Origin of the sequence: Pseudomonas sp. W2Oct36 (assembly GCF_041060465.1) — a bacterium.
GTDB lineage: Bacteria > Pseudomonadota > Gammaproteobacteria > Pseudomonadales > Pseudomonadaceae > Aquipseudomonas > Aquipseudomonas graminis_B.
Window position 1 is genome coordinate 115,344 of record NZ_JAUERW010000002.1, and the last position, 113,107, is coordinate 228,450.

101 protein-coding genes and 1 pseudogene (2 of these 102 only partly in view) are annotated in these 113,107 nt (G+C 60.2%); 51 read left to right on the plus strand and 51 right to left on the minus strand.

The window, feature by feature from the left end:
- Both sbnB and QWI18_RS03255 read left to right on the plus strand, forming a co-directional pair.
- Positions 1-827, plus strand: the 3' portion of a protein-coding gene (gene sbnB / locus QWI18_RS03250; protein WP_369318205.1) for a 2,3-diaminopropionate biosynthesis protein SbnB. The gene continues 181 nt to the left of window position 1, outside the view; only the last 827 of its 1,008 coding nucleotides appear in the window; its start codon lies off the left edge, out of view; its stop codon occupies positions 825-827.
- Positions 818-2,620 carry an FAD/NAD(P)-binding protein gene (locus QWI18_RS03255; RefSeq protein WP_369318206.1) on the plus strand — a complete coding sequence of 601 codons (1,803 nt, stop codon included), beginning with the start codon at positions 818-820 and terminating at the stop codon, positions 2,618-2,620. The genes sbnB and QWI18_RS03255 overlap by 10 nt, the downstream gene beginning before the upstream one ends.
- A 254-nt stretch (positions 2,621-2,874) precedes the next feature.
- Here the strand turns inward: QWI18_RS03255 and QWI18_RS03260 are convergent, their stop codons facing one another.
- From QWI18_RS03260 to lpdA, 5 genes are all read right to left on the minus strand, one after another.
- Complete coding sequence (locus tag QWI18_RS03260) at positions 2,875-3,636, minus strand: substrate-binding periplasmic protein (RefSeq protein ID WP_369318207.1); 762 nt, start codon at positions 3,634-3,636, stop codon at positions 2,875-2,877.
- A 144-nt stretch (positions 3,637-3,780) separates the two neighbouring features.
- On the minus strand, positions 3,781-5,064 hold the full coding sequence (locus QWI18_RS03265) for a hypothetical protein (RefSeq protein ID WP_369318208.1): 1,284 nt from the start codon (positions 5,062-5,064) through the stop codon (positions 3,781-3,783).
- A 13-nt stretch (positions 5,065-5,077) separates the two neighbouring features.
- Entirely contained in the window at positions 5,078-6,382 is a 1,305-nt protein-coding gene (locus QWI18_RS03270) for an O-antigen ligase (protein ID WP_296305915.1), read from the minus strand.
- 457 nt (positions 6,383-6,839) lie between these two features.
- Positions 6,840-8,459 (minus strand): glucan biosynthesis protein D, encoded by a 1,620-nt coding sequence (locus QWI18_RS03275; RefSeq protein WP_065988095.1) that lies wholly within the window; start codon positions 8,457-8,459, stop codon positions 6,840-6,842.
- 195 nt (positions 8,460-8,654) lie between these two features.
- The gene (gene lpdA, locus QWI18_RS03280; RefSeq protein ID WP_369318209.1) at positions 8,655-10,055 is read right to left on the minus strand and encodes a dihydrolipoyl dehydrogenase; all 1,401 of its coding nucleotides are present in this window, start codon (positions 10,053-10,055) and stop codon (positions 8,655-8,657) included.
- Between the two features lie 417 nt (positions 10,056-10,472).
- On the opposite strand from lpdA, the gene hflK reads away from it, so the two are divergent.
- The 5 genes from hflK (at position 10,473) to cfaB (ending at position 17,970) form a co-directional block, all read left to right on the plus strand.
- Positions 10,473-12,440: a protease modulator HflK gene (gene hflK, locus QWI18_RS03285; RefSeq protein WP_369318210.1), complete on the plus strand. Its 1,968-nt coding sequence runs from the start codon at positions 10,473-10,475 to the stop codon at positions 12,438-12,440.
- A gap of 11 nt (positions 12,441-12,451) precedes the next feature.
- The gene (hflC, locus tag QWI18_RS03290; protein WP_192130610.1) at positions 12,452-13,492 is read left to right on the plus strand and encodes a protease modulator HflC; all 1,041 of its coding nucleotides are present in this window, start codon (positions 12,452-12,454) and stop codon (positions 13,490-13,492) included.
- Positions 13,489-14,556, plus strand: coding sequence for an SPFH domain-containing protein (locus QWI18_RS03295; protein ID WP_369318211.1), 1,068 nt, complete (start codon positions 13,489-13,491; stop codon positions 14,554-14,556). Before hflC ends, QWI18_RS03295 begins: the two co-directional genes overlap by 4 nt.
- 71 nt (positions 14,557-14,627) lie before the next feature.
- Positions 14,628-16,508: a cation-translocating P-type ATPase gene (locus tag QWI18_RS03300; protein WP_369318355.1), complete on the plus strand. Its 1,881-nt coding sequence runs from the start codon at positions 14,628-14,630 to the stop codon at positions 16,506-16,508.
- 277 nt (positions 16,509-16,785) lie between these two features.
- On the plus strand, positions 16,786-17,970 hold the full coding sequence (gene cfaB / locus QWI18_RS03305; RefSeq protein ID WP_296305907.1) for a C17 cyclopropane fatty acid synthase CfaB: 1,185 nt from the start codon (positions 16,786-16,788) through the stop codon (positions 17,968-17,970).
- 126 nt (positions 17,971-18,096) lie between these two features.
- Here cfaB and cls read toward each other — a convergent pair whose 3' ends face one another.
- Complete coding sequence (cls, locus tag QWI18_RS03310; protein ID WP_065988111.1) at positions 18,097-19,536, minus strand: cardiolipin synthase; 1,440 nt, start codon at positions 19,534-19,536, stop codon at positions 18,097-18,099.
- Between the two features lie 174 nt (positions 19,537-19,710).
- Here cls and QWI18_RS03315 point away from each other — a divergent pair, with 174 nt between their 5' ends.
- Positions 19,711-20,232, plus strand: coding sequence for a DUF3617 domain-containing protein (locus QWI18_RS03315; RefSeq protein WP_065988113.1), 522 nt, complete (start codon positions 19,711-19,713; stop codon positions 20,230-20,232).
- A 245-nt stretch (positions 20,233-20,477) separates the two neighbouring features.
- Positions 20,478-21,716: an N-acetylmuramoyl-L-alanine amidase gene (locus QWI18_RS03320; protein ID WP_369318212.1), complete on the plus strand. Its 1,239-nt coding sequence runs from the start codon at positions 20,478-20,480 to the stop codon at positions 21,714-21,716.
- Between the two features lie 107 nt (positions 21,717-21,823).
- Here QWI18_RS03320 and QWI18_RS03325 read toward each other — a convergent pair whose 3' ends face one another.
- Entirely contained in the window at positions 21,824-22,213 is a 390-nt protein-coding gene (locus tag QWI18_RS03325; RefSeq protein WP_065988119.1) for a glutamine synthetase, read from the minus strand.
- Between the two features lie 87 nt (positions 22,214-22,300).
- Here QWI18_RS03325 and zigA point away from each other — a divergent pair, with 87 nt between their 5' ends.
- Entirely contained in the window at positions 22,301-23,503 is a 1,203-nt protein-coding gene (zigA, locus tag QWI18_RS03330; RefSeq protein WP_369318213.1) for a zinc metallochaperone GTPase ZigA, read from the plus strand.
- Between the two features lie 12 nt (positions 23,504-23,515).
- On the opposite strand, the gene QWI18_RS03335 is transcribed toward zigA, so the two are convergent.
- Positions 23,516-23,887, minus strand: a complete 372-nt coding sequence (locus QWI18_RS03335; protein WP_065988123.1) for an NADH:ubiquinone oxidoreductase — start codon at positions 23,885-23,887, stop codon at positions 23,516-23,518.
- A 51-nt stretch (positions 23,888-23,938) separates the two neighbouring features.
- Here QWI18_RS03335 and QWI18_RS03340 point away from each other — a divergent pair, with 51 nt between their 5' ends.
- A complete protein-coding gene (locus tag QWI18_RS03340; protein ID WP_296305922.1) occupies positions 23,939-24,901 on the plus strand; it encodes a GTP-binding protein in 963 nt (320 codons plus the stop codon).
- A 20-nt stretch (positions 24,902-24,921) separates the two neighbouring features.
- Here QWI18_RS03340 and QWI18_RS03345 read toward each other — a convergent pair whose 3' ends face one another.
- The gene (locus QWI18_RS03345) at positions 24,922-25,314 is read right to left on the minus strand and encodes a DUF3301 domain-containing protein (RefSeq protein WP_192130617.1); all 393 of its coding nucleotides are present in this window, start codon (positions 25,312-25,314) and stop codon (positions 24,922-24,924) included.
- Between the two features lie 134 nt (positions 25,315-25,448).
- Here QWI18_RS03345 and pdxY point away from each other — a divergent pair, with 134 nt between their 5' ends.
- The gene (pdxY, locus tag QWI18_RS03350) at positions 25,449-26,315 is read left to right on the plus strand and encodes a pyridoxal kinase PdxY (RefSeq protein ID WP_296305898.1); all 867 of its coding nucleotides are present in this window, start codon (positions 25,449-25,451) and stop codon (positions 26,313-26,315) included.
- Positions 26,316-26,334: 19 nt separating this feature from the next.
- On the opposite strand, the gene QWI18_RS03355 is transcribed toward pdxY, so the two are convergent.
- Complete coding sequence (locus QWI18_RS03355) at positions 26,335-26,820, minus strand: acyl-CoA thioesterase (protein ID WP_065988133.1); 486 nt, start codon at positions 26,818-26,820, stop codon at positions 26,335-26,337.
- A gap of 310 nt (positions 26,821-27,130) precedes the next feature.
- Here QWI18_RS03355 and QWI18_RS03360 point away from each other — a divergent pair, with 310 nt between their 5' ends.
- Positions 27,131-28,885 (plus strand): cation:proton antiporter, encoded by a 1,755-nt coding sequence (locus tag QWI18_RS03360; RefSeq protein WP_192130619.1) that lies wholly within the window; start codon positions 27,131-27,133, stop codon positions 28,883-28,885.
- Between the two features lie 60 nt (positions 28,886-28,945).
- Here the strand turns inward: QWI18_RS03360 and QWI18_RS03365 are convergent, their stop codons facing one another.
- The 3 genes from QWI18_RS03365 to uvrD form a co-directional block, all read right to left on the minus strand.
- Complete coding sequence (locus tag QWI18_RS03365) at positions 28,946-29,353, minus strand: SMI1/KNR4 family protein (protein WP_065988140.1); 408 nt, start codon at positions 29,351-29,353, stop codon at positions 28,946-28,948.
- Positions 29,354-29,480: 127 nt separating this feature from the next.
- Positions 29,481-30,335, minus strand: coding sequence for a Tim44 domain-containing protein (locus QWI18_RS03370; protein WP_369318214.1), 855 nt, complete (start codon positions 30,333-30,335; stop codon positions 29,481-29,483).
- 206 nt (positions 30,336-30,541) lie between these two features.
- Positions 30,542-32,725, minus strand: coding sequence for a DNA helicase II (gene uvrD / locus QWI18_RS03375; RefSeq protein ID WP_065988144.1), 2,184 nt, complete (start codon positions 32,723-32,725; stop codon positions 30,542-30,544).
- Between the two features lie 170 nt (positions 32,726-32,895).
- On the opposite strand from uvrD, the gene QWI18_RS03380 reads away from it, so the two are divergent.
- Both QWI18_RS03380 and hexR read left to right on the plus strand, forming a co-directional pair.
- Complete coding sequence (locus QWI18_RS03380) at positions 32,896-34,962, plus strand: bifunctional diguanylate cyclase/phosphodiesterase (RefSeq protein ID WP_065988146.1); 2,067 nt, start codon at positions 32,896-32,898, stop codon at positions 34,960-34,962.
- A gap of 117 nt (positions 34,963-35,079) precedes the next feature.
- Positions 35,080-35,946: a transcriptional regulator HexR gene (hexR, locus tag QWI18_RS03385; RefSeq protein ID WP_065988147.1), complete on the plus strand. Its 867-nt coding sequence runs from the start codon at positions 35,080-35,082 to the stop codon at positions 35,944-35,946.
- Here hexR and QWI18_RS03390 read toward each other — a convergent pair.
- On the minus strand, positions 35,927-36,166 hold the full coding sequence (locus tag QWI18_RS03390; RefSeq protein WP_296305884.1) for a hypothetical protein: 240 nt from the start codon (positions 36,164-36,166) through the stop codon (positions 35,927-35,929). The two genes, hexR and QWI18_RS03390, sit on opposite strands and share 20 nt — an antisense overlap.
- Here QWI18_RS03390 and QWI18_RS03395 point away from each other — a divergent pair.
- Entirely contained in the window at positions 36,056-36,286 is a 231-nt protein-coding gene (locus tag QWI18_RS03395; protein ID WP_192130622.1) for a PA3496 family putative envelope integrity protein, read from the plus strand. The genes QWI18_RS03390 and QWI18_RS03395 overlap by 111 nt on opposite strands.
- Here QWI18_RS03395 and QWI18_RS03400 read toward each other — a convergent pair.
- The gene (locus QWI18_RS03400; RefSeq protein WP_065988153.1) at positions 36,240-37,190 is read right to left on the minus strand and encodes a LysR family transcriptional regulator; all 951 of its coding nucleotides are present in this window, start codon (positions 37,188-37,190) and stop codon (positions 36,240-36,242) included. The genes QWI18_RS03395 and QWI18_RS03400 overlap by 47 nt on opposite strands.
- A 195-nt stretch (positions 37,191-37,385) precedes the next feature.
- Here QWI18_RS03400 and QWI18_RS03405 point away from each other — a divergent pair, with 195 nt between their 5' ends.
- Positions 37,386-38,801, plus strand: a complete 1,416-nt coding sequence (locus QWI18_RS03405) for an acetyl-CoA carboxylase biotin carboxylase subunit (protein ID WP_369318215.1) — start codon at positions 37,386-37,388, stop codon at positions 38,799-38,801.
- 102 nt (positions 38,802-38,903) lie between these two features.
- Positions 38,904-40,712, plus strand: a complete 1,809-nt coding sequence (oadA, locus tag QWI18_RS03410) for a sodium-extruding oxaloacetate decarboxylase subunit alpha (protein WP_369318216.1) — start codon at positions 38,904-38,906, stop codon at positions 40,710-40,712.
- A gap of 135 nt (positions 40,713-40,847) precedes the next feature.
- On the opposite strand, the gene QWI18_RS03415 is transcribed toward oadA, so the two are convergent.
- The 3 genes from QWI18_RS03415 to QWI18_RS03425 are packed head-to-tail and all read right to left on the minus strand — an operon-like array spanning position 40,848 to position 42,617.
- The gene (locus tag QWI18_RS03415) at positions 40,848-41,519 is read right to left on the minus strand and encodes a GNAT family N-acetyltransferase (protein ID WP_369318217.1); all 672 of its coding nucleotides are present in this window, start codon (positions 41,517-41,519) and stop codon (positions 40,848-40,850) included.
- A gap of 17 nt (positions 41,520-41,536) precedes the next feature.
- Positions 41,537-41,983, minus strand: a complete 447-nt coding sequence (locus QWI18_RS03420) for a GNAT family N-acetyltransferase (RefSeq protein ID WP_192130627.1) — start codon at positions 41,981-41,983, stop codon at positions 41,537-41,539.
- A complete protein-coding gene (locus tag QWI18_RS03425; protein ID WP_192130628.1) occupies positions 41,976-42,617 on the minus strand; it encodes an FMN-binding negative transcriptional regulator in 642 nt (213 codons plus the stop codon). Before QWI18_RS03425 ends, QWI18_RS03420 begins: the two co-directional genes overlap by 8 nt.
- A gap of 89 nt (positions 42,618-42,706) precedes the next feature.
- On the opposite strand from QWI18_RS03425, the gene QWI18_RS03430 reads away from it, so the two are divergent.
- Together QWI18_RS03430 and QWI18_RS03435 are read left to right on the plus strand one after the other, a co-directional pair.
- The gene (locus tag QWI18_RS03430) at positions 42,707-44,254 is read left to right on the plus strand and encodes a PLP-dependent aminotransferase family protein (protein WP_369318218.1); all 1,548 of its coding nucleotides are present in this window, start codon (positions 42,707-42,709) and stop codon (positions 44,252-44,254) included.
- A 91-nt stretch (positions 44,255-44,345) separates the two neighbouring features.
- Positions 44,346-45,557 (plus strand): YeeE/YedE family protein, encoded by a 1,212-nt coding sequence (locus QWI18_RS03435; RefSeq protein WP_369318219.1) that lies wholly within the window; start codon positions 44,346-44,348, stop codon positions 45,555-45,557.
- A 64-nt stretch (positions 45,558-45,621) separates the two neighbouring features.
- On the opposite strand, the gene tkt is transcribed toward QWI18_RS03435, so the two are convergent.
- A complete protein-coding gene (tkt, locus tag QWI18_RS03440) occupies positions 45,622-47,733 on the minus strand; it encodes a transketolase (RefSeq protein WP_192130631.1) in 2,112 nt (703 codons plus the stop codon).
- A gap of 236 nt (positions 47,734-47,969) precedes the next feature.
- On the opposite strand from tkt, the gene QWI18_RS03445 reads away from it, so the two are divergent.
- From QWI18_RS03445 to QWI18_RS03455, 3 genes are all read left to right on the plus strand, one after another.
- Entirely contained in the window at positions 47,970-48,869 is a 900-nt protein-coding gene (locus tag QWI18_RS03445) for a bestrophin family protein (protein ID WP_065988168.1), read from the plus strand.
- Positions 48,870-49,120: 251 nt separating this feature from the next.
- Positions 49,121-49,495: a type II toxin-antitoxin system RelE/ParE family toxin gene (locus tag QWI18_RS03450; protein ID WP_369318220.1), complete on the plus strand. Its 375-nt coding sequence runs from the start codon at positions 49,121-49,123 to the stop codon at positions 49,493-49,495.
- The gene (locus tag QWI18_RS03455) at positions 49,485-49,790 is read left to right on the plus strand and encodes a helix-turn-helix domain-containing protein (protein ID WP_192130633.1); all 306 of its coding nucleotides are present in this window, start codon (positions 49,485-49,487) and stop codon (positions 49,788-49,790) included. Before QWI18_RS03450 ends, QWI18_RS03455 begins: the two co-directional genes overlap by 11 nt.
- Positions 49,791-49,804: 14 nt before the next feature.
- On the opposite strand, the gene QWI18_RS03460 is transcribed toward QWI18_RS03455, so the two are convergent.
- From QWI18_RS03460 to QWI18_RS03470, 3 genes are all read right to left on the minus strand, one after another.
- Positions 49,805-50,809 (minus strand): asparaginase, encoded by a 1,005-nt coding sequence (locus QWI18_RS03460; protein WP_065988172.1) that lies wholly within the window; start codon positions 50,807-50,809, stop codon positions 49,805-49,807.
- 30 nt (positions 50,810-50,839) lie between these two features.
- Complete coding sequence (locus QWI18_RS03465) at positions 50,840-52,294, minus strand: sodium:alanine symporter family protein (protein WP_192130635.1); 1,455 nt, start codon at positions 52,292-52,294, stop codon at positions 50,840-50,842.
- A gap of 199 nt (positions 52,295-52,493) precedes the next feature.
- Complete coding sequence (locus QWI18_RS03470; protein ID WP_065988176.1) at positions 52,494-53,918, minus strand: aspartate ammonia-lyase; 1,425 nt, start codon at positions 53,916-53,918, stop codon at positions 52,494-52,496.
- A gap of 213 nt (positions 53,919-54,131) precedes the next feature.
- On the opposite strand from QWI18_RS03470, the gene QWI18_RS03475 reads away from it, so the two are divergent.
- The 5 genes from QWI18_RS03475 (at position 54,132) to QWI18_RS03495 (ending at position 57,814) form a co-directional block, all read left to right on the plus strand.
- Positions 54,132-55,043, plus strand: coding sequence for a LysR substrate-binding domain-containing protein (locus QWI18_RS03475; protein ID WP_369318221.1), 912 nt, complete (start codon positions 54,132-54,134; stop codon positions 55,041-55,043).
- A 211-nt stretch (positions 55,044-55,254) separates the two neighbouring features.
- Entirely contained in the window at positions 55,255-55,746 is a 492-nt protein-coding gene (gene purE / locus QWI18_RS03480; RefSeq protein ID WP_065988179.1) for a 5-(carboxyamino)imidazole ribonucleotide mutase, read from the plus strand.
- Positions 55,747-55,753: 7 nt separating this feature from the next.
- Positions 55,754-56,836 (plus strand): 5-(carboxyamino)imidazole ribonucleotide synthase, encoded by a 1,083-nt coding sequence (locus QWI18_RS03485; RefSeq protein ID WP_065988180.1) that lies wholly within the window; start codon positions 55,754-55,756, stop codon positions 56,834-56,836.
- A gap of 116 nt (positions 56,837-56,952) precedes the next feature.
- Positions 56,953-57,198, plus strand: a complete 246-nt coding sequence (locus QWI18_RS03490; RefSeq protein WP_037016790.1) for a GlsB/YeaQ/YmgE family stress response membrane protein — start codon at positions 56,953-56,955, stop codon at positions 57,196-57,198.
- A 79-nt stretch (positions 57,199-57,277) separates the two neighbouring features.
- A complete protein-coding gene (locus tag QWI18_RS03495) occupies positions 57,278-57,814 on the plus strand; it encodes a DUF3299 domain-containing protein (protein ID WP_065988181.1) in 537 nt (178 codons plus the stop codon).
- A 156-nt stretch (positions 57,815-57,970) separates the two neighbouring features.
- On the opposite strand, the gene QWI18_RS03500 is transcribed toward QWI18_RS03495, so the two are convergent.
- Positions 57,971-58,882 carry a D-hexose-6-phosphate mutarotase gene (locus QWI18_RS03500; RefSeq protein WP_369318222.1) on the minus strand — a complete coding sequence of 304 codons (912 nt, stop codon included), beginning with the start codon at positions 58,880-58,882 and terminating at the stop codon, positions 57,971-57,973.
- A 106-nt stretch (positions 58,883-58,988) separates the two neighbouring features.
- Entirely contained in the window at positions 58,989-59,390 is a 402-nt protein-coding gene (locus QWI18_RS03505; RefSeq protein ID WP_037016781.1) for an acyl-CoA thioesterase, read from the minus strand.
- A 380-nt stretch (positions 59,391-59,770) separates the two neighbouring features.
- Between QWI18_RS03505 and QWI18_RS03510 the strand changes: the two genes are divergently transcribed.
- Positions 59,771-61,072, plus strand: a complete 1,302-nt coding sequence (locus QWI18_RS03510; protein WP_369318223.1) for an MFS transporter — start codon at positions 59,771-59,773, stop codon at positions 61,070-61,072.
- A 122-nt stretch (positions 61,073-61,194) separates the two neighbouring features.
- Here the strand turns inward: QWI18_RS03510 and QWI18_RS03515 are convergent, their stop codons facing one another.
- The gene (locus QWI18_RS03515; RefSeq protein ID WP_369318224.1) at positions 61,195-62,592 is read right to left on the minus strand and encodes a hypothetical protein; all 1,398 of its coding nucleotides are present in this window, start codon (positions 62,590-62,592) and stop codon (positions 61,195-61,197) included.
- A gap of 275 nt (positions 62,593-62,867) precedes the next feature.
- On the opposite strand from QWI18_RS03515, the gene QWI18_RS03520 reads away from it, so the two are divergent.
- The 7 genes from QWI18_RS03520 to QWI18_RS03550 all read left to right on the plus strand — a co-directional run bounded on the left by QWI18_RS03520 (position 62,868) and on the right by QWI18_RS03550 (position 72,069).
- Positions 62,868-63,848: a phosphate ABC transporter substrate-binding protein PstS family protein gene (locus QWI18_RS03520; protein WP_369318225.1), complete on the plus strand. Its 981-nt coding sequence runs from the start codon at positions 62,868-62,870 to the stop codon at positions 63,846-63,848.
- A 185-nt stretch (positions 63,849-64,033) separates the two neighbouring features.
- Entirely contained in the window at positions 64,034-66,319 is a 2,286-nt protein-coding gene (locus QWI18_RS03525; protein ID WP_369318226.1) for an ABC transporter permease subunit, read from the plus strand.
- 15 nt (positions 66,320-66,334) lie between these two features.
- A complete protein-coding gene (gene pstA / locus QWI18_RS03530) occupies positions 66,335-68,005 on the plus strand; it encodes a phosphate ABC transporter permease PstA (protein ID WP_369318227.1) in 1,671 nt (556 codons plus the stop codon).
- Between the two features lie 125 nt (positions 68,006-68,130).
- Positions 68,131-68,964, plus strand: coding sequence for a phosphate ABC transporter ATP-binding protein PstB (gene pstB / locus QWI18_RS03535; RefSeq protein ID WP_192130645.1), 834 nt, complete (start codon positions 68,131-68,133; stop codon positions 68,962-68,964).
- Positions 68,965-69,015: 51 nt separating this feature from the next.
- Positions 69,016-69,774, plus strand: coding sequence for a phosphate signaling complex protein PhoU (gene phoU, locus QWI18_RS03540; protein WP_037016764.1), 759 nt, complete (start codon positions 69,016-69,018; stop codon positions 69,772-69,774).
- A gap of 173 nt (positions 69,775-69,947) precedes the next feature.
- A complete protein-coding gene (locus QWI18_RS03545; RefSeq protein WP_065988197.1) occupies positions 69,948-70,853 on the plus strand; it encodes a response regulator in 906 nt (301 codons plus the stop codon).
- Positions 70,854-71,160: 307 nt separating this feature from the next.
- On the plus strand, positions 71,161-72,069 hold the full coding sequence (locus QWI18_RS03550; RefSeq protein ID WP_192130646.1) for a M23 family metallopeptidase: 909 nt from the start codon (positions 71,161-71,163) through the stop codon (positions 72,067-72,069).
- Positions 72,070-72,090: 21 nt separating this feature from the next.
- Here QWI18_RS03550 and QWI18_RS03555 read toward each other — a convergent pair whose 3' ends face one another.
- From QWI18_RS03555 to phoB, 3 genes are all read right to left on the minus strand, one after another.
- Positions 72,091-73,431, minus strand: coding sequence for a hemolysin family protein (locus QWI18_RS03555; RefSeq protein ID WP_065988202.1), 1,341 nt, complete (start codon positions 73,429-73,431; stop codon positions 72,091-72,093).
- A 100-nt stretch (positions 73,432-73,531) separates the two neighbouring features.
- Complete coding sequence (gene phoR / locus QWI18_RS03560) at positions 73,532-74,791, minus strand: phosphate regulon sensor histidine kinase PhoR (protein WP_244160331.1); 1,260 nt, start codon at positions 74,789-74,791, stop codon at positions 73,532-73,534.
- Positions 74,792-74,881: 90 nt separating this feature from the next.
- Entirely contained in the window at positions 74,882-75,571 is a 690-nt protein-coding gene (gene phoB / locus QWI18_RS03565) for a phosphate regulon transcriptional regulator PhoB (protein WP_065988205.1), read from the minus strand.
- Between the two features lie 194 nt (positions 75,572-75,765).
- Between phoB and QWI18_RS03570 the strand changes: the two genes are divergently transcribed.
- Positions 75,766-76,122, plus strand: a complete 357-nt coding sequence (locus tag QWI18_RS03570; protein WP_244160332.1) for a hypothetical protein — start codon at positions 75,766-75,768, stop codon at positions 76,120-76,122.
- Between the two features lie 36 nt (positions 76,123-76,158).
- Here the strand turns inward: QWI18_RS03570 and ubiA are convergent, their stop codons facing one another.
- Positions 76,159-77,049 carry a 4-hydroxybenzoate octaprenyltransferase gene (gene ubiA, locus QWI18_RS03575; protein WP_369318228.1) on the minus strand — a complete coding sequence of 297 codons (891 nt, stop codon included), beginning with the start codon at positions 77,047-77,049 and terminating at the stop codon, positions 76,159-76,161.
- Positions 77,049-77,627, minus strand: a complete 579-nt coding sequence (locus QWI18_RS03580; protein WP_369318229.1) for a chorismate lyase — start codon at positions 77,625-77,627, stop codon at positions 77,049-77,051. Before QWI18_RS03580 ends, ubiA begins: the two co-directional genes overlap by 1 nt.
- 831 nt (positions 77,628-78,458) lie before the next feature.
- On the opposite strand from QWI18_RS03580, the gene QWI18_RS03585 reads away from it, so the two are divergent.
- The 4 genes and pseudogenes from QWI18_RS03585 to QWI18_RS03600 all read left to right on the plus strand — a co-directional run bounded on the left by QWI18_RS03585 (position 78,459) and on the right by QWI18_RS03600 (position 80,971).
- Positions 78,459-78,626, plus strand: coding sequence for a rubredoxin (locus QWI18_RS03585; protein WP_369318230.1), 168 nt, complete (start codon positions 78,459-78,461; stop codon positions 78,624-78,626).
- A 34-nt stretch (positions 78,627-78,660) separates the two neighbouring features.
- Complete coding sequence (locus QWI18_RS03590) at positions 78,661-79,809, plus strand: NAD(P)/FAD-dependent oxidoreductase (RefSeq protein WP_369318231.1); 1,149 nt, start codon at positions 78,661-78,663, stop codon at positions 79,807-79,809.
- A gap of 188 nt (positions 79,810-79,997) precedes the next feature.
- A pseudogene (locus QWI18_RS03595) lies at positions 79,998-80,267 on the plus strand (HU family DNA-binding protein); the annotation flags it as partial.
- Between the two features lie 329 nt (positions 80,268-80,596).
- Positions 80,597-80,971: a helicase gene (locus QWI18_RS03600; RefSeq protein ID WP_369318232.1), complete on the plus strand. Its 375-nt coding sequence runs from the start codon at positions 80,597-80,599 to the stop codon at positions 80,969-80,971.
- A 21-nt stretch (positions 80,972-80,992) separates the two neighbouring features.
- On the opposite strand, the gene QWI18_RS03605 is transcribed toward QWI18_RS03600, so the two are convergent.
- The 6 genes from QWI18_RS03605 to exbB all read right to left on the minus strand — a co-directional run bounded on the left by QWI18_RS03605 (position 80,993) and on the right by exbB (position 87,726).
- Positions 80,993-82,387 (minus strand): aminoacyl-tRNA deacylase and HDOD domain-containing protein, encoded by a 1,395-nt coding sequence (locus QWI18_RS03605; protein ID WP_065988214.1) that lies wholly within the window; start codon positions 82,385-82,387, stop codon positions 80,993-80,995.
- 87 nt (positions 82,388-82,474) lie between these two features.
- Positions 82,475-84,550: an ATP-dependent DNA helicase RecG gene (recG, locus tag QWI18_RS03610; protein ID WP_296307182.1), complete on the minus strand. Its 2,076-nt coding sequence runs from the start codon at positions 84,548-84,550 to the stop codon at positions 82,475-82,477.
- A gap of 8 nt (positions 84,551-84,558) precedes the next feature.
- Positions 84,559-85,488, minus strand: coding sequence for a hydrogen peroxide-inducible genes activator (locus QWI18_RS03615; RefSeq protein ID WP_065988216.1), 930 nt, complete (start codon positions 85,486-85,488; stop codon positions 84,559-84,561).
- Between the two features lie 91 nt (positions 85,489-85,579).
- A complete protein-coding gene (locus QWI18_RS03620) occupies positions 85,580-86,323 on the minus strand; it encodes an energy transducer TonB (protein ID WP_065988217.1) in 744 nt (247 codons plus the stop codon).
- Complete coding sequence (exbD, locus tag QWI18_RS03625; RefSeq protein ID WP_369318233.1) at positions 86,320-86,745, minus strand: TonB system transport protein ExbD; 426 nt, start codon at positions 86,743-86,745, stop codon at positions 86,320-86,322. The genes QWI18_RS03620 and exbD overlap by 4 nt, the downstream gene beginning before the upstream one ends.
- A gap of 3 nt (positions 86,746-86,748) precedes the next feature.
- Entirely contained in the window at positions 86,749-87,726 is a 978-nt protein-coding gene (exbB, locus tag QWI18_RS03630) for a tonB-system energizer ExbB (protein WP_192130652.1), read from the minus strand.
- Positions 87,727-87,937: 211 nt separating this feature from the next.
- On the opposite strand from exbB, the gene QWI18_RS03635 reads away from it, so the two are divergent.
- Positions 87,938-88,798, plus strand: coding sequence for an SDR family oxidoreductase (locus QWI18_RS03635; RefSeq protein WP_369318234.1), 861 nt, complete (start codon positions 87,938-87,940; stop codon positions 88,796-88,798).
- A gap of 129 nt (positions 88,799-88,927) precedes the next feature.
- Here QWI18_RS03635 and QWI18_RS03640 read toward each other — a convergent pair whose 3' ends face one another.
- From QWI18_RS03640 to QWI18_RS03665, 6 genes are all read right to left on the minus strand, one after another.
- On the minus strand, positions 88,928-89,665 hold the full coding sequence (locus QWI18_RS03640; RefSeq protein WP_192130654.1) for a hypothetical protein: 738 nt from the start codon (positions 89,663-89,665) through the stop codon (positions 88,928-88,930).
- Between the two features lie 57 nt (positions 89,666-89,722).
- Positions 89,723-90,103 (minus strand): RidA family protein, encoded by a 381-nt coding sequence (locus tag QWI18_RS03645; protein ID WP_065988223.1) that lies wholly within the window; start codon positions 90,101-90,103, stop codon positions 89,723-89,725.
- Between the two features lie 24 nt (positions 90,104-90,127).
- Positions 90,128-92,236, minus strand: a complete 2,109-nt coding sequence (spoT, locus tag QWI18_RS03650) for a bifunctional GTP diphosphokinase/guanosine-3',5'-bis pyrophosphate 3'-pyrophosphohydrolase (RefSeq protein ID WP_065988224.1) — start codon at positions 92,234-92,236, stop codon at positions 90,128-90,130.
- 60 nt (positions 92,237-92,296) lie between these two features.
- Positions 92,297-92,560 (minus strand): DNA-directed RNA polymerase subunit omega, encoded by a 264-nt coding sequence (gene rpoZ, locus QWI18_RS03655; protein ID WP_025257879.1) that lies wholly within the window; start codon positions 92,558-92,560, stop codon positions 92,297-92,299.
- Between the two features lie 130 nt (positions 92,561-92,690).
- Complete coding sequence (gene gmk, locus QWI18_RS03660; protein ID WP_065988225.1) at positions 92,691-93,311, minus strand: guanylate kinase; 621 nt, start codon at positions 93,309-93,311, stop codon at positions 92,691-92,693.
- A 13-nt stretch (positions 93,312-93,324) separates the two neighbouring features.
- Entirely contained in the window at positions 93,325-94,188 is an 864-nt protein-coding gene (locus QWI18_RS03665) for a YicC/YloC family endoribonuclease (RefSeq protein WP_369318235.1), read from the minus strand.
- A gap of 289 nt (positions 94,189-94,477) precedes the next feature.
- Here QWI18_RS03665 and rph point away from each other — a divergent pair, with 289 nt between their 5' ends.
- Positions 94,478-95,200, plus strand: a complete 723-nt coding sequence (gene rph, locus QWI18_RS03670) for a ribonuclease PH (protein ID WP_369318236.1) — start codon at positions 94,478-94,480, stop codon at positions 95,198-95,200.
- Between the two features lie 47 nt (positions 95,201-95,247).
- Positions 95,248-95,616, plus strand: coding sequence for a DUF4870 domain-containing protein (locus QWI18_RS03675; protein ID WP_065988228.1), 369 nt, complete (start codon positions 95,248-95,250; stop codon positions 95,614-95,616).
- Positions 95,617-95,700: 84 nt separating this feature from the next.
- On the opposite strand, the gene QWI18_RS03680 is transcribed toward QWI18_RS03675, so the two are convergent.
- Positions 95,701-96,480: an exodeoxyribonuclease III gene (locus QWI18_RS03680; protein ID WP_065988229.1), complete on the minus strand. Its 780-nt coding sequence runs from the start codon at positions 96,478-96,480 to the stop codon at positions 95,701-95,703.
- Between the two features lie 82 nt (positions 96,481-96,562).
- Here QWI18_RS03680 and pyrE point away from each other — a divergent pair, with 82 nt between their 5' ends.
- Entirely contained in the window at positions 96,563-97,204 is a 642-nt protein-coding gene (pyrE, locus tag QWI18_RS03685; RefSeq protein ID WP_192130656.1) for an orotate phosphoribosyltransferase, read from the plus strand.
- Between the two features lie 20 nt (positions 97,205-97,224).
- Positions 97,225-97,827 (plus strand): DUF4124 domain-containing protein, encoded by a 603-nt coding sequence (locus QWI18_RS03690; RefSeq protein ID WP_244656895.1) that lies wholly within the window; start codon positions 97,225-97,227, stop codon positions 97,825-97,827.
- Between the two features lie 84 nt (positions 97,828-97,911).
- Here QWI18_RS03690 and argB read toward each other — a convergent pair whose 3' ends face one another.
- The 4 genes from argB to coaBC all read right to left on the minus strand — a co-directional run bounded on the left by argB (position 97,912) and on the right by coaBC (position 103,209).
- The gene (gene argB, locus QWI18_RS03695; protein WP_065988232.1) at positions 97,912-98,817 is read right to left on the minus strand and encodes an acetylglutamate kinase; all 906 of its coding nucleotides are present in this window, start codon (positions 98,815-98,817) and stop codon (positions 97,912-97,914) included.
- A 22-nt stretch (positions 98,818-98,839) separates the two neighbouring features.
- The gene (locus QWI18_RS03700) at positions 98,840-100,237 is read right to left on the minus strand and encodes a phosphomannomutase/phosphoglucomutase (RefSeq protein ID WP_369318356.1); all 1,398 of its coding nucleotides are present in this window, start codon (positions 100,235-100,237) and stop codon (positions 98,840-98,842) included.
- Between the two features lie 1,301 nt (positions 100,238-101,538).
- Entirely contained in the window at positions 101,539-101,994 is a 456-nt protein-coding gene (gene dut, locus QWI18_RS03705) for a dUTP diphosphatase (protein WP_369318237.1), read from the minus strand.
- Between the two features lie 6 nt (positions 101,995-102,000).
- Complete coding sequence (coaBC, locus tag QWI18_RS03710; RefSeq protein WP_065988235.1) at positions 102,001-103,209, minus strand: bifunctional phosphopantothenoylcysteine decarboxylase/phosphopantothenate--cysteine ligase CoaBC; 1,209 nt, start codon at positions 103,207-103,209, stop codon at positions 102,001-102,003.
- Between the two features lie 131 nt (positions 103,210-103,340).
- Between coaBC and radC the strand changes: the two genes are divergently transcribed.
- Positions 103,341-104,015, plus strand: coding sequence for a DNA repair protein RadC (radC, locus tag QWI18_RS03715; protein ID WP_065988236.1), 675 nt, complete (start codon positions 103,341-103,343; stop codon positions 104,013-104,015).
- 381 nt (positions 104,016-104,396) lie between these two features.
- Here the strand turns inward: radC and QWI18_RS03720 are convergent, their stop codons facing one another.
- A complete protein-coding gene (locus QWI18_RS03720) occupies positions 104,397-105,986 on the minus strand; it encodes an ABC transporter substrate-binding protein (protein WP_369318238.1) in 1,590 nt (529 codons plus the stop codon).
- A gap of 362 nt (positions 105,987-106,348) precedes the next feature.
- Here QWI18_RS03720 and rpmB point away from each other — a divergent pair, with 362 nt between their 5' ends.
- Positions 106,349-106,585, plus strand: a complete 237-nt coding sequence (rpmB, locus tag QWI18_RS03725; RefSeq protein WP_037016669.1) for a 50S ribosomal protein L28 — start codon at positions 106,349-106,351, stop codon at positions 106,583-106,585.
- A gap of 11 nt (positions 106,586-106,596) precedes the next feature.
- Entirely contained in the window at positions 106,597-106,752 is a 156-nt protein-coding gene (rpmG, locus tag QWI18_RS03730; RefSeq protein WP_010225867.1) for a 50S ribosomal protein L33, read from the plus strand.
- 78 nt (positions 106,753-106,830) lie between these two features.
- Here the strand turns inward: rpmG and QWI18_RS03735 are convergent, their stop codons facing one another.
- On the minus strand, positions 106,831-107,193 hold the full coding sequence (locus QWI18_RS03735; protein ID WP_065988238.1) for a cupin domain-containing protein: 363 nt from the start codon (positions 107,191-107,193) through the stop codon (positions 106,831-106,833).
- 259 nt (positions 107,194-107,452) lie between these two features.
- On the opposite strand from QWI18_RS03735, the gene QWI18_RS03740 reads away from it, so the two are divergent.
- On the plus strand, positions 107,453-108,946 hold the full coding sequence (locus QWI18_RS03740; RefSeq protein WP_369318239.1) for an aldehyde dehydrogenase: 1,494 nt from the start codon (positions 107,453-107,455) through the stop codon (positions 108,944-108,946).
- A 107-nt stretch (positions 108,947-109,053) separates the two neighbouring features.
- Complete coding sequence (locus tag QWI18_RS03745) at positions 109,054-110,199, plus strand: MFS transporter (RefSeq protein WP_369318240.1); 1,146 nt, start codon at positions 109,054-109,056, stop codon at positions 110,197-110,199.
- Here the strand turns inward: QWI18_RS03745 and QWI18_RS03750 are convergent.
- On the minus strand, positions 110,196-111,776 hold the full coding sequence (locus QWI18_RS03750) for a phospholipase D family protein (RefSeq protein WP_244160334.1): 1,581 nt from the start codon (positions 111,774-111,776) through the stop codon (positions 110,196-110,198). The genes QWI18_RS03745 and QWI18_RS03750 overlap by 4 nt on opposite strands.
- Before the next feature lie 70 nt (positions 111,777-111,846).
- Positions 111,847-113,107, minus strand: partial view of a PLP-dependent aminotransferase family protein gene (locus tag QWI18_RS03755; RefSeq protein WP_296313558.1) — the 3' portion only. It continues 167 nt past the right edge of the window; 1,261 of the gene's 1,428 nt are visible here — the last part of the coding sequence; its start codon lies beyond the right edge, outside the window; the stop codon is at positions 111,847-111,849.

The following is a 113,107-nucleotide window of genomic DNA, read 5'->3' on the forward strand; positions in this document are numbered from 1 at the left end:
CGGCGGCGCTGGAGGGAGAGGACGCCGTGGCCGGGATCAAGTGGATCTCCAGCTTCCCCGGCAACGTCGCGCAGCAGAAACCGAGGGCATCAGCCGTGGTGATCCTCAACGACCCTAACACCGGCTATCCCTATGCGTGCCTGGAAGGGGCACAAATCAGCGCGGTGCGCACGGCAGCGTCGGCGGTGTCAGGCGCTTACTGGCTCAACGGTCAGTCACGCAAGGCCGCGTCTGTAGGGTTTATCGGTGCCGGAGTGATTGCCCGCAACATCGCCCGAATGCTCTGCGTCGAAGGGTGGGACATCGGCCACGCCGTTGTGCATGATTTCGACGTAGCGTCTGCGGATGCTCTGACTGGCTTCATCGAAAAAACCGACTTATGCACAGCCCGCACAGGGTCATTGGAGGAAGCGCTCGCGGCAAATCTGGTGATCTTCGCCACGACGGCTGGCGAGCCCTACGTCAAACCGCCAATGGCGTTTCGCGCCGGGCAGGTCGTGCTGAACATTTCGTTGCGGGACATCGCGCCGCAGTTGCTGCTGGAGGCGAACAACCTGTGCGACGACATCGAGCACTGTATGAAGGCCAATACGTCGCCGCACCTGGCTGAGCAACTCACCAGCGGACGCGGTTTCATGAACGGCACGTTGGCTGGCCTCATCCGCGGCGAGGTCGAGCTTGATCCCGCAAAGCCCTCGATTTTCTCGCCGTTCGGCTTGGGCGTACTCGACCTGGCGCTGAGTAAATTCATCGTTGATACCGCGCTGGCTGACTCCCGTGGCGTGGCTATTGAATCGTTCTTCGGAGAAACCCTGAGATGGAACTGAGCGCAGCGCTGGCGGCCGAAAAGTTATCCCCAGGTGCGGAAAAGCCTGGTATCAGCATCGGTATCGTCGGGTGTGGCTCACGCGGCCTTACGGTGCTGGAGCGTATCTGTGCGCTGGCGGTCAATACGGCCCGGCGCATCGAAGTAAACGTATTTGACCCCCAGCCACCGGGGCCGGGCTTACATGCCGTCGATCAACCTGAATACCTGATGCTCAACACCGTTGCCTCGCAGATCTCGATGTTTCCGGACACGGCCGCACTGGACGGAAAAGTGGGACGCCAAGGACCCGACTTCTACGAATGGTGTCTGCGTTATAAATCTGCAGCACGCAACGTACAGCCCAATGAGTTCCTGCCACGGAGCTGGCTGGGGGAATATCTGGCGTGGACTTACAAGGAAGTCATTCGCAGTCTGCCGACAAACGTGCGCGTGATTCACCATCCTCACGCTGTGGATAACATTGAACATACAGATATGGGCCAGTTCGTTCTGTCCACAGCCGCGGCAGAGCGCTCTGTGGATTGGTTGGCGATCACAGTAGGGCATGCGCGTCAGTTGCAGGATGAGCATAAGGAGCTGCCCGGATGGCTACCCACGGACCGACACTCTGATTCGCGCGGTGTTGAGTTATCCACAGAAGCGGTTGGCATCGAAGGAGTAGGCTTGACCGCCATGGACGTTGTGGCCGGCTTGACAGTCGGACGCGGAGGCCAATTCAGCAAACGGGCGGAAGGCTTGCACTACGAGCCCAGTGGACAAGAGCCGCGTATCTATTTGTTCTCGCGCAGCGGTCTGCCGTACCGCACACGGCCGGACATCGTGCCCCATCGGGCTTCGAACGCGGCGCTGATTTTTACACTGTCGGCTGTCGCTGATCTGCGAACGGAAAACCCTGCCGGATTGGATTTCGAGCAGCAGGTCCTTCCGTTGATCAAAGCTGAAATGGTCGCGGAATACTTCGGAATGATCGCCTCACAAAAGAGCGAATCGGCAGTAAGGATCAAGGCGGAAATTGCGCGAGCGTATGACTCAGGCCGGCTTGAAGCGGTGTCCGCTGAAATGGCATCACGTTTTCAAACGCCGCCACTTGACGAGGCTGTGTATAACCCGCATGTGCCGAGCATTGACGCATTGGATTATCCCCAGGTCATGCGCGCATTTATTGAAAGCGACATTGCGCAGAGCTGTTTAGGGCTTGATGCAAGCCCTATCAAAGCCGCGATTGAAGTGTGGAGGTGTTGTCGTGAGCAGCTGCGTCGGGTTGTGGATAACCGGGGCCTGACCAGCATTTCACGCAGTGTCTTCTTCGAAAAGTATGCGCCCCATGTCAATAGAATGGTGGCCGGGCCGCAGAAGGAACGTCATCAGGAGCTGCTAGCCTTGGCCGACGCCGGGGTTGTCCACTGGGTGCGACATTCTCAAGTTATCAACAGTGATGACGGAGCACGGACCGCAGTGCTTCTCGCTGGCAATCTGACTGTTCCCTTAAACAGAATTATCAAGGCCCACGTCAGTACCCCCTGTGACGTATCGTCGCTGCCAACGATCCTTCGCTTGTTAAAAAGCAACGGAATTATCCACAGCCTGACCGAAAATGGAGAGGGCGTGCTGGTCGACAGTCAAGGCAAAGCCCAGCCTAATCTGTGGGTAACCGGCCCTATGGTCGAAGGCTCGACGTATTACAACCATTACGTCCCGTCTTCGGGCAGCTACTCCCGAGCCTTCGTCGACGCCGACCGAATCGCCCGCGAGATGTTGGGGTTGAATGTGGAAGTCAGGGCAATAGTTTGAGCGCCGTCTTCGCAGTAACAGCGACTAACCGTGAAAAGAGGCCTTGATTCAATAAACCCATGTCCATATAGTTTTTTCACTAGCCACGGGATACGCGGGTGCATGCACCTCCCCCCGAGGACAGACGAAGTAACAAGAACCCCACCTCACGGTGGGGTTTTTTTTGAGGTCGGCATTGTACTTTCGAGCTCTGGGATGCGCGCTGCCTACTGTTCCACGGTTACAAAATTGCTGGCTCATTGATCTGGCTGCTTTTACTTCGCCGCCTTCGCCCCAGGCAAATACTTGCGTCGAATCCGCTCCAGCTCGCCCGTCTTGTTCAGACTGTCGATCGCGCTGTTGATCTGCGGCAACCACGAGGCGTATTGCGGCTGGAGCTTGAACACCAGCGGCGCTTCGCTGAGTCGTGCGCCCTGGACGAACTGGCCGGGATCCAGGTCATGGGCCGAAGTTACTTCATCAAAGATGTCGTCGACCATGGCGATGGCATCCACGCGCCTGCTCTGGAGCAACTTGATCAGCGCTTCATCTTGCGATGTTTCCAGCCGGCTCAAACGGCGCTCCTCGATCGCCGGGTCCAGTGCCCGATAGTTGTAGCCCCGAACCATGCCGATCGTGAGGTGCTCCAGTTGTGCGATGGTCTGGCCGCGGGCAGGGTGATTGGCCAGAAAGTACAGGTGCTCTTTGACCGTGGAATAGGGCTTGGAGAACACGTATCGACGTTGCTCCTCGGGGCTGTTCCAGATCAGCGCGTCGGCAAAGTTGATATCGATCTCGCCCTTGCGCAGCATCGCCTGCAGGCGGTTGACCGGGTAGATCACGAAGGTAACGTCAATGTTTGCCAGTTTCATCACGCGCCGCGCGATGTCGATGGAGATCCCTTCCAGGTGACCGTCATTGTCTTCATAGGCATACGGCTTCGACTGAGCTCCGCCCGCGACGTACGGTTCAGCCACTGCTGGCAGCATGAGCAGCCCAAGTAACCCGCCAACGATGAATCTTCCTCGAAGCCCCATACGTTCCTCCGGCAGTGTGTCTGCCCAAGGTCGTAAAATAGCAGTAAGACATGTCCAGTAAATGTCGTATTGCCACTATCTGGATCTGCAGCACATAAAAAAACCCGCGCTGACAGGTCAGGCGGGTTTGCACAGGTGCGGTCGTCAGGCGTCTGGACTTAGGCGAATGACTTTCGGAAACTCCGTCAGCGTCAGTCGGGCCGAGCAACGCTGGGCATCGCACACCCACTGCTGCGCGGAGGCGGTCATGCCTTTATCCGGCGTTTGCGTATCGAGGATGCGCACCGGTTTATTTTTCATGGCCGCGGCGCTGATGCTGACTTCGTGTTCGCGACCGCTGACCCACGCCACCATAATCCGCTCGCGGCCATTGCTGAATGCCAGTTGGAAGACGCCGTCGGACTGGAGGCTGTTTGCCGGCTCGTAGTTGAAATCAGGCAGATAAGGGCTGATGGCCTTGAGCACCGAATAAGCCGGTTTAGCGCGCAGATCGGCATCAAGCAGGCCGAAATTGTGCTCCTGCTCGGTGCGGTTGGTGCCATCGTTGATCAGGTCATACCACCACATGCCTTTGACGTTCGGCAGCGTGCGAATGAGGAAGTACGCACGCGCCAGGTACGCAGACTGGCGCTCGGCGCTGACGCCGCAATTGCCATTGTGGCTCGGCCAGCTCATCTCGGTCAGATACAGCGGCACCGGCCTGCCGACCTTGGCGCTGATTCGACGGTCCAGATCTCGCATCCAGCCGACCCAGGTCTCCGGCGTGTTGCGGTAGCTGCCTTCGCAGTGCACATACGGGTGCAGCGAGAGGCCATCGGCGTACTTCATCACCCCTGCAGCCAGGATGCGGTCAACGAACCCACTCTTGATGCCCATGCTCGTTACGGCACCGGCGAGTACGAGCGCCTGGGGGTTATTCTTGCGAATGATCGGTGCCGCGTCCCGGACCAGCGTCACGTAGTCATTGCTCAAGCGCGGATCGGCCGGGCCGTCCAGGTCCCACTCGTTCCAGACCTCATAGAACCTGACCGGATTGCCCAACTGGCGAGTGAGGTAGTCCACGTATTTCAGGTACGGAATCTTGACCTCAGGCTTGCGGGGCTTGGCGCCGCCCTGATACGAGCTGCCGTAGCCGAGAATGACCATCGGGGCAAGATTCAGCCCCTTGGCAGTGCTCAGCCATGCGCGCCACGGCGCAATGATCTGCATCTGACCCCGTACAGGTTCGGCCGTAGACCAGAAGGCGTCATCGCGAATGGACGTGACGCCAGCCGCTTTCGCCATCTGAAGACTGCGCAGCGGTTGCCCGGCGTTATTCATCGAATGGGTGGCAACGCCTACGATAAAAGGCTCGGCCATGGCGACATTGGCAGCGCACAGGGCGGCCATCAGTGCCAGGCCGCTCAGGCCGATGCTGCGAAAGCTCATAGGAGTGCCTCAGTCAACTCAGGCCCGGCAGGCCATTCCACGTGGGCAACTCATGGGACTTTGGGGCCGGTTGTCTAACCCGCGATTTCATGGCCAGCGCATGGCCGATTGCCATGCCCAGGAACATGTTGGCGAGGGTAACTTCCAGCGTATCGGTCGTCCAGCTGACAATGCAGATGCAAAAACCCGTCACCAGCAACGCCTGGCCGTAACGGCTGACGCTGTCGGCCAGGATGAAAAACAACGGGAGGTGCAGGGCGTAGAGAAACAGCCCGACCAGCCCAAACGTCGCCCACAGGTAAACCACGGTGCTGTCGGTAACCATGAAGATGTCGGCGCCGGGAACCGGGAAGGCGGCCACGGCACTGCCAACCAGCCCGAAGCCAACACCGGTGAGCGTTCGATCATCGTCCATCAGCGTCCGAATCACGTTGGGCCAAGTGTTGATCAACCGGTCATAGATAGATGCCAGCGAACTGGTGGCCGAAATTGTGTTGGCATCGAAGTCAGTCATCATCGCCACGAAGGGCAGCGACATGCCGAGTACGACCGCGACAACGATGGTCGCCCGTGCTGTCCAGCGAAACCGCAACATCAGCAGCAGGCCGGTACCGCCAATGAATGCCAACGCTGGCGCCTTGCTGGTGGTCAATATCACGCCGGCGAGGCCGATCACGCAGACTGCCAACCCGAGCAACTTCGAGCGCAGGGTCGCCATCAGGTACAGGCTGAGAACCGAGATGATGATGGCCAGTGAACTGGAGATTCGCGCAAATCCGGCCGGGCGGTCCATGTCTTCGGAGGTCCATGCGGTGTTGGCGCTCAGCTCGGTGCCGCCGACGGTGTAGCTGTAGCCCTTCCACGGCAGACTGACGTACCGGTCGAGGGCAATCCCGCCCAGCGAAGCCAGCAGGCACAAGGCAATCGCCCACATGAACAGGCGCTTGTGGCGAATGATCTGGTCACCGCAGGCGATCCCGAACAGCAGCGGGCTGATCCCGTACAGCGCAAATGCGAAGTTCCCGGCCTGGGCGCCATTCAGCGCTGCCCATGCCGCCGACAGCAACAGCACCAGCAGGCTCAGCCAGACCCCCGGCCCGGCTTTGAAGCTGCGCAGCTCCAGTGCGAAGAACAGCAGACACGCGACCTTCGGGGCATAGAGCAATACGGAAATGCCTGCCTGATCCAGATAGAAACGCAGAGCCCCGTTGAAGGTCTCGACCAGCATCAGGCTGATCGCAACCAGCACGACTGCCGTGGATTTATCGAATGACAGCAAAGAAGGTTTTTCAACGTAAGCGGGGGAAGTCGACATCATGTGCAGCCCCTCGGGAGCATTTGTACGTGTGATAAGCGTCAGCGTGCGAGCAGGCCGCCGGGCGGAAAAGCTACTGCCCGGATGAGCGGCAATGGCCGTCGATGGCATGCAATCGCGATGATTTTTGAGAGTCGCAGCGGGGGAGGAGAAGGGCGTTTCGGTCCCCTCGCAAACGGCACGACAGGGATATATCAGCCGCAGATCGCGGGGCTGTCAATCAATTAGTCAAATTTACGGACATATTTAGTGGTGGCTAAATATCATAAATCTTAAGTCATTGATTGTTATAGCGGATAGAAAATTGACGCTGTTAAAAAGAGAAGAAATCCGGGTATGGCGATAGCTTTCTATGACTCATTTTCGTTACAAGTGCGACGCATTCACCGCTGAATATTCAGCGGCGAATACGCCGTCTTGCGAGCAAGCTGAATGCCGCTACGCCATTAGCTGATCACACTCAGGTGTAGCGGCGCTTGTCCGGTGCGGGAGGAAAATACTGATACAGCCAGGTTTCACTCAGCGTGCGGTCACCGGTTTTGATGAACATGCGCATCTCCACCGGCTCCACGGAGTCGCTGGTCGGGTACCAGTCGAACGTCACGCGGAAACCCTTGATGTCGGGCAGTACCAGCACATTGAAATCCTGGATTTTGCCGTGGGACACGGTGACCACCGGCTCGATGCCCGAACCTTCCGGCAGTCGGTCCAGCCCGCCGCCGTTGAAGTCCACGGCAAAGCGCCGCGCCCAGACTTCCGGGTAGTGTTCGCCCGGCGCCCAGCCTTCGATGAACCCGCCCATGCCTGAACGCGTCGCGTGCACTTGAGCCAGTGGTGTGCTGACCGGAGGCAGCGGGCTCCAGTAAAGCTTGTAGCCATAATTCATCGACATGCCGGCCTTGACCGGCACTTTCGGGTTCCAGAACGCGACGATGTTATCCAGGGTTTCACCCGTGGTCGGCAGTTCCAGCAAATCGATTGAGCCCTCGCCCCAGGCCGTCGTCGGTTCGACCCACAGGCTCGGCCTGCGGTGGTACCAGTCCACGGTGTCCTGGTAGGTCTTGAAGTCATGGTCGGTCTGCACCAGGCCAAAGCCTTTCGGGTCTTTGTCGGCAAAGGCGTTGAACTGGATCTTGGCCGGATTATTGAGCGGGCGGCAGATCCATTCGCCATTGCCGCGCCACATCGCCAGCCGGTCGGAGTCGTGGATCTCCGGGTGAAGGGTGTCGCACATGCGGCGCTCGTGTGTGCCGCAGCTGAACATGCTGGTCATGGTCGCAATGCCCAACTGCTCGATGTCGGCTCGGGCATTGATGTGCGCATCGATGTCCATCACCACGCGGTCGGCCTGGCAATCGATGTCGAAGCGGTACGCGCCCGTCGCGCTGGGAGAGTCCAGCAGCGCGTAGACCACAAAGCGCGTGGCGTCTTTGGTCGGTTTCTCGAACCAGAATTGCGTGAAGTCAGGGAATTCTTCGGGGCGATGGGCGTAGGTGTCGATCGCCAGACCCCGGGCGGAAAGACCGTATTGCTTGTTGCTGTCGATGGCGCGGAAGTAGCTGGCGCCCAGGAATGACAGAACGTCGTTGATGGCGATCTCGGGGGCTTTGAACAGCTTGAACCCGGCAAAGCCCAAGTCGCCCTTGAGCTGACTCTGGTCGATGCGACTGGCTTCGTAGTTGAACAGCTCAGGGCGGAAATGCACTTCACGCGCCTGCTGGGTCGCCGGGTCGACGCTGTACATGCGCACCGGCGTCTTGAACCCTGCGCCGACGTGGAAGAAATGCACGTCCAGTTGGCCTTTCACGTCGTTCCACAGTGAGTGACCGGCGTCGTACTTGATCGCATTGAACTGCTGAGGCGTCATGTTCGCCAGGGTAGGCGGCAGGTTCTGCTTGGTGCTGACGTAAGGCTTGCCGGCCATCTGTTTGGCGTTGTCCTGCAAGGTCTTGAAGTCAAAGTGTTCGATGTCGCCATCGGCCGCCGCAGCCAGCGCGCGTGCCGCATAAAGACCTGAGGCGGGCAGCGCGCTATAGGCTGCCAGCGCCATGGACGCTTTCAAGAGATTCCTGCGATTCATATGGTGAAGCCTCTGAAGATGCTGTGCCTTCCTGCACAAAAAAGTGCGCTTTCCCAATCCTTGCTGAACGCAAATTACCAACAAACAGATAACAATCTCGGCATCTTGTTCGCGCAACGGGGAAAAAAATCGTTTCAGGGCACAACCTGTTTTGCTTCAGCGTCTTGCTCGCGCGGCCGATTTTGGCCGCGCACTTCAAGCCTGCGTGGTATGTCCCCCTACGGCCATTGCCGCTTGGCGCAGCGCCTCGGACCTTGTCGGATGGGGGTGGCAGGTCAGGGCGATGTCTTCAGCAGAGGCCGCGAACTCCATCGCCACGCAGTACTCGGCGATCATCTCGCTGACGCTTGGGCCGACGAGGTGCACGCCAAGAATCTCGTCAGTGCGCTCATCCGCCAGCACTTTCGCGAAGCCGTCCGTTTCGTGATTGACCCTGGCGCGGCTGTTGGCGCTGAACGGGAATTTGCCGACTTTGTAAGCGCGACCTTCCTCCTTCAGTTGCTCTTCCGTCTTGCCGACGCTGGCCAGTTCGGGCTGGGTGTAGATGACATTGGGGATCAGGTTGTAATTCAGCTCACCCTTCTTGCCAACAATGCGCTCGACACACACGCCGGCTTCGTCCTCCGCCTTGTGCGCAAGCATCGCGCCGGACGTGACGTCGCCAATCACCCAGATGCCCTCCACCGCCGTGCGATGCCCCGTGTTGGGCAGGACGCCGCGCTTGTCTACTTCCAGCCCGACGGTTTCCAGGCTCAGTCCTTTCGTCACCGGGCGACGGCCGATGGACACCAGCACGTAGTCCGCTTCGATCTGTTCGGCTTCGCCTCCGGCGGCGGGTTCCACGGTCAGGGTGACGCCGGTTTCCGCGGCGACGGCAGAGGTGACCTTCGAGCCGAGTTTGAACGCCATCCCCTGACGCGACAGTGAGCGATGCAGCGTCTTGCCCGCCTCAAGGTCGGTGCCGTGGGCGACATGGTCGAGAAATTCGACCACCGTCACCTTCGCCCCCAACCGCCGCCAGACCGAGCCCAGCTCGAGACCGATGACCCCCGCGCCAATCACCACCAGATGCCTGGGCACTTCGCTCAACGACAGCGCGCCGGTGGAATCGAGAATACGTTTGTTGTCGATGGTCACGCCTGGCAGGGGCGTCGGCTCGGAGCCGGTGGCAATGATGATGTCCTTGGCGGTCAGCTCGGTTTCGACACCTGCAGCATCGGTGACGATGACCTTGCCGGGCCCGGCGAGGCGGCCCCAACCCTTGATCCACTCAGCCTTGTACTTGCGAAACAGAAACTCGATGCCCTTGGTCAGGCCTGTCACGCTTTCAGCCTTTTGCGCCATCATCCGGGTCAGGTTCAGTGTCGGCGTGACCTCGATGCCGAGCTTCTTGAATTCCTCGCCCGTCGCCGCCTCATACAGCTCCGAGGCGTGGAGCAACGATTTGGAAGGAATGCATCCTACGTTCAGGCATGTGCCGCCCAGCGTTTCACGGCCTTCGATGCACGCCACTTTCAGGCCTTTCTGGCCCGCATGGATCGCCGCGTTGTAGCCGCCGGGGCCGCCGCCGATGATGACAATGTCGTAGTGACTCATGAACGTACTCCTCGAGGAATCCAGCAATGGAGGGAAGCGTAGCCGTGTCTGGACAAATGTCGCACATCACCTGGACGGCTTAAATGATGGCTGTAATATTTCTCCCCGTGTACTTCAAAGTCAAGTGCGTGGACCCGGCGCTATTCCTCGCGCATCTCGCAGGACCGGCTTAGCGGGGAAGGCGCCCTCGGTTTGGTCGGGGATGTGAGCCAATGCGACTGCAGTGAATGTTCACCTGTCTGCTGGCTGTCTGACCCCGCATTCAGGGCTGCGCAAATGAATAATCAGACGAAAATTTCACGACTTCTGTTATATCGTAACGCCCTGTGTCAGCGTGGCTGTAAGCAGTGCCACGCAACGCCTGCGAGCGGGCGGGAGGGGTGATGATTACAGCGTTAAACGGGCTTTGGAGTTTCAATGCGGGTTGATCTGGATGATGAGGGCGCTGCACCGTCAAGCCTGCCACGGTTTCAGCGAGCGGCTGTGCAATCGCGGCGTCTTTCACGGCTGACGTATCTGACAGGAGCGGTGGGCGTCATCGGCCTGGTGGTGTCGCTTTTTGTTGACCTCTTTTCTCCCAACTCGCTGTGGACGGCAGTGCTGACCAACAGTGCCGCGAGCCTGCTCGTGCTGGCGGCGGCATTGCAGTCGGCGCACGTGGTCAGCCAGTGGCGCGCCGACGTCATCGCACCCCCTTCCGCAGCGGCTTCTGACGATGAAGCGCTGCTTCACACCGAAGAGCAGGGCTGGTACGACCGCGTGCTCGGCCGCATCAGCGGCGCCGGCACCTCAATGGTCGGCCAGGTTGGATTGCCGGTGTTCTGGCTGGCGGGCTGGACGTTGCTGTCGCTGATCAGTATTGGTCTTATCTGGAACCTTGCTTTGGCAGGCAGCAATGTCGGCCTTGTCGGCAACGTGGTCGGCGGCCTGCTGCTGTTGATCGGGTTTGCGCTGCTGGTGCTGGAGCGGCAATTCAGCAATGAGTCCGAGGCAGGTTGGCCAGAAGCCGAGCAGTTGGCGCAAATCACCAAGGTCGCCATCGGTACGCTGCTGATCACGGCGTTCTGCCTGTTTTTCTCCTCCGTCGATCGCGTATGGCCCGCCCGGCTTGCGGTGTTGATTGGCCTGTTGCCTGGGCTGGTCGCCATCGAGTTACTCATCCGCGCGTTCTTGTCCGTCTTCAGCCCGCGCAATGAGCGTCTAGAGCCGCGCTTGATCGCCAGCAGCTTCGTCGCCGGTCTGTTGCGCTGGCCACCACGCCCGCTGCTCGCGCTGCAAAACGAATTGCACAACCGCTTCGGCATCGACCTGCGGCAGATCTGGGCGTTTACCTACATGCGCCGCGCTTTTCTGCCGGTGATGGCGGTCATCGTCGGTTTGGGCTGGTTGCTGAGCGGTGTTCACGAAATTCCCATGCAGGGCCGTGGCATTTACGAGCGGTTTGGCAAACCGGTTGGAGTCCTGGAGCCCGGTCTGCATGCCGGTTTGCCCTGGCCGTTCGGAACAGTGCTGGCGGTGGAAAACGGTGTGGTCCACGAGCTGGCGACCAGCGTCGCGGAGGGGGCGGGCGCCGAGCTGACCCTTGACCCTGCCGAAGGCCCGCCGCCTGCCATTGCCAACCGGTTATGGGACGCCACGCACATCAATGACAAGTCGCAAGTGATCGCCAGTGGCTCCGGTGCCAAGCAGAGCTTCCAGATCGTCAACATGGACGTACGCTTTGTGTATCGCATCGGTTTGACGGACGAGGCCGCACTGGCCGCAACGTACAACAGCGCCGACATCCCCAGTCTGATTCGCAGCACCGCCAGCCGCGTGCTGGTGCACGATTTCGCCTCGCGCACCCTCGACGAATTGCTCGGTGAGCAGCGCAATGATCTGGCGGCTGACATCGGCGATGCGGTACAGCGGGACCTGAAAAAACTCGACAGCGGCGTGGAAATTCTCGCGACCGTGGTCGAGTCGATTCATCCACCGGCCGGCGCAGCCAATGCCTATCACGCGGTCCAGGCCGCACAGATCAGCGCCCAGGCACTCATTGCCCGGGAGCGTGGCGCGGCGGCCGATCAGGCCAATGTGGCGCAATTGCACGCCAGCATGGCCCATGACCAGGCGGCCGCGAGTTCGCGGGAAGTCATGGCAACGGCGCAAGGTGCGGACTTGCGTTTCAGCGCCGAACGACAGGGCTACGCCAAAGCGGGCCAGGCGTTCCTGCTGGAGCAGTACTTCAGTCAGCTGACCCAGGGCCTGACCCACGCCAAATTGCTGGTACTGGATCATCGGCTCGGTGGCACCAGCGCGCCGACCATCGATCTGCGTTCCTTTACCCTCCCGGTCGACCCCGCAGCGTCGACCCCGTCAGCTGAACAGCCCTCGGCTGAATAAGGAGTCGTCTCTTGAGTCTGTTTCATTCCCACGATCACCACGACCATTCCGGTCACGACCACGCAGGCCATGGTCATGGCGGCCACCATCACGGTCATCACCATGGTCAAGCCTCCGGCCCTGCTGTCTTTCCGTGGCGTCGTGCTGCGTTGGCAGCGGTGCTGATTGCCTTCGCGGTCGCGGCGGCGAGTCTGGTGCAGGTGCGCTCCGGAGAGGCGACGGTCATCACGCGCTTCGGCAATCCGGCGCGGGTGCTGCTCGATCCCGGCCTGAGCTGGCGCTGGCCAGCGCCATTCGAAGCGGCGATCCCCGTCGACCTGCGTTTGCGCACCACCTCAAGCGGCTTGCAGGACGTCGGCACCCGTGACGGCCTGCGCATCATCGTTCAGGCGTACGTGGCCTGGCAGGTGCAGGGCGATCCGGACAACGTGAAGCGCTTCATGCGCGCCGTGCAAAACCAGCCGGACGAAGCGGCCCGGCAGATCCGCACCTTCGTCGGCTCGGCGCTGGAAACCACCGCCGCGAGTTTTGATCTGTCGAGCCTGATCAACACTGACGCCAATCAGGTGCGCATCGCCGATTTCGAAAACCAGCTGCGTCAGCAGATCGATAAGCAACTGCTGACCACCTACGGGGTTCGCGTCCTGCAAGTGGGTGTTGAACGTCTTACGTTGCCGTCGGTAACCCTCAACGCGACGGTCGACCGCATGCGCGCCGAGCGCGAGACCATCGCCACCGAGCGCACCGCCATCGGCAAACGCGAGGCGGCGCAGATCCGCTCTGCCGCTGAACGCGATGCGCGGATTGTCGAGGCCGACGCAACCGTGAAAGCCGCCGACATCGAAGCGCAATCCCGCGTTGAAGCGGCGCAGATTTACGGTCGCGCCTACGCCGGTTCACCGCAGCTGTACAACTTGCTGCGCTCGCTGGACACCCTCGGCACCGTGGTGGGGCCGAGCACCAAACTGATTCTGCGCACCGATGCCGCGCCGTTCCGTGTCCTCGTGGACGGCCCGCCGACCCTGGATGGTAAGGCTGGAACCCAGCCATGACCGAGCAAGACGCGGCGCACATCGAGCGGCCGGTGGTGAACAGTCCATGGCTGCAGGCCAGCCGGCTGGCGTTTTTGGGGCTGTATGTCGTGACCCTGCTGGCAGCGCTCGGCTGGGCTGTCTCCAATGTGCGGGAAATCGACCCACAGAACCGCGCCGTGGTGTTTCGCTTCGGTGAGATGGATCGCGTGCAGAACGCCGGTTTGCTGCTGGCCTGGCCGCAACCGTTTGAGCAAGTGGTGCTATTGCCTTCTGCTGACCGCGTGATTGAGCGCCATGTCGAAACACTGATGCGTTCACCCACTGCGTTGGCGGCCGACAAGATCACCAGTTTTGCGACGCCGATGAGCGACGCACTGGCAGGTTCGGGTTATCTGCTTACGGGCGACGCCGGTGTCGTACAACTCGACGTGACGGCGTACTACAAAGTGACGGACCCACGGGAGTTCGTGCTCCAAGGCGAACACGTGCTGCCGGCACTGGACCGTCTGGTCAATCGCAGCGCCGTCAGCCTCACGGCGGCGCGGGATCTGGACACCATTCTGGTGGCGCGTCCCGAGCTGGTGGGCTCTGACAGCCAGTCTGCCGAGCGTCGCGAACGCCTGCGCGGCGATCTGGTGCAGGGCATCAATACGCGGCTTGGCGAGCTGACGGCCACTGGCGTGGGTCTGGGCGTTGAAGTCGTGCGTGTCGACGTGCAGTCCAGTCTGCCGGCTGCGGCGGTGAATGCGTTCAACGCGGTGCTGACTGCCAGCCAGCAAGCCGATCAGGCCGTGGCGAACGCGCGCACGGACGCAGAGAAACTCAACCAGACCGCCAATCAGCAGGCCGACCGCATGCTGCAGGTCGCCCATGCCCAAGCGTCTGAACGACTCGCCAAGGCGCAGACCGACACCGCAGCAGTGACCGGCCTGGCGATGTCGATCCAAAACAAGAGCGATCCCGGATTGCTATTGCGGATCTACCGCGAGCGGGTGCCGGCCATCCTGAAACAGGCGGGTTCAGTGACCACGGTCGACCCCCGCGACGATTCCCGCCTGATCATTCAGGGAGCTGACAAATGAGTGGCGAAGCCGTACACAACCATTCCCACGACCCTGCTCACTCGCATGCCGAGCCCGACGCGCCCGGCAGCATGCTCACCAGCCGTGAACAGCGAAGCGCAGCCCGACAGTTGACGCTGGCGATGCTTGCCCTCGGCCTGCTCGCGCTGGGGCTGGTGTGGCGATTTTTCTCGCCCGAGCAAGTCGGCGTCAGCCAGTTGCTGTTGGGCGCCGCCTCGCTGTTGGTCGCCATCCCGGTGGTCAGCGCCGGCTGGCACAGCTTGCGGTACCCCAGCCTGCACGGCATTACTGACCAATTGATCGCACTGGCCATGCTGGGCGCGTGGGCGACGGGCGATTTGATGACCGCCGCGTTGCTGCCGATCATCATGATTTTCGGCCACGTGCTGGAAGAGCGCAGCGTGATCGGCTCCCAGGAAGCCATTCAGGCATTGGGCCGTCTGACCCGCAGCCACGCCCGGCTGATCGATAAGGATGGCTCCATTTGCGAAGTCGACAACGGTACGCTGGTGGCCGGTGATCGCGTCGAAGTGCGCGCCGGTGACCGTGTCCCGGCCGACGGCTTGGTGGTCTCGGGGCAGGCCAGCCTCGATACGGCGCCCATCACCGGAGAGTCGGTTCCGCTCGAAGCGCGCGCCGGCATGGAAGTCTTCGGCGGCGCGATCAACCTCGACGGGCTGCTGCGCATTGAAGTGACGCGCATTGGCAACGAGTCGACCCTGGGCAAGGTCATCGCGCTGATGCAAAGCGCTGAGCGCTCCAAACCGCCCATCACTCGCCTGTTGGAAAAGTACGCGGGCAGCTACATGGTGCTGGTGCTGCTGATTGCGGCCGTGACCTGGTTCATCACCAATAACGCCCAGGCCATGCTGGCGGTATTGGTCGCTGCCTGCCCTTGCGCGCTGGTGCTGTCAGCGCCGGCGACAGCCATCGCCGGTATTGCAGTCGCCGCGCGTCACGGCATTTTGATCCGCAGTTCGGCTTTCCTTGAAGAACTGGCCGACCTCACTTCACTGGTCGTCGACAAGACCGGCACGCTGACCTATGGCAGTTTGCGTCTGCAATCGGTTCAGGCCGAGGAGGGCGCGGGCGACGACGTCATTGAGCTGGCGGCAAGCCTGGGCTCGGCGAGCAGTCACCCGGTCAGTCGCGCGCTGGCCACGTTGGTGGACAAGGATCATCTGCTCCCACTGGACGACATTCGAGAGCGCCAAGGGCTGGGCGTCGTTGCGCAGACCGCGCGGGGTGAAGCCGCCTTGGGGCGGCCTGAGCTGTTCGCGCAGATGGGCATCGCGACCTCGCCGATCCCCGATCACGATGGCCCGATTGCCGGGCTCGCGGTCAATGGCCACTTCCTGGCCTGGCTGCTGCTGGCCGACAGCCTCAAGCCCGAGGCGCGTCAGGCGCTCAGTGAACTGCGCGAACTGGGCATGGGTCGGCAGTTACTGCTGACGGGGGATCGCCAGAGTGTCGCCGACAGCCTCGGTCAGGAGGTCGGCATCAGTGATATCCACGCTCAGGCGTTGCCCGAGGACAAGCTGAGTCGGGTGCTGAGCGAAATCAAAAAAGGCTTTCGCCCGATGGTCGTGGGCGATGGCATCAACGACTCCCTGGCGCTCAAGGCCGGGGTGGTTGGCGTGGCGATGGGCGCGGGCGGTGCGGATATCGCGCTGGCCTCCGCCGACATCGTGTTGATCGGCAGTGATCTGCGCCGGCTGGGCACCTGTGTGCGGCTGAGCCGTCAGTGTCGCCACACCCTGCAAGTGAACGTGCTCATTGGACTGGGCTGGACGCTGGCCATTGTCGCCATGGCGGCTTTCGGTGTGCTGGGTGCCGCAGGCGCCATGATCGCGGCGGTTTTGCATAACCTCAGCACGCTGCTAGTGCTGGGTAATGCTGGGCGACTGCTGCGTTTCCACGAGCCCATCGCGAAGTTTCACAATCCTTCCTAAGCCATATTCCCCGGCGCCTGCATCGAAAGCGCCGGGTTAGAGGGCTCCCCTAAGTATTAAAATTCGCTTGAGCTTTGAAGAACTCTGTTACAAATTAAGTTCAGTCTTGTTCGGGGTGCTCCATTTGCAGGCGTCACATTGGCTCGAATTCTGGGGCACGAGGTTGTACCCGTTGTAGATTCGTCGTCGTTCAAACAAGCCGATCGCCTGACGGCTCCTGGTCTGGAGCCGGTTATGGACTACCCTTTTCCATGTAGCTGGATCAGGGGGATTTCATATGCTCGCGCAACTTCCACCGGCGTTACAGAACCTTCATTTGCCGCTGCGTCTCAAGCTCTGGGACGGCAACGAGCTCGACTTGGGAAATGATCCCCGCGTCACGATCGTGGTTAAAGACCCGTCCCTCGTTTCCGATTTCACCCACCCGAGTTTGGGCCTTCTGGGCAGTGCTTTCGTTGAAGGCCGGCTTGAGCTGGAAGGGTCAATCAGCGAAGTGGTCCGGGTGTGCGACGAGCTGACCAAAGCGCTGGTAGACGAGGGCGATGACAATCTCCCGGTGCGCACCGAGCACGACAAGGCCACCGACGCCGCGTCGATTTCCTACCACTACGACCTCTCCAACGACTTCTACCGCTTGTGGCTGGACCGGGAGATGGTCTACTCCTGCGCCTACTTCAAGTCCGGCAACGAGACGCTCGATCAGGCGCAGCAGAACAAGTTTCATCACCTGTGCCGCAAGCTGCGCCTCAAACCGGGGGAGTACCTTCTCGACGTGGGTTGTGGCTGGGGAGGGCTTTCCCGCTTTGCCGCGAGTGAGTACGGCGTCCGGGTGTTCGGCATCACGTTAAGCCGTGAGCAACTGGCGCTTGCCCAGGAGCGGGTGCGCGCGGACGGTCTGCAGGACCGTGTCGAACTGCAGCTGCTCGACTACCGGGATCTGCCCAGGGACGGCCGCTTCGACAAGGTCGTCAGCGTTGGCATGTTCGAGCATGTCGGCCACGCCAATCTTGAGCTGTACGCAAAGTGTTTGTTCGGTGCGGTGAAGGAGGGCGGTCTGGTGATGAACCACGGCATCACCGCCAAGCACACCGACGGGCGACCTGTCGGGCGCGGCGCAGGAGATTTTATTGATCGCTATGTGTTTCCCAATGGTGAGCTGCCGCACCTGTCGATGATCACCGGATTCATCAGCGAGGCCGGGCTGGAGGTGGTCGATGTGGAAAGCCTGCGCCTGCACTACGCCAGGACGCTGGAGCACTGGAGCGCCCGTCTGGAGGAGAAGCTCGACCTCGCCGCTGCGATGGTGCCGGAGCAGGCACTGAGGATCTTCCGGTTGTACCTGGCTGGTTGTGCGTATGCGTTTTCCAAGGGCTGGATCAATCTGCACCAGATTCTGGCGGTCAAGCCGCATGCGGATGGCAGCCATAATTTGCCGCTGACCAGGGACGATATCTACGCGTAATTGCTAAAACTTGTGGGAGCGAGCTTGCTCGCGAAGACGTCGGTACATCCATCGAATCATCGGCGGTTGAAATACCGTCTTCGTGAGCAAGCTCACTCCCACACTTGGCGTACTGCTCAATCACATCTACAGAATCGGCGAAATCAGCCTGGCAACGCGCATTCCCAACTGCTGAAGGTGATGGGTCTCTTTGCTCTCTTCACTGGAGATTTCGTGGGAGAGGGCGAAGTCGTCGATCAACATGGTTTCGACCTCGCGTGCGAAATCCTCATCCACGGTCAAGAGCATGAGTTCGAAGTTGAGCCGGAACGAACGATTGTCCAGGTTGGCGCTGCCGATCGCCGAGATCGCGTTATCCACCAGCACCACCTTCTGGTGCAGGAAGCCGGGTTTGTAGCGAAAGATGCGAACGCCTGCGCGGACGGCTTCAAACGCAAACAAGCTGGAGGCGGCATAGACCGTGTAGTGATCTGGACGCGACGGCAGCAGCAGGCGCACATCCACGCCGCGCAGGACCGCCAATCTCAGCGCCGCCGACACTGCTTCATCGGGAATGAAATAGGGTGTGGTGATCCACACCCGTTCGGTCGCCGCATGAATGGCTTCGACGAAGAACAGCGAGCAGGTTTCCTGCGCATCGGCCGGGCCGCTGGCAAGTAACTGGCACAGTACGCCGTCTTCCGGGTAGCTGTCGGGCAGGATCAGCGGGGGGATTTCACGAGTCGCCCAGAACCAGTCCTCGGCGAACGATTCCTGCAAGCACGCCACGACAGGTCCGACAACGCTAACGTGAGTGTCGCGCCATGGCGCCAGCGGCGGCTTGAGGCCGAGGTACTCATCGCCCACGTTGTGCCCGCCAACGAAGCCTTTGATGCCATCCACCACGACGATCTTGCGGTGGTTACGGAAGTTGATCTGGAAGCGCGTCAGCCAGCCGCCCCGTGTGGCAAAGGCCTTGATCTGAACGCCACCGGCACGCAGTTTGTCGATGTAGCGCGCCGGTAACGCATGGCTGCCGATGCGGTCGTAGAGCACATGAATCGCTACGCCTTCAGCGGCTTTTTCCAGCAACAGCCCTTGCAGTCGGCGACCGAGATCATCGTCATGGATGATGAAAAACTGCACGAACACCACTTCCCGGGCGCTTTTGATGGCCTCGAAAATCGCACCGAATGTTTCATCCCCGTTGATCAACAGCTTCACTTCGTTATTCGCCAGACACGGCATGCGGCCCAGTTTTGGCATCGCGCGCAGCGAGCGATAAGCGTCCGAGCGCCGCGCGGCCACCGCCTCTTCAATCCATGGCTTCCAGTTGAAGTCGGCGATCGCTGTGCGCATCTCGGTGTTCGCCTGACGCCGTGCTTTGATGTAGGCATCGAACGTACTCCGCCCGAAAACAAGGTACGGGAGGAGGGCGACATAAGGGATGAAAATGAGGGGCATCGCCCAGGCAATAGAGCCCTGAGCAGTACGTACGGTGAGTAAGGCGTGGATTGCTGCGACAATGCCCAGCAGGTGAGTGAAACCCAGCAAATAGCCAAAGAAATACGGGCTGTGGTAATCCATGCGCAACCTTGTGCTAGAAGCTTATTGGTGTCTAACAGACCACACTGCACCAGGATTGTCGCTATTTTATTGCGGGTGCAACTGGCTACCCGATCTGCCGTCTAACCGTCATCGTTCAGTGGCTTGCAAGCAGGCCGCATCAAGATGCCCAAGAGTAATAAAGGAACCCGATTCATGAAAAAGCGCGTACTGGCGTTGATGGTTTGTCTGACTGCCCCCTTCGCCCAGGCGCAGGTGTTGCAGCCGGGGCTGTGGGAGTTGAGTTCTAGCAACATGCAGGTCGACGGTCAGCAGATGCCGGACCTGCAGGTGATGCTGTCCCAGCTGCAAATGATGGCGCCGCAGCAGCGCGCGGCCATGGAGCAAATGCTGGAAAAACAAGGCGTTACTCTGGGTGGTAAGGGCGTACGTATTTGCCTGACCCAAGAGCAGGTCAAGAATGAGCAGATCCCGCTGACCGATCCGAAGTCGGGCTGCACCCAGCAGATCACCGAACGTACCGGCGCTACCTGGAAATTCAAGTTCAGCTGCCCTCGCGCTCAAGGCACCGGCACTGCACAGTTCCTGAGTGACCGTGAGTTCAATACCCACGTCATTGGCTCCTTCAACGCTACAGGGCAGCAGCAGAACGGCAGCATGGACACCCGAGCTGTTTGGCTGGGCCAGCAATGCGGAACGGTAAAACCGAGAACCTGATTCACAATGTTCCATAAGCGCCCTGACTTGTCAGGGCGTTTTTGTTGGTGCAGACAGCGGGTCGTGTTCCACGTGGAACATGGTGTTGTTTCACATGAGCTTTTCCGCCTTAGGCGTTGATGAGGCTCACTAAAACCCCGCCGATCTTATAAAAAGCTTCATCTTCGTCCGATGGCCCGGCTGTTATATTGTAACTATCGCCCTCCATCTCTGAGCCGGGATGCTCAACGCCATCGGAACGTGCCATGCACCGACGTCAAATGCTGCTCAACATGCTTTTGGCCAGCGCCGCCTTTGCGCTTCCATTCTCAGTCAACGCGACGCAGATCCGAAACGCTCGACTGTGGCGTTCCGATAGCAAGCTGCGTCTGGTGTTCGACCTGAGTGGCCCGGTGCAGTACAAGACCTTCACGCTCAGCGCGCCCGAGCGGATCATCATTGATGTCAGCGGCGCGCGGCTTGAGGGCAACTTCAGTCAGCTGGCGCTGGAAAACACGCCGATCAAGTCCATTCGTTCCGGCCACTTCGGTCAGAGCGATACGCGCATCGTGCTCGACCTGACATCCCCCGTGCAGATCAACAGCTTCCTGCTGGGTCCCGATGGCGCGCAGGGCAACCGGCTGGTTCTTGATCTGGGGCATGACGTACTTGCCCGTCCGCCGGTGCAGTTGGCTGCAGCCGCACCGTTGGCGAAGAAGCCTCCCGCGCAGTCCGCGGGAAGGGACCGTTCCAAGCGCGACATCATGGTGGTCGTCGACGCAGGCCACGGCGGCAAAGACCCTGGCGCCGTCGGCTCGAAGGGTGAGCGGGAGAAGGACGTCGTGCTGTCCATCGCGCAATTGCTCGCCAAGCGTTTGAAGCGCGAAAAGGGTTTTGATGTGCGCCTGGTTCGCAATGACGACTTCTTCGTTCCGCTGCGCAAGCGCGTGGACGTCGCGCGCAAATACAACGCTGACATGTTCATTTCGGTCCATGCCGACGCAGCGCCTCGTTTGACGGCTTCCGGCGCGTCGGTGTTTGCCTTGTCGGAGAACGGCGCGACCTCCGCGACAGCGCGCTTCATGGCGCAGCGTGAAAACGGCGCCGACCTGATCGGCGCGACCAGCCTGTTGAACCTGAAAGACAAGGACCCGATGCTGGCCGGTGTGATTCTCGACATGTCGATGAACGCCACGATCGCCGCGAGTCTGGATTTGGGTCACACCGTACTGGGCAGCCTGGAAGGGATCACGACGCTGCACCAGAAACGTGTGGAACAGGCCGGTTTTGCGGTGCTGAAGTCACCGGATGTCCCATCGATTCTGGTCGAGACCGGCTTCATCTCCAACAGCCGAGACAGTCAGCGCCTTGTCACTGCGCGCCATCAACAGGCCGTGGCCGATGGTTTGTTTGATGGCATGAAGCGCTACTTCGAGCGCAATCCCCCAGCAGGGTCATATCTGGCTTGGCGCCAAGCGCAAAAGGCGAATGAGGCGTTGGTCTGACGGACTAAATCATGAGGCAGAATGTGCAAGTTCGCTCTCATCAAACTTGACACCACTGCAGATGCACCTGGCTGAACACCCATTGTGGGAGCGCCGAGGAATCGGGGTCACCGACAGCCCATCACTCGGTCGCAGGTAATCTTGGTCCGGCTCCCGCTTGAACTGGACACCCGACTGATCGTCGTCCACCCCACTTTCCGGGTATAACCCACCCACGTCTCGCCGTCCGATGCCAGCCCGGTAAAAAACGTCAGCGAGCCATAACGGCTGTTGGTCTGCGCCCAGCGGCGCTTGCCCACGCTTTCGAAGCCGCGCACGAACATCGTCTTCCCTGCCACCGCCACGCTGTACGTGTTGTCGTCGGCATCGGTGCAGGCCAACAGCGTCGCAGTGCGCGTGCACAACGACTTGTCCAGCCTGGGCGAGGGTGGCAGGGCGAACGCCTGCGTACTCAGCACCAGCGAACACCCTGCCAACAACCCAAACCACCGCGTCATGAAGCTGCCTTCAAAAAAGATTAGCGCCTTTGTATCGTTATACTATAACGTAAAAAGCGATCACAACCGTACTCTGGTGAAACCTTCATGAACCGCCTTCCCGTTACCGTTCTGTCCGGCTTTCTTGGCGCGGGCAAAAGCACGCTGCTGAACCACATTCTGCGCAACCGCGAAAACCTGCGCGTCGCGGTGATCGTCAACGACATGAGCGAGATCAACATCGACGGGAGCGAAGTTCAGCGGGACGTCAGCCTCAATCGGGCGGAAGAAAAACTGGTAGAGATGAGCAACGGCTGCATTTGCTGCACCCTGCGCGAAGATTTGCTGGAAGAGGTCAGCCGGCTGGCCCATGAAGGCCGCTTTGACTATCTGCTGATCGAGTCCACGGGCATTTCCGAGCCGCTTCCCGTGGCGGAGACCTTTACCTTCCGTGATGAACAGGGCCGGAGCCTGGCCGATGTTGCCCGTCTCGACACGATGGTGACGGTGGTCGATGGCCTGAATTTTCTGCAGGACTTCAACGCTGCAGAAAGCCTGGCTACACGTGGCGAGACCCTGGGCGATGAGGACGAGCGGGCGATCACTGATCTGCTGATTGAGCAGGTCGAGTTCGCCGACGTGATCCTGATCAGCAAGATCGACCTGATCAGCTCTACCGATCGCCGGGAACTGATGGCCATTTTGCGTCGCCTCAACAGTCAGGCGGAGATTCTGCCCATGGTCATGGGCGCCGTGCCCCTCGGCAAGATTCTCGACACGGGCCGTTTCGACTTCGAGCGCGCGGCGCAGGCACCGGGCTGGCTCAAGGAATTGCGTGGCGAACACGCGCCGGAGACTGAAGAGTATGGCATCGCATCCACGGCTTATCGGGCGCGTCGGCCCTTTCACCCCCAACGCTTTTTCGACTTCCTGAATGCGCCGTGGGAAAACGGCCGTCTGCTGCGCTCGAAGGGGTTTTTCTGGCTCGCCAGCAAGCACGAGGACGCCGGCAGTTGGTCCCAGGCCGGCGGCTTGATGCGTCATGGTTTCGCCGGTCGTTGGTGGCGCTTCGTGCCCAAAGCGCAGTGGCCGCAGGATGACGAAAGCACGCAGGTGATCATGCGCAGCTGGGAGGCGGAGACCGGTGATTGCCGTCAGGAACTGGTGTTCATCGGTCAGAACATCGACTTCGGTCGGCTGGCTGCCGAGTTGGATGAATGCTTGCTGACCGACGCCGAGATGGCGGCCGGCGTCGCGTGCTGGCGCTCGATGCCTGATCCGTTCGGCGACTGGTATGGCGACGCGGCCTAAAACCGGTCCGACTTACTGCGTTTTCCAGATGCCTTTGCTCTGCTGCTCGCAGAACGGTTTGAGAAACGCCGCGTCGCTGGCCACGCCGTAATAGTGAATGTTCTGCCGATAAGGCATATTGGCCACCTGCGCGTTGCTGCACTGGCCAAATGAACCGGAGGGGCACTGTTCCGAATACGTGACCTCGGTTTTCTGATCCTTGAGCTGGGGTTTGCAGAAGCCGTCATGGAACAGGTCTGGCGGAATGTTCAGGTTTTCCTGACAGACTTTGACGTCCACTCGCTCGCCTTGGCTGCGTACAACGCACGACTCGGCCCAGACCTGCGCCGACGTCATCGCCAGCAGCGCCCACGCCAGCCCCATGGGCAGCCTGATTATTCGCATCAATTACCTCCGTCAGCGCTCACTTCAGGAGCGAACTCAAGAATGGCCGACATGCTGCAGAACATCCCCACTCATGTCATTGCAGGCCCTTTAGGTGCTGGCAAGACGAGCCTGATCAGGCATCTTCTCGAGCAGAAACCTGCGCACGAGCGCTGGGCTGTGCTGATCAATGAGTTCGGCCAGATAGGCCTGGATGCGGCACTGCTGACGACCGGCGACGATGGTATCGCACTTGGTGAGGTGGCTGGCGGTTGCCTGTGCTGCGTCAACGGCGCGCCTTTTCAGGTGGGGCTCGGCCGGTTGTTGCGCAAGGCCAGACCGGACCGCCTGCTCATCGAGCCCTCTGGGCTGGGGCATCCGGTTCAGTTGATCAAGCAACTACATGAAGCGCCCTGGATCGGCGTGCTGGCGATCCAGCCCAGTGTCATGGTGCTCGACGCCCAGGCGCTTGCCCAGGGCAAAACGCTGCCTGACACCCAGCAAGACGCCCTGGCGCAGGCGGGCCTGTTGGTGTTGAACAAGTCTGATGGACTGGACGCGTCGACGCGAACGGCGATTACAGATGGACTGCCTGTTCGGCCGCTGCGCTGGACTGATCACGGCGCGTTGTCTCTGAATGCGTTGCCCGGCATCGACGTCAACGCTCACGCTGGCTCCGACAATCCGGCCATCCCCCGGTCATTGGCGCAACTCCCCGCAACGTGGTCGGACCCGATGGCGCCGGTGTGCCTGAGCCAGCAACAGGCGGAGGGCTGGAGCATTGGGTGGCGCTGGCACCCTGAGCGGGTATTCGATGCGGCAAAGGTGCAAGGCTGGCTGCAACCCTTGGGCTGGCGGCGCGCCAAGCTGGTTATCCACAGCGAGAAGGGGTGGATCTCAGGCAATGCGCTAAACGGGAGTTCGCTGGAATGGACGTCGAGTGAGTGGCGCAGAGACTCTCGCCTTGAGCTGATCTTCGAGAAGCCCCAGGACGAGGCCGCTTTGCAGACAGCACTGGCGGCCTGTCTGCTTTAAAGCGAGTTATCCACAGCGGATCACTGTTTCCACTTGTTGTGTTCCTGACGCCACTGGCTCAGCTGGATAATTTCGGCCGTGGGCTTGGGGTCTTTGATCTCGAACGGGTAGGGCGCCAGTTCGATCTGCGCCGCATGGGCACCAAACATGGTGATCGTGCCGGGATGCCGATGTTCACCGGTGACGGTGAACTCGAAGTTATACACCCGTGCCAGGCGCTTGCGGCCCTCATTGTCGCGCTTGAAAGCGAGTTTCTTCAGCGCGACGTTGCCGTCGAGCAGTTCGAGCTCAAGTTTGGCGCAGTGCTGTTTGACGCGTTCGAGCGCCCGTTCACGCAGGCCATGGGCGTGCCACAGCCAGGCGCCGGCGGTCGCCAGCAGCATGAGGACGAAAATGTTGCCCAGGGTCAGCATGGAAAAGGAACTCCAACAGAAGACTTGCAGCTTAACTGCGTCGGGTGACAGACAGCCATAGCCCGAAAGTTTAATTTCGCTTCACTTCGTCCGGCATCGCCACTACTGTGCCTTCCCGGTCTCAGGAACCTGTCATGAAACGCACGCCCCATCTACTCGCCATCCAGTCGCACGTCGTGTTTGGTCACGCCGGCAACAGCGCAGCCGTGTTCCCTATGCAGCGTATCGGCATCAATGTCTGGCCGTTGAATACCGTTCAGTTCTCCAACCACACCCAGTATGGCCACTGGGCGGGGGAAGTCTTGGCGCCGCAGCAGATTCCGGCGCTGGTCGAGGGGATTGCCGCGATAGGCGAGTTGGGGAATTGCGACGCGGTGCTGTCGGGTTATCTGGGCAGCGCAGCGCAGGGGCGGGCGATTCTGAGCGCCGTTGCGCAGATCAAACGTGCCAACCCGCGCGCGCTGTATCTGTGTGATCCGGTGATGGGGCACCCGGAGAAGGGTTGCATCGTGCCCCAAGAGGTCAGCGATTTCCTGCTGGACGAGGCCGCTGCAGTCGCCGACTTTCTGTGCCCCAATCAGCTGGAGCTGGACAGCTTCTCCGGCCGCAAACCCGAATCGTTGCTCGACTGCGTGGCCATGGCGCGGGCGTTGCTGGCCCGAGGTCCGAAGGCGGTGGTCGTCAAACACTTGGCCTATCCGGAGAAACCTGCAGACGGCTTTGAGATGCTGCTCGTGACCGAACACGAAACCTGGCACCTGCGCCGACCGCTGCTGGCATTCCCTCGGCAGCCGGTCGGTGTGGGCGACCTGACGTCCGGGCTGTTCCTGTCCCGGATTCTGCTGGGTGACGACCTGCGCAGCGCCTTCGAATTCGCGGCCTCAGCAGTGCATGAGGTGCTGCTGGAAACCCAGGCCTGCGGCAGCTACGAGCTGGAGCTGGTGCGCGCGCAGGACCGAATCGCTCACCCGCGCGTCAAGTTCGAAGCCGTCCGGTTGTAGAGCGAATCCCGGCGCTGGCTTAAACGGGCTCATCCTTGATTTCACGATAACGCTTCTCCAGTTCCTGACGGATCTGGCGGCGTTGTTGTGCCTGCACGTAACGGCGCTTGTCTTCGCTGTTGGTCGGCGTCAGCGGTGGTACGCCGGCAGGTTTGCGCTGGTCGTCCACCGCCACCATGGTGAAGAAGCAACTGTTGGTGTGACGAACCGAGCGTTCGCGGATGTTTTCGGTCACCACCTTGATGCCCACTTCCATCGACGTATTGCCGGTGTAGTTGACCGATGCCAGGAACGTGACCAGCTCGCCGACGTGAATCGGCTCACGGAAAATCACCTGATCCACCGACAGCGTCACGACATAGCGTCCCGCATAACGGCTCGCGCACGCGTAAGCCACTTCATCGAGGTACTTCAGCAGCGTCCCGCCGTGCACGTTGCCGGAGAAGTTGGCCATGTCCGGGGTCATCAATACAGTCATCGACAGCTGGGCGTTTCCGGGTTCCATAGCGTGCTCACGGTCTAAAAGGGTCAGAAGGCACCTTGCTCAGGTGCTCGAATTGCAGATTGGCTACAAAACCATCGATACCGGGACGCCAACGGCCGCTCCGCCGTCACGCCCTGCACCCATCTGTTTCCATATATTGCACTGGCTTCTCGCGCTTTTGTGCGGTGTTAACCTGCGGAAGCCCTTGGATGGGGTAAATCCTGCGTCTCAGTCAGAATAATCGGACCTCGTTGGCGAGTTTTCGTACAGCAGTCGTCCCTCTTTCAGGCAGATACGCATATTTCACCGATTGCCAGCAGGAGCAGCGCCCATGCATGCCATCAGTTTCATTCAAGACCTGGCTGTGATCATGCTCGTCGCTGGCGTCGTAACGGTGGTGTTTCATCGGCTCAAGCAACCCGTCGTACTCGGCTACATTGTCGCCGGCTTTATCATCGGCCCGCACACCCCGCCTTTTGGCCTCATCCACGACGAAGACACCATCAAGACCCTCGCCGAACTCGGCGTAATCTTTCTGATGTTTTGTCTTGGCCTGGAATTCAGCCTGCGCAAACTGTTCAAGGTGGGTGCGACGGCGTTTATCGCCGCGTTTCTCGAAATCATGCTGATGATCTGGATCGGTTACGAAATCGGCCAGTTCTTCGCCTGGAATACCATGGATTCTCTGTTCCTCGGTGCCATTCTGGCGATCTCGTCCACCACCATCATCGTCAAAGCGCTCAACGACCTAAAGATGAAAAACCGGCGCTTCGCCCAGCTGATCTTCGGCGTGCTCATCGTCGAAGACATCCTCGGCATTGGCATCATCGCGCTGTTATCAGGCATCGCCGTGAGCGGCACGGTCAGTTCCGGCGAGGTGTTTTCAACGGTCGGCAAACTGTCGCTGTTCATGATCGTCGCGCTGGTCATCGGCATTCTGGTTGTGCCGCGATTGCTGGCTTATGTGGCGAAGTTCGACAGCAACGAGATGCTGCTGATCACGGTGCTGGGCATGTGCTTCGGGTTTTGCCTGCTGGTGGTCAAACTCGAATACAGCATGGTACTGGGGGCGTTTCTCATCGGCGCGATCATGGCTGAATCCAGGCAACTGGCGAAGATCGAGCACCTGGTCGAGCCCATCCGTGACATGTTCAGCGCGATCTTTTTCGTCGCAATCGGCTTGATGATCGATCCGAAAATCCTGCTCGATTACGCCTGGCCCATCGCCGTGATCACCGTTGCCGTGGTGCTGGGCAAGATGATTTCCTGCGGGCTGGGTGCTTTTATCGCGGGCAATGATGGCAAGACCTCGCTGCGGGTGGGCATGGGGCTGTCACAGATTGGCGAATTTTCCTTCATCATCGCAGCGCTGGGGATGACGCTGCAGGTTACCAGCGATTTTCTCTACCCGGTCGCCGTGGCGGTGTCTGCCATAACGACGCTCTTGACGCCTTACCTCATCCGGGCAGCAGACCCGTTGTCCCACACACTGGGCGCTATTGTTCCTGCACGCATGGCGCGGGTGTTTGGCCTATACGGAGAGTGGTTGCGCAGCATTCAGCCGCAGGGGCAAGGCGCCGTGCTGGCAGCGATGATCCGCAAGATCCTGCTGCAAGTCGGGATCAATCTGGCTTTGGTGATCGCCATCTTCTTCACCGGCGCATTCTTCGCGAAGCGTATTGGCGTCTATTTCAGCGATTGGGTCAGCGATGTCGGGCAGCAAAAAGCCTGGATCTGGGGTGGGTGCTTGCTGCTTTCCCTGCCGTTCCTGATCGCGGCTTATCGCAAGCTCAAGGCGCTGTCCATGCTGCTGGCAGAGATGAGCGTGAAGCCGGAGATGGCGGGCAGGCACACCGCGCGTGTCCGTCGGGTGATCGCCGAAGTGATCCCGCTGCTGTCATTGATGGTGATTTTTCTGCTCATCGCATTGCTGTCATCCAGCATGCTGCCGACGCGCGAATGGCTGATGCTGATTGTGGTCGTGGCGGCCGTGGTGGCTGCCGTGTTGTGGCGCTGGTTCATCCGGGTGCATACGCGCATGCAGATCGCGTTGCTTGAAACCTTGGGCAATCACCCTGAGTCATGAGCGCTGAATCAGCCTTGAGGTTCGTGCCTCAAGGCTGACTGAGGAGGGCGGCTGTGCTTCTCAGCTTTCCAGCCAGACGTCGCGCGCCCAGTGCCAGACGGATTCCCAGCTTTCTTCGGTGACCAGTTCTTCTTCGCCAGACCACAGCACCACAGTGCCGTCTTCTTCAACGCAGTAGTAATCCTCGCCGTCCTGACAGATCGGGATCAGCTCGCGCGGCACGCCGATGTCCCACGCGGTCGCCGCCACTTCCGGCAGGTACGTGTGCGAGCCCGGGTCAGTGACGGTGACGGGCTCAAGGCTGCCGTAGACCACGTCGCTGACGGTCAGCAAGAACTCTTTGAAGACGAAGGGGATATTGATGAACAGTTGCTCCTCAACCTCGACCAGTTGATCTTCATCAGGCAGCTCAAGCGGGACAGGGACCGGTTCATTGGCTTCACGGAGTTGTTCAATGACTTCTTCCACGACGTGGATCCTCTAACGATTTGCGCGGGTTATACAGTAGCTCAAAGGCATCGCCAAATTAACTTGGCTTCTCTAAAAACAGAACCCCGGAACAAGTCCGGGGTTCATTTGAAGCAGCTCAGCGGTATTAGCCGTTCTGGCGGATACCTGCCACCAGCCAAGGCTGGTTGTCACCCTGAGCGCGTTCCATGTTCCAGCTTTCGCTGAAGACCTCGCCCTGGTCGAAGCGCGACGTTTTCGACACACCATTGAACGTCAGCGTGGCAATCGTCTTGTCGGCACGATCGTCCAGACCGTCAAGTTGCACGCTGAGGTTGTCGATGAACGTGGACTGGAAACCGTCGCCCAGATCGGCGCGTTCCTTCTTCAGGAACTGCAGCATCTGCGGGGTCACGAACTCGGAGATTTTGTCCATCTCGTTCGCGTCCCAGTGCTGTTGCAGCGACTGGAAGTGGCTGCGCGCAGCCTCGATGAAGCGTTCTTCGTTGAACCAGGCCGGTGCGTTGATCACCGGACGGGCTGCCGCTGCTGGAGCGGAACCGCCGAAGATCGAATTCTGGGCCGGTTGTGGCTGTTCGAAGGTTTCACGCTGGTAAGGAGCACCGGCGGGAGCCATCTGTGGCTGCTGTTTGCGTCGACGCGCCGCGATGAAGCGGAAGATCACGAAGGCGATGATCGCCATGATCAGAATGTCGAAGAACTGCATGCCCTGGAAGCCACCGCCCATGAACATGGAGGCCAGAAGACCACCGGCGGCGAGACCGGCCAATGGGCCCAGCCATTTGGAAGCACCGCCCGCAGCAGGCGCAGGACGGCCGGCGGCATTAGGTGCTGCGGCAGGAGTAGAAGGAGCTGTTTGACGCGCCTGGTGACTTGGCGCCGAGCCCATGCTCTTGCCACCACCGAAACGCGCAGCGTTGACATCGAGGCTCATGGTGAGCCCGATAATCATTGCCAGAGCGATGCTAAGAAAACGTTGCATAAGGGAATTCCCGTTTGTGGATTGCACGCGCGCCATGTTGCACAGGACACATGGGGATGACCAGCGGCCATATGTTTCCGGCTTTTGCGTGGATCCTCACCTGCCTGTCCCACTTGGGTTGTAGGCAGGTGAAGAAAGTTCTGTAGGAAAGATGGGGGGTGGATGTGGGAATGCAAGTGGGGCATCAACGCATCGGCAGTTGCCGATCACACCGGCTCGAGCTTCGCGTACCCCAGCATCAGCCACTTGCTGCCTTCCGAGAAATTCACCTGGACCCGTGCCTGAGCGCCTGAACCCTCGAAGTTGAGGATCACGCCTTCACCAAACACCGCGTGCTGCACGTGCTGACCCAGGGAGAACTGGCTCTGCGGAATGGCTTCGCCATCGAACAAGCGGCTCGGGGCCATGGTTTTGGAACCGCCGAACGGCCGGGTCACGCTGTTGGACAACCGCACTTCCTGAATCAGATTGGCCGGCACCTCCCGGACGAAGCGCGAGACCTTGTTGTAGGTTTCGCTTCCGTACAAGCGTCGGGTTTCTGCGTAGGTCATCACCAGATGCTGCATGGCGCGGGTGATGCCCACGTAAGCCAGGCGACGCTCTTCTTCCAGACGCCCCGGCTCTTCCAGGCTCATCTTGTGTGGAAACAGGCCTTCTTCCATGCCCACCAGGAACACGTACGGAAACTCCAGACCTTTGGCGCTGTGCAGCGTCATCAGCTGAATGCTGTCTTCGTGCTCGTCCGCCTGCGTATCGCCGGCCTCCAGCGAGGCATGGCCGAGGAAGGCAGCCAGTGGCGTCAGGTCTTCCTCTTCGTCGCTGTTCTCGAAGGCGCGCGCGGCGCTGACCAGTTCCTCAAGGTTTTCCACCCGGGCCTGGCCTTTCTCGCCTTTCTCTTCCTTGTGGTACGTGATCAGGCCGGACTGCTCGATCACCGTTTGGGTCATCAGATGCAGCGGCATGTCCGCAGCCTTGGCGGCGAGGTTTTCGATCAGTTCGATGAACGCGCCCAGCGCGCCCGCTGCACGACCGGTCAGGCCTTTGTTGGCGACCAGCAGGCGCATGGCTTCCCACATGGAAACGTCAGCATGGCGCGCATGCTCGCGAATCGCTTCGACGGTTTTCTCGCCAATACCGCGGGGCGGGACGTTGATGACCCGCTCCAGCGCCGAATCATTACCACGCCCGTCCAGCAGACGCATATACGCCATGGCGTTCTTGATTTCGGCGCGCTCGAAGAATCGCTGGCCGCCGTAGATACGGTACGGGATGCGCTCGCGCAGCAAGGCCTCTTCGAGGACCCGCGACTGGGCGTTGGAGCGATACAGAATGGCGATATCGCTGCGCGCCAGGCCGGTCTTGATTGCGCTTTCGATGGTCTCGACCACGTAGCGCGCTTCGTCGTGTTCGTTGAACGCGGCATAGAGATTGATCAGCTCGCCATCGCCGACATCCGTCCACAGCTCTTTGCCCAGACGCCCTGTGTTGTTGACGATCAAGCCGTTGGCGGCCTTGAGGATGCTCGCGGTGGAGCGGTAGTTCTGCTCCAGGCGAATGGTCTCGGTGTCGGGGAAATCTTCGGAATACTGATGAATATTCTCGATCTTCGCCCCGCGCCAGCCGTAGATGGACTGGTCGTCGTCGCCGACCACCATCAGGCTGTCGCCACCCTGGGCGAGCAGGCGCAACCAGGCGTATTGAACGGCGTTGGTGTCCTGGAATTCGTCCACCAGCACGTGACGGAAACGGCGCTGATAGTGCGCAAGCAGGCTCGGGTTATCGCGCCACAGGTCCAGCGCGCGAAGCAGCAGCTCGGAGAAGTCGATAACGCCGGCGCGCTGACAGGCCGCTTCATAGGCCTCGTAGACCGACTTCATGGTCGTCAGAAAGAGATCGCCCGAGGCTTGAATGTGTTTGGGACGCAGCCCTTCGTCCTTCTGCCCGTTGATGAACCACTGCGCCTGCCGTGCCGGCCAGCGCTGCTCATCCAGATTCAGCTCGCGCATGACGCGCTTGACCAGTCGTTGCTGGTCATCGCTGTCGAGGATCTGGAAGCTCTGGTTCAGACCCGCTTCCTGCCAGTGCGCCCGCAGCAGACGGTGCGCCAGGCCGTGGAAGGTGCCCACCCACATGCCGGCCGGGTTGATACCCATCAGTTGCTCGATGCGATGGCGCATCTCGGCAGCGGCCTTGTTGGTGAACGTCACCGACAGGATCGAGTGCGGCGAGGCGTTCTCGACCTGGATCAACCAGGCGATACGGTGCACCAGCACACGGGTTTTGCCGGAACCAGCGCCGGCCAGGACCAACTGACGACCCACGGAGGCAGCTACGGCCTGGCGTTGGGCATCGTTGAGGGAGTTAAGCAGAAGGGAGAGGTCATCGCGCATCGGGGCATTCTAGGGTGCCGTGAGGGCATGGGCAAACCCTAACGCTGGCCGGTCGTGATGTTGTCGGTCGCATTTTGCCGTCTGTAGATTTTAATTGATGACTGTTTGGTCTCGACGGTCCCTTGTGTATCCTCCGCGAACGTTCAAGGCCACCAATTATAAGAAACGCCATGACCTTAAGCTCCGAAGCCCCGGCCGACTCCGTGGCGACACGCCGTGTCATCTGCAAGCAGTTCGCGACCCAGCTTGCCGCCGAGCGCACCCGCCTTCTCTATCAGGGATCGCTCCTGCCGACCCTGTTCATGTTCATCAATGGTTTGCTCTGCGCATGGCTGCTCTGGAGCCCCGAGCGTTACGTGCTGGTTGGCGTCTGGCTGGGATGGCTGTCAGCGCTGGTCAGTCTGCGCGTGCTGCAGGTCGCAGCGTTCAGGTCGGCATCAATGGATCGTCGTTCACAGCCAATCTGGAATCGCATGTTTCTGGCCGGCGCCTGTGTCAGCGGTTTCACGTTGTCCAGCGCCGCGCTGGTGCTGATGCCCGCGCAAAGCCTGTCGCAACAGGCCTGGGTGTTCGGCCTGATCGGCGCCGCAACGCTGTCTGCCAGTGTGGCCTATGCGGTGAGCATTCCGGCATTCCTCACCTTCACGCTGCCGTGCCTGCTGCCGCCCATCTTCTATCTGTTCTGGACCGGCGACCCACAATGCCATGGCTGGGGCTGGCTCGGCCTGATTCTGCTACTGGCGCTGATCGTGGTGGCCGCGCAGGTCAACCGTTTGATCGAGCGGGGCCTGATCCGGCGGTTTCAGAACGTGGCGCTCATCGAGCACCTTCAACAGGCCCAAGCCAAAAGTGACGAGCTGAATCGCGAGCTGACGCGCCAGTACGAAGAGCGTACGCGCTATCTGACCCATTACGATGAGCTGACCGGCCTGGCCAATCGGGCGTTGTTCAACGAGCGGCTGCGCGAGGCCAATCAGCGTGCGCGTCATGGCGGGCGAACGCTGGCCCTGCTGCACATCAACCTTGATCGCTTCAAATTGCTCAATGACAGCTTGGGTCACGACATCGCTGACCAGTTGCTGCGCCTCGTCGCGCGCCGGCTGAACGCCCACGTAGCGGACGCCGATACCGTCGCGCGTTTGTCGGCGGACGAGTTTGCCGTGCTATTCGACAGCCACGGCAACCTGACCACAATGGCGCGGATCACGACGCGTCTGCTGGCCAAGCTGCGCTCGCCGATATCGGTGTCCGGCCATGAGCTGGTGGTCAGTGCCTCTATCGGCATCGCGTTGCTGCCGGGTTCCGCTCGAGACATCGCCGCGCTGGTCAGCCAGGCGAATATGGCCATGCAACACGCCAAACACCTGGGTGGCGACAATTTTCAGTTCTACACTGAAAGCCTTGAGGCGGGCACGCCCGGTCGTTTGCAGCTGGAAATCCAACTGCGTCGCGCGATCGCAGAAGGGCAGCTGGAAGTGTTTTATCAGCCGAAACTGGAGCTGGAAAGCGGGCGCCTGAACTCGGCAGAAGCACTGGTGCGCTGGCGTCATCCCGAGCGCGGTCTGATTTCGCCCGGCGAGTTCATCGGACTGGCGGAGGAGACCGGTCTGATCGCCAACATCGGGGAGTTCGTGCTGCGCAAAGCCTGCCATCAGGCATGCGAATGGCAGCGGGAGGGGCTCGCGCCGATCAGGGTGTCAGTCAATCTCTCGGTGCATCAGATGCGCCAGGGCAAGCTGGTCAGCCTCGTGCGGCAAGTGCTGGAAGAAACCGGGCTCAAGCCGGAATACCTGGAGCTTGAGCTCACCGAGAGTCAGTTGCTGGAGAGCGTCGAGCACATCATCACCACGTTCCAGCAACTGCGCGCACTCGGCGTGAAATTGGCCATCGACGATTTCGGCACCGGCTATTCATCGTTGAGCTATCTGAAGCGATTTCCAGTGCATTGCGTGAAGATCGACCAGGCCTTCATCCGCGGCTTGAACGAAGGGGCGGAAGACGCGGCGATTACACGGGCAATCATTGCGATGGCCCACAGTCTTGACCTCAGGGTTGTGGCCGAGGGCGTGGAAGATTGCGAGCAACTAGAGTTTCTCAGGGCTCATGGTTGCGACGAGGTTCAAGGCTACTTGATCAGTCGCCCGGTGGAGGCCAGCGTCATGGGCGGCATCCTGCGCAGTTGTCTGGCTGAAGCCTGGAGTCCTGTACGAAAAGCCCTACACTACAAAGCGACCTAACCCTCAACACCGATCGGTTGACCACGGGAAGATCGTTTAACTGTGCGGTTTGCAGGTCATGTAGTATAACTACAAGAAAGCTACAGCCCGGCCCATCCTTCACTTGAGTCCTGTCCTTTGAATCTGTTGCAGCACATCGCCCAGTCACGCCATCTCTTGCGCAAGTCGGAGCTGAAAGTAGCCGATCACGTGCTGCTCGATCCGGCGGCCGTGATGCACAGCTCCATGGCCGACCTGGCGCATGCGGTCGGGATCAGTGAGCCAACCATCGTGCGTTTCTGCCGCGCCATTGGCTGCACCGGGTTTCAGGATCTGAAACTCAAGCTGGCGCAAAGCCTCGCCGCCGGCGCGAGCTTTGGGCAGTTCGCTATCCACGAAGACGATTCCGTCGCCGATTACAGCCTTAAGATTTTCGACACCACGCTGCACACGCTGATAGAAGTGCGCGAAAAGCTCGACCCCCATGCCTTGCAGGCAGCGGTGACGGTCATGGCGGCCGCGCATCGGGTCGAGTTCTACGGTTTCGGCGCCTCGGGTGCGGTCGCGGCTGACGCCCAGCACAAATTCTTCCGTCTGTTACTGACGGCAGCGTCCTACTCCGATCCGCACATGCAGGCGATGTCGGCTGTGACGCTCAAGCCCACTGACGTCGCGGTGTGTATCTCGCAGTCCGGTCGCTCCAAGGATCTGCTGATCACGGCCAACCTGGTGCGCGAAAGCGGCGCCAACCTGATCACCCTGTGCCCGAGTCAGACGCCATTGGCGGAGCTGTCCACGGTCAATCTCGCCATTGACGTGCACGAAGACACCGAAATCTACACGCCGTTGACCTCACGTATCGCGCACTTGGTGGTCATCGATGTCCTGGCGATGGGCGTCGCGATGGCGCGCGGTCCGAGCCTGGTCAATCACTTGAAGAGCGTGAAGCGCAGCTTGCGCAGCCTGCGGTTGTCGCCGAAGTCGATCAAATCGTCCGAAGATTGAGCTGAACCGGCGCAATGCTGAAACCTTCACCAAGCTGTAACGCTTCCGACGTCTGATCGTCACCGCATCCCGCCACTCTGTACTCCCGCACACGAATGGGAGACAGGATATGCCTCGGCACTACGATGACTCGCAGCAGCACAGCACCTCCAGCACCAAGACCCGCCGTCAGCAGGAAGACCAGCGCCGCATGGCGTTCCGGCGTGCGATCGAAAGCCATTCCGAAGAGCGTCGCCTGAACCAGGAACTCTCGAGCTACCTGGACAGCGCCAGCGCCCATTTCTGGCAGAGCGCTAGCGCTTCGGAAGGTGTCCATCAAAGCGCGCGACCAGCTCGCTGATCTGCGTACGCTCTGTCCGAATGAATGACAGGAACGCGTGAGCCACCGGCGACAGACGTTTGTCCCGTGCCTGTACGACGCACCAGCTTCGGTACAGCGGCAATTCGGCCACTGGCAGCTCAATCAGCGTGCCAGTGGCAAGTTCCAGGCTCAGTGCATGGCGCGTCAGCAGTGCGACGCCGAGCCCCGCCACCACGCATTCACGCTGCGCTTCCGCCGAGGACACCTCCAGCGTGTGCTCGAAGTGAACGCGTTTCTCCTTGAAATACTCCTCGCAGGCCTTGCGCGTCCCCGAGCCCTGTTCGCGGACCACCAGCGTTGCCGCCTCCAGGTCCTTCAGCGTCGGATTGGCGAGCAAGGTCAACGGATGATCCGGCGGCGCGACGGCCACAATCGGGTTATTCAGAAAGGGCAAGAACTCCAGCCCCATGTCCTGGGGGACCATCGACATCACCACCAGATCATCGCGGTTATCCGAGAGTCGCCGAATCACCTGCGCCCGATTGACGACCGTGAGGTTGAGCATCACCTCCGGATACTTGCGCTTGAAGGCTGCGAACAGGTGGGGGACGAAATACTTGGCACTGGATTCGATCGCCAGTTTGAGCTGCCCCTGCAGCGAGCCCTGCATGTCGGACAGCTGCATGTCGAGGTTCTCCAGCCGACCGAAAATGTCGCGACTGGCGAGCTGCAGCGCCTCCGCGGCCTCCGTGAGATAGAGCTTTTTACCCACGTATTCGAACAGCGGCTGGCCGACCAACTCTTCCAGTTGACGAATCTGCAGGCTCACCGCCGGCTGGGTCAGTGACATTTCCTCAGCCGCTCGACTGTAAGAACGCAAATCGCAGACCTCGTTGAAGATGCGCAATTGACGCAATGTCATGCGCATCAGTGACTTACGCATCCTTCTGCCCTTAATCGGCTAACTGATACTGGCAACTATAAGGTTTTACTTATGGTTCACCCAATATTTACTCATTTTTGTTAATTGCTGATTCGTCATAGGGTGGCTTCACCTGCGAGCAACATGCAGTTACGGAATGTCGCGCGGTATTGGCCAGTCATCTGGTCCGTCTGCTAATCGGTCGAGGAGATACCAGTGATAAGAAAAATCCTGATCGCCAACCGTGGGGAAATTGCTGTCCGAATCGTGCGCGCCTGCGCCGAAATGGGCATCCGCTCGGTGGCGATCTATTCCGATGCGGACCGTCACGCGCTGCACGTCAAGCGTGCCGACGAAGCCTACGGCATCGGCTCGGAGCCCCTCGAAGGCTATCTGAACCCGCGCAAGCTGGTGAATCTCGCCGTTGAAACCGGCTGCGACGCACTGCATCCCGGTTACGGGTTTCTGTCGGAAAACGCAGAGCTGGCGGATATCTGTGCCGAACGGGGTATCAAGTTCATCGGCCCGTCCGCTGAAGTGATCCGCCGCATGGGCGACAAAACCGAGGCCCGCCGCAGCATGATCAAGGCCGGCGTACCAGTAACGCCCGGCACGGAGGGCAATGTGGCCGACATCGCCGAGGCGCTGGTTGAAGGCGATCGCATCGGTTACCCGGTCATGCTCAAGGCCACTTCCGGCGGCGGCGGTCGCGGCATTCGTCGCTGCAACAGCCGGGATGAACTGGAGCAGGCGTTCCCCCGGGTCATTTCCGAGGCCACCAAGGCGTTCGGCAAGGCTGAAGTTTTTCTCGAAAAGTGCATCGTCAATCCCAAGCACATCGAAGCGCAGATACTCGGCGACAGCTTTGGCAACGTCGTTCACCTGTTCGAGCGTGATTGCTCGATCCAGCGCCGCAACCAGAAGCTCATCGAAATCGCCCCAAGCCCGCAACTGACGCCGGAGCAGCGCGCCTACATCGGCGACCTGTCCGTGCGGGCCGCCAAGGCCGTGGGCTACGAGAACGCCGGCACCGTGGAGTTCTTGCTGGCCGAGGGCGAGGTGTACTTCATGGAAATGAACACCCGCGTACAGGTCGAGCACACGATTACCGAGGAAATCACCGGGATCGACATCGTGCGCGAGCAGATCCGCATTGCGTCGGGGCTGCCACTGTCGGTCAAGCAGGAAGACATCATCCATCGCGGTTTCGCGTTGCAGTTCCGCATCAACGCGGAAGACCCGAAGAACAACTTTCTGCCGAGCTTCGGCAAGATCACCCGTTATTACGCGCCCGGCGGCCCCGGCGTGCGCACCGACACGGCGATCTACACCGGCTACACCATTCCGCCGTATTACGACTCCATGTGCCTGAAGCTGATCGTCTGGGCGCTGACCTGGGAAGAAGCAATGGACCGCGGCCTGCGTGCGCTGGATGACATGCGTCTGCAGGGGGTAAAGACCACGGCCGCGTATTACCAGGAAATCCTGCGCAACCCGGAATTCCGCAGCGGCCAGTTCAATACCAGCTTCGTTGAGAGCCACCCCGAGCTGACCCATTACTCGATCAAGCGCAAACCCGAAGAGCTGGCCCTGGCCATCGCCGCCGCCATCGCTGCCCATGCGGGCTTATGAACACGTTAGCTGCAAGCCACAAGCGGCAAGCTGCAAGAAAGAGCGCGATCGGCTTTTGCTTGAGGCTTGCAGCTTGGCGCTTGCAGCTCTGAGGAGATAAAAATGACCAAGAAGATCCATGTCACCGACACCATTTTGCGCGACGCCCACCAGTCCCTGCTGGCGACCCGCATGCGCACCGAGGACATGCTGCCGATCTGCGACAGGCTCGATAAAGTCGGCTACTGGTCGCTGGAAGTGTGGGGCGGTGCGACCTTCGACGCCTGCGTGCGCTTTCTGAAGGAAGACCCGTGGGAGCGCCTTCGCCAACTGCGCGCGGCGCTGCCCAATACCCGTCTGCAAATGCTGCTTCGCGGTCAGAACCTGCTGGGCTATCGACACTACAGCGATGACGTGGTCAAGGCATTCGTCGCCAAGGCAGCGGACAACGGTATCGACGTGTTCCGGATCTTTGATGCCATGAACGACGTGCGTAATCTGCGCGTCGCGGTCGAAGCGGTGAAGGCTGCCGGGAAGCATGCTCAAGGCACCATTGCGTACACCACCAGCCCGGTGCACACCATTGGCGCTTTTGTGGCGCAAGCTAAAGAAATGGAAGCGATGGGCTGTGATTCCGTCGCGATCAAGGACATGGCCGGTCTGCTGACTCCCTATGCCACGGGCGAGCTGGTCAAGGCGCTGAAGGCCGAGCAATCGCTGCCGGTGTTCATTCACTCCCACGACACCGCGGGCCTGGCCGCGATGTGCCAGCTCAAGGCCATCGAAAACGGTGCCGACCATATCGACACCGCGATCTCCAGCTTCGCCTGGGGCACCAGCCACCCGGGTACCGAATCGATGGTCGCGGCCTTGAAAGGCAGCGAATTCGACACCGGCCTGGACCTGGAGCTGCTGCAGGAAATCGGCCTGTATTTCTACGCGGTGCGTAAGAAGTATCACCAGTTTGAGAGCGAATTCACGGCGGTCGATACCCGTGTGCAGGTCAACCAGGTCCCGGGCGGCATGATCTCCAACCTCGCCAACCAGCTCAAAGAGCAGGGCGCGTTGAACCGCATGGGCGAAGTGCTGGCCGAGATTCCGCGGGTGCGCAAAGACTTGGGCTATCCGCCGTTGGTGACCCCCACTTCACAGATCGTCGGCACCCAGGCTTTTTTCAACGTGCTGGCCGGCGAGCGCTACAAAACCATCACCAACGAAGTGAAGCTTTACCTGACTGGCGGCTACGGCAAGGCGCCAGGGCAAGTGGACGAGACCCTGCGCCGTCAAGCCATCGGCAGTGAAGAGCTGATCGATGTGCGTCCGGCCGACCTGCTGAAGCCTGAAATGACCAAGCTGCGCGGCGAAATCGGCGCGTTGGCCACCACCGAAGAGGACGTGCTGACCTATGCCATGTTCCCGGACATCGGCCGCAAGTTTCTCGAAGAACGTGCGGCGGGCACGCTGGCGCCAGAGCCTTTGCTGCCGATTCCAGAGCCGGGCGCAGTCGCTAAAGCAGGCGGCGAGGGCGTTCCGACCGAATTCGTGATCGATGTTCACGGCGAAAGCTACCGCGTCGATATCACTGGCGTGGGCGTCAAGGCCGAGGGTAAGCGCCACTTCTATCTGTCCATCGACGGCATGCCGGAAGAAGTGGTGTTCGAGCCGCTCAATGAGTTCGTTGGCAGCGGCATCGGCAAGCGTGCGCAAGCCAGCAAGCCGGGCCATGTCAGCACTTCCATGCCGGGCAATATCGTCGATGTGCTGGTGAAGGAGGGCGATGACGTTCGCGCCGGTCAGGCGGTGCTGATCACCGAAGCGATGAAGATGGAGAGCGAAGTTCAGGCGGCAGTGGCCGGCAAGGTCGCAGCCATCCATGTCGCGAAAGGCGATCGCGTCAACCCGGGCGAGATTTTGATCGAAATCGAGGGCTGACACAGCCGCTGCAAGATTGACGGCCTGCCGCGCACAGACGCGGCAGGCTGAACGATTACCTCTGGGGGAGCTCTCGTGGCTCCTCTTTTTTTTTGCCTGAAGCTGGGCGCTTTAGGCTGTTTCGTTTCAACGCGCTCACTTGCCGCGCAGTTGCTCCAGCGTCCTGATTTGCTGGCCATCCTTAAAGTTATCCACAGCCAGCCATGCTTCGAACGCCTCCTGTATTGCCGGCCACTCGCTGTCGATGATCGAGTACCAGGCGGTGTCCCGATTCTGCCCCTTGAACACCGCGTGTTGGCGGAATGTGCCTTCGAAGCTGAACCCGAAGCGTTCGGCCGCGCGCTTGGAGCGGGAATTGTTGGCGTTGCATTTCCATTCCAGGCGGCGATTGCCCAGCGAGAAAGATTCCTTCGCCAGGAGATAAACCGCCTCTGTTGCCTTTGGCGTGCGTTGCATCGAGGCGCCGAAGGTCACATGGCCAATTTCGATGCGGCCCGCGCTCGGGAAGATGGACATCAAGCTCAGAAAGCCGTCGATGGCGCCGGTCTGTTGATCAATGACGGTGTAGAACCACGGATCGGTTGAGCCTTCCAGGCCTGCGAGATAGTCATCGAATGCTCCGCGCTCTGGAAACGGGCCCACAAACAGGTAATCCCACAATTTTCGGTCAGCGGCCGGGCCTTCCAGTGCCTCCCACAGGCCATCGCCATGCTGGGCGGCGTTGAGTTTTTCGAGACGGATGAAGCGTCCTTGCAGCGTGCGCGTGTTCGGCAGTCTGGCCGGTTGCCACTGAGTGAGATCCGACATATCGAGATTTCCTGGTCTTACAACGGTTTGCGAAATTGAATATAGCCCGGGCGCTCCGCGAGGCGCTCGTAGAGCTGAATGGCGGTTGCGTTGGTCTCGTGGGTGAGCCAATGGACTTTGTCGGCGCCGTCCCGTTTGGCGGTCGCGTAAACGTACTCGATCAGTTGGCGGCCAACGCCCGTGCCGCGCTGTTCCGGCACCACCAGCAAATCCTGCAGGTAGCAGGCATTGCCGATGCTCCAGTTGGATCGGTGATAAATGAAATGCACCATGCCCACCGCCTTGCCGTCCTGCCAGGCGAGGGCGGCGTTGGTGGGCTCGCTGCTGTCCAGAAACCGTTGCCAAGTGCTCTGTGTGACCGCGTCAGCCAGTGTGGTTTTGTAGAAGCTCAGATAGGCATGCCATAACGGCAACCAGGCTTCTTGGTCTTCGGCGGTGACGGGACGGATGTGGAGGTCAGACACGCGGTGCTCCCTGGTTCATCAATTGAGCGATTTTCTGATCGGATGGGTCCTGGCTGAGTGCCAGGCCTTTGCTTACCCCCGCGATGTCTGCGGCGCTGCGGTTCTGGTTAAGCTTGCGCTTGCCTTCCAGCCGCTCGACGGGGATCGCGAAGCCGACGATGCCGTTGAGCATCTTCTCGATGTAATCGGCGGGTGCGTCGCTGACCGCCCAGGGCTCGGCGCGGCTGGCTTCGTGCTTGTCGGTCAGGCCGGTGACTATCCGCAACAGTCGCGCGGGATCAGTGAACACGTCAGCACGGCCATAGGCATGCACCGCCAGATAATTCCAGGTGGGCACCACTTTGCCGTGCTCGGCCTTGGCGGCATAAAAAGAAGGGCTGATGTAGGCGTCTGCGCCCTGGAAAATCAGCAGTGCTTGCGCGCCGGTCTCCAGGGCTTTCCACTGCGGATTGGCCTTGGCCAGATGCCCATACAGCGTGCCGTGTGGACCCTGAGTGGGTTCGAGCAACAAGGGGATATGGCTCGCTTGCACACCGGTCTCGTCAAAAGTGACCAGTGTCGCCAGGCGCGTGGCTTCTATCTGCCGGTGCAGGCTGGCGAGGTCCTCGAGTTTGAAATAGCTGGGCGTGTACATGAGATTTTCCTTGGCGGCTGGGCCAATCCTAGGCAGCCTAATGGTTCGTTGTAAGAGCCATTTATGGTCAATCTCATAGGGCCAATCCCATGCACGTACCCACGCCGGCGCTGACCTTCGATTTCGCCGGCATCGCGCTGAACCGCCGCCATGGCCTCAGCCGCCAGCTCTATCAGACCCTGCGCGAGCGTATCCTCGACGGTCGCTTGTCCGGGGGCACGCGGTTGCCCGCAAGCCGGGATCTGGCGTTGTCCCTCGGCATCTCGCGCAACAGCGTGATGCGCGCTTATGAGCAGCTTTACGCTGAAGGCTTTACCGAGACCCGCGTTGGGGACGGCACCTATGTCGCGCAATTGAGGGAGAAACCGTCAGCCGCAAAAAAACTATCCACACACCTGTCCACAGGGTTATCACCAAGCTTATCAACAGGTTTATCCACAAAATGGCCGACAGTAGCGGCCGAATTGTCAAACAATCTTATCCACAGCAAGGCGATGAACACGCTGGAACAGCATCATTTACGACCCCCGAAAAGCGGCCTGCCGAAGGCGTTTCGAACAGGGGTTCCGGCATTCGATCTGTTCCCTTTTGACACGTGGGGCAAGCTGCACGCGGCTTTCTGGCGTAAGCCGGGCTTGCAACATCTGGGCTATGGCGATCCGGCCGGCGAATGGCGTTTGCGGGAGCTGATCGCGGCTTACTTGAGGACGTCCCGCGATCTTCGCTGCGCACCTGAGCAAATTGTGATCACCAATGGCGCGCAGCAGGCGATAACCCTTTGTGCACAGCTGCTGCTGGAGCCGGGCGACGTGGTGGCCATCGAAAATCCGGGGTACCGCGCGGCCGGTCATGCCTTCGGAGTGGCTGGCGCCCAGTTGCAGGGCATGGCGGTTGACGTCGAGGGCATGCGCAGTCCGGGGCGCGATGACTCAGGCTGCAAGTTGGCGTACGTGACGCCCTCTCATCAATACCCGATGGGCGTGACCATGAGTCTGGCGCGGCGGCTGGAACTGCTCGCGTGGGCCGAGCGCAATCAGGGCTGGATCGTCGAAGACGACTACGACGGCGAGTACCGCTACAGCGGTGCCCCGCTGGCGCCGTTGGCAGCGCTGGATCGTAGCGGTCGCGTGCTGTATGTCGGGACCTTCGGCAAGGTCGCGTTTCCGGCCCTGCGTCTGGGTTATCTGGTGTTGCCGCGCAACCTGGTAGAGCCGTTCAGTCGGCGACGGGCCGTGGACATGCGTCATTCCGAGATCGGCACGCAAATGGTCATGGCCGAGTTCATCGCGGCGGGTCACTTTCAGCGGCACATCCGTCGCATGCGCCGGGCTGCCTTGAGTCGACGTGACGCATTACTGGCCGACTGGCCCCATGAACTTGCGGGTTGCAGCCCGATGATCAAGCCGGTTGCAGGGCTGCATGTCACGGTCGCGGTGGACACGTTAGAGCGTGAGACGGAACTGGTGACCAAAGCGGAAAGTGTCGGGGTCGAGGTCGCGCCGTTGAGTGAGTACTGGCTGCCGGAGTCAGAGACGCCGATGGATGATCGGGCCGGGCTGGTGTTGGGATTTGCGGCGGTGCCCGAGGCCGACATCGCCTCGGCGCTGGCGCGGTTGCGAAGCGTCTGGCGGGTTTGAGGGTGCTGAAGCCGGTGGCGGCGTCGGCGCGTCATCCCGCAGGCACCGGCGTATACTCGCGCCCATCGCAATCCTTCTCCGAGATACGCCCATGAGTCTTCCTCTCTCTGCGGCGCTGCAGCGCAAGCTCGGCGCGCCGCTGATCGCCTTCCTCTTGTTGGTGGTCGGCGCTCTTTTCCTGCAATCGGCCGTTGGCGGCAGGCAAGTGCTATTGCTGATCGTTGGCGCCGCGCTGGGCCTGACGCTCTATCACGCTGCGTTCGGCTTCACCTCGGCCTGGCGGGTATTTATCAACGAGCGACGCGGTGCCGGTTTACGCGCGCAAATGGTGATGCTGGCCGTCGCGGTGGTGCTGTTTTTCCCCGCGCTGGGTGCCGGTACGCTGTTCGGCACGCCGGTCACCGGCCTCGTGGCCCCGGCCGGTGTGTCCGTAGTCTTCGGCGCCTTCATCTTCGGCATCGGCATGCAAATGGGCGGCGGCTGTGCGTCTGGCACGCTGTTCACCGTCGGCGGCGGCAATGCGAGGATGCTCGTGACCCTGCTGTTCTTCATCATTGGCTCGCTGATCGCCACCCATCACGTCGATTGGTGGTTCTCGCTGCCGTCGTTTCCTGCCACCTCCATCGTCAAAAGCTTCGGTGTGATGCCCGCGCTGCTCACGAGCCTGGCCCTGTTCGCGGTCATCGCCCTTGTGACCGTCACGCTGGAAAAGCGTCGGCATGGGGAGCTGGAAGCGGCCGTCACCAGTGAGCACGTTGGCTTGCGCCGTTTCCTCCGTGGCCCCTGGCCGCTGGTGTGGGGCGCGGTAGGGTTGGCGCTGCTCAATTACGCCACGCTGGCATTGGCAGGTCGTCCCTGGGGAATCACCTCGGCTTTCGCGCTGTGGGGCGCAAAGGTCGCCGGTGGTTTGGGCGTGGATGTGGGCAGCTGGCCGTTTTGGCAGATGCCGGCAAACGCCAAGGCGTTGGCCGCGCCGGTGTGGGAGGACATCACCACCGTCATGGACATCGGCATCATGCTGGGTGCGGCAGTGGCGGCGGGTCTTGCAGGACGATTCGCCCCGAGTCTGAAAATCCCGACACGCTCGTTGATCGCGGCAGTGATTGGCGGACTGTTGCTGGGCTACGGCTCGCGCCTGGCGTACGGCTGCAACATCGGCGCGTACTTCAGCGGCATCGCCTCAGGCAGCCTGCACGGCTGGCTTTGGCTGGTCGCTGCCTTCGCAGGCAACGCAGTGGGCGTGAGGATTCGGCCGTTCTTCTTTGCGGGTGAGCGTCGGCCCGCTGTATTGACCGGATGCTGATCGAGTGATCTAAATGAAGGAGGGCGCTTGCCCGCGATTGCGGGCAAGCGCTCTTAAGCAGGATTTAACCGGCGATTTGCTCTTTCGCCCGCTTGGCGATGTTTTCCGCCGTGAATCCGTATTTGGCCTGCAGTTTGTCGATGGGAGCCGACGCACCGAAGGTGTTCATCACGATCTTCGCGCCGGTCTGACCGACATACCGATCCCAGCCCACCGGCCCTGCCTGCTCCACCACCACCCGGGCTTTAACGTCCGGCGGCAGCACGCCGTCGCGATAGGCCTTGTCCTGATCCTCGAACAGTTCCCAGCTCGGCATCGACACCACTCGCGCCGCGACCCCCTCGGCTTTGAGCTTCTCGAACGCCTCGACGGTCATGCCGACCTCGCTGCCGGTGGCGATCAGGATGACGTCCACTTTGCCTTCCACCGCATCGGCCAGCACATAAGCGCCTTTGGTTAAGCCCTCGGCGCTCGCGTATTTCGAGCGATCAAGGGTTGGCAGCGGCTGACGCGACAGCACCAGGCACGACGGCCTGCTGGTTTGCGCCAGTGCAATTTTCCAGGCTTGGGCCGTTTCGTTGGCATCGCCCGGACGAATCGTCAGCACACCCGGTGTCGCACGCAGCTGAGTCAGTTGCTCGATAGGCTGGTGGGTCGGGCCGTCCTCGCCGACGCCAATGGAGTCATGGGTAAATACGAAGATAACCGGCAATTCCATGATCGACGCCAGACGGATCGGTGGCTTCATGTAATCGCTGAACACCAGAAAGGTCGAGGTATACGGGCGGATGTATGACAGAGCCAGACCGTTGGCAATGGAACCCATGGCATGTTCGCGGATACCGAAGTGTAGGTTTCGACCGCCGTAATTGCCTGCTTCGAAGCTGCCTGCCCCATCAAACGTCAGGTTGGTTTTGGTCGACGGCGAAAGGTCGGCCGAGCCACCGATCAGCCAAGGGATTTGCTCGGCAAATGCATTCAGCACCTTGCCACCGGAAGCGCGCGAGGCGATGCCTTTGGCGTCCGCTTCAAAACGCATCTCCTTGTCCTGCCAGCCTTCGGGCATTTCACCGGCACGCATGCGCTTGAGCTGATCAGCGAGGTCGGGCTGGTCCTTTTCAAACTGGTTGAAGGTCGCCAGCCAGGCGTCGTAATCGCTGCCGCCGCGCTCCAGCAATGCATCACGCAGGCAATGGCGGGCATCTTCCGGCACCAGGAAGCTGCTGTTTTCATCCCAGCCGTAGGCTTTTTTCGTCAGCTTGATTTCGTCATCGCCCAGCGGTTCGCCGTGGGCGGCAGACGTGTTGTGCTTATTGGGAGAACCGAAGCCAATGATGCTGTCAACCACGATCAAGGTCGGTGCATCGCTGGTTTGCTGAAAGGTCTGCAGCGCTTTTGCCAGGGCGTTGGCGTCGTTGGCGTCTTTGACGTGCAGGGTTTTCCAGCCGTAGCCCTCGAAACGCTTCTGCACATCGTCGCTGTAAGCCAGCTCGGTATGGCCTTCGATGCTGATGGTGTTGTTGTCGTAGATCCAGCACAGGTTCGACAGCTTCAAATGTCCGGCAAGTGAAGCCGCTTCTGCGGTGACGCCTTCCATCATGTCGCCATCGCCGCACAGCACGTAAACGCTGTAATCGAACAGCGTAGCGCCGGGCTTGTTGAAGTGCTCGCCCAGCCAGCGCTCGCCCATCGCCATGCCGACGCTGTTGGCGCAGCCTTGGCCCAGCGGGCCAGTGGTGGTCTCTACGCCGGTGGTCATGCGGTATTCAGGATGGCCCGGAGTTTTGGAGTCCATCTGACGAAACTGCTTGATGTCCTCGAGGCTCACCGCAGGCTTGCCCGATGGTTTGCCGTGCTCGTCGATCTCGATCACACCTGCCAGGTGCAGCAGCGAATAAAGCAGCATCGAAGCGTGGCCGACCGATAGCACAAAGCGGTCCCGGTTTGGCCAGTCAGGGTGTTCCGGGTGATAACGCAGGAAATCTTTCCACAGCGTGTAGCCGACAGGTGCCAGCGCCATAGGCGTGCCGGGGTGGCCGGAATTGGCTTTCTGCACGGCATCCATGGCCAGGGTGCGAATGGTATTGATGGTCAGTTGGTCGCGGTCGGTGTGCGGCGTGAACGTGCGCGCAGCGCCTGATCGTTCGGTGGAGGGAGTATTGGCAGACGAGCTCATTAACGTTCTCCTCGTGACGGGTAGCTGAAACATCCAGATAGGTGTTGAGCACAGGGAGGGCGTTATCGTTCCATGAACAATCTGTCAGCCGGCTCGGGGGAGAACCGATTCAGCTTTCCTAGAGTAATTGGTTACATTTAGCCTGTGGTCGTAACGAACGAACTTGCCTGCAGGTATTCGAAGCTGTGGGTCGAGCCTTTGCCGACTGATTCAACGTATTGCGACGGGGGTGGCTTTTGCAGGAATTTATCGTCAAGAAGTACCGGACAATGATCCGGACGTTTACCTACATCGGTTGGTCCTTGTTCTGGCTGCTGATCTGGGACGTTGTCGTCACCGCCGACTTCATGCTGTTTCTGGATCGCAAGATCACCCTGCCATCGATGCCACTGACTCTGCTGGGTTCTGCGCTGGTGGTGCTGACCAGCTTCCGCAACACGAGCGCATACAACCGCTGGTGGGAAGCGCGCACGTTATGGGGCGCGCTGGTGAATAACTCCCGCAGTTTCGCCCGGCAGGTGCTGACGTTCATTGATGACGAGGACGGCCTGAACCCGGTCAAGGCCACACTGCTGCGCCGTCACGTGGCTTACGTCGAATGCCTCTCGGCCCATTTGAAGGGCAGCGATTGCGCCGAGCAGGTGACCGCGATGATTTCCCGGGAAGAGTACGAGCGCCGTACCCGCACCAACAACTTCCCCAACGCGATTCTCAATGAGTCTGCCGCGATCATCGCGCAGGAATACAAGGCCGGCCGCCTGGACAGCATCCGTCTGGAGCGCCTCGAAGCGACGCTGGTGGAAATTTCCAATAATCAGGGCGGAATGGAGCGCATCGCCAATACGCCGTTGCCTTACCCCTACGTGACGTTTCCGCGCCTGTTCATCACGCTGTTCTGCATCATTGTGCCGATCGGCCTGGTAGACACGCTGGGATGGTTCACGCCGCTGGCGTCCACCGTGGTGGGCTTCATGCTGCTGGCAATCGAGAAAATCGGCACCGACCTGCAAAGCCCGTTCAAAGCCTCCGAGCACGAGATCCAGATGAAAGCGCTGTGCGAAAACATCTCCGGCAATCTGAATTCGATGCTGCAGGACGCGATGGATAAGCGGCCGGTTGAAGTGGCTTATTCGTAGATCTAGATATTCCCTGCGTCCCGGCTCTGCGAGGTCAGCATTAAATGCTACATAGCGTGGGACGTTTTGAATTAGCGAGCCGCTACCGGATGTGAAATGGCGTAAGACGTCGGCGAGCTGTATCACCTGGTGACGTTTATCCCCGTGCTGCTGATCTATGTTGGCTATGGTTAAAGCCGTTGGGCGGAGTCATGGCCCTATCGACATAAATCATACCCGTAACGGGTATACACTCAGAATCAGGTGATCGGATGATGGTGTTGAAGCGAAGGGATTTCGCAAAGTGGCAAGCTGGCGAAAATCTTTCCGACAACGCGCTCTGCGATGCAGTTGCAGAGATGGAAGACGGTTTGGTCGACGCGGATTTGGGAGGAAGCTTGTACAAGAAGCGAGTCGCCCGGTCCGGCGGAGGGAAGAGCAGCGGTTATCGTACCCTGCTATCCGCGAAGTCGGGAGACAGCTACGTGCTTCTGATCGGTTTTGCGAAAAGCGCCCGAGCAAATATTACGGCTGAGGAAAAGAAGGCTCTGCGCTATGCGGGCAAAGTTTTTCTCGGCCTGCCCGAGGATGCAATGGTGTTGGCTTTGCGGGCTGGAACGTTAGAGGAGGTTCACTGTGACCAGTAAAATCATTGAGGCGCTACGGGCAGATATCGCCGAGCTTTATGCGGAAGGCGCTGTGGGCAAGATCACCCTGCGCGAGTTTGAGTCGATATGCCCAGCACCCGTCCGGGAGCTTAGCCCTGGGGATATACGGAACTTGAGGCTGGCGTTGAATTTCAGCCAGCCTGTATTCGCGCTGCACCTTAACACTACAGCTTCAACGGTACGCAAATGGGAACAGGGCGATAGCCGTCCTGCAGGACCTGCGTTGAAATTGCTGAATGTCATCGCCGACAAAGGCCTGCAGTCCATCATCTGAGCGGCGCTAGTCGCTCAGCGCAATTCCCCACACACATCCAGCTCCACCAACCGCCGCACGTCATCCCCATTTAGTCCAGCCCCCAACAGTGCATGCAGCTTGCCGAATGCGGCTTCGCGGGTCATGCCGCCGCCGGACAGCACGCCGACACCGCGCAGACGACTGCCGGCCTCATACACATCCAGTTCGACGCCGCCTTCGTGGCATTGGGTAATCGCCACGACGACGACGCCTTGCCGGTGCGCACGCTGCAGGCTGGCAAGAAAGTCGGCGTTATCGCTGGGGCCCGTGCCGCTGCCGAAGCATTCCAGCACAAGACCCTGAATACCGCTGTCGATCAGACCGTCGAGCTGAGCGGCGCCAATGCCGGGAAACAGGGGCAGCACGGCGACGTTCGCCAGTTGCCTGGGCTGACGATAATCCAGTGCCGCTGGCAACGCCGATGCGGCCTCACCACCCCGAGCGCGATTAAGTGCCGCGAACGGATTACGGCCGAAGCTGCGGATCTTCGCGCAACGAGTGGGCTCGAGCAGCTCGCCGTGGAAGTACAGATGCACCCCCGAGGCGAGCCCGTGACCCAATGCCTGCAAGGCGCCGTTGACGTTTTCCCAGGCATCGCTGTCGGGAACCCCCGCTGGCAGCATGGAGCCGGTGAACACCACAGGGGCATTCAGGCCCAACAGTTGAAAGCTCATGGCCGCTGCGCTGTAGGCCAGGGTGTCGGTGCCGTGCAGGATCAGCACGGCATCGCAACCTTGCGCTTCAATTGCTTCGACCACCGCCTCACGCAAGCGCTGCCAGTAGGCGGGCGTCATGTTGGCGCTGTCGATCAGGGGAGACATTTCGCGGAACGTCCACTGCGGCACGACCATTTCGGGCAGTGCAGCCAGTTGCTCAGCCATGCGCGCTTCAAAGCCGGAAGCGGGCGCCAGCCCGTTTTCGCTGGCCTGCATGCCGATGGTTCCACCGGTATACAGCACCATCACCTGGCGGGCTGGTGCGTGGTTTTCGCGGTTCATGCCTGTCTCCCTGGATTAACGTTCAAATGATCAACGCGGGTCCGCGACGGGTTTGCCGCTGATCGCTTGCGCGTGGGCCGCAGGCTGAGCGGCATCAGGCTTTGGCCAGGCTTTCAGGTCCAGGTCCAGATCGGGGAACTGGCTGGAGTCGAAGACTGGCGTCTTGATGCCGGCTTTACGCTGGGCATCGTAGTCGTTCAACACCCGCAGCGCGATTTTGAACAGCATCGCCAACGCGATCAGGTTGACGAAGGCCAGCAGCGTCATGGTGATGTCGGCGAAGGCGAACACCGTGCCCAGATCTTCAACGGCGCCCCACAGAATCAGCGCAAGGACCAATACGCGATAGAAGAAGATCGCCTTGCGGTTCTCGCCCAGCAGGAAGCGCAGGCTGTTTTCGCCCAGGTAGTAGTTGTAGAGGATGGAGGTGAACACGAACAGCGCCAGCGCCACGCTGATGAACAGTCTGCCCCAGTCACCGACGACGGCGGCGAGGGAGTTCTGCGTCAGGGCAATACCATCGCCTTCGAAGCCAGGCGTGTAGAAACCCGACAGCAGGATCAGCAGCGCGGTGCAGGTGCAGATGACGAAAGTGTCGAGGAATACGCTGAACGCCTGAACCACACCCTGTGCAACCGGGTGCTCGACCTGAGCGACCGCTGCAACGTTGGGCGCACTGCCCAGCCCGGCTTCGTTGGCGAAGACGCCACGTTTGACGCCCATGACAATGGCGCTGCCGATCAGGCCACCAAACACTTCATCCATGCCGAACGCGCTTTTGACAATGGTCATCAGCATGTGCGGAACGTGTTCGAACTGCACGCCGATGACATACAGCGTGACGGCGATATAGACCAGCGTCTTGATCGGCACCAGCAGGTCGGCGACCTTGGCGATGCGCTTGATCCCGCCGACGAACACCAGACCCAGCAGAATCGCCAGACCGACGCCGGCGTAGCCTGGCGAGATCTTGAAGGCGTCGTTGAGCGAGTGGGTCACGGCGTGGGATTGCAGGCCGTTGAAGGCAAAACCGAAGGTCACCAGCAACAACACCGCCATGATCATGCCCAGCCAGCGTTTGCCCAGCCCGTGCTGAATGTAATACGACGGACCGCCGCGGAACTGGCCTTCGGCGTCGCAGCGTTTGTACAGTTGGCCGAGGGAGCATTCGAAAAAGCTGCTCGCCATGCCGACAAGGGCAGTGACCCACATCCAGAACACTGCGCCGGGGCCACCCAGGGTCACGGCAATGCCGACGCCTGCGATGTTGCCGGCGCCAACACGGCCGGCAAGGCTCAGCATCAAGGCCTGAAATGAACTCAACTGGCCCGCGCTGCTGCGCAGACTGTCGCGGAACACCGCGAACATGTGAAAGAAGTGACGGAACTGAACGAAACGCGAGCGAATCGTGAAATATCCACCGAGCCCAACAATGAGCACGATCAGTACTTTTCCCGAGAGGAAGTCGTTGATGACTTCAAGCATTGGTGTTTCCTCGCTTTCTTAGAGGGTGCGCACTATACCGGCGCGCGTTATTGGAGTCTTTATCCGGTTTGCATCAAGCCCATATGACACTGGGCAAAAAAAAGGGCCTGGAAGCGTGTGCTCCCGGCCCTCAAAAGGGTGAGGGGTGTCTAGACCCTCAGCCTGGTGATCATGTTGCAAGTGCTGCAGAGCCGGACGATCAAGCCTTCAAGGGCACGAGCCGCGGCGCAATCATGTTCTCGGGGCGCAGGATGTCCGCCAGCATGACGTCGTCCAGCAAGCCCTCTTCACGCACCAGCTCCAGCACGCCACGGCCTGTTTCGAGCGCGATACGGGCAATGCGAGTGGCGTTTTCGTAGCCGATGTACGGGTTCAGCGCAGTGACGAGGCCGATCGAGTGCTCGACCAGCTCACGGCAGCGCACTTCGTTGGCGGTAATGCCGACGATGCAGTGCTCGCGCAGCATGTCCATGGCGCGCTGCAGCAGGCGAATCGAGTCGAAGATCTTGTAGGCGATCAACGGCTCCATCACGTTCAACTGCAATTGACCGCCTTCGGCCGCGATGGTCAGCGCCAGGTCGTTGCCCATGATTTCAAAGGCGCACATGTTCACCGCCTCCGGAATCACCGGATTCACCTTGCCCGGCATGATCGAGCTGCCTGGCTGACGGGCAGGGAGGTTGATTTCGTTGATGCCGGTGCGCGGGCCGCTGGAGAGCAGGCGCAGGTCGTTGCAGATCTTCGACAGCTTGACCGCGGTGCGCTTGAGCATCCCGGAGAACAGCACGAAAGCACCCATGTCGGACGTGGCTTCGATCAGGTCCGCAGCCGGCACCAGCGGCTGGCCGCTGATGGTCGCCAGACGCTGAACGGCCAGGTGCTGATAACCAGGGTCGGCGTTGATGCCGGTACCGATGGCAGTGCCGCCGAGGTTAACTTCGGTCAGCAGCTCAGGGGCCAGGCTGCGCAGGCGGTTGAGGTCTTCTGTCAAGGTGGTGGCGAAGGCGCGGAATTCCTGACCCAGGGTCATTGGCACCGCGTCTTGCAGTTGGGTACGACCCATTTTCAACACGTGGTTGAACTCGTGGCCTTTGGCCGCGAACGCCTGAATCAGGCTGTCGAGGCTGGCGAGCAGCGCGTCGTGGCCCAACAGCAGACCCAGGCGAATGGCCGTCGGGTAAGCGTCGTTGGTGGACTGCGCCATGTTCACGTCGTTGTTCGGGTGCAGGAATGTGTATTCGCCTTTGGCATGGCCCATCGCTTCGAGCGCGATGTTGGCGATGACTTCGTTGGCGTTCATGTTGGTGGAGGTGCCGGCGCCGCCTTGAATCATGTCGACGACGAACTGATCGTGGAAATCACCGCGGATCAGTCGCGCGCAGGCTTCGCTGATGCCCGCATGTTTCTCGTTGCTCAAATGGCCCAGCTGATGGTTTGCGTCCGCTGCTGCCTGCTTGACCATCGCCAGCGCTACGACCAGCTTTGGGTAGTGCGAAAGCGGAACGCCAGAGAGGCGGAAGTTATGCACTGCGCGCAGGGTCTGGATGCCGTAATACGCTTCAGCGGGTACTTCGAGAACGCCAAGCAAGTCTTTTTCGATGCGAAATGATGCAGCGGAGGACATGATAGAGAAAGTCTCAAGATGGGCACGGACTAAGCCGGAACGCCCTTGATACTAGGCCTGTAGGCTATTCTGGACCAATGCTGTAAAACGCTGCCCTATGCGCAATCGGCATAATGCCGTGGTGACGTGGGGATTGTTGCAAGCGTGTGAATCAGTGTATGACGCTCCCGTTTGCGCCTGCGTATGCGTAACTTCTTTTAGGTTGGAGAAACGATGAACCTGGAAAGCAAATGGCTGGAAGACTTCAGTGCGCTGGCCGCGACCCGCAGTTTTTCCCAGGCAGCGGAGCGTCGGTTCGTCACGCAACCGGCTTTCAGCCGGCGCATTCGCAGCCTCGAAGCAGCCTTGGGGCTGACGCTCGTCAATCGCTCTCGCACGCCGATCGAACTGACAGCGGCGGGGCAGTTATTCCTCGTCACCGCGCGCACGGTGGTCGACCAGCTCGGCGAAGTGCTGCGTCATTTGCACCATCTGGAAAGCGGGCAGGGCGAGGTCATGCAGATCGCTGCGGCGCACTCGCTGGCACTGAGCTTCTTCCCGCGCTGGATCGCGCAATTGCGCAACGAAGGGCTGAACATTGCCACACGCCTGGTCGCCACCAACGTCGGTGACGCGGTGCACGCGCTGCGTGAAGGCGGCTGCGATCTGATGCTGGCGTTCTACGACCCCGACGCGGCGCTGCAAATGGACGCCGAGATCTTCCCGTCGTTGCATCTGGGCGTGACCGAAATGCTGCCGGTCTGCTCGACGGACGAAGAGGGACGGCCGCTGTTCGACCTGGAAGGGGAGCTCAGCGTGCCGCTGCTGGCGTACAGCGCAGGTGCGTTTCTGGGTCGCTCGGTGAACCTGCTGTTGCGCCAGCGTAGCGTGCGCTTCACGACGATTTACGAAACGGCAATGGCCGACAGCCTCAAGGGCATGGCGTTGCAGGGGTTGGGGATCGCATGGGTGCCAAGGCTGAGCGTGACGGCGGAGCTCGAACGGGGAGAGCTGGTGATCTGCGGCGGCACTCAGTGGCACGTCCCGCTGGAGATTCGGCTGTACCGCTGCGCCTTGGTTCGAAAGGCCAATGTCCGACTGTTGTGGCGCAAACTTGAAGCCGGCGGCACCTCGCCTGCCGCTTGACCTCGAAGTCAGCAAATCCGGGCTTGTACGGGCCGGTCTGGTTGGCTGACAGGAGGTCGCCGGCAGTCTGTCAAACGAGGATCTTTGCGGTATACTCCGCGGCCTTCGGCCGGTTCGACTGGTCATCATTTGTACAACAAGCCACGCCGGTCCTCCCGCGTGGCTTGTTGTTTTTAGCCGCGCCTGCGGGCGCCCGATGAGAGGCACGACGATGAGCGCACTGGTTGGCGTGATCATGGGCTCTAAGTCCGATTGGTCCACCCTTAGCCACACCGCCGACATGCTTGAAAAGCTCGGCATTCCGTACGAAGTCAAAGTGGTTTCGGCGCACCGCACGCCCGATCTGCTGTTCAAGTACGCCGAAGAAGCCGAAGGCCGTGGCATCGAGGTGATCATCGCCGGCGCCGGTGGCGCCGCTCACCTGCCAGGCATGTGCGCTGCCAAGACTCATCTGCCCGTTCTGGGTGTCCCGGTTCAGTCTTCCATGCTGTCGGGCGTCGATTCATTGCTCTCCATCGTGCAGATGCCTGCCGGCATTCCGGTCGCGACCCTGGCCATCGGCAAAGCAGGCGCGATCAACGCTGCGCTATTGTCGGCCAGTATTCTGGGCGCCAAGCACCCACACTTCCACGCAGTGCTGAAGACATTCCGCGCTGAGCAGACAGACAGCGTTCTGGACAATCCAGACCCACGCGAGGCCTGAGGTTTTCATGAAGATCGGCGTAATCGGTGGCGGCCAGTTGGGTCGCATGTTGGCACTGGCGGGCACTCCGCTGGGGATGAACTTCGCCTTCCTTGACCCTGCACCGGACGCCTGCGCCGCTGCCCTTGGTGAGCATCTGCTCGCTGATTACGGCGATCAGGAACACCTGCGCCTGCTGGCGAATGATGTTGATCTGGTCACCTTCGAATTTGAAAGCGTGCCGGCTGAAACCGTCGCTTTCCTGTCGCAGTTCGTGCCGGTTTACCCGAGTGCCGAAGCACTGCGCATCGCCCGCGATCGCTGGTTTGAAAAAAGCATGTTCAAGGACCTCGGCATCCCGACGCCGGCGTTCGCTGACATCCAGTCCCAGGCGGATCTGGACGCTGCGGTGGCCAGCATCGGTCTGCCGGCCGTGTTGAAAACCCGCACGCTGGGTTATGACGGCAAGGGCCAGAAAGTCCTGCGCACCCCTGAAGACGTGAGCGACACCTTCGCCGAACTGGGCAGCGTGCCGTGCCTGCTGGAGGGCTTTGTGCCGTTCACCGGCGAAGTCTCGCTGATCACCGTACGCGCCCGTGACGGTGAAACCCGCTTCTATCCGCTGGTTCACAACACCCATGACAGTGGCATCCTGCGCCTGTCCATCGCCAGCACCGACCACCCGTTGCAGGCATTGGCCGAAGACTACGCCGGTCGTGTGCTCAAGCAGCTGGATTACGTGGGTGTGCTGGCCTTTGAATTCTTCGAAGTCGATGGCGGCCTGAAAGCCAACGAGATCGCCCCGCGCGTCCACAACTCGGGCCACTGGACCACCGAAGGCGCCGAGTGCAGCCAGTTCGAGAACCATCTGCGCGCTGTTGCCGGTCTGCCGTTGGGTTCGACGGCCAAGGTCGGCGAAAGCGCGATGCTCAATTTCATCGGTGAAGTGCCGGCAGTGGATCAGGTCATCGCCGTCGAAGATTGCCATCTGCACCACTACGGCAAAGCCTTCAAGGCCGGGCGCAAGGTCGGCCACGCCACCGTGCGCAGCAAAGATCGCGCAACGCTGGATCGTCAGGTGAAACGGGTCGAAGCCTTGATCAAAAACTGATCACAGCGGCGTCCTGCACATCCTGTTGAACCATTCGCCACCGCTGCCCCTCTCATAGCGTGTTGCCGATAGCTAGCTAGGCTATTGGCATATTCATTCAAACAGAGGGACATGGCATGGGAATCATCGGAACCATCTTCATCGGCTTGATCGTAGGTCTGCTGGCGCGCTTCCTGAAGCCAGGCGACGACAGCATGGGCTGGATCATGACCATCCTGCTCGGCATCTGTGGCTCGCTGGCCGCCACTTATGGTGGTCAGGCGCTGGGTATCTATCGCGCAGGTGAGGGTGCAGGTTTCCTCGGTGCGCTCGTCGGCGCGATCATCCTGCTGGTGATCTACGGCATGATTAAAAAGCGTTAAGCACCGCTGGCCCTCTGCGCTATTGCTGCGCGGAGGGCTAGAATGCCCGGCACTCAACTCCTCCCGCCGAGCATCTCCAATGCGTCATCTCCTCTTCGTTTCACTGCTGCTGGTCTGCGGACTGGTACGCGCTGCTGAATTGCCCGAAACCGACTGGCTCGAACTGATGCCGAAGTCGGATCAGAAAGCCCTCGAATCCATGCCCGAAATCGACCACAACTCGCCGGAAGGTCAGGGAACGTTCGACAGCAAGGGCGGTTTGAAGCAGAGCAAGGGCTTGCCTGCCGTCATGTACTCCACCAAAACCGTCGCGTCGATGAACGACAAAACCATCCGCCTGGGTGGCTATCCGGTGCCGCTGGAGACTGATGCGAAAGGTCACAGCACGCTGTTCTTCCTCGTCCCGTACCCGGGCGCCTGCATCCACGTGCCGCCACCGCCGCCGAATCAGCTGGTGCTGGTGCGCTATCCGAAAGGCCTGAAGATCTCCGACATTTACACACCGTTGTGGGTCATCGGCACGTTGAAGGTCGAGAAGGTCAGCAATGATCTCGCCGACGCCGCCTACGCGCTGGACGCATCGAAAGTGCGTGTGGTGGTTGAGGCGGATTTGTAAGGACTGGCGCCGCGCACAGATCCCGATGGGACCGGCTCGACGCACTGTAGGACTGGCTTTAGCCGGGAAGACGTCGGGTGTTGCACCACAAAATTGATGGTGCTCAAACCGGCCCCTTCCCGGCTAAAGCCGGTCCTACAAAATAGCGCAGTGTTGTCAGGCTTCTGCCAACGGCTCGGCCCAGATGCTGACGCTCAGCGCGTGCATATCACCCGGTTTGAGCGTCACGACGTCAGTCATGACGTTGGCTGTCTCAACGCATACCATGCTCTTCCAGCCATCAGCCTGCATATCGTCGAAGGTCAGGGTCTTGTCGATCCACGGGTTCCAGACGATGGCCGATTGCGAACCCGCCGTCTGAATCTGAATACGGCGTTCCCATGTCGGGTCGACCACTGAGATCAGGTTAGGCGTGTCCTGATAAATACGGTCCGTCTCGCCAGTGAACGTAATGTCACCCACCTGGACGTTCTGGGTGTCCCAGCTTTCCAGTGTATTCAGGTACTCGACGCCATCCAGCCCTTCGATGCTGATCTGGGCCACGTCGCTCACCGCGAAATAACTGTGCAGCGCCTGGCTGAGCGTGACGTCTTCAGCACCAGCGTTGAAGCTCACCAGGCTGACATTCAGCGCGGCATCCAGGCGGATGTGCAGCTTCAGGCCAACAGCGTGCGGCCAGCCCGGCAAATGCCCTTCGGCCTGGGGCTGGATGAATTCGACGATCAATGCGTCGCCGTCCTCACCCACGCCCATCAACTCCCAGCCGATCGCCCGGACTTCACCGTGGGCCTTTGCCGGTTCGTCGCTCTCGCGCATGGCCTGCACGCTTGGCGGATTGCGCTGCAAATTGCCAAACCACGGCCAGCAGATGGGCATCCCGCCGCGAATAGGCTTACCCGACTTGAACAACGCCCCCGGGTTGGACCAGATCAGCGGCTTATCGCCGTCCACCTGGTAACTGATGATATGAGCGCCTTGCTGGGCGATCACCAGCTCGGCCTGGCCGTGGCGGATGCGCCAGCAATTAAGCTCACCGAGCTGGAAGGATTCGACGTTTGACGTAGGCATAGGGGTTCTCACTCGAAGGACAGTGACTGAATCAGACTGCGCCAAGCTTGATGAGTTTGTTGCGCAAAGCCAAGGGCGGGCACATCGGCCCACCCGGGCTTAAGGATCAGCGTCGGGCAGGCACCGAGCGGGTACGGCCGCTGCCGTCGATGGCGACAAAAACGAACACCGCTTCGGTCACCTTGCGCCATTCGCTGGACAGTGGATCATCGCTCCACACCTCGACCATCATCTGAATCGAGCTGCGGCCGATTTCCAGGGTCTGGGTATAAAACGACAACTGCGCCCCCACCGCGACGGGCACCAGGAACGCCATGCGGTCGATGGCAACAGTCGCCACACGTCCTCCGGCGACCTTGCTCGCCATGGCAGTACCGGCGAGGTCCATCTGGGAAACCAGCCAGCCGCCGAAAATATCGCCGAAGCCGTTGGTTTCGCGGGGCAGGGCGGTAATCTGCAGGGCAAGATCGCCCTGCGGTATCGGATCTTCTTGTTCGAGCTCAATCATTATTGGGTCCCTCTGACCCATGACTCTACTAAGTCTTCATTTTGTTTAAAGGGAAACTCTGCGAAAACGACTTGGGCAAATGGCTTCGCACAACTTCCCTGAAGAGCCCGGTTGAGTCGCGGCCGGCAAGTATATCGAGCGCGCCGTCTTGACACGACCGCCGCTTTTTCATGATGCCTTCGCGTCATTGCAATCCATGTGCATTTGTACGCAATTTGCTATCGTGCCGAACCGACCTGGCGCACTACGCCATTTTTGGCACGCAATTTTGATGCCCGATTAACTTTTCGAGTCGAGAAATCGCGTGTGAAGCCGTTACCCACGGTTGAGTCACCGTTGATTTTTCGCCCAAAGAGAGCCTCAAAAGAGAAGCCATTGTCATGTCCTCTGTGCCTTTAAGCGCCACACAGCCTTCGCGCCCGCTGAACCGTAACGATTACAAAACCCTTTCACTGTCTGCCCTGGGCGGAGCGTTGGAGTTCTACGACTTCATCATTTTCGTGTTCTTCGCAGCAGTAGTAGGCAAGCTGTTTTTCCCCGTAGATATGCCCGAATGGCTACGTTTGATGCAAACGTTTGGCATTTTTGCCGCCGGTTATCTGGCTCGGCCGCTGGGCGGCATCGTCATGGCGCACTTTGGTGACCTGCTGGGCCGCAAGAAAATGTTCACCCTGAGCATTTTCCTGATGGCCGTGCCGACGCTGATCATGGGCCTGCTGCCAACGTACGCGCAGATCGGCATCTGGGCGCCGATGTTGCTGCTGCTGATGCGCGTGATTCAAGGCGCCGCGATTGGTGGCGAAGTGCCTGGCGCGTGGGTATTCGTTTCCGAACACGTTCCCGCCCGTAACGTCGGTTACGCCTGCGGTACCCTCACGTCCGGCCTGACGGCCGGGATTTTGCTCGGCTCGCTGGTCGCTACCTGGATCAACAGCGTGTACTCGCCCGTTGAAGTATCGGACTACGCCTGGCGGATTCCTTTCCTGCTTGGTGGCGTCTTCGGTCTGATGTCGGTTTACCTGCGCCGCTGGCTGCACGAAACCCCGGTGTTCGCCGAGCTCCAATTGCGCAAGCAACTGGCTGACGAAGTGCCGCTCAAGGCAGTCCTGCGCGATCACCGTGGCGCCGTTGTGCTGTCGATGCTGCTGACCTGGCTGCTCTCTGCCGGTGTGGTGGTGGTTATCCTGATGACCCCGACCCTGCTGCAAAAGGCCTATGGTTTCGCACCTGCCGATACCCTGAAAGCCAACAGCCTCGCCATTGTCTTGCTGAGTCTGGGGTGTATCGGGGCTGGCGCGCTGGCGGATCGAGTTGGCGCGGGCCTGGTGTTCCTGTTCGGCTCGCTCGGTCTGCTGGTGAGTTCGTGGACCTTCTACCACATGATCGGCACGCACCCGGATCTGCTGTATCCGCTCTATGCCATCACTGGTTTGTTTGTCGGCACTATCGGTGCCGTGCCCTTCGTGATGGTCAAGGCCTTCCCGCCGGTGGTTCGCTTCTCCGGGCTCTCATTTTCCTACAACCTGGCGTACGCCATCTTTGGCGGTTTAACGCCTATGGTCGTCAGCCTGATGTTCGCTGCCAACCCGATGGGCCCGTCCTGGTACGTGGCGATTTTGTGTGTGATGGGGATGGGGATCGGTGTGTATTTGTTGAAGAAGAAACCGGGAATTCAATCGTAATTGAGGGATGTAATCTTCGGATTGACGGCGGGCCAGCCAACCTGGCCCGTCATGTTCGCTTGATTTAGCAAGGTGGCCAATACCGGTGTTTACTGCGAGAAGCCATGACACATGTGTTGCCTTTAGAATTTGTCCTTGTAGGCGAAAATCGATGCCTTACCTGTAGACCCGCCGACGATCAATAACGTCCCGGAGGCGTTCGTCGTGAAACTGCTTTTCTCATAACTAAACAATTCGCCACTATGGGGCGCGGCTATTCCTCGTTCTCCCCCAAAGCTGGGATCTGGCAATCCGTTGGACAGAAAACGGGCCATCACTGGATGGAATTTATAGTCGCTACTATGACCGTACTCGCCTCTAACTGTGGTGGTATGGAGGGGGGCAGCCAGTTGCTGTCCACTCATGAAAACGCTCAAATTATTATTTTCTGAAAGGCTCACAAAAACAGGGTCTCCATAATTAAAGATTATTTCAGGCGAACCGTTTTCCTTGTAATTTGCCAATGCCGCATAAGCGGTTGCATAGTCGGCAGAATACTGTTGCCCGCAAACAACGATGTGGCTATTGTCCTGCGAAAACGTGCAGCTGTTTATGGTTTCGAAATCGTTCGACAGGTCGAGGTAACCTGAATCTCCAAATTGTGCTAATTCACCCTCATTTGTCAGGCACGTAAGGTACGGGATAATTTCCATGTTTACGCTTTCGTATTGGCAAGTGATGAGCACTCTTCCAGAATCAGTATCTACATCAATATCAATTGGATCAACGCTCCTTCCATCCTTACGAAACATCACATACCCGTACCCGTGAAATTTTAGATCTGCGCTGCCTTCTTTCGTGATATGAAATAGGAAAGCATCTTGTTTAGTAAGCTTACCTCGTTGTCTCTGGACCGATGCCAGGATAAAAACCCCTCCATCTGCTTGCACTGCATACTCGATGGCAGGAACAGCCCGCACATGAGTCCTTATTTCGTTGATAACTTCGCGGACATCTACGACGCCTTGAGTTCCGTAGCTGGAGTCTTTAATCCCGCTGGGCAGAAGCCGGGTAATCATGGGTTTGTTAAAGCGGGCGCCTCCTAGACTTATAAGGTCGCCTACTACAATTAAACCTCCATCAGATGTTTCATGCGATGAGCGGAGACGGGTATAGTGTGCATCGTCAAAGTTAATTTGCCCGAAGCCATTCTTTTCCGGACCGAAGCTCAAATCCAGTTTCCCATCCGCGGTGATGCGTGCAACGGCAGCGTAATTGGGCGTGTCTGCTGCGGATGAGGCTTCTTCATAAGCGGTTACCCAAAAGCTGTCTTTGGCTGTAGGCACGATGCTTGAGGCTATTGTGAGTGGATGCCCGGCTGAGCTAAGTACCAATGTTCCCTTATTGCCAAACGTCTCATCGTGCTTAAGCAAAGGAATTGTAGGATCTTGCTCGTAGTTGGCTAGAGCATTTCGATTAATAAATTTATCTCGCCATATTGTTGATCTCAATTGAGTTTTACTGAAAGTTCCCTTGTTCATGGTGAATTCCTTAAATTGGTATTGGCGTCTGGAAGAAACCCTGCACTTTCTATAGTAGATAGTGGTTGCCGGGGAGTTAGATGTTTTCGAAGTAATGTGGATTTTTTTATTTCGAATAATGTGGGGTGAGCAATTCACTTACGCTGTGGTTAAACCGTCGAAGGCCTGAGAGAAGGAGGGAACTCGATTTGTTCATTTTTTTGTCACAATATAGTCATATCTTTAGGCCGTCAGGGGCGATTCGTACGGCCAATTTGGACATCTAGGAGCAATGCATGACCTTCAAACGTTTGATGACGGCGCTGACTTTCGTGGCGGCTGGCGTGACTGTCGGCAATGCGTGTGCCGCCGTCGACCCGGCAATCAAGCCCTATGTCAAAACCAGTGGGATCTCCGGGAATCTGTCCAGCGTGGGCTCCGACACACTGGCCAACCTGATGACGATGTGGGCCGAGGCCTACAAGAGAGAATACCCAAGCGTGAACATCCAGATTCAGGCCGCCGGCTCTTCGACAGCGCCGCCCGCACTGACCGAGGGCACCGCGACCCTGGGGCCCATGAGCCGCAAGATGAAAGACGGCGAATTGTCGGCCTTCGAGCAGAAGCACGGCTACAAACCGACGGCGATTCCCGTAGCAGTGGATGCGTTGGCAGTGTTCGTTCACAAGGACAACCCGATCAAGGGCCTGACGCTGCAGCAGGTCGACGCGATCTTTTCCGCCACCCGGCTGTGCGGCGCCAGAACCGATGCAAAAACCTGGGGCGATGTGGGCGTGACGGGGGATCTGGCCGGCAAGGCCATCCAGCTGTTCGGGCGTAATTCGGTTTCCGGCACCTACGGTTATTTCAAGGAAGTGGCGCTGTGCAAGGGCGACTTCAAACCCAACGTCAACGAACAGCCCGGCTCAGCGTCAGTGGTCAGCTCCATCAGCAATTCGCTGAACGGCATTGGCTACTCGGGCATTGGTTATAAAACGTCCAGCGTGCGAACCGTACCCCTGGCGAAAAAAGAAGGCGGCGAGTTCGTCGAAGACAACGAAGCCAACGCGCTGAATGGCACCTACCCACTGGCGCGCTTCCTTTATGTCTACGTCAACAAAGCGCCGAACAAACCGTTGAATCCGCTTGAAGCCGAGTTCGTCAAATTGATCCTGTCAAAACAAGGTCAGGAAGTTGTCATGAAAGACGGGTACATTCCGTTACCAGCCAAGGTTGCTAGCAAAGCCTTGGCTGATCTGGGGCTACAAGAACGGTAGCGAGCACGCTGCCCAGACAACCCTGAAGCGGGGTGACAGGTTCGTCCCGCCACAAACGACAAAGGCCTTATGGAACGAGGCTCGCAGAACACTGAACAGTCCGTTGCCCCGATTCAGGGGCGGCGGGCTTTTTTGCGTCACCTCGCTGTCATGTATTTGTCATACACAGCGGCTACGGTGTGCGCATGAATGGTTTGGCCAATTCCCCAATGACCGAAAACCCCCGTCCCGAGCGCATCGATTTCAATGCGCCCGAGCTGCAACGCAAGCGCAGGATCCGTGCGCTCAAAGACCGTCTGACGCGTTGGTACGTCTTAGTCGGCGGTCTTGCCGTGTTGGCCGCCATCACGTTGATTTTCTTCTATCTGGCTTACGTCGTTGCGCCGTTGTTCCAAGGGGCGAAACTGACGCGCAGCGATGCTCAAACGCCTGCCTGGCTGCAGGATGCCGGCAAGCCGATGGTATTGGCCATCGAAGAGCAGAATCAGGTCGCCATGCGCGTGTCCGACAAGGGCGAAGCGCTGTTTTTCCACCTCAAGGACGGCGGCGAGATTTCCCGAGTGGCTTTGCCGATCCCTGCTGGCGCGAAAGTGACGTCGGTGGCGCAGGATCAGCCCGGCAAGCCTTTGATCGCGGTTGGCCTGTCCAACGGCCAAGTGCTGGTGTTCAAGCACGCTTACCCGATCAGCTATCCCGACAGCAAAAAAACCGTCACCCCCACGATTACTTATCCCTACGGCGAGACGCCGCTGGTGCTGGACGAAGGGAGGCGGGCGATCGAGCACGTCAGTCTGAATGCGAGCGACACCACCCTGATTCTGGCCGGCGCAACCGGTCCCCAGCTGCACGTGTTGTCGCTGACCCAATCTGAAAACCTGATGACGGGCGAAACGACTCGCGAGCAGAACCGAATCGAGCTGCCGCAGCTGTCGGCGGCCGTTAAAGCCATCTACGTCGACCCTCGCCAGCAGTGGCTTTACGTGATCAATGGTCGCGCGCTGGTGGATGTGTTCGACCTGCGGGATCGCACGTTGAACGGCCGCTACAAAATGCTTGAAGACGCCGATGCCGAAACTACCGCGAGCACGCAACTGGTCGGTGGCGTCTCTCTGGTGATCGGCAGTTCCCGAGGCAATATCGCGCAGTGGTTCATGGCGCGGGACGTCGATGGCGAGATGCATCTGCAGCACATTCGGGATTTCAAAATGAGTGGCGCACCGATCTCCCTGATCACCGCCGAGCAACGCCGCAAGGGCTTCATCGCCATGGACACCTCCGGCAAGCTCGGTGTGTTCCACAGCACCGCTCACCGCACGCTGCTGATCGACCCGATTGCCAGCGGCCCGGCCGTGATGGGCTTGTCGCCGCGGGCGGATCGCATCGTCGTTGAGGACAGCGGCCGGCTGCTGCCCTTGAGCCTGAAAAACCCGCACCCGGAGATTTCCTGGAGCGCCCTGTGGGACAAGGTCTGGTACGAGAATTACGACGAACCCAAATACGTTTGGCAATCCACCGCATCCAACAGCGATTTCGAGCCCAAGCTGAGTCTTGCGCCGCTCACCTACGGCACCCTCAAAGCCGCGTTCTACGCCATGCTGCTGGCCGCACCGATTGCCGTCGCTGCGGCGATTTACACCGCTTACTTCATGGCGCCGCGCATGCGCCGCAAGGTCAAGCCGATCATCGAGCTGATGGAAGCGATGCCGACGGTGATTCTCGGGTTCTTCGCCGGGCTGTTTCTGGCACCGTATCTGGAAGGGCATCTGCCGGGCATCTTTAGCCTGCTGATCTTTACCCCCATCGGCATCTTGTTGGCAGGGTTCGGCTGGACGCGCTTGCCTGACTCGATTCGTCTGCGGGTGCCCGACGGTTGGGAAAGCGCGATTCTGATTCCGGTCATTCTGCTGATTGGCTGGGTCTCACTGAGCATGAGCCCGCACTTGGAAAACTGGTGGTTCGGCGGCGACATGCGCTCGTGGATCACTAACGACCTGGGCATCACCTACGATCAGCGCAACGCACTGGTGGTCGGGATCGCCATGGGCTTTGCGGTCATCCCCAACATTTACTCGATCGCCGAGGACGCCGTGTTCAGCGTACCGCGCGGTCTGACGCTCGGCTCACTGGCCCTCGGCGCCACGCCGTGGCAGACGCTGGTTCGGGTGGTGATCCTCACGGCCAGCCCGGGGATTTTTTCTGCGCTGATGATCGGCATGGGGCGCGCCGTCGGCGAAACCATGATCGTGCTCATGGCCACCGGCAACACGCCGATCATGGACATGAACCTGTTCGAAGGCATGCGCACGCTCGCGGCCAACGTAGCGGTGGAGATGCCCGAGTCGGAAGTGGGCGGCAGTCATTATCGCGTGCTGTTCCTCGCCGCCCTGGTGCTGCTGATGTTCACATTTGTCATGAATACCTTGGCGGAGCTGATTCGTCAGCGCCTGCGCAAGCAGTATTCGTCTCTTTAGGGCAGGTTGAAACCGATGAAGCAGACCTCCCTAAAGCGATGGTTCAACAGTGGCGCCCCCGGCGTCTGGCTGAGCGCGGGCGCGGTGTCTATCGCGGTGATCATGACCGTCGGCCTGCTGGCGGTGATCGCCGTGCGCGGGCTGGGACACTTCTGGCCCGCCGATGTGATTTCCGCCCAATACGACGTTCCCGGGCAGGAAAGCCACGTGTTGGTGGGCGAGCTGGTTCAGTCTGAACAAGTGCCACGCGCAAGGCTCAAGGCCGCCGGGTTGCCAGTCCCTGATCGGGGGCCGGAGTTCATGACCCGCGATCTGTTCAAGGTCGGCAACCGGGACATCAGCCCCAGCGATTTTAACTGGGTCATTGGCGAGTGGCTCAAGGACCCGCGCAAGCCAGCAGAATTGATGACCCTGGAGCGCCGCGAGTGGGGCAACTTTTACGGCTATCTGGTCAACGTCAAGGAAGACGGCAAAGTCGTCGCACAAGGCGAAGCCGCATGGCCGCAACTACAGGCGCGTATCGAGCGCGTGCAGGGGATTTCCGATCAACTGGATGACCTGGAAAAGGGCGAGATCGGCGCGATCAACCACGGGATCGAGCGGCTGCGTCTGCGAGCGCGCAAGCTTGAGCTGAACGGCGAACTTGATGCAGCGGCCCAGGCAGACATGGCCACCGAGCGTGCCGAATACGACGCCCGCTACAAAGACGTCGAGTCGCGGCTTGGCGCGTTACACGCCGAATACAATCGTGACAGCCTGACGGCCCGTGACGCCAACGGCAAAGAAATCGAGATCAGCATCGGCAAGGTGGTTCACGCGTATCAACCCAACGCCATGGGCACGATGACCAAGCTGGGGTTCTACTTCCAGAAGCTTTGGGAGTTCCTCAGCGACGACCCTCGCGAGGCCAATACGGAGGGCGGGATTTTCCCGGCGATCTTCGGCACCGTGATGATGACGCTGATCATGGCCGTCATCGTGACGCCCTTTGGCGTGCTCGCTGCTGTCTATCTGCGTGAGTACGCACGCCAGGGCGTAATGACGCGTTTGATCCGCATCGCCGTGAACAACCTCGCGGGCGTTCCCGCGATCGTCTATGGGGTGTTCGGGCTGGGCTTTTTTGTTTACGTGCTGGGCGGTTCTCTGGATCAACTGTTCTTCCCCGAAGCCCTGCCGGCGCCGACGTTCGGCACGCCCGGCCTGCTCTGGGCGTCGTTGACTCTGGCGCTGCTCGCCGTGCCGGTGGTGATCGTCGCCACCGAAGAAGGCCTGGCGCGCATCCCGCTGACGCTGCGCGAGGGCTCGCTGGCCCTAGGCGCGACCAAGGCCGAAACCTTGTGGAAGATCGTTCTGCCGATGGCCAGCCCGGCCATGATGACCGGCCTGATTTTGGCCGTGGCGCGAGCGGCCGGTGAAGTGGCGCCGCTGATGCTGGTGGGTGTGGTCAAGATGGCGCCGTCGTTGCCGCTGGACGGCAATTACCCGTACCTGCACCTTGATCAGAAGATCATGCACCTGGGTTTCCATATTTACGACGTCGGTTTTCAAAGCCCCAACGTCGAGGCCGCGCGCCCGTTGGTGTACGCCACGGCCCTGCTGCTGGTGCTGGTGATTGCGCTGCTGAACCTCTCGGCGGTAACGATTCGCAACCGCCTGCGCGACAAGTACAAGGCGTTTGAAGACTGAGTCAGCGACAAGCTTCAAGCTTCAAGCTTCAAGCTTCAAGCGGCGAGCTGAAAAGCCGCATACCGTATCAGCACCAAATTTGCAGCTTGCGGCTAAAGGCTTGCAGCTACGAACGGAGAGAGACCATGCAACACGAATCCCACGCCCACGGCATCAATATGTCGGCCCTGGGTCGCAAGCGCCAGGTGCTGGATCTGGCGAACGAAGCCGTTGCGCTGGAAGTGCCGGGGCTGGATCTCTTCTATGGCGAGAAGCAGGCGCTGTTCGACATCCGGATGAACATCCCGAAACAACGCGTCACCTCGTTCATCGGGCCGTCCGGCTGCGGCAAGTCCACGTTGCTGCGCACCTTCAACCGCATGAACGATCTGGTGGATGGCTGTCGCGTTCAGGGCGAGATCAAGCTCTATGGCCACGACATCTACACTAAAGGCGAGGACGTCGCCGAGTTGCGTCGCCGGGTCGGCATGGTCTTCCAGAAGCCCAATCCGTTCCCCAAGACCGTTTATGAAAACGTGGTTTACGGGCTACGTATTCAAGGCGTGAACAAGAAGCGCGTGCTCGACGAAGCCGTCGAATGGGCGTTGCGCGGCGCCGCACTGTGGGACGAGGTCAAGGACCGCCTGCATGAGTCGGCGCTCGGACTTTCCGGTGGTCAGCAGCAACGTCTGGTGATCGCCCGCACCATCGCCGTCGAACCTGAAGTGCTGCTGCTCGATGAGCCGTGCTCCGCGCTCGACCCGATTTCGACCCTGAAAGTCGAAGAGCTGATCTACGAACTGAAATCCAAATACACCATTGTGATCGTTACCCACAACATGCAGCAGGCCGCGCGCGTGTCGGATTACACCGCGTTTCTGCACATGGGCAAGGTGGTCGAGTACGGGGACACCGATACGTTGTTCACCAATCCGACCAAAAAGCAGACTGAAGACTACATAACCGGTCGTTACGGCTAGCACGTGTTTCGTCAGCCTTGAACCACCGCGCAATCAATCGGACGGACACTCATGATCAAAGACAGCCATACACATCACATCTCCCAGCAGTTCAACGCTGAACTGGAAGAAGTTCGCAGCCACCTGCTGGAAATGGGTGGTCTGGTCGAGAAGCAGGTCAACGACGCCGTTACCGCGTTGATTGAAGCCGACTCGGGCCTGGCCCAGCGAGTGCGCGAGGTGGACGACCGCATCAACCAGATGGAGCGCAACATCGATGAAGAGTGCCTGCGCATTCTGGCCCGTCGTCAGCCTGCTGCCTCCGACCTGCGTCTGATCATCAGCATCTCCAAGTCGGTCATCGACCTTGAGCGTATCGGCGATGAGTCCACCAAGATCGCCCGCCGTGCGATTCAGCTGTGCGAGGAGGGTGAGTCGCCGCGCGGTTACGTCGAAGTGCGCCATATCAGCGATCAGGTGAGCAAGATGGTGCGCGATGCACTGGACTCGTTCGCTCGTTTCGATGCCGATCTGGCGTTGTCCGTTGCGCAGTACGACAAAAATATCGACCGCGAGTACAAGACGGCGCTGCGTGAGCTTGTCACCTACATGATGGAAGATCCGCGTTCGATCTCCCGCGTGCTCAATGTGATCTGGGTGCTGCGTTCGCTGGAGCGCATCGGTGACCACGCGCGGAATATCTCCGAACTGGTCATCTACCTCGTGCGCGGTACCGACGTTCGCCACCTGGGCCTCAAGCGCATGCAGGAAGAAGTCAAAGGTCTGACCGCCGAAAGGATTAATGTTCTGGACGCGCCTGACGATAAATAAGATTGCCTGAGAAAAAACGCCTGGCGACCGCCGGGCGTTTTTGTTTCTCCGGTCTGCCCGTATTTTTTCAAGTCACCCGCGAATAAAAGTCCCGGTGTCGTCAAACAGTTTGGCAGCTGGCCGCCCGCCAGCGAATGCTCGCCTTCGCGGTGAACACGCCATCAGGAGCGTCGATGAGTAAAGTCAGTGTATTGGTGGTGGATGACGCACCGTTCATCCGTGATCTGGTCAAGAAAGGACTGCGCAATGCGTTTCCAGGCGTCGCGCTGGAAGATGCCGTCAATGGCCGCAAGGCGCAAGTGCTGTTGAGCCGTGAAGTGTTCGATCTGGTGTTGTGCGATTGGGAAATGCCCGAAATGTCCGGGCTGGAATTGTTGACCTGGTGCCGCCAGCAGGAAAACCTGAAGACCATGCCGTTCATCATGGTCACCAGCCGTGGTGACAAGGAAAACGTCATCCAGGCGATCCAGGCCGGCGTATCGGACTTCATCGGCAAGCCGTTCACCAACGAACAACTGCTGACCAAGGTCAAAAAAGCGCTGCACAAGGTCGGCAAGCTCGATGCCTTGATGTCCAGTGGTCCGGCCCGCGCCAATGCGGCGTTTGCCAATGACTCGCTCAGCGCTTTGACCGGTAATCGCCCTGAGGTCGTCAACACGGCACCCGCTGCTTCGGCGGCATCGCAGGCGGCTCAGCCTGCGGTCCAGCCAATGGCCAAGGCTGCTCCAGCCGCTGCACCGACGGGTCGTGGTCAGGGTCAGTTGCGTCTTCCGAGCGGGAACCAGCCCTGCGTGATCAAGGCGCTGACGCTCAAGGAAGCGTCGCTGCTGGTCCGCCGTGGCGAGGTGCTGCCGCAGATCCTGGAGAGCGCCGTGCTCGATCTGGAACAGGGTGAAAACGCCGAGGTCGCGCGTCTCAACGGCTATCTGCACGCGATTGCCGCCTTCGAGCAGAAGCCCGACAGCGACTGGCTGCAGGTCACTTTCCGCTTCGTCGACAAGGACACCCAGAAGCTCGATTACCTCTCGCGCCTGATTGCCCGTGGCACTGCGCAGAAGCATTTCGTGCCGGGTGCCTGATCCGCTGCCACGTTAGGGGTGCTGATTTTCCGGCGAGTGCTCACTATGTGGGAGCAACCGGGGTGGTGCTCCACCTTGCTCGCGAAGAGACCGGTAAATCCGCTAAATGTGCAGCGGCCGGGAGTCCATCTTCGCTAGCAAGCTCGCTGCCACGCTACCTAGCATAGAATTTGCAATTCCGATCGCGCCCCATGCTGACGCGATTTCCTTGACGCTTCATCTATTACCGATTGATTCGGATGAGTCCAATTGCGTCGGGATCGCTGTTAGGCTGGGCGCCAATCGTCCACTCACCAGGTCTATCCCGATGTTAGAGCGCGTGCTGGTTGTCTGTGCCTTACTGCTGGCCACGCAGACCGCCGGGGCAGTCACGATCTATCGGTTCACCGATGCCAATGGCGTGGTGTCGTTTACCGACCAGCCCGTGCGTGGCGCGCAAGTAATGAAGCTTCGCGAGCGCATGGTCGAGCGCATCGACAGCCAGGTGCGCCTGAGCGTCAAGAAAGCCAATGGCAGCGACAGCCTGTACGTGCGAAACGACCTTTACGCACCCGTGGAAGTCGAGCTGCGTCTGGCCGGGGTGAAGAACGTGGTGGGGGTGTCCGACCAAGTCATTCGCCGCACCATCGCGGCACGCAGCAACGAACGCCTCATCGCCCTCAGCCCGCAAGTCGCCAGCAAGGCCATGACTTACAAGCCAAGCCTGCGATCCATCGTGGGCGACCCGCAGCGCGGTGTTTCAGCGAATGGATTTGCCTATCGCTATCCATTGCCGTGGGTGGGCGGGCCGTTTCGCATCAGTCAGGGTGCCAACGGATCCTACAGCCACATAGGGGCCAAGAGCCGCTACGCCATCGACATTGCCATGCCCGAAGGCACGCAGATCATCGCCGCGCGGGGCGGTACCGTGATCAAGACCGAGAACACGCAATCCGGCCGAGGCGCCAATCCGTCGGGCAACTTCGTGCGCATCCTGCACGACGACGGCACGATGGGCGTTTATCTGCATCTGCAGCAAGGATCTGTGAGCGTCAAGGAGGGTCAGCATGTGGCAGTGGGCGCGCCGCTCGGGCGCTCCGGCAACACCGGCAACAGCACCGGCCCGCATTTGCACTTCGTGGTGCAGCGCAATGTCGGGCTGGCGCTGGAGTCGATCCCGTACGAATTCTCGCAACCGGTCCAGAGCCTGCCCAACTTCGCGATTGGCGGGAATTGATCATCTGCTCTGACGGGCAGTTCAATCCAGCTTGAGCACCTTTGCCAGCACGATCTTCGGCCCTTTCATCTTTTTGATGATGATGCGCAGGCCTTCGACTTCCATGACTTCCTCTTCCTCAGGCACGCGCTTGAGGCTGTCGTAGATCAGGCCTGCCAAGGTTTCGGCTTCCACGTGGTCCAGATCGATGCCCAGCAGGCGCTCGACCTTGAACAGCGGCGTGTCCCCGCGTACCAGCAGCTTGCCCGGCTGATAAGCCAGGATCCCGCGCTCGGCCTTACGGTGTTCGTCCTGGATATCGCCCACCAGCACTTCCAGCACGTCTTCCATCGTCAGATAGCCGATGATCTTGCCGTCGGCTTCTTCAACCAGCGCAAAGTGCGCGCCGCCCTGACGGAACTGCTCCAGCAGACGCGACAACGGCATGTGCTTGGAGACGCGCTCCAGCGGCCGCGTGAGCTCGGCGAGGTTGAAGGACTCGGGAAGGTGATCCAGTGCCGCCAGCTCCAGCAGCAGGTCCTTGATGTGCAACAGACCCACGAACTCGTTGCGGTCTGAGTCGTACACCGGGTACCGGCTGAACTTGTGCCGGCGGAACATCGCGAGGATTTCCTTGAGCGGGGCGTTGAACTCCAGCGAGACCATGTCTTCGCGGGAGTTGGCCCAGTCCACCACTTCCAGCTCGCCCATTTCCACAGCGGAGGCCAGCACGCGCATGCCCTGGTCGCTGGGGTCCTGACCGCGGCTTGAGTGCAGGATCAGCTTGAGCTCTTCACGGCTGTAATGATGCTCGTGATGAGGGCCGGGCTCGCCTTGGCCAGCGATGCGCAGAATGCCGTTGGCACTGGCGTTGAGCAGGTAAATGGCCGGGTACATCGCCCAGTAGAAAAGGTACAGCGGCACCGCGGTCCACAGCGACAACAGCTCGGGCTTGCGAATGGCCCAGGATTTCGGCGCCAGTTCACCCACCACGATGTGCAGGTACGAAATCATGAAAAAGGCGCTGAAGAACGACACGCCTTTGACGACTTCAGGCGACTCCACGCCTACCGTCTCGAGCAAAGGGGCCAGCAAGTGCGCGAACGCCGGCTCACCGACCCAGCCCAGACCCAGCGACGCCAGCGTAATACCCAGCTGGCAAGCCGACAGGTAAGCATCGAGCTGACTGTGAACGGTGCGCAGAATGCGTCCGCGCCAGCCGTTGTTGTCGGCGATGGACTCGACACGTGTCGAGCGCAGTTTGACCATGGCGAACTCGGCCGCAACGAAGAATCCGTTGAGCAGAACCAACACCATTGCGAAAAGAATCATGCCGAAATCGGCGAAGAGTGAAGCCAGGCTGATACCAGGGGAAGGGTCCATGATGGGGTTTTGCAGGTTCCGTTTTGAGGTGTGGAATGAAACAAGCCCTCACAATTGGAGGGCACAAGGGACGCAATTTAGCGGCTATCTACAGGCTTGCCTAGGCTTTGGTCATCTGCGCCGGGGCAAAGTTGCAGATAAACACACTGCCCTTGCCGGGGACGCTGTTGATTTCCAGTGCTGCGCGGTGGCGCAGCAGCACGTGCTTGACGATCGCCAGGCCCAGGCCTGTGCCGCCGGTGTTTGACGCGCGGCTGGAGTCGACGCGGTAGAAGCGCTCGGTCAGGCGCGGAATGTGTTTGCTGTCGATACCGATGCCGGAGTCCTGCACGCTCAGGTGGGCGCCACGCCCGTCACTCCACCAGCGGACGCGGATCTTGCCTTCCGCCGGCGTGTATTTGACCGCATTGAAGATCAGGTTGGAGAACGCGCTGCGCAACTCCGCCTCGCTGCCCTTGAGGCTGACGTCGCTTTCCAGCTCCAGGGTAATCTGCTGGTTCTTGTCTCCTGACAGGGCCTGAGCATCATTGGTGATGCTTTGCAGCAGCGACGACACGGCCACAGGCTGGTTGTCGGACGGGTAATCGGTGGCTTCCAGCTTGGCCAGCAGCAGGAGGTCGTTGAGCAACGTCTGCATGCGTCCGCCTTGCTGATGCATTTGCTGCAACGCACGGACCCAGCGCGGGTTCACGTCCTCGACGTTATCCAGCAGCGTCTCCAGATAGCCGCAGATCACCGTCAATGGTGTGCGCAGCTCGTGGGACACATTGGCGACGAAGTCTTTGCGCATCTGCTCCAGCTGGTGCATGCGCGTCACGTCGCGCACCAGCATCAGATGCTCGTTGTTGCCGTAGCGGGTGATCAGCATCTGAATGCGCAGGCGGTCATTGACCGGCGAAGGAATCTCCAGCGGTTCGGCGTAGTTGGCGTGGGCGAAGTACTCCTTGAAGCGCGGATGGCGGACCAGATTGGTTACGGGTTGCCCGCTGTCCTGGGGCGTCTTCAGGCCCAGCAAGGTTTCTGCCGCGCGGTTCCACCATTCCAGGTTGCCGTCGCTGTCGAGCATGATCACAGCATCTTTCAGCGCGGCAGTGGATTCCTGAACACGGTCGATAACCGCTTGCAGGCGGCCACGCACGCGCTGGTCGCGTCGTTGCAGATGGTAAATGCTGTCGAAGACTTCCCCCCACAAGCCATAGCCATCGGGTGGCGGCTCGTCGGGTTTGTGATGGCGAAGCCAGTCATGCAGGCGCAGCAGCTGTTTGAGGGTCCAGGCCAGATAAAGCCCCAGACCGATTGCCAGACACCCGCCGTAATGCCCGCTGATCAAACCGGCCAACAGCGAGGCTGTGACCAACATCAGCAAGTGCCGGATCAGGGTGCCATGCCAGTTGTGATTCAATTAACGCGTCCTTGTCTTCAGCGGTCTGAATCGCTGCCAAAAGCGTTTTCAGCTTTTGGTGGAGAAGCGGTAGCCAGTACCGCGGACGGTTTGTACCAGATTTTCGTAAGCCTCGCCGAGGGCTTTGCGCAGACGCCGGATGTGGACATCCACGGTGCGCTCTTCCACGTAGACGTTTCCGCCCCAGACCTGATCGAGCAACTGCCCGCGGGTGTAGGCGCGTTCCTGGTGGGTCATGAAGAATTGCAGCAGGCGGTATTCGGTCGGGCCCATCTCGGCAGGTGTGCCGTCGATGGTCACGCGGTGGCTGATCGGGTCCAGCAGCAGACCGCCCACTTCGATCGGCGATTCGCCATCGTTCGGGGCAGCTCGCCGCAGCACGGCCTTGAGCCGGGCGACCAGTTCGCGGGGAGAAAAGGGTTTGGTGATGTAATCATCGGCGCCGACTTCAAGACCCTGGATCTTGTTGTCCTCTTCGCCTTTGGCCGTGAGCATGATGATCGGGATGTCACCGGTCAGCTCGTCACGCTTCAAACGACGGGCCAGCTCAATGCCGGATGTACCGGGCAGCATCCAGTCCAGCAGGATGAGGTCCGGCTTGCGGTCGACAATCACGGCATGGGCCTGTTGCGAATTCTCAGCCTCAATACAGTCATAGCCAGCCATTTCCAGCGCGACGGCAATCATTTCGCGTATGGGTGCTTCGTCGTCGACGATCAGAATGCTCCTGCCAGCCATGCCTCGAACCTCATGTCATTTAACTGTCTTGGGGCGCATTAGATAACGGAATTATTGCAGTCGTGTGACAGGTTAGTTCGCGCTAGGCGTATTCGCCGGTCTAGGGCTAAGCTGGGGACTTGTCCTACAAGAAATGTCCATACAACGACAAACAAGAAGAGGATTCATCCATGGCTAAAATTTCTTCTGCTCTGATGCGCCTTTTGGCGGCAGCAGCGTTGGCATCTTCCGGGATGGCATTCGCTGCCGCGCCCGCGATGACCAGTGACGGCATGCTCACCGACCACAAAGGCATGACCCTTTACACCTTTGATAAAGACACCTCGGCAGGCAAGTCCGTTTGCAACGATCAGTGCGCAACCAACTGGCCGCCGCTGACTGCCATGGCCAGCGACAAGCCTGAGGGCGACTGGACCATTATCAAGCGCGATGACGGTGCTTCGCAGTGGGTTTACAAGGGCAAGCCGCTGTACTTCTTCAAAAGCGATAAGGCCGCTGGCGACAAAACCGGCGACGGCAAGGGCGACGTCTGGCACATCGCCAAGCCATAATCTGATCGCTTAAAGCGCTGCGTGTGTCCGAATTGGTCAGCGCAGCGCGTAGTCCGCCACGATACCGACAAAAATCGCCAGCCCCGCCCAATGGTTGTGCAGAAAGGCCTTAAAACAGGCTTGCGGGTCTTTGTCCCGCGTCGACCAGAACTCCCAGGCGAAGCATCCCGCCGCTACCAGCAGGCCGATGAAGAAATACAGGCCCAGCTCGAAGCGCGCACCCGCCAGCATCAGGCAAAACAACGCCAGGCATTGCAGCGTGAGGATGATCACCCGATCCGCATCGCCGAACAGCACGGCGGTGGATTTCACGCCGATCTTCAAGTCGTCCTCGCGATCCGTCATCGCGTAATACGTGTCGTATCCCACCGTCCACAGCAGATTGGCGATGTACAGCAGCCAGGCGGCAGCGGGCAGCTCGCCGGTCTCGGCGGTGAACGCCATCGGCATGCCCCACGAGAACGCGGCACCCAGTACCACCTGCGGGTAATAGGTGTAGCGCTTCATGAAGGGATAAGTGGCTGCAAGAGCAAGCCCGCCGAACGACAGCCAGATCGTCGTCGCGTTGGTGAACAAGACCAGCACAAAGCTCGCTCCCACCAGTACCGCGAACACGATCAGCGCTTCTTTTGACGTCACCCTGCCGCTGACCAAAGGCCGCTGCTCGGTGCGTTTGACGTGGCCGTCCACCTTGCGGTCGGCGAAGTCGTTGATCACGCAGCCCGCCGCGCGCATCAGGAACACGCCGACGACGAAAATCAGCAGCGTGCTCAGGGACGGCGAGCCTTTGCCGGCAATCCAGACGGCCCACAAGGTGGGCCACAGCAACAGATAAATGCCGATGGGCTTGTCGATGCGCGTGAGCTGGATGAAGTCCCAGGCGCGTGGGTGCAGACGGTTCAGGGATTTGAGCAACGACAGGTACATCAGCGGCCCTCTTGAGCATGCAGTGGAGCGTTGGGTTCGATGGCACGCCATGCAGTGGGCAGAAACACCTCCGCTACCAGAATGCTCAAGTTCCCTCGGCTGAAACAGGAGCGGCGTCCCCACAAGCCCTGCTGTGCGTCAGTCTCGGGCAGCCATTGCGCAGGATAGCGGCAGACCTGCAGCGGGCCGCGGGCGAAGGCTTCATCGCTGAACAGTAACTCGCCCAGTGACCGGGTGCCGAGTTCGTCCATGTGCAGGCCATCCTGCTCCAGCGCGCGGCGAGCGGCGACACTGCGGGCAAACACCCATCTTTCATTGCGGCCCAGCAGGTAGACCTCACGCACCCAGCCTTCGCTGCCCTCAGGCAATTGCAGCGCGGCGCATTCATCGTCACGCAGGTGCTGCCAGCCTTCGAACTGCGGTTCGACGCAAAAGTGGTCGTCAGAGAGCCGGGTCAGGCGTCGGGTCAAGGAATCTTCGTGGAAAAGCCACTCAAGAACGGCGGGCGAGGGTGCTCCGATCAATTGATCGCGCAAAAGCCACTCGGGCGCTGGAAATGCAGGGGTTTGCTGGATCACGGGAGACAAACACAGGCGGCAATCGAGGCGGCGAGCTTAGCATGATTGCGATTTTTGACCGACGACCGGAGCACCCACCCGTTTGCGCCGACGCCCCCGACGCCTTCCCGGCTAAAGCCAGTCCACCTGGCGATACGCGGAGTATTCGTGGGACCTGCTTCAGCCGGGAAGGGGCCGGTTTGAACGCCATCAATTTCGCGGTGCGCCCACTGACGCCTTCCCGGCTAAAGCCAGTCCTACTGGCGATACGCGGCGTATTAGTGGGACCGGCTTCAGCCGGGAAGAGGCCGGTGTGAACACCCTCAATGTTGCGGTGCGGCCACTGACGCTTTCCCGGCTAAAGCCAGTCCTACTGGCGATATGTGGAGTATTCGTAGGACCGGCTTCAGCCGGGAAGGGGTCGGTTTGAACGCCATCAATTTCGCGGTGCGCCCACTGACGCCTTCCCGGCTAAAGCCAGTCCTACTGGCGATATGTGGAGTATTCGTAGGACCGGCTTCAGCCGGGAGGAGACCGGTGTGAACACCATCAATCTCTCGGTGCGGCCACTGACGCCTTCCCGGCTAAAGCCAGTTCTACTGGCGATACGCGGCGTATTAGTGGGACCGGCTTCAGCCGGGAAGAGGCCGGTGTGAACAATCTCAATTTTGCGGTGCGACTACTGACGCCTTCCCGGCTAAAGCCAGCTCCCACTGGAAAGTACACGCGTTGTACATCAATGAAACTTGCGTCATGGCGCTGTGATCAGTAAAAGGCCTGACCCATTCGATAAACTTCGCGACGACAGCGGAGCGTCTGGGACCTCTAGCCTGAAACCAAGAGAACCGAGCGATGAAAAAGTGGCAATGCGTAGTCTGTGGCCTGATTTACAACGAAGCCGACGGTTGGCCGGCTGACGGCATCGCGCCGGGCACGCTCTGGCAGGATGTGCCGGAAGACTGGCTGTGCCCTGACTGCGGCGTCGGCAAAATGGATTTTGAAATGATCGAAATCGGCTGATCCGCCGACTTCCAAGACCCCGCTGGAGAAGTGAATGAACGCACCTGTCGTGATCATCGGTACCGGGCTAGCCGGCTACAACCTCGCTCGCGAATTTCGCAAGCTGGATGGCGAGACGCCGCTGTTGCTGATCACCGCCGATGACGGCCGTTCTTACTCCAAACCCATGCTTTCCACCGGCTTTGGCAAAAACAAGGAAGCCGACGGACTGAGCATGGCCGAGCCGGGCGCCATGGCTGAGCAGCTCAGGGCCGAGGTACTCACGCACACCCGCGTCAGCGGCATCGATCCGGGTCATAAGCGTGTGTGGATCGGCGAGGAAGCGGTGGCCTACCGCGACCTGATTCTGGCCTGGGGGGCGGAAACCGTCCGCGTGCCGGTGGCGGGTGATGCTTGCGACGCCGTATTCCCGATCAACGATCTTGAGGATTACGCGCGTTTCCGCGCCGCAGCCGCCGGCAAGAAGCGGGTGTTGATCCTCGGCGCAGGCCTGATCGGCTGTGAGTTTGCCAACGATCTGATTTTGGGCGGCCACGAAATCGACTTGGTTGCGCCATGCGAGCAGGTGATGCCGACATTGCTGCCTCCTGCGGCCGCCGCCGCATTACAGGCCGGGCTGGAAAGCCTGGGTGCGCGTTTTCACCTCGGGCCTTTGATGACTAGGCTTGATCGTGCCGACAACGGTCTCGAAGCGCACCTGTCCGACGGCGAGGTGCTGCATTGCGATCTGGTGGTGTCGGCCATAGGCCTGCGTCCTCGCACTGATCTCGCCGCAGCGGCGGGCCTGGAAGTCGGGCGTGGCATTGTGGTCGACCGGCATTTGCAGACGTCCCACGCAAACATCTACGCGCTGGGCGACTGCGCTGAAGTGGATGGGCTGAACCTGCTTTACGTCATGCCGCTGATGAACTGCGCCCGAGCCTTGGCGCAGACCCTCGCTGGCACACCCACAGCCGTCAAATATGGCCCAATGCCGGTCACGGTGAAAACGCCGGTTTGCCCGCTGGTAGTGTCCCCGCCGCCCAAGGGCTCGGAAGGTGTCTGGACCGTGGAAGGTGAGGGCGCCGATATCAAGGCGTTGTGCTGCGACAGCGACGGCAACCTGCTGGGTTACGCGCTGACAGGCGCTGCGGTGATGGACAAGCTCGCCCTGAACAAGGCTTTGCCCCCGCTGCTGGCATGATTAACAGTCGTTCTGTCGGATAAGCCATCTTTTAGTTGAAACAATCGTGGCTCACGTACTGGCGCGGGCCCCGGTGGCGTGCCATTCTCATTCCGGTCTGCCGCAACGTAGAGCTGTTGCGGCACCTGCTCGCTGTCCGCAAGGGCTGCACGGGACATAAAAACAAAAAACCGTAAAAGAGGCTTCATATGCGTAAACCAGAACTCGCAGCGGCTATCGCCGAGAAAGCAGATCTCACCAAAGAACAAGCCAATCGCGTCCTCAACGCCGTGCTCGACGAAATCACCAACGCGCTGCACAAGAAGGACAGTGTCACACTGGTTGGCTTCGGCACTTTCTTGCAGCGCCATCGTGGCGCCCGCACCGGTAAGAACCCTCAGACCGGTGAGCCCGTCAAGATCAAGGCCAGCAACACGGTGGCGTTCAAGCCGGGCAAGTTTCTCAAAGACAGCGTTAATCCGGACGCGGCAAAGCCAGCGAAACCAGCCAAGCCGGCAGCAGCCGCCAAAGATGCCAAGCCAGCCAAGGCCGCAGCGGCCAAGGCACCCGCAGCAAAGAAAAAGTAATTCGCTGAGCGCTCTGCGGGGGGCGAGCAGCGCGGAAATGGGCATGCCGATCAGTCGGCATGTCCATTTTTTTATGCCCGATGAATCAACCGTGCTGGACCTGTGCGCTTCGTCCAGTCCGCCACTTTGCGACTGACCGGTTCTGCTTGTTCACCGGTCAATCAAGCTCGCTACACTGCGCCTGGTCACCCAAACTGCCGCTGACCCCATGAGGCCCACGCATGAAGTTTCGTTTTCTACTCTGGATATTGGGCCTGTTGATGGCCCGCGCCAGTCGCAATAATCCCGCGTTTCAACAGCAACTTGCGGGGAAGGATCTGGCGTTCCAGTTGCAGACGGCTGACGGCAAGATCGCCAGGCATTTCATCTTGCGCGATCAACGCGTGAAGAGCCGCGCCGGCACCTTCGCGGCGCCTGCTTTCGTGATTTCTTTCAAGGATGCCGACTACGGCTTCGCCACCCTGCAGGCTCGGAACAAGCAGCTCGCGTTCATGCAGGGCATTCAGGACAAGAATATCGTGGTGACCGGCAACGCTGGCCTGGTGATGTGGTTTCAGGGGCTGACGAAGTATCTGAAGCCGAGGAAGAAGAAGTAGTCCTCCCCGGACACTTCCGGATTAACTGAACTGCGAGGCCAGTTCGCGCAACAGCACTTCGGCCTCCAGTACTTTCTTCACCACGTCCTGAGCTTTCTCGCGGGACAGCTTCAGGCGTTCGAGCAGCTCGTCCGGAATACTTTCCAGCGGGCCTGAGCCAATGCCTTCCTTGCGCAGCAGCCTCACCGCCAGGCACACCAGGTTTGCATACTTGTAATGCTCGCCTGCGTAGTGCGGGTCGTGCTGGAAGCGCAGGGCGATGACCAGTTCCTCCGGCATGTCCCAGTTTCGCATCAGCCAGGAGCCGATCTGCTCGCGGCTGATGCCCAGCAGGTGCTGCTCGACGTAGCTATGGTGCAAATGCGGGTTGACTTCGATCTGGCGGCAGATCAGCGAAAAATGCGGCGGAAACACGTGCGCCAGCAGCAGATAGCCGAAGTTGTGCAGCAAGCCGGCGAGGTACGTCAGGCCACTTTCCGGGCGCTCGGCACGTGGCATGGCGCGCGTCAGGCCTTCGATGATCGCGGCTGTGTAGATCGACTGCTGCCAGTAAGGGGTTGCCTGCTGCGGATGATCCTTGGGCAGCGCCAGGGTTTTGCCCAGCGCCAGACCGAGCGCCAGATTGATCACCAGATCAAAACCCAACACGCGAACAATGGCATCTTCCACCGAGCGGATTTTGCCTGCTGAGCCGTAATACGGGGACGCCGCCCAGCTCACGACTTGTGCCGCCAATGCCGGGTCGGTTTCCACCACGCCGGTGATGTCGTCGATGGTCGCGTCGGGATCGACGCGCAGCTTGATGATCTTCTGCGCCGTGTCGGCCAACGGCGGGATTTCCACCGTGGACTCAAGACGCTGCTGGATGCGCCGGGCAGTGAAATTCTGAACGGCTTTGGTGATTTCCTCGCGGTCGTCATCGGGACGCGTGAGGTTGGGTGTGACGGAGGTCACCGGCTCGCCAAAGCGGGCAGCGCTGGCCTTGGTCAACAGCGTCTTAAATTCCTCGCTGCTGATCTCCAGCAAGAGGCCTGGTTCACCAGAATCGATCAGCACGGTATTGCCGGACAGAATCCGCTCTTCATACAGGCAAGGCGAGCTGGTCAGCGAAGGCAGGCCGGGCAACGTGCCCAGTTTATGTTTTTGCAGCATGAGTTCGAGCGACTCTTTCGGAACCGCTTTCAACTTGCGGCCGGTCAACTCGGTAACACGATTGAGGTCGAGCAATTGGTTTTGTGGAAACAGGATGAACAGCGCGCCAACGGAGTCGTCGACCAGAATGGCCTGCACTTTTTGATCAAGCGGAAGAGACTCGTCATCAGTCACTTCACGGAAGTTGATGGCAGCTTTGCCCAGCAACTGCCGAATGATAGAAGGGCAGTGTGGGGTTGCGTCGATGTGGGCAACTTCTGTCATGGCCTGTATCCAGATTCCTACAATCGCTGAAGTATAACCAGCTTAGTTGTTATAGAGGTGAGACACCCTGTTATTGCGTTGACTGCTTCACACTTGGCCGTATTGCTGGCCATGGCGCAGCCAGCGCTCCAGCAGGGGACTGACATGTTGAGGCCAGCGCTCAAGCAGCGCCTGCGCCGCGTCCCTGACCGCTGGCAGCAAATCTGCATCGCGCATCAGGTCAGCAACCTTGAATTGCAGCAGTCCTGTCTGGCGCGTTCCGAGCATCTCGCCCGGCCCACGCAGCTCCAGATCCTTTTCTGCAATCACGAAGCCGTCGTTGGTTTCACGCATGATGCCCAGCCGCTGGCGACCGATCTGCGAAAGCGGGGGGTGATACAGCAGCACGCAATGGCTGGCCGCGCTGCCCCGGCCGACCCGACCGCGTAATTGATGAAGCTGCGCCAGGCCCAGGCGTTCCGGGTTTTCGATGATCATCAGGCTGGCATTGGGGACGTCCACGCCGACCTCGATCACTGTCGTGGCAATCAGCAGATTCAGGTTGCCCTGCTTGAACTCGCCCATGACGGCGGCTTTTTCGGCGGGCTTCATGCGCCCGTGAATCAAGCCGACCTTGAGCTCGCCCAGCGCGCTGGTCAGTTCCTCGAACGTCGTTTCAGCGGCCTGACACGTCAGCTCCTCGGACTCCTCGATCAGCGTGCACACCCAATACGCCTGCCGGCCTTCGGCGCATGCATTGCGTACGCGCTCGACCACTTCGATGCGCCGGCTGTCGACCACCAGAACGGTATTCACCGGCGTACGCCCGGGGGGCAGTTCGTCGAGAATCGACGTGTCGAGGTCGGCGTAGGCGCTCATCGCCAGGGTGCGCGGGATGGGGGTGGCGGTCATGATCAACTGATGCGGACACATCGAGCCGCCGACGCCCTTCTTGCGCAGGGCCAGGCGTTGCTGAACGCCGAAACGGTGTTGCTCGTCGATGATGACCAGCGCGAGGTTCTTGAACTGCACCTCGTCCTGGAACAACGCGTGCGTGCCGACGACCATGGGCGTGCCGCCGGCGATCTGCGCCAGTGACGCCGCCCGCGCCTTGCCCTTGAGCTTACCTGCAAGCCAGGCCGTCTCGATGCCGAGTGGCTCCAGCCAGCGGGTGAAATTGATGAAGTGCTGTTCGGCGAGGATCTCGGTGGGCGCCATCAGTGCGACCTGATAGCCCGCTTCGAGGGCCTGCAAGGCCGCGAGTGCTGCCACGACCGTCTTGCCTGCGCCTACGTCGCCCTGAATCAAACGCAGCATCGGCTCGTGCTGACTGAGGTCGTAGGCGATCTCGTTGCCGACGCGCTGCTGCGCACCCGTGGGCGGGAATCCGAGGTTGGCGAGGAATCTCTTCGGCAGGCGTTTCGCCGGTGGCAGTGCAGGTGCGCGTTGCGAGCGCAGGCTTTCACGCAGGCGTTGCTGGGAAAGCTGGTGTGTCAGCAGCTCTTCGAATGCCAGTCGGTGCTGCGCCCAGTGATGGCCCAGCGCGAGCTCTTCGACGTCAGCATCGGCAGGCGGGTTGTGCAGGTAATGGATGGCGTCAGCCAGGGGCGCGAGTTGATAGTCGCGCGCCAGCTCATCCGGCAGCCAGTCAGGCAGGCTCTTCGGGCCAAGCATTGACAGGCTCTGATGGCACAACTGCCGCAGGCGCTGCTGGGTGAGGCCTTCGGTCGTGGGGTAGATCGGCGTCAGCGTCTGCTCGACAGCCACTGGCTCGTCGCCGGTAATCGCGCGGTATTCCGGGTGGTAGATCTCAAGGCCTGAGGCGCCGGGCCGGGCTTCGCCGTAACAGCGCACGTGGGTACCGCGCTTGAGGCCGTCCTTTTGCGCGTTGCTGAAGTGGTAAAAGCGCAGGCTCAACACGCCGGTGCCGTCGCCCATCCTGACCAGCAAGCTGCGGCGCTTGCCCATGACCACGTCAGCGCCGCTGACCACACCTTCGATCACGGCGTCCTGGCCCGGACGCAATTCGCCGATGGGCACGACACGAGTCCGGTCCTGGTAACGCAACGGCAGGTGAAACAGCACGTCCTGAATATTCTCAAGACCGACTTTCGCCAGCTTTTCAGCCATTGCCTCACCGACGCCTTTTAGCGCCGTGACCGAGACATGAGACAGCTCCGTCATACCGTCCCTTAACTCGCTTCAGCCTGAGCTTTAGGGCGAGCGACGGAACACAGACGGATCGAGTCAGCGAGGATTTCGATGGCTTTCGGACGCGGGAAGCTGGCACGCCACGCAATTGCCACGGTGCGGAATGGCACCGGCGGCGACAGCGGACGGACCTCGATCACGCCGGGCGCGTAGTGATGGCTGTCGACGGCGGACATCGGCAGGATGGAAATACCCAGCCCCGACGCGACCATGTGCCGAATGGTTTCCAGCGAGCTGGACTCCACGGTGGTGTGCTTGGCAGCGTCGCCGCCCTTGACCAGCGTCGGGCAGGCTTCGAGCACCTGATCGCGGAAGCAGTGACCTTCGCCGAGCAGCAGCAGGCTCTTGTCGTTCAGCGCCGAGGCATCGATGGTCTTTTTCTGGGTCCAGGGATGATCGGCCGGCATGAGCACGTAGAACGGCTCGTCGTACAGCGACAGCGTCAGGACATCGGCCTCATTGAACGGCAGGGCGATGATGATCGCGTCGAGCTCGCCATTGCGCAGCTTGTCGCGCAGCACGTGGGTAAAGTTTTCCTCGATGTACAACGGCATCTGCGGGGCGACCCGGTGCAGTTGGGGAATCAGGTGAGGAAAAAGGTAAGGGCCAACGGTGTAGATCGCGCCGACTTTAAGCGGCGCGGTCAGTTGATTCTTGCCGGTCTGGGCCAGTTCGCGAATGCCCTGAGCCTGTTCGAGAACCTTCTGCGCCTGCGCCACGATGCCCTCGCCAACCGGGGTCAGACGTACGGCACTCTTGCTGCGCTCGAAAATCAGCACGCCGAGTTCATCTTCCAGCTTTTTTACGCCCACTGACAAGGTCGGCTGGCTGACGTGACAGCGTTCAGCGGCATGGCCGAAGTGCTGCTCTTGGGCGAGGGTAACGATGTAGCGCAATTCTGTGAGGGTCATAACGTGCGTCCATGAAGTTGCGGCCCCAGCATAGCGGGTGCAATCGATAGACGCACGTTATCAACCCGTCGCGGCTGACAAAATTCTGGTTTCAGCGTTTATCCAGGGAATAAACGAAGGGAGCGACCACTTCCAGCGACCCGTTCTTCAGCAATTCCGGCGGCGGCTTGGGCAATGGCTGCGCGCGGCGGATCATCTCCAGAGTCGCTCGATCCAGTGAAGCGCTTCCTGAACCGCCGGCCAGTTCATAGGACAGCACGCGGCCTTCGCCATCGACCACAAAGCGCAGCTTGCTGGTGCCCTGCATGCCCCGGCGTCGGGCGTCTTCCGGATAACGCTTGAACTTGCTCAGGTGACTCAGCAATTCACCCTGCCACGTCGGTAATGCATTGCTTGGTGGCGTGGGCGGAGCGGGTTGCGGCGACGCCGACTTCTCCGGCTTGGCGTTGGACGGTGGTGCGTCCAGCGGCTTGTCGTCGGCTGGCTTTTCTTCCTTCGGCGGCTCGACCTTCTTCACAGGTTTTGGCGGCTGTGGTTTGGGTTTGGGCTTGACCGGCTTGGGCACAGCGATTTCGGCCTTGGGCGCCTCGGCGACTGGCGGAATCGGCAGCTGTTCTTCAGGCGCGGGCGGCTGCGGCGGTTGCACGACTTTTGGCGGTGGCGGCGGTGCAGGCTCTGGAACGGGCGCCAGCTCGACCATCATCGCCGCCGGGGGCAGCTCAATGGCCTGCGAGGAGGGCCAGCGCAATGCGACGACAATCGCCACGGCATGGACCGCCAGCACCAACAACAGACTACCGCTATAGCGCGTCAGCTTTTGGCGCGTATTGATCATTTCTTGCCGACCGTCTCGAGACCCACCAGGCCCACCTTAAGGTAGCCGGCGCCGCGCAGGGCATTCATGACGTCCATCAGGTCGCCATAGTCGACGACTTTGTCAGCCTGGAAGAAGATCGTGGTGTCTTTCTTGCCCTTGGTCCTGGCATCCAGCACCTGACCGATCTGCTCGCGGGCCACTTTTTCATCGCCCAGGTACAGGCTCTGATCAGCTTTCACGCTCAGGAAAATCGGTTTTTCGGGCCGAGGCGCCGGTTTGGCGGTAGAGGCGGGCAGGTCGACCTTGATGTCCACGGTTGCCAGCGGTGCGGCAACCATGAAGATGATCAGCAGGACCAGCATGACGTCGATGAACGGCGTCACGTTGATTTCGTGGTTCTCGGCGAGATCGTCATCGCCTTCCTTCAAATGCAGGCCCATGGTTTACCCCATCTTTACCATGTGCGGCGGTTGGTTGCGCTCGGCCGCAGGCTGGTGATCCAGATCGCGGCTAACCAGCAACAGAACCTGCGCCGAAGCGTCGGACACTTGCGCCTTGTAACCGGCAATGGAGCGGGCGAAGACGTTGTAGATGACCACGGCAGGAATCGCGGCAACCAGGCCCAGCGCGGTGGCCAGCAAGGCCTCGGCGATGCCCGGCGCTACAACGGCTAGGTTGGTGGTCTGGGTTTTGGCGATGCCGATAAAGCTGTTCATGATCCCCCAGACGGTACCGAACAGGCCCACGAACGGCGCAGTCGAACCGATGGTCGCCAATACACCGGTGCCCATGCTCATGTTGCGGCCGCAGGCGGCGACCAGGCGTTCAAGGCGGAAAGCAACGCGCTCCTTGATGCCTTCGCGCTCGCGGGTGTTGACCGACAGACGCATCTCTTCGAGTGCGTCATGCACCAGCAAGTGGGAAAGGGTGCCTTCTTTTTTGGCCCCTGCGCTGGCTTCGTCCAGATTGCGCGCGCGTTTCAGCGCAGCGATTTCGCTTCGCAGACGACGTTTGGCGCCGAGCAGTTCGAAGCCCTTGGCGATCCAGATGGTCCAGGTGATGACCGATGCAATGGCCAGACCGATCATCACGGCTTTGACGATGATGTCCGCGTTCTTGTACATGCCCCATGGCGAGAGATCGTGGGACATGCCCAGGCTGTTATCTTCCGCCGCGGCGTCGAGCGACTCAGCTGGAGCAGAAGCCGGGGTCAGTTCTTGAACGCCTGGCGCTGTAGCGGGGTCAACCGGTGTAGCGGCTGGCGCCTCGGCTTGTACGGCGGGTTTTTGTGCAGGAGCGTTGGCGTCAGCGAGCGCTACAGGCGTCAACATCAGGCTGAACAGCAGCGCGGCAATGGCGCGTCCAGCACGTGGCAGACCTCGAGTGGCAATTGACGAAGCGGGGATTTGAATAGATGTCATGCTGGCCCGACCTGATATGAAATAGGTGTTCGTTCTGAGAGCGTCACGCTGGCGCTAGGCGAGCGGAGGAGAACAAAGGGCCGTTATTATTGCAAGTAATTCTTGTTAACAAAAGTAAGAGCGTCTCTTTTTTCCTGAGAATGCTTCCCAATGGTCGGTTTTATAGCCCGTTTTACGGGCTGAAATTCAATAAGTGATGTGGAGATTGGACATGTCAGCGCCATCCGTTTTGATTGCTGGATGTGGCGACATCGGGAGCCGATTGGCGTCCCAGCTGTTGCCTGATGACTGGACGGTGTACGGCCTGCGCCGCTCCGTTGAGAAACTGCCTGCAGGCGTGCTCGGCGTCAGCGGCGACCTGTTCGATGCCCGCATTCCCGCGCACTGGCCGGAAGGCCGGCTCGATTACCTGGTCTACTGCGCCACACCGACTGACCGGGATGAAGCGGGTTACCGCGCGGCTTATGTTGAAGGCCTCCGGCACGTACTGGGCTGGAGCGAGCGCAGCGGCCAGAGACCCAAGCGGATATTTTTCGTCTCCAGCAGCAGCGTTTATGGTCAACAGCAAGGCGAGTGGGTCGATGAAACGTCACCCGTTGAAGCCACCGGTTACTCGGGCCAGGTCATGCGCGAGGCAGAGCAAGTGGCCTTGGACAGTGGGGTGCCAGCGACCATTGTCAGGTTGACCGGAATTTACGGTCCGGGCCGCAGTGACCTGATGAACCGGGTACGTCAGGGCTACACCGTTGCAACCAACCCGCCGCTGTATGGCAACCGCATTCATGCCGATGACGCCGCCGGGCTGCTGGCGTTTTTGCTGCGAGCAGCATCGGACGAGGTGGCACTGAAAGACTGCTATCTCGGCGTCGACGATGCACCCGCGCCGCTGGCCGAAGTGGTCGACTGGATGCGTCAGCGTCTGGGTGTCACGGAGTGGTCGGATGAAAACAGCGTGCGCCGCACTGGGAGCAAGCGCTGCAGCAACGCCCGCGCCAAGGCGCTGGGCTGGACGCCGCGTTATGCGACTTATAAGGAAGGGTATGAGGCGATGCTGGCAGATCAGCCGAACTAGTTCGCGTTCGCATCGATTCGTAGGACCGGCCTTAGCCGAGAAGGCGTCAGGCTTAACAACCGGGACATTGAGATCGTAGGTACTGGCCTCTTCCCGGCTGAAGCCGGTCCTACCATGCGTACGCGATAGTCAGTTCTTCTCGAGCACCCAGCGCTGCTCACCCGGGCGAAGATCCGGCATTTCAGTTGCCTGGGCGTTATTTACCGCCTGGAACAACTCCAGCTGTTTGCCGTTGCGCACGAAGATCCACGGATTGCCGCGCTCGTTCTTCTCCAGCCACATGCTGTCGTACTCACCGCTCATGGCTGCGCAGTCGCCGGCGAGGCACAGTGCATAGCGATCATTGCCCGGCAGGCCGCTGACGCTGCCGTCTGGCAGGAACTCAACCGTGCTGCCCTGGCCTTCGCCATTGACGATGGTCCACTTGCCGCCGAGGTAGGCGGTGTAAAGAGCACGCTCGAAACTGGTGCCGGGTTGGGCGCCGGCCGGCGGTGCTTCCTTGGGCGTGCGGAAATGTTGCTCGGGGCCCGTGTCGCTGGCGCGCTGCACCAGGTCATCACCCTTGATGGTCAACTCATCGGACGCATTGCCGTAAAAGTCGACACGCAACTTGCCGTCGGCATTGCTGGCGATCTTGCCTTCACTCAGCTCGAAGCCGTTGGAAGCAGTGGCCTGTCCGGCCTTGGTGTTGATGTTCCATTCCAGATTCGGGCCGTGAGCCAGCAGGGCCTGCCGAAGGTTGCCGCCTTGGGCTGCGGCGTCGATGGCGGCCTGATTGATCCAGGTACCGTCCGGGCTTTTGTCGGAGTGGCTGGCGCAGCCGCTGAGCAGTGCGACCAGCAGCGGGAGGGCAAACGCAACACGCATGGGTGGAGTCCTTCCTTTTCTGAGGAGGCGGAACGGGCTTGCGCTCCGCACCGGGATTTACTCGATGACCAGAATGGCGTCCATTTCGACCTGCGCGCCACGCGGCAGCGCCGCAACGCCAATGGCGGCGCGCGCCGGGTACGGCTGCTCAAAATACTTGCCCATGATCTCGTTGACCTTGGCGAAGTGGCTCAGGTCGGTGAGGAAGATATTCAGTTTGACGATGTCCTTGAACGAACCGCCTGCAGCTTCGGCCACAGCCTTCAGGTTTTCGAAGACCTGAACGGTCTGAGCTTCAAAGCCTTCGACCAGCTCCATGGTCTTGGGGTCCAGCGGAATCTGTCCCGACATGTAGACGGTGTTGCCCGCCTTGATTGCCTGGGAATAGGTGCCGATGGCGGCAGGGGCTTTGTCGCTGGAGATGACGGTCTTGCTCATGAAAAACTCCTGTTTGCGGTTTGACTACGCGCGCATGCGGGTGATGCGGATCACGCCGGCCAGGGCGCGCAGTTTCTTGATCACGCGGGCCAGGTGCACTCGGTCGTGAACGCTGACCACCAGTTGGACCACGCTGATGCGACCATCGCGTTCATCCATACTGATTTTTTCGATATTGCCGTCCGCAGCATTGACGCTGCTGGCGAGCAGGGCGATCAGGCCGCGCTGGTGTTCCAGTTCGACGCGCAGCTCGACATTGAATTCGCCGGTGACGTCTTTGGCCCAGGACAGCTGAATGCACTTCTCGGGGTTGTGGCGGACTTCCGTGATGTTCCGGCAGTTGTCCAAGTGCACGACCATGCCTTTGCCCGCAGACAAATGCCCGACAATCGGGTCGCCTGGAATCGGCGTGCAGCACTTGGCGTAGCTGAGGACGAGGCCTTCAGTGCCACGAATAGCCAGAGGACCTTCTGCGTTCGGCAGTTGGTCGCCTTCACTGGCCAGCAATCGGCGAGCGACCACATAAGCCATGCGGTTGCCCAGGCCAATGTCCTCAAGCAGGTCTTCGATGACCTCGACCCGATACTCGGCAAGAATCAGGCGCACGCGCTCGGCCGGAATCTTTTCCAGCGTGCTGTCGAAGCCGTTGAGCACTTTGTTCAGCAGACGCTCGCCGAGATTGATCGATTCCGACCGGCGCTGCAGTTTGAGCGCATGGCGGATGTGCGTACGGGCCTTGCCGGTCACGACGAAGTTGAGCCAGGCCGGATTCGGACGCGCCCCGGGAGCACTGACGATCTCGACGGTCGAGCCGCTTTGCAGCGGTTCGGAAAGCGGGGCCAGCCGACGATTGATCCGACAGGCAATGCAGCTGTTGCCGACGTCAGTGTGCACGGCATAAGCAAAATCGACCGCCGTGGAGCCTTTCGGCAGCTCCATGATCCGGCCCTTCGGCGTGAACACGTAGACCTCGTCCGGGAACAGGTCGATCTTTACGCTCTCGATGAATTCCAGCGAATTGCCCGCACGCTGCTGCATTTCCAGCACGCCCTTGACCCACTGACGGGCCCGCGCATGGGTGCTCTTCGGCTGTTCATCGCCAGACGACTTGTACAGCCAGTGCGCGGCGATACCGTTGTTGGCCATCTCTTCCATTTCGCGGGTACGAATCTGGATCTCGATGGGCACGCCATGCATACCGAACAGGGTGGTGTGCAGCGATTGATAGCCGTTGGCTTTCGGAATCGCGATGTAATCCTTGAAGCGGCCCGGCAGCGGTTTGTACAAATTGTGCACAGCGCCGAGCACGCGATAGCAGGTGTCGACCTTGTCGACGATGATCCTGAACGCGTAGACGTCCATGATCTCGTTGAAGGCGCGACGCTTGCCGCGCATCTTCTTGTAGATGCCATACAGGTGCTTCTGACGGCCGCTGACTTCCCCTTCGATGCCATCAACGGCAAGGCAATGGCTCAGCGACTCTTCGATCTTGTTGACCAGTTCCTTGCGGTTGCCGCGCGCGCGCTTGACCGCCTGGCCGATGCGCGAGGAGCGCATCGGGTACATCGCCTTGAAGCCCAGGTCCTCGAATTCGATACGCACGCTGTGCATGCCAAGGCGATTGGCGATAGGGGCGTAGATTTCGAGGGTTTCTTTGGCGATGCGACGGCGCTTCTCTCCGGAGAGGACTTCCAGCGTGCGCATGTTATGCAGGCGGTCGGCAAGCTTGACCAGAATGACGCGAATGTCCCGCGCCATGGCCATCGCCATTTTCTGGAAGTTCTCGGCCTGAGCTTCGGCTTTGGTCTCGAAGTTCATCTGGGTCAGTTTGCTGACCCCGTCGACCAGTTCGGCCACCGTTTCGCCAAACTGTGCACAAAGCGCTTCTTTGGCGATGCCGGTGTCTTCGATCACGTCATGCAGCATGGCGGCCATCAGGCTCTGATGGTCCATGTGCATGTCGGCAAGAATATTGGCCACCGCCAGCGGATGCGTGACGTAGGCTTCGCCGCTGCGACGGCGTTGGCCGTCGTGGGCTTGTTCGGCGTAGAAGTACGCCCGGCGGACCAGATTGACCTGGTCTGCGCCGAGGTAGGTCGAGAGGCGATCGGCGAGGGCGTCTATGCTCGGCAAGATAAATCTCCTTGCCGAAGGCTGTGACCCTGCGCCTTGCTACGTCGACCAGGCATAGGCTTAGACGGCCTCGCTGGACTCGTCCTCGAATGCAGCGAACAGTGGTTCATCTTCAACGATTTCGGCTTCTGCGATAACAGCGTAATCCATCAGGCCTGCAGCGATTTCACGCAGGGCCACTACGGTAGGCTTGTCGTTTTCCCATGCCAGCTTTGGCTCTTTGCCACCGGTCGCCAGTTGACGCGAGCGCTTGGTGGCGAGCATGACCAGCTCAAAACGGTTATCTACATGTTCCAGGCAGTCTTCAACGGTCACGCGGGCCATGGGTATTCCTCGTAGCAAATGCGATATGCGCGGTGCCCGAATGGGCGAGCGGACTCGACAGTCTAAAAAATCACCAGCGTTTAGGGAAGCGCTGATTTTGAATGGATCGGTTTTGCTGTCTAAGAACCGGTCAGGCCAGCAGTTGAGCCAACAGCTCGGTGTGGCGCTGCTGTTGGTGCTCCTGGCTCAGCAAGTTGGCGCGGAAGATCGCTTTCAGGTCTTCGAGCGCCGTGGCGAAATCGTCGTTGATCACAATGTAATCGTATTCGGCGTAGTGACTCATCTCGCTGACGGCTTCGCGCATGCGGCCTTCGATAATCTCGTCGCTGTCCTGACCCCGATTGGTCAGGCGCTGGCGCAGCGCTTGCTGCGTTGGCGGCAGAATGAAGATCGAGCGCGCGCGGGGCATCAGTTTGCGAACCTGCTCGGCGCCTTGCCAGTCGATCTCCAGAATCAGGTCATGACCTTCGTCCAGCGTCTGCTGCAAACGGCTCTGCGAGGTCCCGTACATATTGCCGAAGACTTCAGCCTGTTCGAGAAAATCGCCGTGCTCGATCATGCGCACGAATTCGGCGCGATCGACGAAGTGGTAGTTCACGCCGTCCACTTCGCCCGGACGCATGGCCCGGGTGGTGTGGGACACCGACACGCGGATCTGCGGCTGAGCGTTGATCAGGGCGTTGACCAGACTGGTCTTGCCCGCGCCCGATGGGGCGGAAATGATGTACAGGGTGCCGGTGCTGTGGGTCATGTCGGAGGTGGCCTTACTCAATGTTCTGCACTTGTTCGCGCATCTGCTCGATCAACACTTTGAGGTTGACGGCGGCTTGCGTGCTTCGAGGGTCAAAGGCTTTGGAGCCCAGTGTGTTGGCTTCGCGGTTGAGCTCCTGCATCAGGAAATCCAGTCGGCGCCCGGCTTGCCCGCCGGCCGTGAGTACGCGGCGCACTTCAGTGACGTGCGTGCTCAGGCGGTCGAGTTCTTCGGCGACGTCACTTTTTTGCGCCAGCAGGACCATTTCCTGTTCCAGGCGCTGCGGATCGAGCTCGGCCTTCATGTCGGCAAAGCGATCGAGCACCTTTTGGCGCTGGGCGGCGAGCATCTGCGGCACGAGCGTACGCAAGGTCGCGACTTCAGTCTTGATCGCGGTGAGCCGTTCGTCGAGAAGCCTGGCCAGATCGGCGCCTTCGCGGGCGCGACCAGCCTTGAGCTCATCGAGCGCCTCGTTAAACAGGGCCAGGGCGTCGTTGTTCAGCGCTTGAGGGTCGGCAGCATCGGCCACCAGAACACCGGGCCAGGCCAGCACTTCGAGCGGATTCAGCGCGGCGGGCTGACTGATCAGGCTGGCGACGATCTCCGCTGCCGCGACCAGTTGCCCGGCGCGTTCGCGGTCAACCTGCAGCGGTTTGCCTGCGTTCTCTTCGGTGAAGCGCAGGGTGCATTCGACCTTGCCTCGGGAAAGGCCCTGGCGCAGCGCCTCGCGCACGGCGCCTTCGAGGTCACGAAATGATTCCGGCAGGCGCAGGTGAGGTTCGAGGTAACGGTGATTGACCGAGCGCATTTCCCAGCTCAGCGTGCCTTGTGGGCCGGCTCGTTCAGCGCGGGCAAAAGCCGTCATGCTGTGCACCATGGGAAGTACCTCTATAAATTCAGGCGTTTGCGGACAGCCGGTCCGGGATGAATCCCCGACAAAGTATCGTCGGGAAACGACTGGCTATAAAGGCGCAGGATTGTAGCTCAGTGCAGGGTGTGCGCCCAAATGTGGCATTGTCGCAAGCGATGCGCGGCGTTGTAGTCGTGCTGCCTGGCAGCGCAAACCTGCAGCGCCCGTCGTGAGCAATACGTCATTAGATGTCCCAAGCCGTGCCTGCACCTCTATAATGCAGATTGTTTTCCGTCTCCCAGTACAGGTATCCCAGATGAAACGTCCAAGTGGTCGCGCTGCCGATCAGCTTCGCCCGATCCGCATCACCCGCAACTACACCAAGCACGCCGAGGGTTCTGTGCTGGTCGAGTTCGGTGATACCAAGGTGATCTGCACCGTCAGCGTTGAAAACGGCGTTCCGCGCTTTCTCAAGGGGCAGGGCCAGGGCTGGTTGACAGCTGAATACGGCATGCTGCCTCGCGCCACCGGCGAGCGTAACCAGCGCGAAGCCAGTCGTGGCAAGCAAGGTGGCCGTACCCTCGAGATCCAGCGCCTGATTGGTCGCTCGCTGCGCGCGGCACTGGACATGTCGAAGCTGGGTGAAATCACCTTGTACGTCGACTGCGATGTCATCCAGGCGGACGGCGGGACGCGCACTGCGTCGATCACCGGCTCCATGGTCGCGCTGATCGACGCGCTGAAGTCCATCAAAAAGCGTGGCGGCCTCAAGGGCGGCGATCCGCTGAAACAGATGATCGCGGCAGTGTCAGTGGGCATGTATCAGGGCGAGCCGGTGCTGGACCTGGATTACCTTGAAGACTCCGCGGCTGAGACTGACCTCAACGTGGTCATGACCAGCGCGGGCGGTTTCATCGAAGTGCAAGGCACAGCCGAGGGCGCGCCGTTTCAGCCTGAAGACCTGAACGCGATGCTGGCACTGGCTCAAAAAGGCATGAACGAAATCTTCGAACTGCAGCGGGCGGCACTGGCCGACTGATCGGTTTCCATTACGTCAGAGCACTACATCAAAACAGGGAAAGCATGATGATCGAGAGTCAGTCGCCGTTGCCAACGCCGAGTAAAGAAGTCCGTCAGTGGGCAATGCTGTGCCACTTCGCGGCGTTTTTCGGCCTGATCTTTCCGTTCGGCAATCTGCTGGGGCCGCTGATCGTCTGGCAGCTCAAGAAAGAAGTTGATCCGTACATCGATGCTCAAGGCAAGGAAGCCCTCAATTTTCAGATCACCGTCGCCATTGCCGCGATGATCTGTTTTTTGCTGATGGTGGTGATCATCGGCTTTCCACTGCTGATGCTGGTGGGGGTCGGCGCGCTGGTGCTGACGATCATCGCGGGCGTGAAGGTCAATGACGGCGTCGCCTACCGCTATCCGTTCACCTGGCGGTTAATCAAGTAAGCGGGATCAAGGATCGGGCGCTTGCCTGATCTGCGGACAAACAAAAGCCGACTTCACGTCGGCTTTTTTTTGAGCAACTGAACGTCAGATAGTGAGCGTCCAGTCGTAGTCCACGATCAGTGGCGCATGTTGCGAGAAGCGCGGCTGGCGTGGAAGGCGTGCACTGCGTACGAAACGGCGCAGGCCCGGGGTCAGCAACTGATAATCGAAGCGCCAGCCCAGATTGAGCATCTCGGCCTGTTCGTTATCCGGCCACCAGCTGTACTGATCGCCTTCGCGGCTGACTTCGCGCAGGGCATCGACATAACCCATGTTGCCAACGATCTCGTCCATCCACGCACGCTCTGGTGCCAGGAAGCCTGGAGATTGCTGGCTGTCGCGCCAGTTTTTGATGTCCAGCTTCTGTTGCGCCACGTACAGCGAGCCACAGTAAATGTACTCGCGACGTTTGCGCCGCTGCTTGTCGAGGTACTTGCCGAAATCGTCCATGAGCTTGAATTTCTGATTCAAGTCTTCATCGCCGTTCATCCCGGAAGGAAGCAGCAAGGTCGCGATACTGACTTTGTCGAAATCTGCCTGCAGGTAACGCCCGTAACGGTCAGCCGTCTCGAAACCAAGACCGTTGATGACCGCCTTCGGTTGCAGCCGCGAGTAAAGCGCCACGCCACCCTGGGCTGGCACTTCGGCTTCGCAGGCATATAGGAAGTAGCCGTCCAGTTGGAAGGCTGGGTCGTCCAGTTCAAAGGCGGAGGCGCGGGTGTCCTGAAGGCAGATGACGTCGGCATTCTGGGCTTGCAGCCAACTGAGCAAACCACGCTCGACTGCAGCCTGAATACCATTAACGTTCACACTGATGATCCGCATAAATGGCCCCAAAAATCACGTGCGTGTATGATACCCGAGCTCTACCTAATTAGCTAAATCCGTGGTATTCGGGGCTTTTTTCATGCAGGCGTATCAACGCGATTTCATTCGTTTTGCCATCGATCGCGGAGTTTTGCGCTTCGGTGAGTTCACTTTGAAGTCTGGACGCACCAGTCCTTACTTCTTCAATGCCGGTCTTTTCAACAGCGGTTCCGCTCTTGCTCAGCTGGGCAAGTTCTACGCCGCCGCTGTCGTTGAAAGCGGTATCTCCTTCGATGTTCTGTTCGGCCCGGCCTACAAGGGTATTCCTCTTGCAGCGGCGACGGCCGTGGCCCTTGCCGAGCATCACAGCCTCGATCTCCCTTGGTGCTTCAACCGCAAAGAGGCCAAGGCCCATGGCGAAGGCGGCAGCCTGGTAGGTGCGCCGTTGACCGGCAATGTGCTGATCATCGACGACGTGATCACCGCAGGCACCGCCATTCGCGAAGTCATGCAGATCATTCAGGCCCAGAGCGCGAACGCTGCCGGCGTGCTGATCGCGTTGAACCGCCAGGAGCGCGGCAACGGCGAACTGTCTGCCATTCAGGAAGTCGAGCGTGATTTCGGCATTCCGGTGGTGAGCATCGTGTCGTTGAATCAAGTTCTGGAGTTTCTGGCCGACGATCCGCAGCTCAAGCAGCATTTGCCTGCCGTCGAAGCGTACCGGGCTCAATACGGAATCTGAGCCTCCAAAAGGATGCGGTTATGCTCAAGCTGGGCACGTTGGGTTTTTGTCTGTCGCTGGGTTTGGGTTGCATCGCGAGCGTTCATGCGGACGACGCGCCGGGCATCGTGCTGTATCGCTACGTCGACAGTCGCGGCGTAACCGTGCTCGATCGTCAAGGCGTGCCGCCGGAGTACGTCGGCAAGGGTTATGAAGTGCTCAATCAGCGCGGCCGCGTGGTGCAGACCATACCGCCTGCACCGTCCGCCGATGAGTTGCGTGATGCCCAGGCCGCCAAGCTGCAATCCGATGCCGATGCGCATCTGCTGCGGCTGTACAGCAGCGTTGAGGACGTCGACCGGGCGAAGAGTCGTCGACTCGCCGAACTCGATGGCCTGATCGTTGTGGCGCAAGGCAATATTCAGAATCTCGTTACCCAGCAAGGCACGCTGCAGACACAGGCAGCTGATCAAGAGCGGGCAGGGCACCCGGTGCCGAAGACGCTGCTGGATCAGATGGATGATCTGCGTGATCAGCAGCAGAACCTGAAAGTCGACATCCTGCGCTACCAGACGGCGCGAACTCAGGCCGAGGCCGAGTTTGCGCAAGATCGAGCGCGGCTGCAGAAGTTGCTAGGTCGGTGATCACCGCTCTTGGACGCCGCTAAAACGCGGCTGTAAAAAAGCCCCACCTGGCAGTGAGCCGCGTGGGGCTTTTTGCAGCCGCAATCAGTGACGCTTGCGATTGCTGATCAGCGTGCCGACGCCGGTATCGGTGAAGATCTCCAGCAGCACGGCATTCGGCACACGGCCGTCGATGATGTGCGAAGTGTTGACCCCGCCCTGAACCGCCTCCAGTGCGCAGCGGATCTTCGGCAGCATCCCGCCGTAGATGGTGCCGTCGGCAATCAAGCTATTCACCTGCTCGGTGGTCAGGCCGGTCAGCACTTTGCCTTCCTTGTCCATCAAGCCGGCAATGTTGGTCAGCAGCATCAGCTTTTCAGCCTTCAAGGCTTCAGCGACCTTGCCTGCCACCAGATCGGCGTTGATGTTGTACGACTCGCCATCCGCGCCCACGCCAATCGGCGCAATCACCGGAATGAAATCGCCTTTCACCAGCATGTTCAGCAGGTCGGTGTTGATGCCGACGACTTCACCCACATGGCCGATGTCAATGATTTCCGGCTTGAGCATGTCCGGGGTCTGGCGCGTGACGTTCATTTTTTTCGCGCGAATCAGCTGCGCGTCTTTACCGGTCAGGCCGATCGCGCTGCCGCCGTGGCGGTTGATCAGGTTGACGATGTCCTTGTTGACCTGGCCGCCGAGCACCATTTCCACCACGTCCATGGTTTCTGCATCGGTCACGCGCATGCCGTCGACGAAGTGGCTTTCGATCGACAGACGCTTGAGCAGGTCGCCGATCTGAGGGCCGCCGCCGTGAACCACGACCGGGTTGATGCCCACCGCCTTCATCAGCACGATGTCGCGGGCGAAGCCGGTTTTCAGCTCGTCACTCTCCATGGCGTTGCCGCCGTATTTGATAACAAGCGTCTTGCCGACAAAGCGTCGGATGTAGGGCAACGCTTCGGAGAGGACCTTGGCGGCATTGGCTGCGGCATCACGTTCGAGGGTCATTTGGGCTCCACTCAAAATAGGGTCAAAAAGGAAGTTCTAGATCCGGTGCTACGTGTTTCAACTGGGTGTGGAAGACGTCCTTGATCCGTTGCAGCTCGAGCTCGGTTTCGGCCTCGAAGCGCAATACCAGCACCGGGGTGGTGTTGGACGCGCGAACCAGGCCCCAGCCTTTCGGATAATCAACCCGCACACCATCGATGCTGGTGAGGTTGGCATTGCCCCACTGGGCGTCGCGCTCCAGCGCTTCCATGATGCTGAACTTGCGGGTCTCGGTGACTTTGATGTTGATCTCGGGCGTTGAAAGATCGTTTGGAAAGGTCTGGAAAAGCTCCTCGGCGCTTAGTTTTTCCTGACTGAGGATCTCCAGCAGACGCGCCGCGCTGTAGATGCCGTCGTCGAAACCGAACCAACGCTCCTTGAAGAAGATGTGTCCGCTCATCTCGCCTGCCAGCAGCGCGCCGTTTTCTTTCATCTTCTTCTTGATCAACGAATGCCCAGTCTTCCACATGACCGGGCGGCCGCCGTATTCGTGGATCAACGGTATCAGGCGGCGTGTGCATTTGACGTCGAAAATCACGTCGGCCCCGGGGTTGCGCTTGACCACATCGCGGGCAAACAGCATCAGCAGACGGTCAGGATAGATGATGGTGCCGGTGTTGGTCACGACACCGACACGATCGGCATCACCGTCGAACGCCAGGCCCAGATCGGCACCGGTTTCCCGAACCTTTGCGATCAGGTCCTGAAGGTTCTCCGGCTTGCCAGGATCAGGGTGATGATTGGGGAAATTGCCGTCGACCTCGCAGTACAGCGGGATGACTTCGCAATTCAGCGCTTCGATCAATTGCGGGGCGATGACGCCGCCGACGCCGTTGCCGCAGTCCACCACCACTTTCATGCGCCGCGCGAGCACGACATCGCCAATGATCTGGCTGGCATAACGGTCGAGGATATTGACCTTGATGATGCTGCCTTTGGCGGACGGCAGGTCATTGGCCTTGATGCGTTCGTGCAATGCCTGAATCTGCTCGTCTGCCAGGGTGTCGCCGGCAATGACGATCTTGAAGCCGTTGTAATCCTTCGGGTTGTGACTGCCCGTCAGCATGACGCCTGTTTTGCCCGCCAGCACGTGGGTGGCGTAGTACAGCGCCGGCGTGGGCACCAGGCCGATGTCGCTGACGTGGCAGCCGCTGTCGTGCAGGCCCTTGATCAGGTTCGCGACCAGCTCAGGGCCTGAAAGTCGCCCGTCGCGGCCCACCGAAACATGCGGCTCGCCCTGCGCCAGGCTTTCTGCGCCGACGGCTCGGCCGATCCAGTAGGCGGTTTCGGCGTTCAGCGTATCGCCAACAATGCCGCGGATGTCATAGGCGCGAAATATCGTCTCGGGAAAGGGTGGGGCGCTGGAGACTCTGCTGCTCATGGCGCGCGAGGGCTCCGGCTGCGTGAGATCCTGAGGATCATCGATCAAGTCGAGGTCAAGAATATCGGTGTCCTGGAACAGCGGGTCGGTCAACTGGTCTTCCTCCGACGCCACTGGCAGGCCCGGTGCAGGACCCTGCAGCGGTGCGCCGGATTTCGATGCTTGATCCGACGCCGCGCCCGTCGGGCTATTGCGCAGCGAGAATCGCGCGAGGCTCTGGGCGAGCCCGTTCAACGCGGGCAGGCTCATGCTGAAGGCCTTGACGGCCTTGCCCCCGGAGAGCTCTTGCAGCAGTTGCTCAAGCTGTCGCGCGTCAGCCGCAACCCGGCGCTTGAGCGCACTCTCGTTCAGATAGAGCGCTAGCAGCATTGCACCGGCGGCAACCAGCAAGGCGAGCAGCAGCATCAGCCAGGGCGTGGAGCCTTGCAGCGCGGAGCCGGCGGCAAAGGTCAGTTTCCAGTTGGGGTAGCCGGTGGAGAATTCCTGCGCACGGCTGCCATCGTCTTCGCCACGGGTGAGAAAAGTCTGCGCAGTGGCGGTACCGAACTGTTGAACGAGTACCACCTGACCCACATCGGTGGGGGTCTCGGGGAGTGCGGCGATCAGGCGCTGCGGATCGAACGCCAGCAGCAATGTGCCGGTGATCGGCGCGTCTGGTGACGTGCGCAGGGCGGCGGCGCTGTAGATCAGCCATGTGTCGCCAACCTTGCGCGCTTCGGGCGCCGGCATTTCACCCTTGCCGGCCTTGGCCAGCATGTCCAGCGTGGCGAAGCTGATCGGCAGAGCGCTTTGGGTGTCTACGCTGTTGAACCCCAAGGGGTTGAGCCGTGCACCCACCACGCCGTCGCGGTACCGCAGTTGGTTTTGCGCGCTTTCGATGAGCGACGGATTGCTGCTCGACAAGGCCTGGTTCAGCGCGGGGTCCATTGCAGCGGCCTGGGTGTCAGCGTTGATCTGACGCAGTGCCTTGTTGACGGCCCCGGCTTGCGCGCTGCCCCAGGCCTGAACCAGCTGCTCCTGTTGCTGCGGCTGGCTTTGAATGGCAAGCCACACCAGCACCATTGCCGCGATCAGGCCGATGAGTGCAGGAATGAGGCCGGGACTCGCCAAACTCAGATTGGCGTCTTTACTGAGCGCGTCGGTTGTTTCCGGAGCGGGGGTCACTTTGGCTGTGCGTTTGATGCCTTTCAAACTAACTCTCCCTGCTGGGTCGTCCTGACGCGTTCTTGTTGTGTTCGCACCGCTTAAAGCACGTCAGGCCACAAGCGATGCGTTAGCCAAAGTGGGTGTTTTTTGCGGGATCAGTGGCTGCCGGAGTGACCGAAGCCGCCAGCGCCGCGCTGACTTTCATCGAACTCTTCGACGATTTCAAACTGCGCCTGCACCACCGGCACCAGTACAAGCTGAGCCAGACGCTCGCCGATGGAGATATTGAAAGCGGTCTGGCCGCGGTTCCAGCAGGAAACCATCAGCTCGCCTTGATAATCGGAGTCGATCAGGCCCACCAGGTTGCCCAGCACGATGCCGTGTTTATGCCCCAGGCCCGAGCGCGGCAGGATCAGTGCAGCCAGGCCAGGGTCTGCGATGTATATCGACACCCCGGTAGGAATCAGGAGGGTTTGGCCGGGTTCGAGCAGCGTGTCTTCTTTCAGCATGGCGCGCAGGTCCAGGCCGGCCGAGCCTGAAGTGGCGTACGCGGGAAGCGGAAATTCGCTGCCAATGCGAGGGTCGAGGATCTTGGCTTGTAGAGCGTGCATTCGTGATTAAACCTGGTTCATGCGATCGGCGATAAAAGTCACCAGCTGCCGCGCGATCTTGGCTTTGCTGGTCTGGGCGAAGAGCGTCGCTTGCAACGCTCGGTCGATCACGCTGCAGGCGTTTTCTTCGCTGTTGAAGCCAATGCTGGGATTGGCGACGTCATTGGCGACGATCAGATCAAGGTTCTTGTCCTTGAGCTTGCGTGCGGCGTAATCGAGCAGGTGTTCGGTTTCGGCCGCGAAGCCGACGCTGAACGGGCGATCCGGGCGCTGGGCGAGGGTGGCGAGAATGTCCGGGTTGCGGACCATCTGCAGCAGAAGACCATCACCGGTGGTGGGATCTTTCTTTAATTTCTGCGTGGCGACGACTTCCGGCCGGTAGTCCGCGACGGCTGCGGAGGCGATGAAGAGATCGCAAGGCATGGCGTCTTCGCAGGCGGCGAGCATGTCGCGGGCGCTGACGACGTCGACACGCGACACCCGGTCAGGTGTTTGCAGGTTCACCGGGCCAGTGATCAGGGTGACCCGCGCGCCCGCTTCGGCAGCGGCTTCGGCCAGGGCGAAGCCCATTTTTCCGGAGCTGTGGTTGGTGATGTAGCGAACCGGATCGATGTTTTCCTGAGTCGGGCCGGCGGTGATCAACACGTGCTTGCCGGTCAGCGTCAGGCGCTGAAAGCAATCGGCGGCCGATTGCGCCAGGTCATTGGGTTCGAGCATGCGCCCGTAGCCCACGTCGCCACAGGCCTGACTGCCGCTGGCCGGGCCGAACATGCGAAGACCGCGCTGTTCGAGCAGTTGCAGATTGGCCTGCACGGAGGGGTCGCGCCACATCGCCTGATTCATCGCGGGTGCGACGGCGACGATGGCATCGGTCGCCAGCACCACGGTGGTCAGCAGATCGTTGGCAATGCCTTGGGCCAGGCGGGCCATGAGGTCGGCGGTGCCCGGTGCGATGAGGATCATGTCGGCCCACTTGGCCAGCTCGATATGGCCCATGGCGGCTTCGGCTGCGGGGTCGAGCAAATCAAGGTGAACCGGATGGCCGGACAAGGCCTGCATGGTCAGCGGGGTAATAAACTCGGCGCCGCCTTTGGTCATGACGACACGGACTTCCGCACCGTGGTCGCGCAAACGGCGGACCAGTTCGGCGCTCTTGTAGGCCGCGATGCCACCGCCGACGCCGAGAACGATGCGTTTTCGATACAGCCGCTGCATAGGCCTGCCTTAAGGTCGGTTAACACGCGGCAATCATTAGCCTCCCCAGGCCTGACTGTCGCGCAAAAAAGAGCGGCTAAGATAGCACAGCGACCGCACGGGAACAGCGGCGCCACAGACAGGGAGCTGCTATGAGTATTCGCGATTGGCCGGCGGCAGAGCGTCCGCGGGAGAAGCTGCTGGAACGGGGGGCGTCGAGTCTGTCGGACGCTGAATTGCTGGCGATTTTCTTGCGCACGGGCGTCTCGGGCAGAAGTGCCGTGGACCTGGCCCGGCACCTTTTGAATCAGTTCGGCAGCCTGCGTGCATTGCTCGAAGCCAACCTGACGGCGTTCAGCAGCGAGCTGGGTCTGGGACCCGCCAAGTTCGCGCAATTGCAGGCGGTCATGGAAATGGCCCGGCGCAACATGGGCGAGGATTTGAAGCGCGATTCTGTGCTGGAAAACCCGACGCAGGTGCGTCGCTACCTCAAGGCGCTGTTACGGCACGAGCCCCATGAAGTCTTTGGTTGCCTGTTTCTGGACAGCAAGAACCGGGTTCAGACCTTCGAAGTGTTGTTTCACGGCTCGATCAACACGGCGCATGTTCACGCGCGGCAGGTGGTCAAGCGGGCATTGGCCCACAACTCGGCGGGATTGATCCTTTGTCACAATCACCCCTCCGGCGTAAAAGACGCCAGCGAAGCCGATATCGATCTGACGCGGCACCTGAAACAGGCGCTGGCGCTGGTGGACGTGGTGGTGCTGGATCATTTGATCATCGGCGACGGCGATCCGCTGTCGATGGTTGAGTATGGGTTGATGTAGTGGCTTCAGGACTGGCTAATCACCGAGATTCTGGGGCTGGCCGCCGAACGAATGTAGGACCGGCTTTAGCCGGGAAGGCATCGGCAGTCACACCGCAAACTAGCGGTGTGCAAACCGGCCTCTTCCCGGCTGAAGCCGGTCCTACGAAGTACTGAAAGGGGACTGATTTATTTACAAAGCTTCACCGTAAATGAATCTGTCCCCGAGAGCGGAGTGTGCCCACGCCGAAGTCGAGTTCAGCGGGGTGAGGAATCTGCGTATCAAGATCAAAGGCTAAGGCGGCATGTCGTTGATGCTTAAAGCGGGGACAGATTAATTTACGGTGAAGCGCTGTAAATAAATCAGTCCCCTCCAATACAACCTTCAATAGTTGCTCGCGAATTACTTCACGTTCACCTTGGAGAAATCCTGACGACCAAACGGGCTCACGCTGTAGCCCTCGACGTTCTTGCGCAGCAGCGCATAAGCCGTTGGATGCGCAAGCGGCAGCCACAATGCCTGCTTCTGGATCTGCTCTTGAGCTTGGTGATACAACTTGCTGCGCTGTGCCTGATCGGTCACCGCCTTGCCCTGGCTGATCAACTTGTCCAGGCCTTCATCGCAGTAGCGCGCGAAGTTGGTGCCGGATTTGACCGCGGCGCAGGAGAACTGCGGCGTCAAGAAGTTATCCGGATCGCCGTTATCCCCCGACCAGCCCATGAAGAGCAGGTCGTGCTCGCCGGTCTTGGCGCGGCGAATCAGCTCGCCCCATTCGATAACTTTGATTTCCGCCTTGATCCCTACCGCGGCCAAGTCGTTCTGCAGCAACTGCGCACCTGCGTTCGGGTTGGGGTTGAGCAAGCTACCCGACGGCCGAGTCCAGATCGTCGTCTTGAAGCCGTCTTTCAGACCGGCCTTGGCCAGCAGATCCCTGGCTTTCGCCACGTCGTGCTTGTAGCCAGGCAGGTCACTGGCGTAGCCCCAGGTATTAGGCGGATACGGACCGTTGGCCGGGCGCGCCGAGCCCTCGAATACCGCTTTCAGGTACGTGTCTTTGTCGAATGCCAGGTTAATTGCCTGACGCACTTCCGGCTTATCGAGCGGGGGATGCTGACTGTTGATCGCCAGGAAAGCGGTCATGAAGGCGTCTGTCTTTTCGACCTTCAGGTTCGAATCCTTGCCGGCTTCAGCAACATCCATCGGCTTCGGCGACAGGGCAACCTGGCACTCATTGCGGCGAATACGTTGCAGGCGAACGTTGGCGTCCGGCGTAATCGCGTAGATCAGCGCATCAACGGCCGGCTTGCCGGCGAAATAATCCGGATTGGCCTCGTAACGTACTACCGAGTCTTTCTGGAAGCGCTTGAAGACAAAGGGCCCTGTGCCGATCGGCTGACTGTTGAGCTTCTCCGGGGTGCCGGCCTTCAATAGCTGCGCGGTGTACTCGGCAGAATAGATAGAAGCGAAACCCATGCTGAGCGTCGCCAGAAAGGTCGCATCCGGGTGGTCCAGGGTGATGCGCACTGTGGTGGCATCGGTCGCCTCGACTTTCTTGATGAGCGATGGCCATTGCATCGACTGCGCGTGGGGGAAGCCCTGCGCGGCGACCTTATTCCATGGATTGGCCGGATCGAGCATGCGCTTGAAGCTGAACACCACGTCGTCAGCGTTGAGCTCGCGCGTCGGGGTGAAGTAGTCGGTGTGATGGAATTTCACGCCGGCGCGCAGTTTGAAGTCATAGGTCAGCCCGTCAGGCGACACGCTCCAGTTCTGCGCCAGGCTCGGAACCAGCTTGGCGTCCTTGGCGTCATAATCCACCAGGCGATTCATCAGCACGTCGGCCGAAGCATTGGTGGTGGTCAGCGAGTTGTACTGCACCACGTCAAAGCCTTCAGGGCTGGCTTCCGTGCAGACGCTCAGCGTCGCCGCCGCCTGAGCCAGCAATGGCGCAGACAGGGACGCGAGCAATAGGGGTAGAACGGCTAGGCGCATGGCGATTTTCCTTTCAGAGAGAGCCCATCTGCCGGCGCAGTCTGGAGAGTCAGTAACCCTAGACCATCGATTGGCGCAGAACAATCGCCACGGCGCGACGAGTGGTATATTTCCCGCCGCGCCTAACGCCGCTGGCCTTGCCGGGTATAAGGTCGGGTTATCTGGCAGGCAATTCGTGGTTTGTGTTGTTGCACCGGGGGGTTTCTGGTATAAAGCAGCGCTCTTTTCTAGGGGCCCGCTGCCTTCACCGCAGGTGTGGCCGGTAAGACCCCTGAAGAAACGCGGCGCCTGGCGCCAAATGACTGAGAGATTAAGCGGCCAACCCATGCCGGGTTGGGCATGTGGTTTTAGAGGGCTGAGGCATGTCGAGAGTATGTCAAGTTACCGGTAAGGGTCCGGTAACCGGGAATAACATTTCCCACGCAAACAACAAAACCCGTCGTCGTTTCCTGCCAAACCTGCAGCATCACCGCTTCTGGGTTGAAGAAGAGAAACGCTTCGTACGTCTGCGCGTATCTGCCAAAGGCATGCGCATCATCGACAAGCGTGGTATCACGGTTGTTCTGGCCGAAATCCGCCGTGCTGGCGCTAAGGTTTAAGGGAGAAAATCATGCGTGAATTGATCCGTTTGGTGTCGACCGCTAACACCGGCCACTTCTACACCACCGACAAGAACAAGCGCACGACTCCGGACAAAATCGAAATTAAAAAATTCGATCCGGTTGTTCGTAAGCACGTGATCTACAAAGAAGCCAAAATCAAGTAATTGATTTTTGCGTCTTACAAAAAAGCCCGCAGCGATGCGGGCTTTTTTGTGGGTGAAATAAAGTCGGTCACCTGACGCTCAGGCCTTCTGTTCGAACACCACATAGATCTTGCGGCATGCTTCCAGCACTTCCCACGTACCCTTGAACCCGGCAGGAATCACAAAACGGTCACCCGCGCGCAGGGTTTTCGACTTGCCTGCTTCGTCACGAAGGACCGAGACGCCCTGCACGATTTCACAGTACTCGTGCTCGGTGTAATTCACTTTCCACTGACCGACTTCCCCTTCCCAGACGCCTGCATTCAGCTGCCCGCACGGACTGTTGTAATGGTTGTAAACCGTCTGGTTCGGCTCGCCCTTGAGGATCTTTTCAGCCGCAGGCGTGAAACGCTCCGCTGCAGTAGTGGCTTCGCTGAAGTCGACAATGCTTTCGATGCTCATATCTGATTCCTGAAAGTGGGCGCTGCGTGATTGTTGCTTGCCGAGGGCCGGATGGAAAGCGCAAGCGAGTGCGGGGACTGTTGAATAAAATGCACGATCCGGCCAGATTTCGCCCGCTTATGTCCAATATATTGGAAATCCGCCCAATGCTGGTTTAGGGTGGCGAATGCCTTCGGCCGATCCGATGACGCGTCAGGCACTGTCCTGAAGCCCGATTCGAGTGCGAAGACGCGCCTATTTCATAAGAGGAGGACGTTTCATGACCACCCTGACTCATGCTAACTGGGAACAACGCGCCCAGGATTTGAAAATCGAAGGCCGTGCTTTCATCAACGGTGAATACACAGACGCCGCATCCGGCTCGACGTTCGACTGCATCAGTCCGGTCGATGGCCGCCTCCTCGCCCATGTCGCCAGTTGTGACGCCGCCGACGCCCAGCGCGCCGTCGAAAACGCCCGGGCTACGTTCAATTCCGGCGTCTGGTCGCGATTGGCGCCGGCCAAGCGCAAGGCAGCCATGCTTCGTCTGGCAGAGCTGATCAACGAAAACGTTGAAGAACTCGCGCTGCTTGAAACCCTCGACATGGGCAAGCCCATCAGCGATTCCTACGGCATCGACATTCCCGGCTCCGCCCAGGCATTGAGCTGGAGCGGCGAGGCCATCGACAAGCTGTACGACGAAGTGGCGCCGACCCCGCACGATCAACTGGGGCTGGTGACTCGCGAACCGATTGGCGTAGTGGCGGCTATTGTGCCGTGGAATTTCCCGCTGCTGATGGCGTCCTGGAAGCTCGGCCCTGCGCTGTCGAGCGGCAATTCGGTGATCCTCAAGCCATCGGAAAAATCCCCGCTGACCGCCATCCGCGTCGCTCAACTCGCCATTGAGGCCGGTATTCCGGCCGGCGTGCTGAACGTGCTGCCGGGTTACGGCCACACGGTGGGTAAAGCGCTGGCGTTGCACATGGACGTCGACACCGCTGTATTCACCGGTTCGACGAAGATCGCCAAGCAGTTGCTGATCTACTCGGGCGAATCGAACATGAAGCGCGTCTGGCTGGAAGCCGGCGGCAAAAGCCCGAACATCGTCTTCGCCGATGCGCCGGATCTGCAGGCTGCGGCCGAATCTGCGGCCAGCGCCATTGCTTTCAACCAGGGCGAGGTCTGCACGGCCGGCTCACGTCTGTTGGTCGAGCGCTCGATCAAGGAGAAATTCCTGCCGATGGTGATCGACGCGTTGAAAGCCTGGAAGCCGGGCAATCCCCTCGATCCGTCGACAACCGTTGGCGCGCTGGTCGATACCCAGCAGATGAATACAGTGTTGTCGTACATCGAAGCTGGCCACACAGACGGCGCCAAGTTGGTCGTCGGTGGCAAGCGCATCCTTCAGGAAACCGGCGGCACCTACGTCGAGCCGACGATTTTCGACGGTGTGACCAACGCGATGAAGATCGCTCAGGAAGAGATCTTTGGACCGGTGCTTTCTGTGCTGACCTTCGATACCGCTGAAGAAGCCATTCAGATTGCTAACGACACACCTTATGGCCTGGCTGCGGCGGTGTGGACGGCTGACTTGTCTAAGGCGCACTTGACCGCGAAGGCGTTGCGCGCGGGCAGCGTGTGGGTCAATCAGTACGATGGCGGCGACATGACCGCGCCGTTCGGTGGCTTCAAACAGTCTGGTAACGGCCGCGACAAGTCACTGCATGCGTTCGACAAATACACCGAGCTGAAGGCGACCTGGATCAAGCTGTAGAGAGTCGCGCGCGATCAACCCTCAGTCGCTGTAAAAAACCAACGCAGCCGGGCTTACTCAAAGCCCGGCTGTTTTGTTTCGTCCTTTTGAGCCACAGGAGCGTGGTGATGCGTTGGGGTACTTATTTCGCCGTGCTGGCGTCGGTATTGAGCGTCGGCCTGGCGCTGGGCGTGAGCATGCCGCTGGTATCGCTGCGTCTGGAAGCCTGGGGTTACGGCGCGTTTGCCATCGGCGTCATGGCTGCGATGCCGGCCATTGGTGTGCTACTGGGTGCCAGCCTTGCCAGCCGACTCGCTTCAAGACTCGGCACCGCCAACCTCATGCGGCTATGCCTGTGGGCCGGGTCGGTTTCAGTGGGTTTGCTGGCGTTACTGCCTGACTACTGGATCTGGTTGGTCCTGCGCCTGATGCTCGGGACAATCCTCACCATTGTGTTCGTGCTCGGCGAAAGCTGGATCAACCAGTTGGTCATCGAAAGGCTGCGCGGCAAGCTGGTGGCGCTGTACGGCAGTTCCTACGCACTGAGTCAGCTGGGCGGGCCGGTGCTGCTGGGCTTCATTGGCACGGGAGCAGACTACGGGTTCTGGGTCGGGACCCTGTTGCTGGCGGTATCGCCGTTTCTGTTGCTGGGCAGAACAGGCGCGCCGAGCGCGGAATCCAGCCATGTCACGCTGCGCGATCTCGGCGGCTTCTGTCGGAGCTTGCCGGCCATTGCATGGGCCATCGCGTTATTCGCCGGGTTTGAAGCGATGATTCTGACCTTGCTGCCGGTGTATTGCCTGCAGCAGGGTTTCACGCCTGAAATCGCCTTGGCGATGGTCAGTACCGTGGTGGTGGGTGATGCGCTTCTGCAGCTGCCGATTGGCGCGCTGGCCGACAGGGTGTCCCGTCGGCGGCTGTTCTCCGGGTGTGCACTGGTGCTGACAGTGTCGAGCCTGGCGATTCCGCTGCTGGTCGACACAATCGCCATCTGGCCGCTGTGGGTGCTGTTCGGCGCCAGTGCGGGAGGGCTGTTCACCCTGTCGCTGATTCTGATTGGCGAGCGTTACCGCGACGACGCTCTGGTGCGCGCCAATGCCCATGTCGCTCAGCTGTGGGGGATCGGTTGCCTGCTCGGCCCCTTGGCGGCAGGCGCTGGCAGCCAATGGGTCAGCGGTCAGGCGCTGCCGTTATTGATGGCGGCGGGCGCGCTGGGGTTGGTCATCCTGTCCCGGCGTCCCAAGGCATTTGGCGCGCAGGCGGTGGCGGCTTAGAGCATCTTTTCCAGGCCGACCGCCGTGCTGAACCAGGCGTTCATCCGGCGCCACCAGTCGCCAGGCTCTTTGGACAGGGTATGGATTTTGCCGTTGTCCTCGGTTACCCACACCAGTCGGTCGTTCTCCAGCTTGACCTGATAACTGATGGCCGGCGCCATGCCCTGAAGCGCCAGCTCGCGCAGGTATTCGGTCAGCTCTGGGCTGTCGACCAGCACGCCGACTTCGGTGTTCCACAGCACCGACCGGGGGTCGAAATTGAACGAACCCACGAACATTTTCTGCCGATCAAAGATCATCGCCTTGCTGTGCAGGCTTGATTCCGAGCCGCCCTTGATCAGGTTTGTGTGCAGAAATGCAGGACCGCTGCCCTTGGCGTTGCTCGGGTCGCCAGGCTGGCGGCGCAGTTCGAACAGCTTCACGCCATGCTCCAGCAGCGCTCGGCGGTACGGCGCATAGCCGCCATGCACCGCCGGCACGTCGGTGGCCTCCAGCGAGTTCGTCAACAGGTTCACTGACACGCCCTTGTCAGAGAGCCCGGTCAGGTAAACCAGGCCTTCCTGCCCGGGCACGAAGTAGGCCGAGATCAGCATCAGTTCCTTATGCACGTTGCCGAGGTCAGGGCTCAGTTGGGTCGCCAGCAGGAGGTGCGGGTCAGGCTCGCCGCGTGACAGCACCTTGGTCGGCGCGTCCCACAAGGCCTGGTTGTGCGCCCATATCAGCTCATTGAGCCAGGTCTTCATGCGTGGGTGAGGCCGATAGTCCATCAGCCGTTCATACAAGGCCTTTTTGTCCACGTGTGCCTGATCCAGCGACTCAGCCAGACGCACGCGCGCGGTGGCCAGATCCTTGCGGTCGGGCGGCCAGTAAAGGAAGTCATCGATCGGCTTGCTGAGCGTGCTGTTCCAGTACTGATCGAAACTGTGACCCAGCTGTTCGGCGACCGGGCCCACGCTGAGCATGTCGATGTCGGTGAAATTCAGATTGGGTTCGGCGTCGAAATACTCGTCGCCCAGATTGCGCCCGCCGACGATGGCCACGGCGCCGTCGGCCAGCCACAGCTTGTTGTGCATGCGTCGATGCTGCTGGGACAGATTGAAGAGCCGACCCAGATTACGGGTGGCGCCCATGCTGCGGCCCAGATTGAGCGGATTGAACAGGCGGATCTGAATGTTCGGGTGCGCGGCAAGTGTGGCGATGACTTCATCCAGCCCGTCGCTGGTGGTGTCGTCCAGCAGGATACGCACGCGGACGCCGCGATCGGCGGCTTTGAGCAGTTCGTCAACCAGCGCCCGGGTGCTCAGGCCGTCGTGAACGATGTAGTACTGCAGGTCCAGGCTGGTTTTGGCGTTTCGAATCAGCTCGGCGCGGGCCATAAAGGCTTCGGTGCTGTTGGGCAGCAGGCGGAAGCCCGAGCGGCCCTCGTGAGGCGCCGCCTGGGCCATGATCGAGCGCCCGAAAGAAGATTGCGCCGCCGGGAGTGCCTGACTCGGACCGTCGGGGGCGGGCGTGTGTGCGCAACCGCTGAGGCCGAGGGCAAGAGCCAGGAGGAGGGGCACCGCCCGTAAGTTCATCAACGCGGTCATTCGAAAATCAGTCATGGCGATATGACCGCGCTTTCTCCAAAAGGTTAAAAGCTGCACAACGTTATGCAGGGTCAGCGCGCTGCATGAGCAACGCCGTGGCAGCGCCGACCTTGCGCACCGCGTCCTCGATTTGCGCGGTCGGCTTGGCAGCAAAGTTCATGCGCAGGCAATTTCTGTATTTGCCGGACGCCGAAAATATGCTGCCAACGGCAATCTGTACGCCTTGTCCCTGCAACGCGCGGTTCAGGCGCAAGGAGTCGAAATCTTCCGGCAGTTCTATCCACAGCATGAAGCCGCCTTGAGGGCGACTCACGCGGGTGCCTTCCGGGAAGTAGCGCGTGACCCAGCCTGTCATCAGGTCGCGACTGCGCTGGTACTGGCCGCGCATCCGGCGCATGTGCGGCTCGTAGTGCCCGGCCTTGAGAAAATCGGAAATCGCCAGTTGTGGCTGGGTCGCAGTGGAACCGGTGCTGATGTATTTCATGTGCAGCGCGCGATCAAGGTATCGACCGGGCGCGACCCAGCCGACGCGCAAACCCGGCGCCAGCGTCTTGGAAAACGAGCTGCAGAGCAGAACGCGGCCGTCTTCGTCGAAGGATTTGATCGTGCGCGGGCGCGGGTAGGTGTAGGCCAGATCGCCATACACATCGTCTTCGATGATCGCCACATCGAAGCGTTGCGCCAGGGTCAGCAGCGCACGTTTGCGGTCCTCCGGCATGATGTAGCCCAGCGGGTTGTTGCAGCTCGGGGTCAGCTGTATGGCTTTGATCGGCCACTGTTCCAGCGCCAGCTCCAGCGCGTCGAGGCTGATGCCGGTGAGCGGGTCGGTGGGGATTTCCAGGGCTTTCATGCCCAGCCCCTTGAGCGCCTGCATGGCGCCGTGAAAGCTGGGCGAGTCGACTGCGACGATGTCGCCCGGCTGGCACACCGACCGGATGCAGATGGCCAGTGCCTCCTGAGCGCCGGTGGTGATCACCAGATCATCCGGATCGATGTTGGTGCCGGAATCCAGCAACAGCCGGGCGACTTGTTCCCGCAGGCAGCGCCGACCGTGGATGTTGTCGTAATACAGCCCGGGCATGTCCAAACGACGGCTGATCCTGCCCAGCGCCTGGGTCAGTGGGCGCAAGGTGGGGCTGGTGACGTCGGGCATGCCGCGCCCCAGCTGAACGACGTCAGGGCTGGGTGCGGCCCGCGCCAGTTCCAGCACCTGATCCCACTGAGAGATTTCCACCGGGCGCTGCGCGGGGCGGCCAATCGCAGGCAGGGCGGGCGTCTTGCGGCCGGCCGGTACGAAATACCCGGACTTGGGGCGTGGAAGT

Bases quoted from the DNA above. Each gene is read 5' to 3' on its own strand.
- QWI18_RS03255 (WP_369318206.1), top strand. From the start codon at position 818: ATGGAACTGAGCGCAGCGCTGGCGGCCGAAAAGTTATCCCCAGGTGCG.
- QWI18_RS03260 (WP_369318207.1), bottom strand. From the start codon at position 3,636: ATGGGGCTTCGAGGAAGATTCATCGTTGGCGGGTTACTTGGGCTGCTC.
- QWI18_RS03265 (WP_369318208.1), bottom strand. From the start codon at position 5,064: ATGAGCTTTCGCAGCATCGGCCTGAGCGGCCTGGCACTGATGGCCGCC.
- QWI18_RS03270 (WP_296305915.1), bottom strand. From the start codon at position 6,382: ATGATGTCGACTTCCCCCGCTTACGTTGAAAAACCTTCTTTGCTGTCA.
- QWI18_RS03275 (WP_065988095.1), bottom strand. From the start codon at position 8,459: ATGAATCGCAGGAATCTCTTGAAAGCGTCCATGGCGCTGGCAGCCTAT.
- lpdA (WP_369318209.1), bottom strand. From the start codon at position 10,055: ATGAGTCACTACGACATTGTCATCATCGGCGGCGGCCCCGGCGGCTAC.
- hflK (WP_369318210.1), top strand. From the start codon at position 10,473: ATGCGGGTTGATCTGGATGATGAGGGCGCTGCACCGTCAAGCCTGCCA.
- QWI18_RS03295 (WP_369318211.1), top strand. From the start codon at position 13,489: ATGACCGAGCAAGACGCGGCGCACATCGAGCGGCCGGTGGTGAACAGT.
- QWI18_RS03300 (WP_369318355.1), top strand. From the start codon at position 14,628: ATGCTCACCAGCCGTGAACAGCGAAGCGCAGCCCGACAGTTGACGCTG.
- cfaB (WP_296305907.1), top strand. From the start codon at position 16,786: ATGCTCGCGCAACTTCCACCGGCGTTACAGAACCTTCATTTGCCGCTG.
- cls (WP_065988111.1), bottom strand. From the start codon at position 19,536: ATGGATTACCACAGCCCGTATTTCTTTGGCTATTTGCTGGGTTTCACT.
- QWI18_RS03315 (WP_065988113.1), top strand. From the start codon at position 19,711: ATGAAAAAGCGCGTACTGGCGTTGATGGTTTGTCTGACTGCCCCCTTC.
- QWI18_RS03320 (WP_369318212.1), top strand. From the start codon at position 20,478: ATGCACCGACGTCAAATGCTGCTCAACATGCTTTTGGCCAGCGCCGCC.
- QWI18_RS03325 (WP_065988119.1), bottom strand. From the start codon at position 22,213: ATGACGCGGTGGTTTGGGTTGTTGGCAGGGTGTTCGCTGGTGCTGAGT.
- zigA (WP_369318213.1), top strand. From the start codon at position 22,301: ATGAACCGCCTTCCCGTTACCGTTCTGTCCGGCTTTCTTGGCGCGGGC.
- QWI18_RS03335 (WP_065988123.1), bottom strand. From the start codon at position 23,887: ATGCGAATAATCAGGCTGCCCATGGGGCTGGCGTGGGCGCTGCTGGCG.
- QWI18_RS03340 (WP_296305922.1), top strand. From the start codon at position 23,939: ATGCTGCAGAACATCCCCACTCATGTCATTGCAGGCCCTTTAGGTGCT.
- QWI18_RS03345 (WP_192130617.1), bottom strand. From the start codon at position 25,314: ATGCTGACCCTGGGCAACATTTTCGTCCTCATGCTGCTGGCGACCGCC.
- pdxY (WP_296305898.1), top strand. From the start codon at position 25,449: ATGAAACGCACGCCCCATCTACTCGCCATCCAGTCGCACGTCGTGTTT.
- QWI18_RS03355 (WP_065988133.1), bottom strand. From the start codon at position 26,820: ATGGAACCCGGAAACGCCCAGCTGTCGATGACTGTATTGATGACCCCG.
- QWI18_RS03360 (WP_192130619.1), top strand. From the start codon at position 27,131: ATGCATGCCATCAGTTTCATTCAAGACCTGGCTGTGATCATGCTCGTC.
- QWI18_RS03370 (WP_369318214.1), bottom strand. From the start codon at position 30,335: ATGCAACGTTTTCTTAGCATCGCTCTGGCAATGATTATCGGGCTCACC.
- uvrD (WP_065988144.1), bottom strand. From the start codon at position 32,725: ATGCGCGATGACCTCTCCCTTCTGCTTAACTCCCTCAACGATGCCCAA.
- QWI18_RS03380 (WP_065988146.1), top strand. From the start codon at position 32,896: ATGACCTTAAGCTCCGAAGCCCCGGCCGACTCCGTGGCGACACGCCGT.
- QWI18_RS03395 (WP_192130622.1), top strand. From the start codon at position 36,056: ATGCCTCGGCACTACGATGACTCGCAGCAGCACAGCACCTCCAGCACC.
- QWI18_RS03390 (WP_296305884.1), bottom strand. From the start codon at position 36,166: ATGGCTTTCGATCGCACGCCGGAACGCCATGCGGCGCTGGTCTTCCTG.
- QWI18_RS03400 (WP_065988153.1), bottom strand. From the start codon at position 37,190: ATGCGTAAGTCACTGATGCGCATGACATTGCGTCAATTGCGCATCTTC.
- oadA (WP_369318216.1), top strand. From the start codon at position 38,904: ATGACCAAGAAGATCCATGTCACCGACACCATTTTGCGCGACGCCCAC.
- QWI18_RS03415 (WP_369318217.1), bottom strand. From the start codon at position 41,519: ATGTCGGATCTCACTCAGTGGCAACCGGCCAGACTGCCGAACACGCGC.
- QWI18_RS03425 (WP_192130628.1), bottom strand. From the start codon at position 42,617: ATGTACACGCCCAGCTATTTCAAACTCGAGGACCTCGCCAGCCTGCAC.
- QWI18_RS03430 (WP_369318218.1), top strand. From the start codon at position 42,707: ATGCACGTACCCACGCCGGCGCTGACCTTCGATTTCGCCGGCATCGCG.
- QWI18_RS03435 (WP_369318219.1), top strand. From the start codon at position 44,346: ATGAGTCTTCCTCTCTCTGCGGCGCTGCAGCGCAAGCTCGGCGCGCCG.
- tkt (WP_192130631.1), bottom strand. From the start codon at position 47,733: ATGAGCTCGTCTGCCAATACTCCCTCCACCGAACGATCAGGCGCTGCG.
- QWI18_RS03450 (WP_369318220.1), top strand. From the start codon at position 49,121: ATGATGGTGTTGAAGCGAAGGGATTTCGCAAAGTGGCAAGCTGGCGAA.
- QWI18_RS03460 (WP_065988172.1), bottom strand. From the start codon at position 50,809: ATGAACCGCGAAAACCACGCACCAGCCCGCCAGGTGATGGTGCTGTAT.
- QWI18_RS03465 (WP_192130635.1), bottom strand. From the start codon at position 52,294: ATGCTTGAAGTCATCAACGACTTCCTCTCGGGAAAAGTACTGATCGTG.
- QWI18_RS03470 (WP_065988176.1), bottom strand. From the start codon at position 53,918: ATGTCCTCCGCTGCATCATTTCGCATCGAAAAAGACTTGCTTGGCGTT.
- QWI18_RS03475 (WP_369318221.1), top strand. From the start codon at position 54,132: ATGAACCTGGAAAGCAAATGGCTGGAAGACTTCAGTGCGCTGGCCGCG.
- purE (WP_065988179.1), top strand. From the start codon at position 55,255: ATGAGCGCACTGGTTGGCGTGATCATGGGCTCTAAGTCCGATTGGTCC.
- QWI18_RS03485 (WP_065988180.1), top strand. From the start codon at position 55,754: ATGAAGATCGGCGTAATCGGTGGCGGCCAGTTGGGTCGCATGTTGGCA.
- QWI18_RS03490 (WP_037016790.1), top strand. From the start codon at position 56,953: ATGGGAATCATCGGAACCATCTTCATCGGCTTGATCGTAGGTCTGCTG.
- QWI18_RS03495 (WP_065988181.1), top strand. From the start codon at position 57,278: ATGCGTCATCTCCTCTTCGTTTCACTGCTGCTGGTCTGCGGACTGGTA.
- QWI18_RS03500 (WP_369318222.1), bottom strand. From the start codon at position 58,882: ATGCCTACGTCAAACGTCGAATCCTTCCAGCTCGGTGAGCTTAATTGC.
- QWI18_RS03505 (WP_037016781.1), bottom strand. From the start codon at position 59,390: ATGATTGAGCTCGAACAAGAAGATCCGATACCGCAGGGCGATCTTGCC.
- QWI18_RS03510 (WP_369318223.1), top strand. From the start codon at position 59,771: ATGTCCTCTGTGCCTTTAAGCGCCACACAGCCTTCGCGCCCGCTGAAC.
- QWI18_RS03515 (WP_369318224.1), bottom strand. From the start codon at position 62,592: ATGAACAAGGGAACTTTCAGTAAAACTCAATTGAGATCAACAATATGG.
- QWI18_RS03520 (WP_369318225.1), top strand. From the start codon at position 62,868: ATGACCTTCAAACGTTTGATGACGGCGCTGACTTTCGTGGCGGCTGGC.
- QWI18_RS03525 (WP_369318226.1), top strand. From the start codon at position 64,034: ATGAATGGTTTGGCCAATTCCCCAATGACCGAAAACCCCCGTCCCGAG.
- pstA (WP_369318227.1), top strand. From the start codon at position 66,335: ATGAAGCAGACCTCCCTAAAGCGATGGTTCAACAGTGGCGCCCCCGGC.
- pstB (WP_192130645.1), top strand. From the start codon at position 68,131: ATGCAACACGAATCCCACGCCCACGGCATCAATATGTCGGCCCTGGGT.
- phoU (WP_037016764.1), top strand. From the start codon at position 69,016: ATGATCAAAGACAGCCATACACATCACATCTCCCAGCAGTTCAACGCT.
- QWI18_RS03545 (WP_065988197.1), top strand. From the start codon at position 69,948: ATGAGTAAAGTCAGTGTATTGGTGGTGGATGACGCACCGTTCATCCGT.
- QWI18_RS03550 (WP_192130646.1), top strand. From the start codon at position 71,161: ATGTTAGAGCGCGTGCTGGTTGTCTGTGCCTTACTGCTGGCCACGCAG.
- QWI18_RS03555 (WP_065988202.1), bottom strand. From the start codon at position 73,431: ATGGACCCTTCCCCTGGTATCAGCCTGGCTTCACTCTTCGCCGATTTC.
- phoR (WP_244160331.1), bottom strand. From the start codon at position 74,791: ATGTTGGTCACAGCCTCGCTGTTGGCCGGTTTGATCAGCGGGCATTAC.
- phoB (WP_065988205.1), bottom strand. From the start codon at position 75,571: ATGGCTGGCAGGAGCATTCTGATCGTCGACGACGAAGCACCCATACGC.
- QWI18_RS03570 (WP_244160332.1), top strand. From the start codon at position 75,766: ATGCGCCTTTTGGCGGCAGCAGCGTTGGCATCTTCCGGGATGGCATTC.
- ubiA (WP_369318228.1), bottom strand. From the start codon at position 77,049: ATGTACCTGTCGTTGCTCAAATCCCTGAACCGTCTGCACCCACGCGCC.
- QWI18_RS03585 (WP_369318230.1), top strand. From the start codon at position 78,459: ATGAAAAAGTGGCAATGCGTAGTCTGTGGCCTGATTTACAACGAAGCC.
- QWI18_RS03590 (WP_369318231.1), top strand. From the start codon at position 78,661: ATGAACGCACCTGTCGTGATCATCGGTACCGGGCTAGCCGGCTACAAC.
- QWI18_RS03600 (WP_369318232.1), top strand. From the start codon at position 80,597: ATGAAGTTTCGTTTTCTACTCTGGATATTGGGCCTGTTGATGGCCCGC.
- QWI18_RS03605 (WP_065988214.1), bottom strand. From the start codon at position 82,387: ATGACAGAAGTTGCCCACATCGACGCAACCCCACACTGCCCTTCTATC.
- recG (WP_296307182.1), bottom strand. From the start codon at position 84,550: ATGACGGAGCTGTCTCATGTCTCGGTCACGGCGCTAAAAGGCGTCGGT.
- QWI18_RS03615 (WP_065988216.1), bottom strand. From the start codon at position 85,488: ATGACCCTCACAGAATTGCGCTACATCGTTACCCTCGCCCAAGAGCAG.
- QWI18_RS03620 (WP_065988217.1), bottom strand. From the start codon at position 86,323: ATGATCAATACGCGCCAAAAGCTGACGCGCTATAGCGGTAGTCTGTTG.
- exbD (WP_369318233.1), bottom strand. From the start codon at position 86,745: ATGGGCCTGCATTTGAAGGAAGGCGATGACGATCTCGCCGAGAACCAC.
- exbB (WP_192130652.1), bottom strand. From the start codon at position 87,726: ATGACATCTATTCAAATCCCCGCTTCGTCAATTGCCACTCGAGGTCTG.
- QWI18_RS03635 (WP_369318234.1), top strand. From the start codon at position 87,938: ATGTCAGCGCCATCCGTTTTGATTGCTGGATGTGGCGACATCGGGAGC.
- QWI18_RS03640 (WP_192130654.1), bottom strand. From the start codon at position 89,665: ATGCGTGTTGCGTTTGCCCTCCCGCTGCTGGTCGCACTGCTCAGCGGC.
- QWI18_RS03645 (WP_065988223.1), bottom strand. From the start codon at position 90,103: ATGAGCAAGACCGTCATCTCCAGCGACAAAGCCCCTGCCGCCATCGGC.
- rpoZ (WP_025257879.1), bottom strand. From the start codon at position 92,560: ATGGCCCGCGTGACCGTTGAAGACTGCCTGGAACATGTAGATAACCGT.
- gmk (WP_065988225.1), bottom strand. From the start codon at position 93,311: ATGACCCACAGCACCGGCACCCTGTACATCATTTCCGCCCCATCGGGC.
- QWI18_RS03665 (WP_369318235.1), bottom strand. From the start codon at position 94,188: ATGGTGCACAGCATGACGGCTTTTGCCCGCGCTGAACGAGCCGGCCCA.
- rph (WP_369318236.1), top strand. From the start codon at position 94,478: ATGAAACGTCCAAGTGGTCGCGCTGCCGATCAGCTTCGCCCGATCCGC.
- QWI18_RS03675 (WP_065988228.1), top strand. From the start codon at position 95,248: ATGATCGAGAGTCAGTCGCCGTTGCCAACGCCGAGTAAAGAAGTCCGT.
- QWI18_RS03680 (WP_065988229.1), bottom strand. From the start codon at position 96,480: ATGCGGATCATCAGTGTGAACGTTAATGGTATTCAGGCTGCAGTCGAG.
- pyrE (WP_192130656.1), top strand. From the start codon at position 96,563: ATGCAGGCGTATCAACGCGATTTCATTCGTTTTGCCATCGATCGCGGA.
- QWI18_RS03690 (WP_244656895.1), top strand. From the start codon at position 97,225: ATGCTCAAGCTGGGCACGTTGGGTTTTTGTCTGTCGCTGGGTTTGGGT.
- argB (WP_065988232.1), bottom strand. From the start codon at position 98,817: ATGACCCTCGAACGTGATGCCGCAGCCAATGCCGCCAAGGTCCTCTCC.
- QWI18_RS03700 (WP_369318356.1), bottom strand. From the start codon at position 100,237: ATGAGCAGCAGAGTCTCCAGCGCCCCACCCTTTCCCGAGACGATATTT.
- dut (WP_369318237.1), bottom strand. From the start codon at position 101,994: ATGCACGCTCTACAAGCCAAGATCCTCGACCCTCGCATTGGCAGCGAA.
- coaBC (WP_065988235.1), bottom strand. From the start codon at position 103,209: ATGCAGCGGCTGTATCGAAAACGCATCGTTCTCGGCGTCGGCGGTGGC.
- radC (WP_065988236.1), top strand. From the start codon at position 103,341: ATGAGTATTCGCGATTGGCCGGCGGCAGAGCGTCCGCGGGAGAAGCTG.
- QWI18_RS03720 (WP_369318238.1), bottom strand. From the start codon at position 105,986: ATGCGCCTAGCCGTTCTACCCCTATTGCTCGCGTCCCTGTCTGCGCCA.
- rpmB (WP_037016669.1), top strand. From the start codon at position 106,349: ATGTCGAGAGTATGTCAAGTTACCGGTAAGGGTCCGGTAACCGGGAAT.
- rpmG (WP_010225867.1), top strand. From the start codon at position 106,597: ATGCGTGAATTGATCCGTTTGGTGTCGACCGCTAACACCGGCCACTTC.
- QWI18_RS03735 (WP_065988238.1), bottom strand. From the start codon at position 107,193: ATGAGCATCGAAAGCATTGTCGACTTCAGCGAAGCCACTACTGCAGCG.
- QWI18_RS03740 (WP_369318239.1), top strand. From the start codon at position 107,453: ATGACCACCCTGACTCATGCTAACTGGGAACAACGCGCCCAGGATTTG.
- QWI18_RS03745 (WP_369318240.1), top strand. From the start codon at position 109,054: ATGCGTTGGGGTACTTATTTCGCCGTGCTGGCGTCGGTATTGAGCGTC.